100 protein-coding genes, 1 tRNA gene, 1 pseudogene and 1 riboswitch (2 of these 103 running past the window's edge) are annotated in these 112,909 nt (G+C 73.2%); of the genes and pseudogenes, 49 read left to right on the plus strand and 53 right to left on the minus strand.

Features of this window, described 5'->3' with window-relative positions; genetic code table 11:
• Positions 1-287 carry the 3' portion of an ABC-F family ATP-binding cassette domain-containing protein gene (locus ACZ6I1_RS10580; protein ID WP_469285411.1) on the plus strand. It extends 1,351 nt beyond the left edge of the window, so the window shows 287 of its 1,638 coding nt (coding positions 1,352-1,638); its start codon lies off the left edge, out of view; it ends in the stop codon at positions 285-287.
• 335 nt (positions 288-622) lie between these two features.
• Positions 623-919, plus strand: coding sequence for a hypothetical protein (locus tag ACZ6I1_RS10585; protein ID WP_469285413.1), 297 nt, complete (start codon positions 623-625; stop codon positions 917-919).
• A 74-nt stretch (positions 920-993) separates the two neighbouring features.
• Here the strand turns inward: ACZ6I1_RS10585 and ACZ6I1_RS10590 are convergent, their stop codons facing one another.
• The 5 genes from ACZ6I1_RS10590 to ACZ6I1_RS10610 all read right to left on the minus strand — a co-directional run bounded on the left by ACZ6I1_RS10590 (position 994) and on the right by ACZ6I1_RS10610 (position 7,099).
• Positions 994-1,773 carry an SDR family NAD(P)-dependent oxidoreductase gene (locus ACZ6I1_RS10590; protein ID WP_469285414.1) on the minus strand — a complete coding sequence of 260 codons (780 nt, stop codon included), beginning with the start codon at positions 1,771-1,773 and terminating at the stop codon, positions 994-996.
• On the minus strand, positions 1,770-2,942 hold the full coding sequence (locus ACZ6I1_RS10595; RefSeq protein WP_469285415.1) for an MAB_1171c family putative transporter: 1,173 nt from the start codon (positions 2,940-2,942) through the stop codon (positions 1,770-1,772). Before ACZ6I1_RS10595 ends, ACZ6I1_RS10590 begins: the two co-directional genes overlap by 4 nt.
• Complete coding sequence (locus ACZ6I1_RS10600; RefSeq protein WP_469285417.1) at positions 2,932-3,432, minus strand: hypothetical protein; 501 nt, start codon at positions 3,430-3,432, stop codon at positions 2,932-2,934. The genes ACZ6I1_RS10595 and ACZ6I1_RS10600 overlap by 11 nt, the downstream gene beginning before the upstream one ends.
• Positions 3,433-3,693: 261 nt before the next feature.
• Complete coding sequence (locus ACZ6I1_RS10605; protein ID WP_469285418.1) at positions 3,694-6,129, minus strand: Tex family protein; 2,436 nt, start codon at positions 6,127-6,129, stop codon at positions 3,694-3,696.
• A 106-nt stretch (positions 6,130-6,235) separates the two neighbouring features.
• Positions 6,236-7,099, minus strand: coding sequence for an SCO6745 family protein (locus ACZ6I1_RS10610; protein ID WP_469285419.1), 864 nt, complete (start codon positions 7,097-7,099; stop codon positions 6,236-6,238).
• A gap of 226 nt (positions 7,100-7,325) precedes the next feature.
• On the opposite strand from ACZ6I1_RS10610, the gene ACZ6I1_RS10615 reads away from it, so the two are divergent.
• Positions 7,326-8,897, plus strand: coding sequence for a M1 family metallopeptidase (locus tag ACZ6I1_RS10615; RefSeq protein WP_469285420.1), 1,572 nt, complete (start codon positions 7,326-7,328; stop codon positions 8,895-8,897).
• A gap of 118 nt (positions 8,898-9,015) precedes the next feature.
• Here the strand turns inward: ACZ6I1_RS10615 and ACZ6I1_RS10620 are convergent, their stop codons facing one another.
• Complete coding sequence (locus tag ACZ6I1_RS10620) at positions 9,016-9,903, minus strand: oxygenase MpaB family protein (RefSeq protein ID WP_469285421.1); 888 nt, start codon at positions 9,901-9,903, stop codon at positions 9,016-9,018.
• Between the two features lie 94 nt (positions 9,904-9,997).
• Here ACZ6I1_RS10620 and ACZ6I1_RS10625 point away from each other — a divergent pair, with 94 nt between their 5' ends.
• The 3 genes from ACZ6I1_RS10625 (at position 9,998) to ACZ6I1_RS10635 (ending at position 12,000) form a co-directional block, all read left to right on the plus strand.
• The gene (locus tag ACZ6I1_RS10625; RefSeq protein WP_469285422.1) at positions 9,998-10,204 is read left to right on the plus strand and encodes a hypothetical protein; all 207 of its coding nucleotides are present in this window, start codon (positions 9,998-10,000) and stop codon (positions 10,202-10,204) included.
• 140 nt (positions 10,205-10,344) lie between these two features.
• Positions 10,345-11,334 carry a sphingomyelin phosphodiesterase gene (sph, locus tag ACZ6I1_RS10630; RefSeq protein WP_469285423.1) on the plus strand — a complete coding sequence of 330 codons (990 nt, stop codon included), beginning with the start codon at positions 10,345-10,347 and terminating at the stop codon, positions 11,332-11,334.
• A gap of 186 nt (positions 11,335-11,520) precedes the next feature.
• Positions 11,521-12,000: an AbfB domain-containing protein gene (locus ACZ6I1_RS10635; RefSeq protein ID WP_469285424.1), complete on the plus strand. Its 480-nt coding sequence runs from the start codon at positions 11,521-11,523 to the stop codon at positions 11,998-12,000.
• Here ACZ6I1_RS10635 and ACZ6I1_RS10640 read toward each other — a convergent pair.
• On the minus strand, positions 11,997-13,835 hold the full coding sequence (locus ACZ6I1_RS10640) for an AMP-dependent synthetase/ligase (RefSeq protein WP_469285425.1): 1,839 nt from the start codon (positions 13,833-13,835) through the stop codon (positions 11,997-11,999). The genes ACZ6I1_RS10635 and ACZ6I1_RS10640 overlap by 4 nt on opposite strands.
• A gap of 85 nt (positions 13,836-13,920) precedes the next feature.
• On the opposite strand from ACZ6I1_RS10640, the gene ACZ6I1_RS10645 reads away from it, so the two are divergent.
• Positions 13,921-14,694, plus strand: coding sequence for a MerR family transcriptional regulator (locus tag ACZ6I1_RS10645; protein WP_469285427.1), 774 nt, complete (start codon positions 13,921-13,923; stop codon positions 14,692-14,694).
• 36 nt (positions 14,695-14,730) lie between these two features.
• Here the strand turns inward: ACZ6I1_RS10645 and ACZ6I1_RS10650 are convergent, their stop codons facing one another.
• The 7 genes from ACZ6I1_RS10650 to ACZ6I1_RS10680 form a co-directional block, all read right to left on the minus strand.
• Positions 14,731-15,282, minus strand: coding sequence for a hypothetical protein (locus tag ACZ6I1_RS10650; RefSeq protein ID WP_469285429.1), 552 nt, complete (start codon positions 15,280-15,282; stop codon positions 14,731-14,733).
• A 214-nt stretch (positions 15,283-15,496) separates the two neighbouring features.
• A complete protein-coding gene (locus ACZ6I1_RS10655) occupies positions 15,497-17,668 on the minus strand; it encodes a 3-hydroxyacyl-CoA dehydrogenase NAD-binding domain-containing protein (RefSeq protein ID WP_469285431.1) in 2,172 nt (723 codons plus the stop codon).
• Positions 17,669-17,787: 119 nt separating this feature from the next.
• On the minus strand, positions 17,788-19,002 hold the full coding sequence (locus ACZ6I1_RS10660) for an acetyl-CoA C-acetyltransferase (protein WP_469285433.1): 1,215 nt from the start codon (positions 19,000-19,002) through the stop codon (positions 17,788-17,790).
• Positions 19,003-19,030: 28 nt separating this feature from the next.
• Positions 19,031-20,173: an acyl-CoA dehydrogenase family protein gene (locus ACZ6I1_RS10665; protein ID WP_469285435.1), complete on the minus strand. Its 1,143-nt coding sequence runs from the start codon at positions 20,171-20,173 to the stop codon at positions 19,031-19,033.
• 25 nt (positions 20,174-20,198) lie between these two features.
• On the minus strand, positions 20,199-21,224 hold the full coding sequence (locus ACZ6I1_RS10670; RefSeq protein ID WP_469285437.1) for an LLM class F420-dependent oxidoreductase: 1,026 nt from the start codon (positions 21,222-21,224) through the stop codon (positions 20,199-20,201).
• A complete protein-coding gene (locus ACZ6I1_RS10675; RefSeq protein WP_469285439.1) occupies positions 21,224-22,354 on the minus strand; it encodes a CaiB/BaiF CoA transferase family protein in 1,131 nt (376 codons plus the stop codon). Before ACZ6I1_RS10675 ends, ACZ6I1_RS10670 begins: the two co-directional genes overlap by 1 nt.
• A 94-nt stretch (positions 22,355-22,448) precedes the next feature.
• Positions 22,449-22,841, minus strand: a complete 393-nt coding sequence (locus ACZ6I1_RS10680) for an MmcQ/YjbR family DNA-binding protein (protein WP_469285441.1) — start codon at positions 22,839-22,841, stop codon at positions 22,449-22,451.
• A gap of 174 nt (positions 22,842-23,015) precedes the next feature.
• Here ACZ6I1_RS10680 and ACZ6I1_RS10685 point away from each other — a divergent pair, with 174 nt between their 5' ends.
• Together ACZ6I1_RS10685 and ACZ6I1_RS10690 are read left to right on the plus strand one after the other, a co-directional pair.
• A complete protein-coding gene (locus tag ACZ6I1_RS10685; RefSeq protein WP_469285443.1) occupies positions 23,016-24,635 on the plus strand; it encodes a PKD domain-containing protein in 1,620 nt (539 codons plus the stop codon).
• Between the two features lie 116 nt (positions 24,636-24,751).
• The gene (locus tag ACZ6I1_RS10690) at positions 24,752-25,954 is read left to right on the plus strand and encodes a saccharopine dehydrogenase family protein (RefSeq protein WP_469285445.1); all 1,203 of its coding nucleotides are present in this window, start codon (positions 24,752-24,754) and stop codon (positions 25,952-25,954) included.
• A 7-nt stretch (positions 25,955-25,961) separates the two neighbouring features.
• Here ACZ6I1_RS10690 and ACZ6I1_RS10695 read toward each other — a convergent pair whose 3' ends face one another.
• Positions 25,962-26,648 carry an endonuclease V gene (locus ACZ6I1_RS10695; protein ID WP_469285447.1) on the minus strand — a complete coding sequence of 229 codons (687 nt, stop codon included), beginning with the start codon at positions 26,646-26,648 and terminating at the stop codon, positions 25,962-25,964.
• 26 nt (positions 26,649-26,674) lie between these two features.
• Here ACZ6I1_RS10695 and ACZ6I1_RS10700 point away from each other — a divergent pair, with 26 nt between their 5' ends.
• On the plus strand, positions 26,675-26,974 hold the full coding sequence (locus ACZ6I1_RS10700; RefSeq protein WP_469285449.1) for a YciI family protein: 300 nt from the start codon (positions 26,675-26,677) through the stop codon (positions 26,972-26,974).
• Between the two features lie 74 nt (positions 26,975-27,048).
• Here the strand turns inward: ACZ6I1_RS10700 and ACZ6I1_RS10705 are convergent, their stop codons facing one another.
• Entirely contained in the window at positions 27,049-28,131 is a 1,083-nt protein-coding gene (locus tag ACZ6I1_RS10705; protein ID WP_469285451.1) for a WD40/YVTN/BNR-like repeat-containing protein, read from the minus strand.
• Between the two features lie 334 nt (positions 28,132-28,465).
• On the opposite strand from ACZ6I1_RS10705, the gene ssgD reads away from it, so the two are divergent.
• From ssgD to ACZ6I1_RS10725, 4 genes are all read left to right on the plus strand, one after another.
• Positions 28,466-28,882 (plus strand): spore wall synthesis regulator SsgD, encoded by a 417-nt coding sequence (ssgD, locus tag ACZ6I1_RS10710; RefSeq protein WP_469285452.1) that lies wholly within the window; start codon positions 28,466-28,468, stop codon positions 28,880-28,882.
• A gap of 182 nt (positions 28,883-29,064) precedes the next feature.
• Complete coding sequence (locus ACZ6I1_RS10715; protein ID WP_469285453.1) at positions 29,065-30,705, plus strand: ABC-F family ATP-binding cassette domain-containing protein; 1,641 nt, start codon at positions 29,065-29,067, stop codon at positions 30,703-30,705.
• 34 nt (positions 30,706-30,739) lie between these two features.
• Positions 30,740-31,054, plus strand: a complete 315-nt coding sequence (locus ACZ6I1_RS10720) for a hypothetical protein (RefSeq protein ID WP_469285454.1) — start codon at positions 30,740-30,742, stop codon at positions 31,052-31,054.
• 166 nt (positions 31,055-31,220) lie between these two features.
• On the plus strand, positions 31,221-32,192 hold the full coding sequence (locus ACZ6I1_RS10725; protein WP_469285456.1) for an acyl-ACP desaturase: 972 nt from the start codon (positions 31,221-31,223) through the stop codon (positions 32,190-32,192).
• Positions 32,193-32,285: 93 nt separating this feature from the next.
• Here ACZ6I1_RS10725 and ACZ6I1_RS10730 read toward each other — a convergent pair whose 3' ends face one another.
• A complete protein-coding gene (locus ACZ6I1_RS10730) occupies positions 32,286-32,531 on the minus strand; it encodes a WhiB family transcriptional regulator (RefSeq protein ID WP_469285457.1) in 246 nt (81 codons plus the stop codon).
• A gap of 90 nt (positions 32,532-32,621) precedes the next feature.
• The gene (ligD, locus tag ACZ6I1_RS10735) at positions 32,622-33,644 is read right to left on the minus strand and encodes a non-homologous end-joining DNA ligase (RefSeq protein WP_469285459.1); all 1,023 of its coding nucleotides are present in this window, start codon (positions 33,642-33,644) and stop codon (positions 32,622-32,624) included.
• 75 nt (positions 33,645-33,719) lie between these two features.
• Between ligD and ACZ6I1_RS10740 the strand changes: the two genes are divergently transcribed.
• On the plus strand, positions 33,720-34,793 hold the full coding sequence (locus ACZ6I1_RS10740) for an ATP-dependent DNA ligase (RefSeq protein ID WP_469285461.1): 1,074 nt from the start codon (positions 33,720-33,722) through the stop codon (positions 34,791-34,793).
• A 69-nt stretch (positions 34,794-34,862) separates the two neighbouring features.
• On the opposite strand, the gene ACZ6I1_RS10745 is transcribed toward ACZ6I1_RS10740, so the two are convergent.
• On the minus strand, positions 34,863-36,293 hold the full coding sequence (locus ACZ6I1_RS10745) for an NAD(P)/FAD-dependent oxidoreductase (protein WP_469285463.1): 1,431 nt from the start codon (positions 36,291-36,293) through the stop codon (positions 34,863-34,865).
• A 127-nt stretch (positions 36,294-36,420) separates the two neighbouring features.
• Positions 36,421-37,431: an NAD(P)/FAD-dependent oxidoreductase gene (locus ACZ6I1_RS10750; RefSeq protein WP_469285465.1), complete on the minus strand. Its 1,011-nt coding sequence runs from the start codon at positions 37,429-37,431 to the stop codon at positions 36,421-36,423.
• An 89-nt stretch (positions 37,432-37,520) separates the two neighbouring features.
• On the opposite strand from ACZ6I1_RS10750, the gene ACZ6I1_RS10755 reads away from it, so the two are divergent.
• Together ACZ6I1_RS10755 and ACZ6I1_RS10760 are read left to right on the plus strand one after the other, a co-directional pair.
• A complete protein-coding gene (locus ACZ6I1_RS10755) occupies positions 37,521-38,138 on the plus strand; it encodes a helix-turn-helix domain-containing protein (protein ID WP_469285467.1) in 618 nt (205 codons plus the stop codon).
• Positions 38,135-38,671, plus strand: coding sequence for a nucleotide triphosphate diphosphatase NUDT15 (locus ACZ6I1_RS10760; RefSeq protein WP_469285469.1), 537 nt, complete (start codon positions 38,135-38,137; stop codon positions 38,669-38,671). The genes ACZ6I1_RS10755 and ACZ6I1_RS10760 overlap by 4 nt, the downstream gene beginning before the upstream one ends.
• Before the next feature lie 13 nt (positions 38,672-38,684).
• Here ACZ6I1_RS10760 and ACZ6I1_RS10765 read toward each other — a convergent pair whose 3' ends face one another.
• From ACZ6I1_RS10765 to ACZ6I1_RS10780, 4 genes are all read right to left on the minus strand, one after another.
• Positions 38,685-39,344: a GOLPH3/VPS74 family protein gene (locus tag ACZ6I1_RS10765; protein WP_469285471.1), complete on the minus strand. Its 660-nt coding sequence runs from the start codon at positions 39,342-39,344 to the stop codon at positions 38,685-38,687.
• 157 nt (positions 39,345-39,501) lie between these two features.
• Positions 39,502-41,583, minus strand: coding sequence for an MDR family MFS transporter (locus ACZ6I1_RS10770; RefSeq protein ID WP_469285473.1), 2,082 nt, complete (start codon positions 41,581-41,583; stop codon positions 39,502-39,504).
• A gap of 82 nt (positions 41,584-41,665) precedes the next feature.
• Positions 41,666-43,021, minus strand: a complete 1,356-nt coding sequence (locus ACZ6I1_RS10775) for a 6-phospho-beta-glucosidase (RefSeq protein WP_469285862.1) — start codon at positions 43,019-43,021, stop codon at positions 41,666-41,668.
• A gap of 102 nt (positions 43,022-43,123) precedes the next feature.
• Positions 43,124-44,110, minus strand: a complete 987-nt coding sequence (locus tag ACZ6I1_RS10780) for a helix-turn-helix domain-containing protein (protein WP_469285474.1) — start codon at positions 44,108-44,110, stop codon at positions 43,124-43,126.
• 218 nt (positions 44,111-44,328) lie between these two features.
• Between ACZ6I1_RS10780 and ACZ6I1_RS10785 the strand changes: the two genes are divergently transcribed.
• From ACZ6I1_RS10785 to ACZ6I1_RS10795, 3 genes are all read left to right on the plus strand, one after another.
• A complete protein-coding gene (locus ACZ6I1_RS10785) occupies positions 44,329-44,997 on the plus strand; it encodes a helix-turn-helix domain-containing protein (protein ID WP_469285476.1) in 669 nt (222 codons plus the stop codon).
• 65 nt (positions 44,998-45,062) lie between these two features.
• Entirely contained in the window at positions 45,063-45,620 is a 558-nt protein-coding gene (locus ACZ6I1_RS10790) for a toxin-antitoxin system, toxin component (RefSeq protein WP_469285478.1), read from the plus strand.
• Positions 45,617-46,804 (plus strand): MAB_1171c family putative transporter, encoded by a 1,188-nt coding sequence (locus ACZ6I1_RS10795; protein ID WP_469285480.1) that lies wholly within the window; start codon positions 45,617-45,619, stop codon positions 46,802-46,804. The genes ACZ6I1_RS10790 and ACZ6I1_RS10795 overlap by 4 nt, the downstream gene beginning before the upstream one ends.
• 51 nt (positions 46,805-46,855) lie before the next feature.
• Here ACZ6I1_RS10795 and ACZ6I1_RS10800 read toward each other — a convergent pair whose 3' ends face one another.
• Together ACZ6I1_RS10800 and ACZ6I1_RS10805 are read right to left on the minus strand one after the other, a co-directional pair.
• Positions 46,856-47,632, minus strand: coding sequence for a bestrophin-like domain (locus ACZ6I1_RS10800; RefSeq protein WP_469285482.1), 777 nt, complete (start codon positions 47,630-47,632; stop codon positions 46,856-46,858).
• A gap of 81 nt (positions 47,633-47,713) precedes the next feature.
• Positions 47,714-48,316 (minus strand): hypothetical protein, encoded by a 603-nt coding sequence (locus tag ACZ6I1_RS10805; protein WP_469285484.1) that lies wholly within the window; start codon positions 48,314-48,316, stop codon positions 47,714-47,716.
• Positions 48,317-48,579: 263 nt separating this feature from the next.
• Between ACZ6I1_RS10805 and ACZ6I1_RS10810 the strand changes: the two genes are divergently transcribed.
• A complete protein-coding gene (locus tag ACZ6I1_RS10810) occupies positions 48,580-49,506 on the plus strand; it encodes an alpha/beta hydrolase (protein ID WP_469285487.1) in 927 nt (308 codons plus the stop codon).
• A gap of 76 nt (positions 49,507-49,582) precedes the next feature.
• Here ACZ6I1_RS10810 and metG read toward each other — a convergent pair whose 3' ends face one another.
• A complete protein-coding gene (metG, locus tag ACZ6I1_RS10815; protein WP_469285489.1) occupies positions 49,583-51,298 on the minus strand; it encodes a methionine--tRNA ligase in 1,716 nt (571 codons plus the stop codon).
• A gap of 409 nt (positions 51,299-51,707) precedes the next feature.
• On the opposite strand from metG, the gene ACZ6I1_RS10820 reads away from it, so the two are divergent.
• The gene (locus tag ACZ6I1_RS10820) at positions 51,708-52,313 is read left to right on the plus strand and encodes a sigma factor-like helix-turn-helix DNA-binding protein (RefSeq protein WP_469285491.1); all 606 of its coding nucleotides are present in this window, start codon (positions 51,708-51,710) and stop codon (positions 52,311-52,313) included.
• An 845-nt stretch (positions 52,314-53,158) separates the two neighbouring features.
• A pseudogene (locus ACZ6I1_RS10825) lies at positions 53,159-53,878 on the plus strand (IclR family transcriptional regulator domain-containing protein); the annotation flags it as partial.
• 420 nt (positions 53,879-54,298) lie between these two features.
• Here ACZ6I1_RS10825 and ACZ6I1_RS10830 read toward each other — a convergent pair.
• The 3 genes from ACZ6I1_RS10830 to ACZ6I1_RS10840 form a co-directional block, all read right to left on the minus strand.
• A complete protein-coding gene (locus ACZ6I1_RS10830; RefSeq protein WP_469285493.1) occupies positions 54,299-55,855 on the minus strand; it encodes a serine/threonine-protein kinase in 1,557 nt (518 codons plus the stop codon).
• A 288-nt stretch (positions 55,856-56,143) separates the two neighbouring features.
• Positions 56,144-56,231 (minus strand) — tRNA-Leu (locus ACZ6I1_RS10835).
• A 158-nt stretch (positions 56,232-56,389) separates the two neighbouring features.
• A complete protein-coding gene (locus tag ACZ6I1_RS10840) occupies positions 56,390-57,331 on the minus strand; it encodes a beta-ketoacyl-ACP synthase III (protein WP_469285496.1) in 942 nt (313 codons plus the stop codon).
• A gap of 219 nt (positions 57,332-57,550) precedes the next feature.
• Between ACZ6I1_RS10840 and fdhD the strand changes: the two genes are divergently transcribed.
• The gene (gene fdhD, locus ACZ6I1_RS10845; protein ID WP_469285498.1) at positions 57,551-58,378 is read left to right on the plus strand and encodes a formate dehydrogenase accessory sulfurtransferase FdhD; all 828 of its coding nucleotides are present in this window, start codon (positions 57,551-57,553) and stop codon (positions 58,376-58,378) included.
• A gap of 27 nt (positions 58,379-58,405) precedes the next feature.
• On the opposite strand, the gene ACZ6I1_RS10850 is transcribed toward fdhD, so the two are convergent.
• Entirely contained in the window at positions 58,406-58,837 is a 432-nt protein-coding gene (locus tag ACZ6I1_RS10850) for a (2Fe-2S) ferredoxin domain-containing protein (protein WP_469285500.1), read from the minus strand.
• Between the two features lie 9 nt (positions 58,838-58,846).
• On the minus strand, positions 58,847-59,890 hold the full coding sequence (locus tag ACZ6I1_RS10855) for a bile acid:sodium symporter family protein (protein WP_469285864.1): 1,044 nt from the start codon (positions 59,888-59,890) through the stop codon (positions 58,847-58,849).
• Between the two features lie 146 nt (positions 59,891-60,036).
• On the opposite strand from ACZ6I1_RS10855, the gene ACZ6I1_RS10860 reads away from it, so the two are divergent.
• The 7 genes from ACZ6I1_RS10860 to ACZ6I1_RS10890 all read left to right on the plus strand — a co-directional run bounded on the left by ACZ6I1_RS10860 (position 60,037) and on the right by ACZ6I1_RS10890 (position 69,258).
• On the plus strand, positions 60,037-60,888 hold the full coding sequence (locus tag ACZ6I1_RS10860) for a LysR substrate-binding domain-containing protein (protein ID WP_469285502.1): 852 nt from the start codon (positions 60,037-60,039) through the stop codon (positions 60,886-60,888).
• Positions 60,889-61,006: 118 nt separating this feature from the next.
• Positions 61,007-62,830, plus strand: a complete 1,824-nt coding sequence (locus tag ACZ6I1_RS10865) for an AMP-dependent synthetase/ligase (RefSeq protein WP_469285504.1) — start codon at positions 61,007-61,009, stop codon at positions 62,828-62,830.
• A gap of 133 nt (positions 62,831-62,963) precedes the next feature.
• Complete coding sequence (locus tag ACZ6I1_RS10870; protein ID WP_469285506.1) at positions 62,964-64,229, plus strand: ABC transporter substrate-binding protein; 1,266 nt, start codon at positions 62,964-62,966, stop codon at positions 64,227-64,229.
• A gap of 9 nt (positions 64,230-64,238) precedes the next feature.
• Positions 64,239-67,088: an ABC transporter permease subunit gene (locus ACZ6I1_RS10875; RefSeq protein ID WP_469285508.1), complete on the plus strand. Its 2,850-nt coding sequence runs from the start codon at positions 64,239-64,241 to the stop codon at positions 67,086-67,088.
• Positions 67,085-67,855 (plus strand): ABC transporter ATP-binding protein, encoded by a 771-nt coding sequence (locus ACZ6I1_RS10880; protein WP_469285509.1) that lies wholly within the window; start codon positions 67,085-67,087, stop codon positions 67,853-67,855. Before ACZ6I1_RS10875 ends, ACZ6I1_RS10880 begins: the two co-directional genes overlap by 4 nt.
• Positions 67,856-67,972: 117 nt before the next feature.
• A complete protein-coding gene (locus ACZ6I1_RS10885; protein WP_469285511.1) occupies positions 67,973-68,821 on the plus strand; it encodes an aldo/keto reductase in 849 nt (282 codons plus the stop codon).
• Between the two features lie 11 nt (positions 68,822-68,832).
• Entirely contained in the window at positions 68,833-69,258 is a 426-nt protein-coding gene (locus ACZ6I1_RS10890; protein ID WP_469285512.1) for an RICIN domain-containing protein, read from the plus strand.
• A gap of 109 nt (positions 69,259-69,367) precedes the next feature.
• On the opposite strand, the gene ACZ6I1_RS10895 is transcribed toward ACZ6I1_RS10890, so the two are convergent.
• Entirely contained in the window at positions 69,368-69,673 is a 306-nt protein-coding gene (locus ACZ6I1_RS10895; RefSeq protein WP_469285514.1) for a 4a-hydroxytetrahydrobiopterin dehydratase, read from the minus strand.
• A gap of 196 nt (positions 69,674-69,869) precedes the next feature.
• Between ACZ6I1_RS10895 and ACZ6I1_RS10900 the strand changes: the two genes are divergently transcribed.
• Both ACZ6I1_RS10900 and ACZ6I1_RS10905 read left to right on the plus strand, forming a co-directional pair.
• Positions 69,870-71,669 (plus strand): hydroxysqualene dehydroxylase, encoded by a 1,800-nt coding sequence (locus ACZ6I1_RS10900; RefSeq protein ID WP_469285516.1) that lies wholly within the window; start codon positions 69,870-69,872, stop codon positions 71,667-71,669.
• Between the two features lie 33 nt (positions 71,670-71,702).
• Positions 71,703-72,497 (plus strand): helix-turn-helix domain-containing protein, encoded by a 795-nt coding sequence (locus ACZ6I1_RS10905; protein WP_469285518.1) that lies wholly within the window; start codon positions 71,703-71,705, stop codon positions 72,495-72,497.
• On the opposite strand, the gene ACZ6I1_RS10910 is transcribed toward ACZ6I1_RS10905, so the two are convergent.
• Positions 72,483-72,902: a hypothetical protein gene (locus tag ACZ6I1_RS10910; protein WP_469285520.1), complete on the minus strand. Its 420-nt coding sequence runs from the start codon at positions 72,900-72,902 to the stop codon at positions 72,483-72,485. The two genes, ACZ6I1_RS10905 and ACZ6I1_RS10910, sit on opposite strands and share 15 nt — an antisense overlap.
• A gap of 256 nt (positions 72,903-73,158) precedes the next feature.
• On the opposite strand from ACZ6I1_RS10910, the gene ACZ6I1_RS10915 reads away from it, so the two are divergent.
• The 5 genes from ACZ6I1_RS10915 to ACZ6I1_RS10935 all read left to right on the plus strand — a co-directional run bounded on the left by ACZ6I1_RS10915 (position 73,159) and on the right by ACZ6I1_RS10935 (position 77,970).
• Positions 73,159-73,608, plus strand: a complete 450-nt coding sequence (locus ACZ6I1_RS10915) for a hypothetical protein (RefSeq protein WP_469285522.1) — start codon at positions 73,159-73,161, stop codon at positions 73,606-73,608.
• A gap of 212 nt (positions 73,609-73,820) precedes the next feature.
• Positions 73,821-74,879, plus strand: a complete 1,059-nt coding sequence (locus ACZ6I1_RS10920) for a hypothetical protein (RefSeq protein ID WP_469285525.1) — start codon at positions 73,821-73,823, stop codon at positions 74,877-74,879.
• Positions 74,876-75,457 carry a toxin-antitoxin system, toxin component gene (locus ACZ6I1_RS10925; RefSeq protein ID WP_469285527.1) on the plus strand — a complete coding sequence of 194 codons (582 nt, stop codon included), beginning with the start codon at positions 74,876-74,878 and terminating at the stop codon, positions 75,455-75,457. The genes ACZ6I1_RS10920 and ACZ6I1_RS10925 overlap by 4 nt, the downstream gene beginning before the upstream one ends.
• A 74-nt stretch (positions 75,458-75,531) precedes the next feature.
• Positions 75,532-77,049: an NAD(P)/FAD-dependent oxidoreductase gene (locus ACZ6I1_RS10930; protein WP_469285529.1), complete on the plus strand. Its 1,518-nt coding sequence runs from the start codon at positions 75,532-75,534 to the stop codon at positions 77,047-77,049.
• 36 nt (positions 77,050-77,085) lie between these two features.
• Positions 77,086-77,970, plus strand: a complete 885-nt coding sequence (locus tag ACZ6I1_RS10935; protein WP_469285532.1) for a hypothetical protein — start codon at positions 77,086-77,088, stop codon at positions 77,968-77,970.
• Between the two features lie 67 nt (positions 77,971-78,037).
• Here the strand turns inward: ACZ6I1_RS10935 and ACZ6I1_RS10940 are convergent, their stop codons facing one another.
• Positions 78,038-78,883: a bifunctional 5,10-methylenetetrahydrofolate dehydrogenase/5,10-methenyltetrahydrofolate cyclohydrolase gene (locus ACZ6I1_RS10940; protein ID WP_215146742.1), complete on the minus strand. Its 846-nt coding sequence runs from the start codon at positions 78,881-78,883 to the stop codon at positions 78,038-78,040.
• Positions 78,884-78,971: 88 nt separating this feature from the next.
• Positions 78,972-79,065, minus strand: a riboswitch (ZMP/ZTP riboswitch).
• A gap of 56 nt (positions 79,066-79,121) precedes the next feature.
• Here ACZ6I1_RS10940 and ACZ6I1_RS10945 point away from each other — a divergent pair.
• Together ACZ6I1_RS10945 and ACZ6I1_RS10950 are read left to right on the plus strand one after the other, a co-directional pair.
• A complete protein-coding gene (locus tag ACZ6I1_RS10945; RefSeq protein ID WP_469285534.1) occupies positions 79,122-79,883 on the plus strand; it encodes a methyltransferase domain-containing protein in 762 nt (253 codons plus the stop codon).
• Between the two features lie 215 nt (positions 79,884-80,098).
• Positions 80,099-81,682, plus strand: coding sequence for an RNA polymerase sigma factor (locus ACZ6I1_RS10950; protein WP_469285536.1), 1,584 nt, complete (start codon positions 80,099-80,101; stop codon positions 81,680-81,682).
• A gap of 4 nt (positions 81,683-81,686) precedes the next feature.
• Here ACZ6I1_RS10950 and ACZ6I1_RS10955 read toward each other — a convergent pair whose 3' ends face one another.
• From ACZ6I1_RS10955 to ACZ6I1_RS10980, 6 genes are all read right to left on the minus strand, one after another.
• The gene (locus ACZ6I1_RS10955) at positions 81,687-83,480 is read right to left on the minus strand and encodes a vWA domain-containing protein (RefSeq protein ID WP_469285538.1); all 1,794 of its coding nucleotides are present in this window, start codon (positions 83,478-83,480) and stop codon (positions 81,687-81,689) included.
• Positions 83,477-84,538: an ATP-binding protein gene (locus ACZ6I1_RS10960; protein WP_469285540.1), complete on the minus strand. Its 1,062-nt coding sequence runs from the start codon at positions 84,536-84,538 to the stop codon at positions 83,477-83,479. Before ACZ6I1_RS10960 ends, ACZ6I1_RS10955 begins: the two co-directional genes overlap by 4 nt.
• Before the next feature lie 119 nt (positions 84,539-84,657).
• Positions 84,658-85,107, minus strand: coding sequence for an SRPBCC family protein (locus tag ACZ6I1_RS10965; RefSeq protein ID WP_469285542.1), 450 nt, complete (start codon positions 85,105-85,107; stop codon positions 84,658-84,660).
• A 42-nt stretch (positions 85,108-85,149) separates the two neighbouring features.
• Positions 85,150-86,532 carry an amino acid permease gene (locus ACZ6I1_RS10970; protein WP_469285544.1) on the minus strand — a complete coding sequence of 461 codons (1,383 nt, stop codon included), beginning with the start codon at positions 86,530-86,532 and terminating at the stop codon, positions 85,150-85,152.
• A gap of 75 nt (positions 86,533-86,607) precedes the next feature.
• A complete protein-coding gene (locus ACZ6I1_RS10975) occupies positions 86,608-88,764 on the minus strand; it encodes a phage holin family protein (RefSeq protein WP_469285546.1) in 2,157 nt (718 codons plus the stop codon).
• Positions 88,765-88,839: 75 nt separating this feature from the next.
• Positions 88,840-89,244 carry a hypothetical protein gene (locus ACZ6I1_RS10980; protein ID WP_469285549.1) on the minus strand — a complete coding sequence of 135 codons (405 nt, stop codon included), beginning with the start codon at positions 89,242-89,244 and terminating at the stop codon, positions 88,840-88,842.
• A 122-nt stretch (positions 89,245-89,366) separates the two neighbouring features.
• On the opposite strand from ACZ6I1_RS10980, the gene ACZ6I1_RS10985 reads away from it, so the two are divergent.
• Together ACZ6I1_RS10985 and ACZ6I1_RS10990 are read left to right on the plus strand one after the other, a co-directional pair.
• Positions 89,367-90,143 (plus strand): MBL fold metallo-hydrolase, encoded by a 777-nt coding sequence (locus ACZ6I1_RS10985; protein WP_469285551.1) that lies wholly within the window; start codon positions 89,367-89,369, stop codon positions 90,141-90,143.
• A complete protein-coding gene (locus ACZ6I1_RS10990) occupies positions 90,140-90,787 on the plus strand; it encodes a DedA family protein (RefSeq protein ID WP_469285553.1) in 648 nt (215 codons plus the stop codon). Before ACZ6I1_RS10985 ends, ACZ6I1_RS10990 begins: the two co-directional genes overlap by 4 nt.
• 20 nt (positions 90,788-90,807) lie before the next feature.
• Here the strand turns inward: ACZ6I1_RS10990 and ACZ6I1_RS10995 are convergent, their stop codons facing one another.
• From ACZ6I1_RS10995 to ACZ6I1_RS11005, 3 genes are all read right to left on the minus strand, one after another.
• Positions 90,808-91,935, minus strand: a complete 1,128-nt coding sequence (locus ACZ6I1_RS10995) for an MBL fold metallo-hydrolase (RefSeq protein WP_469285555.1) — start codon at positions 91,933-91,935, stop codon at positions 90,808-90,810.
• Between the two features lie 19 nt (positions 91,936-91,954).
• A complete protein-coding gene (locus ACZ6I1_RS11000; RefSeq protein WP_469285557.1) occupies positions 91,955-93,172 on the minus strand; it encodes an aminotransferase class I/II-fold pyridoxal phosphate-dependent enzyme in 1,218 nt (405 codons plus the stop codon).
• Positions 93,173-93,288: 116 nt separating this feature from the next.
• Positions 93,289-93,861: a TIGR03086 family metal-binding protein gene (locus ACZ6I1_RS11005; protein ID WP_469285673.1), complete on the minus strand. Its 573-nt coding sequence runs from the start codon at positions 93,859-93,861 to the stop codon at positions 93,289-93,291.
• Positions 93,862-94,054: 193 nt separating this feature from the next.
• Between ACZ6I1_RS11005 and ACZ6I1_RS11010 the strand changes: the two genes are divergently transcribed.
• A complete protein-coding gene (locus ACZ6I1_RS11010; RefSeq protein WP_469285675.1) occupies positions 94,055-95,830 on the plus strand; it encodes an NlpC/P60 family protein in 1,776 nt (591 codons plus the stop codon).
• A gap of 17 nt (positions 95,831-95,847) precedes the next feature.
• Here ACZ6I1_RS11010 and ACZ6I1_RS11015 read toward each other — a convergent pair whose 3' ends face one another.
• From ACZ6I1_RS11015 to ACZ6I1_RS11025, 3 genes are read right to left on the minus strand one after another with little or no spacing between them, the layout of a single operon-like run.
• Entirely contained in the window at positions 95,848-97,815 is a 1,968-nt protein-coding gene (locus ACZ6I1_RS11015; RefSeq protein ID WP_469285678.1) for a DUF5107 domain-containing protein, read from the minus strand.
• A 59-nt stretch (positions 97,816-97,874) separates the two neighbouring features.
• The gene (locus ACZ6I1_RS11020; RefSeq protein WP_469285679.1) at positions 97,875-98,780 is read right to left on the minus strand and encodes an arginase family protein; all 906 of its coding nucleotides are present in this window, start codon (positions 98,778-98,780) and stop codon (positions 97,875-97,877) included.
• 25 nt (positions 98,781-98,805) lie between these two features.
• Complete coding sequence (locus ACZ6I1_RS11025) at positions 98,806-99,363, minus strand: GNAT family N-acetyltransferase (protein ID WP_469285681.1); 558 nt, start codon at positions 99,361-99,363, stop codon at positions 98,806-98,808.
• Between the two features lie 35 nt (positions 99,364-99,398).
• Between ACZ6I1_RS11025 and ACZ6I1_RS11030 the strand changes: the two genes are divergently transcribed.
• Positions 99,399-100,121: a hypothetical protein gene (locus ACZ6I1_RS11030; RefSeq protein ID WP_469285683.1), complete on the plus strand. Its 723-nt coding sequence runs from the start codon at positions 99,399-99,401 to the stop codon at positions 100,119-100,121.
• A gap of 1 nt (position 100,122) precedes the next feature.
• On the opposite strand, the gene ACZ6I1_RS11035 is transcribed toward ACZ6I1_RS11030, so the two are convergent.
• From ACZ6I1_RS11035 to ACZ6I1_RS11050, 4 genes are all read right to left on the minus strand, one after another.
• Complete coding sequence (locus tag ACZ6I1_RS11035; protein ID WP_469285685.1) at positions 100,123-102,159, minus strand: S9 family peptidase; 2,037 nt, start codon at positions 102,157-102,159, stop codon at positions 100,123-100,125.
• A gap of 13 nt (positions 102,160-102,172) precedes the next feature.
• A complete protein-coding gene (locus ACZ6I1_RS11040) occupies positions 102,173-103,573 on the minus strand; it encodes a M20/M25/M40 family metallo-hydrolase (RefSeq protein WP_469285687.1) in 1,401 nt (466 codons plus the stop codon).
• 1 nt (position 103,574) lies between these two features.
• Positions 103,575-104,411, minus strand: a complete 837-nt coding sequence (locus tag ACZ6I1_RS11045) for a M55 family metallopeptidase (RefSeq protein WP_469285689.1) — start codon at positions 104,409-104,411, stop codon at positions 103,575-103,577.
• Positions 104,412-104,718: 307 nt separating this feature from the next.
• The gene (locus tag ACZ6I1_RS11050; RefSeq protein ID WP_469285690.1) at positions 104,719-105,162 is read right to left on the minus strand and encodes an SRPBCC family protein; all 444 of its coding nucleotides are present in this window, start codon (positions 105,160-105,162) and stop codon (positions 104,719-104,721) included.
• A gap of 161 nt (positions 105,163-105,323) precedes the next feature.
• Here ACZ6I1_RS11050 and ACZ6I1_RS11055 point away from each other — a divergent pair, with 161 nt between their 5' ends.
• Together ACZ6I1_RS11055 and ACZ6I1_RS11060 are read left to right on the plus strand one after the other, a co-directional pair.
• Complete coding sequence (locus ACZ6I1_RS11055) at positions 105,324-106,346, plus strand: Rv2578c family radical SAM protein (RefSeq protein WP_469285692.1); 1,023 nt, start codon at positions 105,324-105,326, stop codon at positions 106,344-106,346.
• A 111-nt stretch (positions 106,347-106,457) separates the two neighbouring features.
• The gene (locus tag ACZ6I1_RS11060; RefSeq protein ID WP_469285694.1) at positions 106,458-108,038 is read left to right on the plus strand and encodes an alpha/beta hydrolase; all 1,581 of its coding nucleotides are present in this window, start codon (positions 106,458-106,460) and stop codon (positions 108,036-108,038) included.
• A 3-nt stretch (positions 108,039-108,041) separates the two neighbouring features.
• Here ACZ6I1_RS11060 and ACZ6I1_RS11065 read toward each other — a convergent pair whose 3' ends face one another.
• Both ACZ6I1_RS11065 and ACZ6I1_RS11070 read right to left on the minus strand, forming a co-directional pair.
• Positions 108,042-108,458, minus strand: coding sequence for a RidA family protein (locus tag ACZ6I1_RS11065; protein ID WP_469285695.1), 417 nt, complete (start codon positions 108,456-108,458; stop codon positions 108,042-108,044).
• Positions 108,459-108,471: 13 nt separating this feature from the next.
• The gene (locus ACZ6I1_RS11070; protein WP_469285697.1) at positions 108,472-109,032 is read right to left on the minus strand and encodes a HEAT repeat domain-containing protein; all 561 of its coding nucleotides are present in this window, start codon (positions 109,030-109,032) and stop codon (positions 108,472-108,474) included.
• Between the two features lie 448 nt (positions 109,033-109,480).
• On the opposite strand from ACZ6I1_RS11070, the gene ACZ6I1_RS11075 reads away from it, so the two are divergent.
• The 3 genes from ACZ6I1_RS11075 to ccrA all read left to right on the plus strand — a co-directional run.
• The gene (locus ACZ6I1_RS11075; protein WP_469285700.1) at positions 109,481-111,277 is read left to right on the plus strand and encodes a 3-hydroxyacyl-CoA dehydrogenase family protein; all 1,797 of its coding nucleotides are present in this window, start codon (positions 109,481-109,483) and stop codon (positions 111,275-111,277) included.
• A gap of 178 nt (positions 111,278-111,455) precedes the next feature.
• Entirely contained in the window at positions 111,456-112,271 is an 816-nt protein-coding gene (locus ACZ6I1_RS11080; protein WP_469285702.1) for a TetR family transcriptional regulator, read from the plus strand.
• A gap of 394 nt (positions 112,272-112,665) precedes the next feature.
• Positions 112,666-112,909, plus strand: the start of a protein-coding gene (gene ccrA, locus ACZ6I1_RS11085; protein WP_469285704.1) for a crotonyl-CoA carboxylase/reductase. 1,094 nt of this gene lie beyond the right edge of the window; 244 of the gene's 1,338 nt are visible here — the first part of the coding sequence; it begins with the start codon at positions 112,666-112,668; its stop codon lies beyond the right edge, outside the window.

The following is a 112,909-nucleotide window of genomic DNA, read 5'->3' on the forward strand; positions in this document are numbered from 1 at the left end:
CCAAGTTCGGCCTCAAAGCGGCCCATGTCCTGCGCCCGGCGGCCACCCTCTCCCCGGGCGAGCGCACCCGCGCCGCCCTCGCCCTGCTCCAGGGCCGCGGGGTCAACCTGCTGGTCCTGGACGAGCCCACGAACCACCTGGACCTCCCGGCGATCGAGCAGTTGGAGTCCGCGCTGGAGGCGTACGAGGGCACGCTGCTCCTGGTCACGCACGACCGCCGCATGCTCGACGCCGTGTCGGTGACCCGCCGCCTCGAGGTCGCGGACGGCAAGGTCACCGAGCTCTAAGGGGTGTCCGGTGCCGCGTCGGGCAACGTGGGCCACGGCGCGGCATCCGGCCTCCCGAGGTGCCGACCCGCTCGGGCGCGACTAGCCTGAGTGGGTGAGAGCCGCACCAGCGGAACGCGCCCCCATGGCCGAAGTTCCGCGTCAGCAGGGGTTGGACCTCTGACGCGCGCCTGCTTCGGGACCCATGCGGCGCCTGAGCCCTTGTGGCCGGAGCGTGCTTCCGCGCCTCCCGCGGCCCTGCATCCGATCCGCGCTGCGCATTCTGCCTGCGGCCGCGGTTCCGCCCCCGTCCCTCCTCGGCGAGGTTCGTGCGGGTGGAAGGAAAGGGAACTCCCATGCATGCACAGAGAGCGAAGCGCCTCTTCGTGGCGTCCGCCGCCGGTCTCCTGATGGCCGGTGGGGCCGCACTCGGCACGGCGGGCACCGCCTCGGCGGCGGCCCCGGCCCAGCCCGTCAGCTACGTCACCGGCGGTGGCTGCGGCGGCAACGGTTACGACAAGGACCACGACAAGGGCCACGGCAACTACGGCCGCCACGGTGGCTGGGACCATGACGATGACGACAAAGGTTACGGAGGCAACGGCCACGGATGGGGTCACGGACACGGTCACGGCCACGGCCACGGCCACTGACTGATCCGTCCTTCCCACAGCACACCGTGCGCGGACCGGTCACCGGGCCGCGCATCGGTCTGCTGTCGACCCCGCTAGCCCGTCCGGTCCGCCGGGGCGCGCCGGGTACGGGCCATCCGGCGGGCCACGAAGCCGCGCGGGAGGTGGCGGGCGGCGAAGGCGTACGCCTGGTAGCGGCGGCCGGTGATGCTGAGCGGGCGGCGCAGGGCGAGGTCCTTCAGCGCCTGGTCCACCACGGCCTGCGGTTCCAGCCAGACCGCGTCGCGCAGGGCGCTGACGTCCATCCCGGCGCGCTCCTGGAACTCGGTCCGGGTGAAGCCGGGTACCACCGCCAGCACGCGGACGCCGTACGGTTCCATGTCCACGCGCAGTGACTCGCTGAACGCGGTGACCCAGGCCTTGGCGGCTCCGTAGGTGCCGGTCGGCAGCAGTCCGGCGACCGAGGACACGTTCACCACCGCGCCCCGGCGGCGCTCGCGCAGGCCCGGCAGTACGGCGTGGGTGAGCCGGAGCGGGACTTTGACCAGCAGGTCGAGCATCCGCTCCTCGTCCTCGACCGGGCTGTACGGGAAGGGTGCGGGCAGCCCGAAGCCGGCGTTGTTGACCAGGATGTCCACGGGCCGGATCCGGTCGGCGAGGCGTGCGGCGACCTTCTCGCGGTCCGCCGCGTCCAGCAGGTCGGCGGGCAGCACCTCGGCCGCCGTGCCGAACTCCCGGCCCAGGTCCCGCGCGACCGCTTCCAGCCGCTCCTCGTCGCGGGCCACGAGGACCAGGTCGGCGCCCTTGGCCGCGAAGCCCCGGGCGAAGGCCGCGCCCAGTCCGGCGCTGGCCCCGGTGATCAGTACGGTGGTCACGACGGCTCCGCTTTCCGGGTGTACTCGTGGGCGACGTCGACGAGGAACCGGGCCTCCTCGGCCAGGTCCCCGCCCTCGGCCGAGGTCTGGATGGCGGCGGGCAGTTCCAGTCCGGCCGCCTCGCCCGGCTGCCCGGGGATCCCGGCGAGCTTGGCCTGCCGCGCCTCCCTCAGTACGGAGGCCAGCGCGGCCGCGGTGCGCCGCTGTTCGGGGACCCCGCGCCCGGCGACCCGGCCGCGGGCGTCCTCCAGGGCGCCCGGGGCGGCGTATTCCCCCAGGATCAGGATCGCGTCGCGCGTTTCGATCACCTTGCGGTACACGAGCAGGTTGCGCGGGACCGGCGGCCACAGCAGCTCCACCATCCGTCCGGCCCGCGGTTTGTTCAGGGCCACGTGCGGGACGGCCTGCACCAGGTCGCGCCACAGCGGCCAGAGCCGCCAGGCGGTGGCGATGTCGGCAGCGGTCCGGCGGAAGGTGAACACGGTCGGCACGAGGATGGCGGCGGCCCGCAGCAGGCCGTGCACGTTCATCAGCAGCGGCAGGGCGGGCATCGCCCAGGTGCTGCCGAACAGCGCCTTGAGCAGGTACGCGAGCCAGAACAGGCCGGCGAGCGCGGTACCGAGGCCGAACAGCCGCAGCCCGGCGGCCAGTCCGCGGCTCTCGGCGCGGCGGCTGTAGCGCCAGCACAGCGCCACGCAGACGGTGTTGGCGGCCACGTGCGCGGAGATCAGCACCAGCCAGTACGCGAGGGAGGGCACGGGGTCGCCGACCGGCGGCATGGTGTGCGTGCCGTGCGCGGGCGCCGCGGCGTCCAGTACGAGGAGTGCGGCGAGCCACCCGGCCGTGGCGGTCCAGGAGACGAGCCGGAGCCGGCGGCCCCCCGCGGCGGCGGCCACGAAGTAGAGGACGGCGCCGGCGGAGAAGACGCCGATGAGGTTGCGGACGAGGCCGATGGTGTGCGCGTAGCCGGCGCCGCGGGTCATCGCGTACGTGACGACGTCGGGAAGGTTCAGGGTCATCGCGGCGGCGGCGGTGGCCACGGCCAGCCACAGGCCGCGCTGCTGCGGGGAGCGCAGGGCGCCCGGGGCCCGCAGCAGGACCGCGATCCACAGGCACACCACGCTGGGGACGGCGAGCCAGTTCCCGAAGGCGGTCAGGTCAGCTGCCATCGTTGCCCCGCTCGTAGCCCATGGCGGATTCGAGCCGGGCCAGGGTGCCCCGGGCACGGGCCGCCGACGCCGGGCCGGCGTTCGCCGTGCGGATGCGGATCATGCTGGCGAGCATCTCCGCCTCCTGCTCCTGGCGGGTGGTGTAGTTGGTGCGCCCGAGCACGATCGGGGCGGCGCCGTCGGCTTCCTCGCCTTCCAGCGAGTGGTGGCCGAAGAGGATGTGGCCGAGCTCGTGGAGCACGATGTGCTCCCGGTGGAGCGGGGTGGTCTGCGCCTCGTAGAAGACGTAGTCGACGCTGGCCGTGCCCACCCACAGTCCGCAGACGCCGGACTCCGCCGCCTCCTTGGGCAGCGGGTGGAGCTTGATGGGGCGGCCGCGCTGCTCGGCTATGCGATGGCACAGCGCGTCGAGCGAGAACGGATGGGTCAGATCCAGATGGCCGATAATGTTCTCGCACCGTTTACGCAGGCTGAGTTGCCGGTGGGGCATGTGATCCCTCTTCGGACCCTTTCTCGGGCAGCGTCGGTAGGCGTGTGCTGGCATGGGCATGGCGTCCTGTGCCTTCGAAGGCGGCCTCGGGGAATGCGGTCCTGAGGGGAAATGCGGAAGCCCGTCCGCCGAGTGACGAACGGGCGTTCCACCATGCCTACAGATCTTGTACGGGAGTTGGCAAGGCAGGTCCCCTGGTGGGGAACCTATTCGGCCATCGCAGGCAGGACGCTCGCCCGCCGGGTGGCCGCATGCTTGCGGTCAGCGCTTGCGGCGCTCCTCCGGTCCGGTGAGGCCGGCGCGGCGCAGGGCGTCGGCCATCGCGCTGTTGGCGGGAGCGGGGGCGGGGGCGCCGCCGCCCTGCCGCTGGCCCTGACCGCCCTGGCGCTGACCCTGGCCCCCCTGGCGCTGGTTCTGGCCGCGCTGGCCCTGGCCCTGGCCGCCGCCCGCACCGCGCTGCTGCGGCGGACGGCCGCCGCCACGCCGCTCCTGGCCCGGGGTGCCCGCGCCGCGCTCCGCCCCGGCCTCGTCCTCCAGCCGCAGGGTCAGCGAGATCCGCTTGCGCGGGATGTCCACGTCCATGACCTTCACGCGGACGATGTCGCCCGGCTTGACCACGTCGCGGGGGTCCTTGACGAAGGTCTTCGACAGCGCCGAGACGTGCGCCAGCCCGTCCTGGTGCACGCCGACGTCGATGAAGGCGCCGAAGGCGGCCACATTGGTGACCACTCCCTCCAGGATCATCCCGGGGGCCAGGTCGCCGATCTTCTCCACGCCCTCCTTGAAGGTCGCGGTCTTGAAGGCCGGGCGCGGGTCGCGGCCCGGCTTCTCCAGTTCGCGCAGGATGTCGGTGACCGTGGGCAGGCCGAAGGCCTCGGTCACGAACTGTTCGGGGCGCAGGGAGCGCAGGACGGCCGTGTTGCCGATCAGCGCGGCGACCTCACCGCCCGCCGTCTTGCCCATCGCCCTGACGACCGGGTAGGCCTCGGGGTGCACGGCCGAGGCGTCCAGCGGGTCGTCCCCGCCGCGGATCCGCAGGAAGCCCGCGCACTGCTCGTACGCCTTCGGGCCGAGCCGGGCCACGTCCTTGAGCCCCTTGCGGCTGCGGAAGGGGCCGTTGGCGTCGCGGTGGGCGACGATGTTCTCGGCGAGTCCGCCGCTGATGCCCGACACGCGCGAGAGCAGCGGCGCCGAGGCGGTGTTGACGTCGACGCCGACGCCGTTCACGCAGTCCTCGACCACCGCGTCGAGCGAGCGCGAGAGCTTCACCTCGGACAGGTCGTGCTGGTACTGGCCGACGCCGATCGACTTCGGGTCGATCTTGACCAGCTCGGCGAGGGGGTCCTGGAGGCGGCGGGCGATGGAGACGGCGCCGCGCAACGACACGTCCATGCCGGGGAGTTCCTGCGAGGCGAAGGCCGAGGCGGAGTACACGGAGGCGCCCGCCTCCGAAACCATCACCTTGGTGAGCCCCAGCTCGGGGTGGCGGGTGATGAGCTCCCCGGCGAGCTTGTCGGTCTCGCGCGAGGCCGTGCCGTTGCCGATGGCGACCAGATCGACCGCGTGCTCCTTCGCGAGGCGGGCGAGCGTGGCCAGGGACGCGTCCCACTTGTTGGCGGGGACGTGCGGGTAGATCACGTCGGTGGCCACGACCTTGCCGGTGGCGTCCACGACGGCGACCTTCACACCGGTGCGGAAGCCCGGGTCCAGGCCGAGCGTCGCCCGGGTGCCCGCCGGGGCGGCGAGCAGCAGGTCGCGCAGGTTCGCGGCGAAGACGCGTACGGCCTCGTCCTCGGCGGCCGCGCGCAGCCGGGTCCGCAGGTCGATGCCGAGGTGCACCTGGATCTTCGTACGCCAGGCCCAGCGGACCGTGTCGGCCAGCCACTTGTCGCCGGGGCGGCCGCGGTCGGCGATGCCGAAGCGGCGGGCGACCATGCCCTCGTACGTGGAGGGGCCGGGGGTCTCGCTCGGCGGCTCGGGCTCCAGGGTGAGGTCGAGGACCTCCTCCTTCTCGCCGCGCAGCATGGCGAGGACGCGGTGCGAGGGGAGGGCGGTGAAGGGCTCCGCGAAGTCGAAGTAGTCGGCGAACTTGGCGCCCGCCTCCTCCTTGCCCTCGCGGACCTTCGCGGCGAGCCGGCCCCGGCCCCACATGCGCTCGCGCAGCTCGCCGATCAGGTCGGCGTCCTCGGCGAACCGCTCGGTGAGGATGGCGCGGGCGCCCTCCAGGGCCGCGGCCGGGTCGGCGACGCCCTTGTCGGGGTCGACGAACGCGGCGGCCGCGGCGGCCGGTTCCACGGAGGGTTCGGCGAGCAGCCCCTCGGCGAGGGGCTCCAGGCCGGCTTCGCGGGCGATCTGCGCCTTGGTGCGCCGCTTGGGCTTGAAGGGCAGGTAGATGTCCTCCAGCCGGGCCTTGGTGTCGGCCGCGTTGATCCGCGCCTCCAGCTCGGCGTCGAGCTTGCCCTGCTCCCGCACGGAGTCCAGGATCGCGGTGCGCCGGTCCTCCAGCTCGCGCAGATAGCGCAGCCGCTCCTCGAGCGTGCGCAGCTGCGCGTCGTCGAGCATTTCGGTCGCTTCCTTGCGGTAGCGCGCGATGAACGGCACGGTGGAGCCGCCGTCGAGCAGCTCGACGGCGGCCTTGACCTGCCGCTCCCGTACGCCGAGCTCCTCGGCGATCCTGCCTTCGATGGACGTCGTCACGATCGGGTTCCGCCTGCCTTCGTTTGCACTGGAAGGCTGCCAATTGTGGCAGGTGGGTGTGACGAGGCGCGGTAAGGCCGCCCCGGCCGCCGCGGCCGGGGGTCCGTCAGGCCTTGCCGCGCAGGTCGGCCGGGAAGGCTCCGGCCGTGATCGCCCGCATCACGAACCCGCCGCCGAGTTCCGCGAGGCGGGCCAGGCCGTCCGCGCCGAGGAGCTCGTAGGGGGCCGCGTCCAGGCGGTCGGTGTCGGCCTCGAGGCTCTCGCGCACGGCCTTGCCCTGCTCGGTGAGCTCGCCGTCCTCGTCGAGGATCCCGCGGGCGCGCAGCCGGTCGGCGGCGGCGTCCAGGTCGGACTGCTCCCAGCCGCGGATGGCCTTGAGCCACTTCGGGGTCATGCCCTTGCCGGTGGCGGTGTGGCTGACCAGGGCCTCGAGCGGGTCCAGGCCGGCGATGAGCAGGGCGGCGAGGTGGCCGTCGCCGCGGTGTTCGCGCAGCAGGGTGGTCGCGTGCCACAGGCGCAGGTGCGGCTCCTCGGGTACGGGGAGGTCGGCGTGGGCCGCGTAGAGGGTGCGGGCGTGCCGGGTGCAGCCCTCGGTGGCGCGTATCGCCAGGTCGGCCGCCTCGGCCAGTTCGGGCGACTCGATGACCTCCTCGCCGAGGAGCCGGCGCAGGGTGGCGTCGGCGGCGCGCAGGCGGGCGGCGAGGACCTGCTCGGGCGTGGCGGTGTCCCAGACGGCGGGGAGGTGCCGGGCGATGAGGTCGTGGCGGTAGTTGTAGAACGTGGCGGTCACCGTGCCCGCTCCGACGGCGCCCATGGCGGCGGAGCGGTGGGCGAGGTTGACGGCGAGGGGATCGGTGATGCCGAGGCCCGCGAACTCCTTGGTGGTGTCCGGTGAGAAGTACACGGTGGAGTGCAGCGGGTTGATCGCGGTGTGCCAACAGTGGCGGGCGGCGAGCGGAGGAAGGGTCATGGCGGCAGGTTACCGACTGCTTGGTATGCCGGGAAGGCCGGTCCCGGCCGACCGGATCCCCGACCGCCTGCCGACCCCTCCCTTTCCGGCCTTTCTCGCCCGTGACGGCCGAATGGCGATCGTGTGACAGCAGCGGCCATGGACATGACGTGGGGCACCAAGGGTGAATACGGTCGAGCGACAAGCGCTTGAACCGATCTGTCTCCTCTACCACTTGGAGCCCTTCGTGCACCGCAAAGTCATCGCCCCGAGCGTGCTCGCCGCTTCCCTGCTGCTGGTGATCCCGGCATCCGCGGCCAGTTCCGGTCCGGGCGCCCCGGGTATCGGCGATCCCTACTACCCGGCGAGCGGCAACGGCGGATACGACGTGTCGCACTACGACCTGCGCCTGAAGTACCAGCCGCAGACGGACCTGCTCGAAGGCACGGCCACCCTCCTCGCCACCGCCACGCAGGACCTGTCCCGCTTCAACCTGGACTTCGGCCTCCGGGTCAGCGAGGTCCGCGTCAACGGGACCAAGGCGAAGTTCGCCACGTCCGGCTCCCACGAGCTGGAGATCACCCCGGCGAAGCCGCTGGCGCGCAACACCCCGCTGACGGTCGTCGTCAAGTACGCCGGCAAGCCCTCCGAGGTGAAGGTGGACGGCTGGACGGCCTGGCAGCGCACGCCCGACGGCGGAGTGGCGGCGCAGGAGCCCGATTCGGCGGTCTGGTGGTTCCCGAGCAACGACCACCCGCTCGACAAGGCCACCTTCGACGTGTCGGTCAGCGTCCCGGACGGCACCCAGGCGATCAGCAACGGCGTGCTCCAGTCGCAGACTTCGCGGCTGGGCTGGACCCGGTACAACTGGCGTTCCAACAAGCCGCAGGCCACCTACCTGGCCACGCTCGCGGTCGGCAAGTTCGACATCACCACCGACAAGACGGCGAGCGGTCTGCCGGTCCTCAACGCCTACAGCAAGGACCTCGGGGACAACGCCGGGGCGGCGCGGGCGAGCGTGGAGCGGACCGCCGAGGTCGCCGAGTGGCTGGAGGGGGTCTTCGGTCCGTACCCCTTCAACGCGCTGGGCGGCTACGTGCCGAACGTGACGGCCGGTTTCGCGCTGGAGACCCAGACGCGCCCGTTCTACGGCCCGCGCCAGTTCCAGAACGGTGCCAACGTCTCGGTGGTCGTGCACGAGCTGGCCCACCAGTGGTACGGCGACAGCGTGTCCGTCGACGGCTGGAAGGACATCTGGATCAACGAGGGCTTCGCCCGGTACAGCCAGTGGCTGTGGTCGGAGAAGGAGGGCGAGGGCACCGCGCAGGAGCTGGCCGACTGGGCTTATTCCGTGCGCCCGGCCGAGGACCCGTTCTGGCAGGTCAAGCCGGGTGACCCGGGTCCGGAGAACCAGTTCCACGGGGCCGTCTACGACCGCGGCGCCATCGCCCTGCAGGCGCTGCGCAACGAGATCGGCGACGAGAAGTTCTTCGCGATCCTGAAGGGCTGGCCGGCCGAGCGGGCGTACGGCAACGCCAAGGTCGGCGACTTCGTCCGGTACGCGGAGAAGGTCTCGGGCAAGCCGCTGGCCCAGCTGTTCGAGACCTGGCTGTACACCGCGGGCAAGCCGGACGCCTCGGCCCTGGGCGCCTCGGCCCCGGGCGCCTCGACCCGGTCCCTCGCGGCCCCGGCGCAGAAGGCGGAGCCGAAGTCCTGGAAGAAGATCGCGGAGACGAACACGATCCACCGGCACGAGGCACACGAGGCACACGAGGCACACGACGCGCACGGCGGCCACGACGGGCACGACGGGCACTGAGGTCCGTCAGCGGGCGGCGGCGTGCCATCGGGCGCGCGCCGCCCGCGCGATGGGCAGGTACCGCAGCCGCTCCGGCAGCACCGGTACGAGGAGCCGTACGGCCGTGCTGAACCGCCCGTCAGCGGGCGGCGGCGTGCCATCGGGCGCGCGCCGCCCGCGCGATGGGCAGGTACCGCAGCCGCTCCGGCAGCACCGGTACGAGGAGCCGCACGGCCGTGCTGAACCGCCGGAGCCTGCGCTCCTGGGCCGGGCTCCACTCCAGCCCGATGGCCGCGCGCGCCTCGGGCGGCATGTACCCGACGGTTACGAAGGCGCGGAAACGCAGGAAGGCCACCCGCAGCACCGGCCAGGTGAGCCGCAGCAGCAGCCGGACCAGGGGCCCGCCGACCTCGGGGCGGGGCAGCGGGAGGTCGGTGGCGACCAGCTCGCGGGCGACCGCGGTGGGCTCGATCTCCTCGGCCAGCATCCGGCGGTAGTACGGCCAGAACTCCTCGACGGTCTGCGGCATGTCCCGGTCGCGCAAGCCGAGGATGCGGCCCACCTGGAGCCATTCCCGGTAGAGCCGGCGCTCGTTGGCGGGGCTCATGCGGCGGAAGAGGTAGCGCCCGGCGTACAGGGCGATGGGATATCCGGTGGCGTGCACCCAGGCGTAGCAGGCCGGGTCCAGGGAGTGGTAGCGGCGCCCCCGGGTGTCGGTGCCCTGGATCTCCCGGTGCAGCCGGCGGACCCTGCGGCCCTCGGCTGCGGCTTCGTCCCCGCCGTACACCCACAGCTGGACGGAGCGCAGCGAGCGCTCGCCGCGTCCCCAGGGATCGGTGCGGAAGACCGAGTACTGGTCGACCCCGGCTCCGACCGCGGGGTGCGCGACCTGGAGGGTGAAGGCGGCGGGCAGCGTCAGCAGGGACCGGATGTCCCCGGCGTTGGTCCACAGCACCCCGCCGGGCGGCGGCGGCTCCGGGTCGGCCCCGCGCGCCGGTCGCGCGGCCGGGTGCTTCGTCGTGGCCATGCAGGTGCCCCCAGGTGTCGAACTCGCCGTACCCCCAGTATGACCTGCGGTTCAGGCCTTCCGCCGGGGCCCTGTGGACGGGCATCCTGCGGCGATGGACCTGTCCCCCTCCGCATGGCTGGAGGCGCTGGCCCCTTCCGCTGCGGCGGTCGTGGCCGTCACCCTCGCCGTCGTCGGCGCCCTCGCCCTCGCGGCCTTCGGGCTGCTCCGTCTGGCCCTGCGGCGGCGGCGCGCGGCGGCGCCGCAGGAGGGGGAAGCGGTCGGTCTGTCGGCGTTCAGGTGGACTTCTCCGGTGGAGTGAAACCGGGTCCGTTCTCCTCCGTGCCCCACGTTGTCGTGGCCTGGACAGAAAGTCGCTGCACGGGTGTTACCCAGAGGTAACCGCGGCTGCTTGGATGGCGAAGCCGATCCGATCTTCCCCCGCAGGACGATGGAGTCCCCATGCCGCAGACCTCTCCCCGCCGCCACCGGGCCGCCGCCGCTGCCGTCGCCGCGATCGCCGCGGGCGCCCTGGCCGCCACCACCGCGCCGGCCGCCACCGCCGCGGAGTCCGCCGCCGCCCCGCGGCTCAGCGTCCTCTCGTACAACGTGTTCCTGTTCAGCAAGAACCTGTACCCGAACTGGGGCCAGGACCACCGGGCGGCGGAGATCCCCAAGGCCTCCTTCTACCAGGGCCACGACGTGGTCGTGCTCCAGGAGGCCTTCGACAACGCCGCCTCGGACGCGCTGAAGGCCAACTCGGCCGCCCAGTACCCGTACCAGACCCCGGTCGTGGGCCGCAGCAAGACCGGCTGGGACGCCACGGGCGGCGCGTACTCCTCTACCACCCCGGAGGACGGCGGCGTCACGATCCTCAGCAAGTGGCCCATCGTCCGCAAGGAGCAGGTGGTCTACAAGGACGCCTGCGGCGCCGACTGGTGGTCCAACAAGGGCTTCGCCTACGCGGTGCTGAACGTGAACGGCGCCAAGGTGCACGTCGTCGGCACCCACGCGCAGTCCACCGACCCGGGCTGCGCCGCGGGTGAGGCGGCGGAGATGCGCGCCCGCCAGTTCCGCGCCATCGACGCGTTCCTGGACGGGAAGAACATCCCGGCGAACGAACAGGTCATCGTGGCGGGCGACATGAACGTCGACTCGCACACGCCGGAGCTCGCCTCCATGCTGGCCAACGCCGACCTGGCCGGCCCGGACACGCGCACGGGCCACCCGTACTCCTTCGACACGGCGATGAACTCGATAGCGAAGTACCGCTACCCGACCGACCCGCGCGAGGACCTCGACTACGTCCTGTACCGCAAGGGCAATGCCCGTCCGGCAGGCTGGGAGAACCACGTGGTCCTGGAGCAGTCGGCGCCGTGGACGGTCTCCAGCTGGGGCACCTCCTACACGTACACCAACCTCTCCGACCACTACCCGGTGATCGGGCGCTAGGTGCATTCATCAGGTGCTGTCACCGCCGCCGGGGTCCTTGTGAAGGGCCCCGGCGGCGGTGAAGACCCTGCTACCGCTGCAGTGGCGGGCCCGCGTCACCGGTCGGACAATGAAGGTGTGTGCTCACCGAATTGGAGAAGAGCACGCCTGAGTCATCCCTGAATCCGTGAGGGGAGGACGGACATCGTGGCCGTTCTCAAGCTTTCACTGTTCTCGAATAACTTCCCCAATTTCTTCATCATCGATCACGACGGCCTTGTCGACATTGCCGAGATCAAGAACGACCAAGACCGCCGTAACGCCACGTTCCAGTGGACCGGCCCCAGCCTCGCGACCTTCGGCGGAAAGGGAATGCTGGTACGGGCAGTTGCTCCGCCCGGGTTCTGTCTGCGCATCGCGACGTTCGACAACTTCCGCATACACAGCAAGTTCTTCACCGGGATCACGGACCCCCAGGTCAAGGCGGAGGTCATCGCGGAGTCGACTTTCATCATGGAAGCGGCGGAAATCGACCCGAACCAGGCCTCGTTCCGGTCGGTGAAGTTCCCGGACCGATTCATCCGGCACAGGAACTTCGAACTCTTCGCCGAGCCGGTGGCGACCCCTGCCGAGCTCCAGTCCGCGTGCTTCAGGATTGCCGCGCCACTCCACCCTGACGAGTTCTAGGAAAGGTACTCCTCCTCGTACAGGCCGTCGATCAGCGGGCCGTACTTCTCGCGGACCACCCGCCTGCGGAGCTTCAGCGAGGGGGTGAGCTCCCCCGACGCCGGGCCCCACTCCTCCGTCAGCACCCGGTACCGCTTGATCTGCTCGGTCCGGTTCAGCCGCGCGTTGGCGCCCTCCACGGCGCGGGCGATCTCCGCGCGGACGGCGGGGTCCTCGGCCAGCGCTTCCAGGGAAGGCGCCTCGATGCCCCGGGCGGCCGCCCAGGCCGGGGCCAGCTCCGGGTCCAGGACCAGCAGGGCGACCAGGTAGGACCGGCCGTCGCCGTGGACCAGTGCCTGGCCGATCAGCGGGTGCTCCTTGACGGTGTTCTCCACCAGCGCCGGCGAGACGTTCTTGCCGTTGGAAGTGATGATCAGCTCCTTCTTGCGGTCGGTCAGCCAGAGGAACCCGTCCTCGTCGAGCCGGCCGATGTCCCCCGTCGGGAACCAGCCCTCGTCGTCCGCCGCGCTCTCCACCGACCCGTCGGGCCGCAGGTAGCCGCCGAAGACGGTCGCGCCGCGCGTCAGGATCTCCCCGTCCGCGGCGAGCCGCAGCTCGAGCCCCTCGATCGGGCGGCCCACCGAGCCCAGCCGGAAGCCGTCCGGGCTGTTGACGGTGCACACGCCGGAGGTCTCGGTGAGGCCCCAGGCGTCCATGATGGTGATCCCCCAGCCCGCCCAGAAGCGGACCACGTCGATCGGCATCGGGGCGGTGGCACTCGCCGTCCAGACGAGGCGGTCCAGGCCGGCCAGGCCCAGCAGCGGGTCCAGCACCCGCTCCTTCGCCGCGGTGTACGAGGCTTCGAGCGCGGGCGGTACGTCCTCCCCGCGCTCCCGGTGGCCCGCGCGGGTGCGGGCGAGGTCGTTCGCGGCCTCGATGGCCGCGCGCTGCTCCTCGGGGAGCGTCCCGAGGACCGCCTTGACCCCGGCGGCGAGCTTCTCCCACACGCGGGGCACGCCGAAGAACTGCACCGGCCGCAGTTCGCGGACCGCCCCGGCCACGGCGGTCGGGTCGGCGCACAGCCGTACGTGCGCGGCGCGCAGCAGCGGCAGGTAGATGCCCAGGACCCGCTCCGCGATGTGCGCGAAGGGCAGGTAGCAGATGTGCTCGGCGTGCTCGGGCAGCTCCACGTGCCGGTCGAGCCGCACCGCCTGCAGCATGAGGTTGCGGTGGGTGAGGCGGACGCCCTTGGGGTCGCCGGTGGTGCCGGAGGTGTAGACGACGGTCAGCGGGTCCTCGGGGCGGGACTCCTGCCAGGCCTTCTCGAAGGCGTCGGCCCGGTGCAGCCTGGCCCCGCTCGCGTACAGGGAGCCGTAGCTGCGGTGCGTACCGGCCTCCGCGGCCTCCGCCACGACCAGCCGTTCCAGGGGCACGCCGGCGTCGGCCAGCAGCGGCTCCCACCGGACGAGTTCGCGGGCGCCCTCGACGACGGCGACCCTGGCCCGGCTGTGCCGGGCGATGTGGGCGATCTGCTCGGGCGCGGAGGTCCCGTACACGGTGACGGGGACGGCGCCGAGGTGGACGAGGGCGAGGTCGCTGAGCCAGTGCTCGGGGCGGTTGCCCATCATCATCAGCACGTGCTCGCCGCGCTCGACTCCGAGGGCGGCGTACCCGGAGGCGAGGACCGCGACCTGGCGGCGCACCTCGCTCCAGGTGAGGGTCGTCCACGGGGCCGCTCCGGGACGGGCGCGCCACGAGAGCGCGGGCAGCTCGCCGTATTCGGCGGCGTTGCGGGCCAGCAGGGCGGGGAGGGTGAGCTCCTCGGGTCGTCCGGGCAGTCGCAGGTTCGTGGTCATGGGCAGCTCCTGGCCGTTTCACATCGTTGGTGCGACAGCAATACTGTTGAACCCAAGCTGTGGAGCAGAGAGCGAGGCGCAGACGATGGCCGACCAGGCACCCGAGCCGATGCTCACCGTGGACGAGCTGGCGGCCAGGGCGGGCGTCACCGTCCGCACCGTACGGTTCTACAGCACGCGCGGGATTTTGCCCCCTCCCGTGATCGGCCCGCGTCGTGTGGGGCACTACGGCCCGGAGCACCTGTCGCGGCTGGCGCTGATCGAGGAGTTGCAGCACCAGGGCATGACCCTGTCCGCCATCGAGCGCTATCTGGACGCGCTGCCCGACGACCTGAGCGCCCACGACCTGGCGATCCACCGGGCCATGGTGGCCAGTTGGGCTCCGGACGCGGCCCAGGAGGTCTCGCGGGCGGAGCTGGAGAAGCGGGCGGGGCGGGGCCTGTCGGACACCGACGTCCGGCGGCTGACGGCGATGAACGTGCTCGCCGCTTCGGGCGACGGCTTCCGGGTGGACGTGGGGCTGCTGCGGCTGGGAGTCGCGCTGCTCGACGTACCGATCGCACACGAGACGATCCTGGCGGCGCGCAAGGTGCTGATCGAGCACACCAGGTCGGCGGCGCACGAGCTGACGGCGCTGTTCCGGGACGAGGTGTGGGGGCCGTTCACGCGGGGCGAGAGCGATCCGGAGCGGGTGGAGTCGATGAAGGCGCTGTCCGCGCACATGCAGCCCATGGTGGTGCAGGCGCTGGTGACGGCCTTCCAGCGGTCCCTGAAGGAGGAACTGCGGGCGGCGTTCACGTCGGAGTCGGAGGAGTCCGAGGAGTCCGAGGAGTCCGAGGAGTCATCGGAGTCCGAGTGAACGCCGCCCGCGCCCGGGGAGGCGACGGCTGCCGGCTCAGACACCGCCCTCGATGATCGTCCAGCCGGAGGAGACCTCGTTCAGCGCGCCGACGTTGGCGTAGGTGCCGCCGCTGAGCTTCGAGATCCATGCGGTCCCGTCGGTCTTGTAGAAGAACAGGCTGTCCGCGGTCCGGCCCACGATGTCCCACACGCCCGAAGTGCCGGACTCGCGGAACTCGCCGACCGTGCCGTTGGTCGCCGTGGCCAGCCGGTAGCGGAGCTCGGACCCCGTCCTCGCCAGCGCCAGTACCGAGTCCTTGGTCGCGACGAGGGAGCCCAGGAACACGTCCCTGTCCCTGTTGCCCACGTTGGTGTAGACGCCGCCGGAGAGGGTGCCGAACCCGACGTTGCTCTCGGGGAATTCGACCGACCCCCGCCTGGCCGTCGTGGCGACCGCCGTGTCGCACGAGGCGGCGATGAACGCCCAGCCCCTGCTGAAGTTGTCGTACTGGCGCCCCTCCTGGTACCTGCCGTTCTTCAGCGTGCCGGTGATTCCGTGGCCGTTGCCGGCGTTGTAGAAGAGCACCGAGTCGCCCGAGGCCTCCACGAGGCATGGTTCTCCCCGTTTCTGCGCACGTGAACGGGCGGACCCCCGGGGCCGTGAACAGGCGCTCCCCGCGCCGCACCCCCTCGGGAGGCGCACAGACCCTGTCCATCGTGCGCCGCATCCGGCCGCGGCGCATCCCGGATCGGCCCACGGCAGGGGCCGCCCCGGGAAAACCCCGGGGCGGCCCCTGTGTTCCGGTTTCCCGGACAGCGCCTCAGTCCGCGTACGTCTCGCCGCGCTCGGCCTTCTCCACGAGGGAGGCCGGCGGGTTGAAGCGGGCGCCGTACGTGGCGGCGAGTTCGCGCGCGCGGGCGACGAAGCCCGGCAGGCCGCCCTCGTAGCCGTTGATGTACTGGAGCACGCCGCCGGTCCACGCCGGGAAGCCGATGCCCATGATGGAGCCGATGTTGGCGTCGGCGATGGAGGTGAGCACGCCCTCGTCGAGGCAGCGGACGGTGTCCAGGGCCTCGGAGAAGAGCATCCGCTCCTTCATGTCCTCGAAGGGGATCTCGTACCCGGGCTTGGTGAAGTGCTCGCGCAGGCCGGGCCAGATGCGGGAACGCTTGCCGCTCTCGTCGTACTCGTAGAAGCCGCCGCCCCCGCTGCGGCCGGGGCGCTCGAACTCGTCGACCATCCGGTCGATGACCCCGTCGGCCGGGTGCTCGGCCCACGCGCGGCCCTCGGCCTCGAAGGCCTTGCGGGTCTCGTTGCGGATCTTGCGCGGGAGGGTGAGGGTGAGTTCGTCCATCAGCGAGAGCACCTTGGCCGGGTAGCCGGCCTGGGCGGCGGCCTGCTCGATCGAGGCGGGCTCGATGCCCTCGCCGACCATGGCCACGCCCTCGTTGATGAACTGGCCGATGACGCGGGACGTGAAGAACCCGCGCGAGTCGTTGACCACGATCGGGGTCTTGTTGATCTGGCGGACCAGGTCGAAGGCGCGGGCGATGGCCTCGTCGCCGGTCCGCTCGCCCTTGATGATCTCGACCAGCGGCATCTTGTCGACGGGCGAGAAGAAGTGCAGCCCGATGAAGTCGGCCGGCCGCGAAACCCCCTCGGCGAGGCCCGTGATGGGCAGCGTGGAGGTGTTGGAGCAGAGCAGCGCGTCCGGCTCGACGACGTCCTGGATCTCCTGGAACACCCGGTGCTTGAGGCCGGTGTCCTCGAAGACGGCCTCGATGACGGCGTCGCAGCCCGCCAGGTCCGCGGCGTCGGCGGTGGGTGTGATCCGGGCGAGCAGCTCGGTGCGCTGGGCCTCGGTGGTACGGCCGCGGGAGAGGGCCTTGTCGAGGAGCTTCTCGGAGTACGCCTTGCCCTTGGCCGCGGCCTCGGCGCTGACGTCCTTGAGCACGACCTCGATGCCCGCGCGGGCGCAGGAGTAGGCGATGCCCGCGCCCATCATGCCCGCGCCGAGCACGGCGACCTTGCGGACCGTGCGGGGCTCGATCCCCTGCGGGCGGCTGCGGCCCGCGTTGACGGCCTGGAGGTCGAAGAAGAAGGCCTGGATCATGTTCTTGGCGGTCTGGCCGGTGACGAGCTCGGTGAAGTAGCGGGCCTCGATGGTCAGCGCGGTCTCGAAGTCCACCTGGGTGCCCTCGACGGCGCAGGCCAGGATGTTGCGGGGGGCCGGGTACGGGGCGCCGTTCAGCTGCTTCTTCAGGTTGGCCGGGAAGGCCGGGAGGTTGGCGGCGAACCGGGGGTTGGACGGGGTGCCGCCGGGGATCTTGTAGCCGGGTACGTCCCAGGGCTGCTTCGACTCGGGGTTCGCGTCGATGAAGGCGCGGGCCTTGGCGAGCATCTCCTCTGGGGTGGCGGCCAGTTCGTGGACGAGGCCGTTCTCCAGGGCGCGCTGCGGGTTGTACTGGGTGCCCTGGAGCAGCACCTTGAGCAGCGCGTCGGCGATGCCCATCAGGCGCACGGTGCGGGTGACGCCGCCGCCGGCCGGGAGGAGGCCGAGGGTGACCTCGGGCAGGCCGATCTTGGAGCCGGGGGCGTCGAGGGCGACGCGGTGGTGGGAGGCGAGGCAGATCTCGTAACCGCCGCCGAGGGCCGCGCCGTTGATCGCGGCGACGACGGGCTTGCCGAGGGTCTCGATGCGGCGCAGGGAGCGCTTGATCTCGGTGCCGGTGTCGAAGGCCAGCTGCGCGTGCTCGGGGCGCAGCCGGATCATGTCCTTGAGGTCGCCGCCCGCGAAGAAGGTCTTCTTGGCGGAGGTGTAGATGATGCCGCGGATGGAGTCCTTCTCGGCCTCGGCGCGGTCGGCGACGGCCGCGATGGAGTCCTTGAAGGCCTGGTTCATCGTGTTGGCGGACTGGTCGGGGTCGTCGAGGACCAGGGTGACGATGCCGGTCTCGTCCTGTTCCCAGCGGATGGTTCGGGTCTCGGTCATGGGGTGGGTCTCTCCGTGGAAGTCTGGTTCGGCAGGGCCGGGCGGGAGGGGCCGGGCCAGGGGCGGCCGGGGGGTCCGGCCCGGGCGCTGCGAGGGGGTCTGCCCTCGCTGCGGCACGGCTACAGGCGTTCGACGATGGTGGCGACGCCCATGCCGCCGCCGACGCAGAGGGTGACGAGCCCGTAGCGCTTGTCCTGGCGCTCCAGTTCGTCGACGACCGTGCCGAGGATCATCGCGCCGGTGGCGCCGAGCGGGTGGCCGAGCGCGATGGCCCCGCCGTTGACGTTGACCTTGTCGAGGGAGACGCCCATGTCCGCGACGAAGCGCAGCACGACGCCGGCGAAGGCCTCGTTGATCTCGATCAGGTCGATGTCGTCGATGGTCAGCCCGGCCTTGGCGAGGGCCTTGCGGCTGGCGGGGGCGGGCCCGGTGAGCATGATGGTGGGCTCGGAGCCGGAGACGGCCGCCGAGACGATCCGGGCGCGGGGCGTCAGACCGCCCCGCTCGCCCGCCTCGCGGGAGCCGATGGCGACGAGGGAGGCGCCGTCGACGATGCCGGAGGAGTTGCCCGCGTGGTGGACGTGGTCGATCTTCTCGACCCAGTGGTACTTCTGCAGGGCGACGGCGTCGAAGCCCCCGAGCTCGCCGATGTCGGCGAAGGAGGGCTTGAGCTTGGCGAGGGTGTCCGCGGTGGTGCCCGGGCGGACGAACTCGTCGTGGTCCAGGACGACCAGGCCGTTGCGGTCGGTGACGGGGACCACGGACTTGGCGAAGCGCCCGTCCTTGATGGCCGCGGCGGCCCGCTCCTGGGAGAGCGCGGCGTACTCGTCCACGTCGCGCCGGGAGAATCCCCCGATGGTGGCGATCAGGTCGGCGCCGATGCCCTGCGGGACGAAGTTGACGTCCCAGTTGGTCATCGGGTCGTTGAACCAGGCGCCGCCGTCGGAGGCCATGGGGACGCGGGACATGGACTCCACGCCGCCCGCCAGGACCAGGTCCTCCCAGCCGGAGCGGACCTTGGCGGCGGCCAGGTTGACGGCCTCCAGGCCGGAGGCGCAGAAGCGGTTCTCCTGTACGCCCGCCACGGTGTCCGGCAGCCCGGCGGCGATGGCCGCGATCCGGGCGATGTCGGAGCCCTGGTCGCCGACCGGGCCGACGACGCCGAGCACGATGTCGTCGATGGTGGCGGGGTCCAGGCCGGGGTTGCGCTCGCGCAGGGCGTGGATGAGGCCGACGACCAGGTCGATCGGCTTGGTGCCGTGCAGGGCGCCGTTGGCCTTGCCTCGGCCGCGCGGGGTGCGGATCGCGTCGTATACGTAAGCTTCGGTGCTCACTGGTCAAGCCTTTCGGGAGGTCTGGGTCTTAGCCGAGGAGGGAGCGGCCGATGATCTCTTTCATGATCTCGGTCGTGCCGCCGTAGATGGTCTGGATGCGGCCGTCGGTGAAGGCCCGCGCGACCCGGTATTCGGTCATGTATCCGTATCCGCCGTGCAGTTGGAGACAGCGGTCGGCGACCCGCTTCTGGAGTTCGGTGGCCCACCACTTGGCCATCGAGGCATGCACGTGGTCCAGTTCGCCGTTCGAGTGGTCGGTGATGCACCGGTCGAGGAAGGTGCGGGTGACCGCGCATTCGGTGGCCATCTCCGCGATCTCGAAACGGATGTGCTGGAGCTTGGACAGCGGCCTGCCGAAGGCCTCCCGCTCCTTGACGTACTCGGTGGTGATCTCCAGCAGGTACTCGGCGGCGGCGATGCCGGCCATGGCGATGCCCATCCGCTCCTGCGCGAGATTGGTCATCAGGTGGACGAAGGCGCCGTTCAGCTCTCCGAGCAGGTTCTCCTTGGGGACGCGGACGTCGTGGAAGAACAGCTCGGCGGTGTCCTGGGCCTTCTGGCCGATCTTGTCGAGGTTGCGGCCGCGCTCGAAGCCCTCCATGCCGCGCTCGACGACCAGCAGCGACAGGCCGTGCGCCCCGCCCTCGGGCGTGGTCTTGGCGACCACGATCACCAGGTCGGCGAGGATGCCGTTGGAGATGAAGGTCTTGGAGCCGTTCAGCACCCAGTGGTCGCCGCGGTCCTCGGCGCTGGTGCGGATCCCCTGGAGGTCGGAGCCCGCGCCGGGCTCGGTCATGGCGATGGCCGTGATCGTCTCCCCCGAGCAGAAGCCGGGCAGCCAGCGGCGCTTCTGCTCCTCGGTGGCCAGCGAGGTCAGGTAGGGCCCGATGATGTCGTTGTGCAGGCCGATGGCGAGGCCGGGGGCGCCCGCCCGGGTGAACTCCTCGGCGATCACGGCGGCGTAGCGGAAATCGGAGTTCCCGCCGCCGCCGTACTCCTCCGGGACGGCGAGGCCCAGCAGCCCCTGCCGGCCCGCGGCCCGCCAGGCCTCGCGGCTGACGATGCCGTCCTTCTCCCACTGCTCGTAGTGCGGCAGCACCTCCTTGGTGAGGAAGGTGCGGACGGTCTCGCGGAACGCCTCGTGGTCGGCGTCGAAGATCTGGCGCTTCATCGGACGGCTCGCATCGGTGGGCTCCCTAAAGCCAGTTCTTGACGGTTTCGATCAGGCGGGCCGGCTCGGGGCCGACGGGGGTGACGTTGAGCATCGTGACACCCGCCTCGCGGAAGGCCTCGACCCGCTCGCGTACGTAGCCCTCGGGCCCGCACAGCGTCATCAGCTCGCAGAACTCGTCCGGGACGGCCGCCGCCGCGTCGCGCTTGCGGCCCGCCAGGTAGAGCTCCTGGATCTTCCGGGCCTCCTCCTCGTAGCCGTAGGCCACGGCGAGGTCGTTGTAGAAGTTCTTGCCGACCGCGCCCATGCCCCCGACGTACAGGGCGATCTGCGGGCGCGCGAGGTCCCGGACCGCGGCCGCGTCCTCACCGATGGCGAGCAGGCCGCCCGCCACGGTCTGGAGCGGTCCGAGGTCCGGCGGCCTCAGGGCCGCGCCCTCCGCGAGCGGGGTCCCCCACACCGCGTGGGCCTTCTCCGGGATGAAGAGGGTCGGCAGCCAGCCGTCGGCGATCTCGGCCGTCAGCCGTACGTTGGCCGGGCCGAGCGAGGCGACGTACACGGGGACGGCGCTGCGGACCGGCCGGGTGAGGATCTTCAGCGGCTTGCCGTGCCGGCCGCCCTTCTCGGGCGGCAGCGGCATGTCGGTGATGCCGTGGTGGTCGATCGTCTCGCGGCGCCAGATGCGGCGGCACAGCTCGACGGTCTCGCGGGTCCGGCCGAGCGGTCTGTCGTACGGCTTCCCGTGCCAGCCCTCGACGACCTGCGGGCCGGAGGCGCCGAGTCCGAGCAGCGCCCGCCCGCCGGAGACGGCGTCCAGGCCGGCGGCCGTCTGGGCGATCAGGCCGGGGGTGCGGGAGTAGACGTTGAGGATCGCCGAGCCGATCTTCATCCGCTCCGTGCGGGCGGCCAGGTAGCCCATGATCGTCGGGGAGTCGAAGCCCCAGGCCTCCGCGACCCATACGGCGTCCAGCCCGGCCGGCTCCAGGGCCGCCGCCTCGTCCGCGGCGCGGCGCGGATCGCCGGCGTAGTCGAGCATCATCGACAGTTCCATCAGGCGCCCTTCCCCGTCAGGCCCGGTACGTCCCAGTCGCGGGCCACGGATTCGGTGTCCGCGCCCGGCTGCGCGGGGCCGCTCGTGACCGCGGTGGGGGTCGCCGAGAAGCGCGGCGCCGGGGCGGGCTGGGTGATCCCGCCGAAGTCGGTGAAGGTCCCGCGGGCCGCGAGGTGCGGGTGGTGCGGGGCCTCGCGCAGCGAGAGCACCGGCGCGACGCAGGCGTCCGTGCCCTCGAAGACCGCCGTCCACTCGTCGCGCGTACGGGACTTGAAGCGTGCGGCGACGGCCTCGCGCAGCTCGCCCCAGCGGGCGAGGTCCTTGCGGGGCGGAGCCTGCCCGCCGATGCCAAGCAGCTCCACGAAGGTGTCGTAGAACTGATGCTCCAGGGCGCCGACGGCCATGTACCCGCCGTCGGAGGTCTCGTAGGTCCCGTAGAAGGGGCAGCCGCCGTCGAGCAGGTTGGCGCCGCGCCGGTCCTGCCAGCCGCCCGCCGCCACCATGCCGTGGATCATCGCGGTGAGGTGGGCGGTTCCGTCGACGATGGCCGCGTCGACGACCTGGCCGGAGCCGCCGGGCGTACGGGCGTGCCCGAGCGCGGCGAGGACGCCGATGACGAGGTAGAGCGAGCCTCCCGCGTAGTCCCCGACCAGGTTGGCCGGGACGGCCGGCGGCTCGTCCGGATTGCCGATCATGCCCAGGGCGCCGGTGACGGCGATGTACGCGATGTCGTGCCCGGCGGTGTGGGCGAGCGGGCCGTCCTGGCCCCATCCGGTCATCCGGCCGTAGACCAGTTTCGGGTTGCGGGCGTGGCAGTCGGCCGGTCCGACGCCGAGCCGCTCGGCGACCCCGGGGCGGAAGCCCTCGATGAGCACGTCGGCGCGTTCGACGAGGTCCAGGACGCGGGCGGGGCCCTCGGCGGACTTGAGGTCGACCAGGACGGAGCGCTTGTTGCGGTTGGTCACGTCGTAGACCGGGTTGACCGCGAGCCCGCCGCCGCCCGGCCGGTCCACGCGCACGACGTCCGCGCCCAGGTCGGCGAGGAGCATGGCGGCGAACGGGCCCGGGCCGATGCCCGCCAGTTCGACGACGCGCACCCCGGCGAGCGGGCCGGTCCCTGTCACTGCCATCGAGCCCCCAGCATTCGTCAGCACACGGTGTGACACAACTGATGTAACACCAGCGATGCTAGGAACGCGTTCCACTCAGCACAAGAGCAAGCGCTTAGCCATTTGCCTCGATCCGGGCGTCCAGTTCCTTGACGTGCCGTTTGAGGGCCACGGTGCGGTAGCTCTCCTCGACCCACTCGCACAGGACCTGCACGGAGGGCGCCCCCTTCTCCCCCAGGGGGACGGAGACCCAGCCGGACCGGCCCAGGCCGTAGCCGGTGGGCTCGGCGCCGGGTGCGGCCATCGCGTGCCCGTGCAGCGCCTCGTCCTTGAGCTTGACGGACAGGCCGGGCGGCTGCGGCCCGTCGGCGTTCCCGAGGAAGACGAAGATCTTCTTGTTGACCTTCACCACGCAGTCCTCGGGTCCCCACGGATACTCCTCCACGGCCTCGGGCAGCCCGCGGGCGAACTCCCGCACCGCCTCCCACTTGCGCACCGCAGCCTTCATCAACGCCTCCCGCAAAGAGTCGACCCCCACGCTAGCCCCCACCCGCTGATCAAAGTCCTCGCGGCACGGCATGCGGCTATGTACTCTGAGCACGCTTCAAACCTGAGCAAGTTCAAAAAACGAAAAATGGGGGGGCCGGTGCGCAATCGCCGACTCGTAATGTCCGCTGCCGTCGTGGCCGCGAGTGTGGGTCTCCTACCGGGGATCGCCCAGGCGGATCCGGTCGCGCCGGGCAAGAAGGGCATATCCGTCCCCGACGTGGACCTGGACAAGGCCGCGGCGGAGAACTTCAAGACCTTCCAGAGCTCCGCCGAGCGCTCGGTCCGCGCGTCCGCCGGCGACAAGGCCACCGCGCAGTCCGCGACCGCCAACCCGAGCCTGGCCGTCGGCCTGTCGGCCCTGAACCAGTCCGCCCACTCGCTGAAGCTGACCACCACCGTCACCAGCGATCCGGGCCGGTACGTCGACGTCGTCATCAACTGGGGCGACGGCACCACGAGCAACGAGACCGCCTACGGCAGCGCGACGCTGACCACTTCGCACAACTACGCGGAGCTGGGCACCTACAACATCACGGTCACCGCGACGGACCGCGCCGACGCCACCTCCGTCACCAACTCGGTCGAGATCCTCACCGCGGGCTCGGACTTCACCCCGTACGGCCCGACCCGTCTGCTGGACACCCGCAGCGGCATCGGCGCCGCCAAGGCCAAGATCGCCCCGTACACCACGGCCCGCGTGCAGATCGCCGGCAACGGCGCCATCCCGGCGGGCGTGACGGCCGTGGTCCTGAACCTCACGGTCACCAACACCACCAGCGGCGGCCACGTCACGGCGTTCCCCTCGGGCACGGAGCGCCCGATCACCTCGAACGTCAACTTCGCCCCCGGCCAGACCGTGCCGAACCTGTCGGTCGTGCCGGTCGGCGCCGACGGTTACGTGGAGCTGTACAACGGCGGCTGGAACTCGATCGACCTGATCGCCGATGTCACCGGCTACTACGCCCGGGCCGCCTCCAGCGGTTACACCCCGATCGGCCCGGTCCGCTTCGCCGACACCCGCGAGGGCCTCGGCACCGCCCGGGGCCAGCTCGCCGGGCAGTCGTCCTTCGCCCTCCAGGTCGGCGGCAGCCGCGGCGTGCCCGCCGGCATCACCGCCGTGGCGCTGAACGTGACCGTCACCAACCCGCGCGAGGCCGGTCACCTGACCGCCTACCCGAGCGGCCAGGCCGCGCCGAGCGCCTCCAACGTGAACTTCACCGCCGGACAGACCATCGCCAACTCGGTGGTCGTCCCGGTCGGCGCGGACGGCAAGATCAACATCCGCAACGGCGCCTGGGCCGGGACCGATGTGATCGTCGACGTCGTCGGCTACTACAGCCAGGCGAGCGAGGGCGCGTACCTGCGCTTCAAGCCGAGCCGCGTGTTCGACACCCGCGACCCGCAGGACTCCCTCTACGGACCCATGTGGGGCCGCAGCTACATCTGGGTGGACTTCGCCTCGAAGTGGCCCGACGACATCGCCTACGTGCTGAACACCACCGCCACCAACACGGCCGGACCCGGCTTCGTCGCGGTCGCACCGGACCCGAACCACCGCTGGCAGTACGACAACGGCTCGGACTCCTGGCCGGCCGCGCCCAGCTCCTCCACCCTCAACTTCACCGCGGGCAAGACCGTCCCGAACCTGGTGCAGGCGAGCACGGGCAACACGGGCATCGTCGACTTCTGGAACCAGTCGGACGACGACATCGACCTGATCGTCGACGCGTTCGGCTACTACGACAAGAACTGATCCACCGGCAGCCGGCGGATCCAGCGCCCCGGGAACGGCTCCAGGCCGTCCCCGGGGCGCTGCCCGTTCCGCCCGCACGCTAGCCTCGCCCCCGACACCAGCCGGGAGGAGCCGTCATGAACGCACAGGTTCGGCAGGACCATCCGCAGGAGCGGGCCCACGACCTCGTACTCTTCGGCGCCACCGGGTTCGTGGGCGCCCTGACCGCCGAATACCTCGCCGCGCACGCGCCCGCCGGCTGCCGCTGGGCCCTCGCCGGCCGGGACCTCGCCAAGCTGGAGCGGCTGCGCGAGCGGCTTGCGGCCGTCGACCCGGCCTGCGCCGGTCTGCCGCTGCTGCGGGCGGACGCCTCGGACCCCGGGGCCGTGCGCGAACTGGCCGCGTCCACCCGGGTACTGGCCACGACCGTGGGCCCGTACGTCTGGTACGGCGCGGAGCTGGTCGCCGCCTGCGCGGAGGCGGGCACCGACTACGTGGACCTCACCGGGGAGCCGGAGTTCGTGGACCGGATGTACGTCGAGCACGACGCGCGGGCCCGGGAGACCGGGGCGCGGATCGTGCACGCCTGCGGCTTCGACTCGATCCCGGCCGACCTCGGGGCGTACTTCACGGTGGCACGGCTGCCCGAAGGGGTGCCGCTGCGGGTCGACGGGTTCATGCGGTCCAACGCCCTGTTCTCCGGCGGCACCCTGGCCTCGGCGCTGACCGCGCTGGGCCGCGGCCCGCAGACCCTGGCCGCCGCGCACACCCGCCGGCTGCACGAGCCCCGGCTGCTGGGGCGGCGGGCGCGGGGACCGGTCGGCCCGCCGCGCTTCAGCCGCGAGACCGGCACCTGGGCGCTGCCGCTGCCCACCCTGGACCCGCGGATCGTGGCCCGGTCGGCGGCCGCGCTGGAGCGGTACGGCCCCGACTTCCGCTACCGGCACTACGCCTCGGTCGAGCACCTGCCGGTCGCGGTGGGCGGTGTCGCGGCGGTGGGCGCGACGGCGGTGCTGGCCCAGGTCCCGGCGGCCCGGCGATGGCTGATGAACCGCTGGGAACCGGGCCGCGGACCCGACGCGGAGCGGCGGGCGCGCAGCTGGTTCACGGTGCGGTTCGTGGGCGAGGGGGGCGGCCGGCGCGTGCTCACCGAGGTGTCGGGCGGTGACCCGGGGTACGGGGAGACGGCGAAGATGCTGGCGGAGTCCGCGCTCTGCCTGGCCCACGACGCCCTGCCGCAGGCCGCCGGACAGCTGACGACGGCCGTCGCCATGGGAGACGCGCTGATCGCCCGCCTCCAGAAGGCCGGGATCACCTTCCGGGTCGCGGACGCCCGCTGACCGTGCGTCAGGCCGCTCCCGCGGCCTCGCTCAGGGCGCGGCGGCACAGGGAGTCGGCGTGCCGGGTGGTCTCCGGGATCCGGAACCGGGGGCTGAGGGCGAGGACGTGGGCGCAGGCGTTGTCCAGCGAGACGCGGTGCCCGACGGAGACGAACACCGGCTTGATCCCGTCCTGGGTCCGCAGCGCCCGCCCGACCTCCGCCCCGTCGGCGGCGACCAGCGGGGCGAAGTCGCCGCGTCCGGCGCCCGGTTCCTCGTACGTGAAGGTGAACGGGTTCTTCGCGACCCCGATGGCCGGGAGCCCGGTGACCACGCCCAGGTGGCAGGCGAGGCCGAAGCCGCGGGGGTGGGCGAGCCCGTAGCCGTCGCAGACCACGAGGCCGGGCACGGCGGTCAGCGAGTCGAGGGCGGCCAGTACGGTCGGCAGTTCGCGGAAGGCGAGCAGTCCGGGCACGTAGGGGAAGCTGACGCGGCCGACGGCGGTGGCCTCCTCGACGACCTCGAGGGTGGCGGCGTCGAGCACCACGGCCGCCGCGGCGACCAGGTCCCGCTCGTCGTCGTAGGCGACGTCCACTCCCGCGACCAGTCCGCGGCCGGGCGGCGGACCGGGCTCGGTGAGCACGACCTGGTGGCGTAGTTCGTCCTGTATCGCCCGGGCCTCGGCCTCGTCGGCGGGGGTCTTCGTACTCGTCATGATGGAGCGAGAGTAGCCTGGCGATCATGTTCGTCATGGAGCTCACCTACACCGCGCCCATCGAAGCCGTCGAAGACCACATGGACGACCACATCGCGTGGCTGGACGGCTACTACGCCGCCGGCGTCTTCCTCGCGTCGGGCCGCAAGGTGCCGCGCGACGGGGGCGTGATCCTGGCCGGCGGGGTGTCCCGTGCGGAGATCGAGAAGATCGCGGCCGAGGACCCCTTCGCGGTGGCGGGCGTCTGCGCCTACCGCATCACGGAGTTCCTCGCCACGAAGACCTCGGCCGACCTCTCGACGGTCCGCGAGAACCCGATCTCCTAGCGGTCCGCGCGGCGGGGCCGCCCCGGCGGTACGGTGACCGGCGAGGCGGCCCGCGGATCTCCGCGGTGCCCTGGTCAGCGGCGTTCCAGCCGGGCCACCCGGCCCTTCTCCCCCGAGGCCCAGCAGCCCGTGTCCGGGGCGCAGTCGACCGTGTCGAAGGAACCGGAGTCCAGCGTTCGCCAGGTGCGGCCGCCGTCGACCGTCACGTCCGTGCCCGTCGGACCCACCGCCAGCGCCGTGCCGCGGCTGTACGGGTACCAGGCCGCGCCGGAGCGGTAGGCCGGCGGCGGGGCGGCCGCCTGGTGCCAGCTGCGCCCGCCGTCGGTCGAGACGGCCGCGGCCTGCGGAGAGGCCTGGCCGGTGCGGTAGTCGCCGCCGACCGCGAGGCCGCTCGTACGGTCCCGGAAGGCGAGGGCGAAGACGCCGCGCGCCGGGTCGCCGGCCGGGAGGGTGGATTCGGCGGCCCGCCAGGTCAGGCCGCGGTCCGCGGAGTGCAGCACCCGCGCGGCCGGTCCGCCGCCGGTGGCCAGCCAGACATCGCGCGGGCCGGCGCTGACCAGGCACTGGCCGCTCGCGGCGAAGCCCGCCTCGCCGGGCAGCGCCTGCGGCATCCCGGTGTCGGGCAGCACGCGCCAGCTCCGTCCGCCGTCGTCCGTGGACAGGATGCGGAACCTGCCGTCCACCGGGTCGCTCATCGCCAGCCCGTGCCGCGGGTCGAAGAAGGTGAGGCAGTCGTAGAAGGCCCGCGGGTCGGGGTTGCGGAAGGTCTCGGTCCAGGTGGCGCCGCCGTCCTCGGTGCGCAGCACCCGGGAGGCCTCGCCCTCGCCGATCGACAGGGCCACCGCGCGCCGCGCGTCGAAGGCCTCGACATCGCGCAGTTCCAGGCCCTCCGCGACCGCGGCCGGCGGCGAGACGTCCTGCCAGCTGCGGCCGCCGTCCAGGGTGCGCAGGACGGTGCCCTTGGAACCGGCGACCCAGGCCGTGGTCCGGCTGACGGCCGCCAGCCCCCGGAAGCGGACCTCCTTGCCGGTGTCCTTCAGTGCCCAGCCCGCGCCGCGCAGTTCCGCCGGTTCTCCGGCCGCGGACGCGTGGGCGGGCGCGGCCAGTAAGCCCGCCGCCAAAACTGCCGCGCACATGCCAATTCCCAGAAGTCTCATGGCGCCGGAAGCTAACGCACGCCCGATTCCCCGTCCAGGGCGCGTCACCCGCCGCGCGTTACCCGGCCGGGGCGTCTTGTGCCGTGCTTTGCGCCTGTGGAGTGATCGGTTACCAGCCCTTCTGCGATCTCTCCGGAGCGGGCGGCTGGCACTGCCCCTCCTGCCGTCGCACCTGCGCGACGGTTACTCTGTGCGATCACACAGTCAGGTTCCGGCCAATCGGTGACACAGCTCACGTCACCTTCCCTGCACGGATTTGCCGATTCCGGCGTCTATCGGGTTGCCGGGTTCCACCCCACAGCCCGGCAGCAGATCCGCCGCAAGGGAGTGAGCCGTGATCACTGTCATCGAGCAGGCCGTACAGGCCCGTCTGGTCGCCACCGCGCCGAAGGTCGAGACCGTTCCCGTCACCCTCTGCTACGACCGGGCGGATCCGTTCGCCGTGCGCATGGCCTTCCCCGCCCCCGCCACGCTGGAGGGGATCGAGGTCTCCTGGACCTTCTCCCGCGAGCTGCTGGAGTCGGGGCTGGACCGCCCGTCCGGCTGCGGCGACGTGCGAGTGCGCCCGTACGACGGCGACCGCACCACCATCGAGTTCCACGCGCCGGAAGGCGTGGCGATCGTCCTGGTGCTGACCGCCGAGCTGCACCGGTTCCTGGAGCGGGCCTCCACGGTGGTCCCGCCCGGCCTGGAGCACCTGTACCTCGACATGGACCACAGCCTGGCCGAGCTGATGCGCGACACCCGCTGAGGCACCGGACCGTTAATTCGTTTGCGGGCGGCTCCGGCCGCCCGTAGCTTCGTGATCGACCCATTGCCGTCGAAACGGAGCAGGACATTGCTCGTCTGAGGTTCGAGACACCGGCCACCGCCACCTGACAGCCGGCCGTCTCCCCGCGTTGCACGCACCATCCACGCAACCTGGAGGCCTCCATGAGCCATACCCCTGCCTATCTCACCTGCTCCGCCCTGTCCTTCGACTGGCCCGACGGCACCCCCGTGTTCGACGGGTTCCAACTCACCGTCGGCCCCGGCCGCACCGGCCTGATCGGGCTCAACGGCTGCGGAAAGTCCACTCTGCTGAAGCTCATCGCAGGTGAACTGACGCCCTCCGGCGGCCAGTTGTCGGTCGCCGGCAGCGTCGGGTACCTCCCTCAGAACCTCACCCTCGACACCGCACTGCGGGTGGACGAGGCGCTCGGCATCCGGAGCGCCCGGGCCGCCCTGCACGCCATCGAGGCGGGCGAGGCCACCGAGGCGAACTTCGCGGCCGTGGGCGACGACTGGGACGTGGAGGAGCGGGCCCTGGCCACGCTCGACCAGCTCGGACTCGCCCGGATCGGCCTGGACCGGACCGTCGGCGAACTGTCGGGCGGCGAGTGCGTACTGCTGCGGCTGGCCGCCCTGCTGCTCGAGCGTCCCGACGTCCTGCTGCTGGACGAGCCCACCAACAACCTGGACCTCCGGGCCCGCGGCCGGCTGTACGCGGCAGTGGAGTCCTGGACGGGGGTGATGGTCCTGGTCAGCCACGACCGGGAGCTGTTGGAGCGGGTCGACCAGATCGCCGATCTGCGCGACGGTGAAGTCCGCTGGTACGGCGGGAACTTCACGGAGTACGAGGACATGCTCGCCGCCGAGCAGGATGCGGCCGAACGCATGGTCCGCGTCGCGGAGGCCGACGTGCAGCGGCAGAAGCGCGAACTGGCCGACGCCCAGGTCAAGCTGGCCCGGCGCAAGCGGTACGGCCAGAAGATGTACGACACCAAGCGCGAGCCGAAGATCGTGATGGGCGCCCGCAAGCGGGCCGCGCAGGAGTCGGCCGGCAAGCACCGCATCATGCACACCGAGAAGCTGGCCCAGGCCAAGGAACGGCTGGACCACGCGGTGGAGGCGGTCCGCGACGACGACACGATCCGGATCGAACTGCCCGCCACCCTCGTCCCGCCGGGCCGGCGCGTCCTGACCCTGAGCGATCTGCGGCTGGCCCACGGGGCATCCGTACGGGGCGAATGGGAGATCCACGGCCCGGAGCGGATCGCCGTGGTGGGCCGCAACGGCTCGGGCAAGACCACCCTGTTGCGCACGGTCGCGGGGCTGCTCGCGCCGGAGTCCGGGGCGGCGGTGAGCCATGTGACCACGCGGTACCTGCCCCAGCGGCTGGACGTGCTCGACGAGACCCGGTCGGTCGTGGAGAACGTGGCACGGTTCGCCCCGCAGGCCACGAACAACCTGACCCGGGCGCGGCTGGCGCACTTCCTGTTCCGGGGCGCCCGGGCGGACCGGCCCGCGGGCACGCTGTCCGGCGGCGAGCGCTTCCGCGCGGCGCTGGCGGCGCTGTTGCTCGCCGAGCCGGCTCCGCAGCTGCTGATGCTGGACGAGCCGACGAACAACCTGGACCTGGCCAGCGTGGGGCAGTTGACGGACGCGCTGGATTCGTACGAGGGGGCGCTCGTGGTGGCCAGCCATGACGTGCCGTTCCTGGAGTCGATCGGCATCACCCGGTGGCTGCTGCTGGACGGCGAGCTGCGGGCCACCACGGCCGAGGAGGTCCGGGAGACGCTGTGGCACGACTGATCCGCCGGGTGCGGTGGGAGCCACTCTCCTGGGGGTGAACCGCACCCGCATCCCGAACATCGAATCCGGCCGGATCGGCATCGGCGCCGAGCGCGTCCGCACCCTCGCCTTCCCCTACGACTGCCCCGGCACCGGCCTGGTGGACCTGCTCGCGGCGATGGTGCAGGAGCGGGAGAAGGGACGCGCAGGCGGTCTTCGACACCGCCGACCCGCCGCGGCCGCAGCCCGACCCGCAGGCGCGCGCGCCTGGCCCTCCGCCGCCCCGGCGTACGTGACCGACTCGGTCGACGCCCTCCGGGCGCTGATCCCGGCCGTCAAGGCGGGAGCGGGGGACCACCTGGTGGCGTGACTTTGGCGCCGGAATTCCCTCTCAGGGCTCCTCCAAACTGCACAGATAACTGGATGTAACCGGTCATAGCCCTGCCTGGGGCTTGGCTGGTCCTGATGTCGCGCTTAACCTACGACTCCGTAGGCTACGGAACCGTAAGTAATTCGCTTTGCACCCAGGAGTACCCGTGACGATCACCTCTCCCCACCTCGGCAGCTCGGAGGCGTGGACCGACGCCAAGCTGCTGTACGCGCTGGAAGAGGTGGTCGAGAAGGAGCTCAACCGCCATCTGAAGGTCACCAAGGACTGGATGCCCCACGAGTACGTCCCGTGGAGCGACGGCCGGAACTTCCCGGGCTTCTTCGAGGACGGCGAGGCCTGGGACCCCCAGCAGTCCAAGGTCACCGACATCGGCAAGATCGCGCTGGTCGTGAACCTGCTGACGGAGGACAACCTCCCCAGCTACCACCACGAGATCGCCACGCTCTTCGGCCGCAACGGCGCCTGGGGCACGTGGGTGCACCGCTGGACGGCCGAGGAGGGCCGCCACGGCATCGTGATGCGCGACTACCTGCTGGCCTCGCGCGCCGTGGACCCGGACAAGCTGGAAGCGTTCCGCATGCAGCACATGTCGGAGGGCTTCGAGTCCGACAACCGCCACTCCATGCTGCACTCGGTGGCGTACGTCGCCTTCCAGGAGCTCGCCACCCGCATCTCGCACCGCAACACCGGCCACCAGTCCGGTGACCCCGTGTGCGACCGGATGCTGGCGCGCATCGCGCAGGACGAGAACCTGCACATGGTCTTCTACCGCAACCTGCTGGGCGCGGCCTTCGAGCTCGCCCCGGACCTGACGATGCAGGCCGTACGGGACGTCGTGGTGAACTTCCGGATGCCCGGACACGGTATGCCCGGCTTCGAGCGGATGGCCGCGCAGATGGCGATCGGCGGGGTCTACAACCTGCGGATCCACCACGACGACGTGCTGAGCCCCGTGATCCGCTTCCTGAAGATCATGGACATCGACGGCCTCGGGCCGGACGGCCAGAAGGCCCAGGAGGAGCTCGGCCTGTTCATGAACGGCCTGGACTCCGAGGCCCGGAAGTTCGACGAGCGCCTGGCCGCCCGCGCGGCCCGCCTCGCCGCCCGCAAGGGCTGACGGTCACGGTCCTGCGTCTTTCCGCCCTGGCAGAGCAGCGCTCTGCCAGGGCGGCTGCGCGTCATGGACCCGGCGCCGACGGGACTGACCGGATCAGCTGGGGCGGGGCCGCAGGGCCATGCGCTCGGACTCCGAGAGGCCGCCCCAGACGCCGAAGCGCTCGTCATTGGCCAGGGCGTACTCCAGACACGCCGCACGCCCCTCGCACGCCCCGCACAGCCGCTTCGCGTCGCGCAGCGACGAGCCGGGCTCCGGGAAGAAGAAGCCCGGGCCGGTCTGGGCGCACAGGGCGAGGTCGTACCAGGCGGTGGGGGTGGCGGCAGTGGTGTTCATCGACATGCCGGTGATCCTGTCCGCCCTCGATGGACGTCCGATCAACGCTCGATCAACACCGGGCCACGCGGCCCCCCTCACCCCGGGTGAGCATGGTCAGTCCTCGTGCTTCTTCTCGCGGCTCGGCTGGACGCGTTTCGGTTCGCCCGGCATCTTCGGGTAGTCCGGGGGGTAGGGCATGTCGCCCAGGCCGTGTTCGTGTTCGTCGCGGGCGGCGAGTTCGAGTACGGCGTCGAGGGTGAAGGCGTGGTCGTCCATGTCCGCGTGCAAGTCGCCCAGTTCGGCGAAGCGGGCCGGCATCGTCACGATGTCGAAGTCGCGCGGCTCCGCGTCGTCCACCTCGTCCCAGCGCAGCGGCGCCGACACCGGGGCGTGCGGGCGGGGGCGGACGGAGTAGGCGGAGGCGATCGTGCGGTCGCGTGCCGTCTGGTTGTAGTCGACGAAGATCCGCTCGCCGCGCTCCTCCTTCCACCAGGCCGTCGTGACCTTGCCCGGCATGCGGCGTTCCAGTTCGCGGCCGAGGGCGATGGCGCACCTGCGGACCTCGGTGAAGGTCCAGCGCGGCTCGATCGGCACGAAGACGTGCAGGCCGCGGCCGCCCGAGGTCTTGGGCCAGCCCCGCAGCCCCAGCTCATCGAGCAGGCCCCGCAGTTCGTGCGCGGCCGCCACCGCGTGGTGGTAGTCGGTGCCCGGCTGGGGGTCCAGGTCGATCCGCAGCTCGTCGGGCCGGTCGGTGTCCTCGCGCCGCACCGGCCACGGATGGAAGGTGAGGCAGCCCAGATTGGCGGCCCACAGGACGGCGGCCGGCTCGGTCGGGCAGATCTCGTCGGCGCTGCGTCCGCTCGGGAAGGCGATGTGGGCGGTCGGGATCCAGTCGGGAAGGTTCTTCGGCGCCCGCTTCTGGAAGAAGGACTCCCCCTCCACCCCCTCCGGATAGCGTTCCAGGGTGGTCGGCCGGTTGCGCAGGGCGCGGGTGATGCCGTCCGCGACCGCCAGGTAGTACTCGGCCACATCCCGCTTGGTGAGACCGCGCTCGGGGAAGTACACCTTGTCCGGGCTGGACAGCCGCACCGTCCGCCCTCCCGCGTCCAGCTCGATGGCATTGCCGGCAGAACCCATGTGCGCCACGGTAGGCGCGTCGGGCCGGGTGCGCACACCGGGCGGGCGCGGACGGACCGCCGCAGAATCGGAGACATGGACCTGCCGGTGATGCCACCCGTGAAACCGATGCTCGCCAAGTCCGTGACGAAGATCCCGCCCGGGATGCAGTACGAGGCCAAGTGGGACGGCTTCCGGGCCGTCGTGCACCGCGACGGCGACGAGATCGAGATCGGCAGCCGGACCGGCAAGAGCCTGACCCGGTACTTTCCCGAGCTGGTGACGGCCCTCAAGGAGAACCTGCCCGACCGCTGCGTCATCGACGGCGAGGTCGTGATCGTCAACGGCGGGCGTCTCGACTTCGACCAGCTGACCGAGCGCATCCACCCCGCCGCCTCGCGCGTGAACCTGCTCGCCGAGACGACCCCCGCCAGCTTCGTCGCCTTCGACCTGCTCGCGCTCGGCGACGAGTCGCTCCTCGACACCCCGCTCGCCCAGCGCCGCAGCGCCCTCGCCCGGTCCCTCTCCACCGCTCGGCCCCCCGTCCACCTCGCGCCCGCCACCACCGACCCCGCGCTCGCGCAGGAGTGGTTCGAGCAGTTCGAGGGCGCCGGGCTCGACGGGGTGATCGCCAAACCCCTCGATCTCCCCTACCGGCCCGATGCCCGCCTCATGTACAAGATCAAGCACGAGCGTACGGCGGACGTCGTCCTCGCGGGTTTCCGTTTCCACAAGAGCGGTCCGATTGTCGGATCGCTGCTGCTCGGGCTGTACGACGGGCACGGCGCCCTCCAGCACGTCGGCGTGTGCGCCGCGTTCTCCATGAAGCGCCGCGCCGAGCTGGTCGAGGAGCTCGAACCGCTGCGCATGCCGGACGCCGAGGGCCATCCGTGGGCGGCCTGGGCCGAGGAGTCCGCCCACGAGAGCGCCCGGCTGCCCGGCGCGCAGAGCCGCTGGACCGGCAAGAAGGACCTGTCCTGGGTGCCGCTGCGCCCCGAGCGGGTCCTCGAGGTGGCCTACGACCACATGGAGGGCGACCGCTTCCGGCACACCGCGCAGTTCCGCCGCTGGCGGCCCGACCGGGTGCCGGAGAGCTGCACGTACGACCAGCTGGAGGAGGTCGTCCGCTACGACCTCGCCGAAGTGCTCGGCGCTCCCCCGGCCGGCTGACCAGCGCCCAAGGGCGTCGACCGGCACCCGGCCACCCGCCGTGTCAGCCCGCTGTGTCAGCCCGCCGTGTCAGCCCGCCGTGAGCTTCTCCCACTCCGCACGGTCCGGTCCCGTCGCGTTCGGCTCGTAGTCCGGCCGCGCCGCGAGCCAGCGCGCCACCCGGGCCCGGACCTCCGGATCCGCGTAGGCCCGCTCCGGCATGTCGGCCAGGTGCCGGACCCTGGCCCGGGCCCGCATCACCTCCGGATCCTCCAGCGCGCAGTCGAACAGCGCCGCCACCTCGCGGGCCGTCCCCGTACGTCCGACCCGGGTCGCGAACCGCTCCCCGATGGCCGCGTCCGCGACGACCTGGAAGTCGAACCACGGCTTCAGGGTGCGCACCGCCCACGCGTGGTGCTCGGCGGCGAACCGCTCCGACCCCGGGTCCCGGTGTGCCGTACGGGCCACCCTGCGGGCCGCCCACAGCGCGAGCGAGGTGCCCTGCCCGAGGGTCGGGTTGGTGTGCGTGATCGCGTCGCCGACCGGCACCAGCCCGGTCACCACCGGCCCCCGCTCGTCGACCAGCGCGCTCCACCGGTTGTCCAGACTCGCCGTGGCGAGCACCTCCGACAGCGGTGCGCCGCCGAGTGCCAGCCAGGCCGCGCCCGGCGGGAAGGAACGGGCCGCGGCCTCGAACACGGCGGGGTCGCGCAGCGCCGAGCGCGTGGTGTCCGTGGTGTGCACGAACAGGGTCACGGCGAAGACCCGGTTGTCGGCGGGGAAGACCGCGCACCCGGCGAAGGCGCCGCCCGTCACCGCCCAGGGACGGCGCGGACCCTCGTCCATGCCGTCGGGCAGCCGGTACCAGCGGCAGAAGTACGCGAGCCCCGTACGGTGCCGTTCCACGACCGGGGGACGGCATCCCGCCGCGGTGAGCCAGCGCTCGACGCCGCCGCGCCGCCCGCCCGCGTCCACCACGAGGTCCCCCTGATAGCTCCCGGCCTCCGTGGTCACTCCCGTCACGCGGACCCCCGGCCCCTCCCCGCGCCCGAGCCCGTCACCGCCCCCGCCACCGCACCCGGATGCCGTGAGCAGCCCCGTGACCGGTTCCCCGTACCGCGAGACGACTCCCTGTTCGGCGCGCAGGGCGGTGGCCAGCGCGCTCTCCAGGAGGATCCGCCGGGCCTGGAGCATGACGAGGTCCTCGTCGCCGGGGCGCGCGGGGGGCCGTTCGTCGAACCAGTCCAGCTCGTGCCGCTCGCGCGCCCCCAGCCTCAGCATCTCCGCGTGGACGTCGGGCAGGTCCTCGCGCAGGACGTTGCGCGCGGCTCCCAACAGCGCGTGCGGCTGGCTCGCCTGCGGCACGGTCGGCCGCCGCCAGCCGAAGAAGTCGCGGTCGAGCGCGGTCCCCGGCGCGCGCGTGTCCCGCTCGAACAGCTCCGCCGTGTGACCCTGCCGTGCCGCGAGCAGAGCGGTGGCCAGCCCTCCGACACCTCCGCCGATGACCAGTACATGTGCCATTGCGCCCCCCTGAGCCGATGAACCGTACGACGATCACATCGCAGGGAGCCTGCACGATCGAAGGCCGACCGAAACCCGCACGATTGTCCGAGGGGCCGGATGTGCGGAGGCACCGCTCGGCGCCTGCTCAGACCGAGACGGCCGGCGTCCGCCCGCCTCCCGCGCGGTACGCCTCCACGGCACGCCGCGTCTCCTCCTCGATCAGGTCGGCGTTGATCGCGACGGCCGCGCGCACCCCCTGGGCGGCCGCCCCGGCGACCTGCTCCATCGGGGAGGTCACGTTGCCCGCCGCCCAGACACCCGGGTGCGCGGTGGCCCCGGTCGCCGGGTCGGACTCGACGCAGGTCCCGACGACGTGGCCGTCACGCTCCAGAGCGGCCGTCGGCAGGCCCAGGCCCCTCAGGACTCCTGAGCGCGCGGTGAACCGGGGTGCCACCACGAGCGCCCCGCACCGGGCCGCTCCCCCGCCGGCCAGGGTCACCCCGGTCAGCCGGTCCTCGTCGACGAGGAGCCCGGTCACCTCGCCCTCGACGACCTCGACGCCCCGGGCCGCCAGCAGCTCCCGGTCCTCGTCGGTGAGCCGCCAGGTGTGCGAGAGCAGCGTGGTCCGGGCGCTCCACTGCCGCCACAGCCCGGCCTGGAACACGGCGAGGGGGCCGTCGGCCAGTACCGCGACCTGCTCGTCCCGCACCTCCCAGCCGTGGCAGTACGGGCAGTGCAGCACGTCGCGCCCCCAGCGCTCCCGCAGTCCCGGCACGGCGGGCAGTTCGTCCACCAGGCCGGTGGCGACCAGCAGCCGCCCCGCCCGGACGGTCGAGCCGTCGCCGCAGCGGACCAGGAAGCCCCCGCCGGGCAGCCGGTCCGCGGCGACGACCGTGCCCGGCCGGATCCGGCCGCCGTAGCCGGCGACCTCGGCCCTTCCGCGGGCCAGCAGGTCGGCCGGGCTCTGCCCGTCCTGGCCGAGGTACGCGTGCAGGTGCGCCGCGGGTGCGTTGCGCGGGCTGCCCGAGTCGAGCACCAGCACCGAGCGGCGGGCCCGGACCAGGGTCAGCGCCCCGGCGAGCCCGGCGGCTCCGCCGCCGACGACCACCACATCGAACCGTTCCGTCATCGCCTCTTCATCCTTCCCGCTGTCCATGTCCCTGTCCCTGTCCCTGTCCATACCGGTGAGGATCTGCCCGTCTGCCCCACTTGACAAATGCTGTTGCCGAAGCGGCAAATGGAAGCATGGGCACCGAGAAGGAGGACGACGATCTCGCCGGCGTACTGACCGCCGTGGGGCCCCGGCTGCGCGCCCTGCGCCAAGAGCGCGGCACCACCCTCGCCCAGCTCAGCGAGGCCACCGGAATCTCCCTCTCCACCCTGTCCCGGCTCGAATCCGGACAGCGCAGGCCGACGCTGGAACTGCTGCTCCCGCTGGCCAAGGCGCACCGGGTGGCGCTGGACGAGCTGGTCGGCGCGCCCGAGACCGGCGATCCGCGGATCCGCCCGCGCCCCCTCGTCCGCCACGGCACCACCATCGTGCCGCTGACCCGCCACTTCGGCGGGGTACACGCCTTCAAACAGGTCTACCCGGCCGTCGAAGGCACCCCGCCCGTGCCGGAACTGCGCGTCCACGAGGGCTACGAATGGCTGTACGTGCTCTCCGGGCGCATCCGGCTGCTGCTGGGCGAGCACGACCTCATCCTGGGACCGGGCGAGGTCGCCGAGTTCGACACGCGCACCCCGCACGCGTTCTTCAACGCGGGCCCGCACGGGGCGGAGTGCCTCAGCCTCTTCGGGCCGCAGGGCGAGCGCATCCACGTCCGTGCCAGGCCGACCACCTCACCGGAAGGACGCACATGAGCACCACCGACGAGCACCCCGAACGCCCCGGACGCCCCGAACGGGCGACCGCGCAGCCCCATGCCGTCGTCGGAGTCGGCCTGGTCGTGGTCGGCCCGGACGGCCGGGTCCTGCTCGGCCAGGCGCACGACGGCCGCTGGGAGCTGCCGGGCGGCAAGGTCGACGCCGGGGAGGGCTTCGAGCAGGCCGCCGCCCGGGAACTGGCCGAGGAAACGGCTCTGCGTGTGGATCCCGAGGCGATCCGGATCCTCTCCGTGCAGATCGACGCGGAGGCGGGCCTGACCCGGCTCACGGCCGCCGCCGTGACCGCGACGGCCGACGGCGTCCCCGCGGTCACCGAGCCGGACAAGATCGCCCGCTGGCAGTGGTTCGACCCGGCCGACATCCCCACGGCCCTCTACGAGCCGTCCGTGGGGGTGCTGCGCGTCTGGCGCCCGGACCTCACGGCGCTGCCGCCCCTGCCCACGTACGACTACCCGACCGCGGCCGCGGCCGGGACGAACCCCCCGGCTCCGCCCACCCCCACGCCGTAGGCCCGCGGAACCTTCAGGTCACCGCGGCGACCGTCACCACCGTGACCGCCGCCATCGCCGCCTGCATGTCGCGGACGGCGGCGCGCACGCTCTCGGCCGCCCACTGGCCGGCGGCTGTCTCGGCCATCCGCGACGTGACCTGCTTGCGCGGCACGTCGGGGAAGGCGAGCGCATGCAGTTTTGCCGCGTGGAGCAGCGCGACGAGACCTGCCGTGCGCTCGTCCGGTTCGGCGCCCCGGAGCACGACGGCGGCGAGCCGCTCCCGCAGCGCCCGCTCGACCGTGCCGTCGGTCTCGGGATAACGGCGCCGCGGGAACACCCCGAGCACCTTGCTCTCCTCCAGCGCGACCACGTCGCGTGCGCGCAGCCGTTCCACGGCGGCGCCGACCGCCTTGGCCTGGTCTTTCGCCAGCCAGTCCGTCACCCGGCGCTTGCTGCGTCCGCGCAGCCAAGTCCCGATCAACCGGAGCCGGCCGTCGAGCAGTTCCTCCCCGGTGGGCGTATCGTCCGCCAGCTCCAGGTACTTGCCCTTCACCGACACCCGCTCCGCCAGGGCGAGTTCGAGCAGGATCCCGCCCGCCACGGCCCAGCCCACCGCCTGCCGCTGCCGCGCCGCCCCGGACTCGTCGTCCAGGGAGAGCAGCATGATCTCCTCCGCCAGCGTGACGGCCATGAGTGGTACCCCCGTTGCTCGCGTTCCCCGCGTTCGTCGCCTTGGTCGTGGCGCCTTGGTCGTGGCGCCTTGGTCGTGGCGGCCTTGGTCGTGCTCCCGCAGGGAAGGACGACCGGCTGCCCCCGAAGGTTCCCCGCGCCGTCCCCGGCGCGCCTCCCTACGCCACCGGCCGCGGCGCGAAGTTGCCCTCGCCCAGGTCCTCCGCCAGCAGTCGCTTCGCGATCGCGTCCGCCGCCACCCTCAGCTCCGCGCTCCGCGGCCGGCCGCGGTCCTTCTCCAGCTGGTCGCCCAGCCAGTCGGCCCACGCCTCCGAAATGACGCCGGCCTCCCGCTGACCGGCCGGGGTCAGCGCGAAGAAGGTGCCCTCGCGGGTGAGGTAGCCCTCCTCCACCATCCGGTCGAAGACCGGGAGCAGCACCTCCGACGGCACGGAGCGGCGGCCGGCGATCAGCCCGAGGCTGGCGTAGCCCACCGTCCGGGTCATGAGTTCCACCTGCATCACCGCCCACGCACCCGCCATGTCCAGCCGGGTGTCGGAGGCGTGGACGATCGAGCGCGCCGTCTCCGCCCCCATGCTCCGGACGAGTTTGCCGACCGCGAGCTCCAGCAGCTTGGCCGAATCCCCGCTGGCCGTGGCCGGCGAGGCGAAGCCGTCCCCCATGTCCGTCGACCCTGCGCGGGCGCTGTCCCGCAGCTTGACCTGTTTGAGGAACAACCCGACGACCAGCCCGAAGACCGCCACCGGCACGGTCCAGAGGAACACCGTGTGCAGGGCCTGCGCGTAGGCGTCGATCACCGGTCCCGCAGCCGTCGGATCGAGGCCGTGCACCCCTTGCGGGCTCGACGCGGCCTCGGCCAGGCGCGCCGGGTCCTCCCCGGTGAGCCGCGCCGCCTCCGCTACCCCCGCCCTCAGCTCGGGCCCCAGGCTGTTCGCGTAGATCGTCCCGAACACCGCCGTTCCGAAGGAGCTGCCGAGCGTACGGAAGAACGTGACCCCGGAGGTCGCCGTGCCGAGGTCGGCGTAGTCCACCGTGTTCTGCACGGCGATCGTCAGCACCTGCATGGACAGGCCGATGCCGGCACCGAGCACGAACATGTACAGCGACTCCAGCAGGGTGCTCGTCCCGGGCTCCATCCGCGACAGCAGGTACAGGCCGACGCCCATGACCGCGCAGCCCGCGATCGGGAAGATCCGGTACTGGCCGGTCTTGCTGGTGACGTTGCCGCTGAAGACCGAGGCGAGCAGCAGCCCGAAGACCATCGGCAGGGTCCGGACGCCCGAGATGGTGGCCGAGTCCCCGTCGACGTACTGGAGGTAGGTCGGCAGGAAGGTCATCGCGCCGAGCATCGCGAACCCGACGACGAAGCTGAGGACGGAGCAGACGGAGAAGACCGGATTGCGGAAGAGCCGCATGGGGAGCATCGGCTGCGCGGCCAGCGTCTCGGCCAGGCAGAACAGCGCCAGCGCGAGGGCGCCGCCCGCGAACAGGCCGATGATGGGCGCCGAGCTCCAGGCGTACTCGTTGCCACCCCAGCTGGTGGCCAGGATCAGGGCGCTCGAGCCGATCGCCACCAGGGCGATGCCGAGGTAGTCGATGACCGGCTTACCCGCGGCCCGTACCGACGGGATCGTCCGGGCGGCCGCGATGACGACGAGGATCGCGATCGGCACGTTGACGTAGAAGCACCACCGCCAGCTCAGCTGGTCGGTGAACAGTCCGCCGAGGAGCGGCCCGATGACGGTGGAGACGCCGAAGACGGCGCCGATCAAACCCTGGTACTTGCCCCGCTCGCGCAGGGGCACCACATCGGCGATCAGCGCCATCGCGGTGACCATCAGACCGCCGGCGCCGATGCCCTGGACCCCCCGCCACAGGATCAGGAAGGTCATGTTGCCGGCCAGGCCGCACAGGAAGGAGCCGCTGATGAAGATGACCGCCGACACCTGGAAGATCAACTTCCGGCCGAACAGGTCGCCGAACTTGCCCACCAGCACCGTCGCGACGGTCTCCGCGAGCAGGTAGGAGGTCACCACCCACGCCATGTGGTCCCCGCCGCCGAGATCCGCCACGATCGTGGGCAGGGCGGTGCCCACGATCGTCTGGTCGAGGGCCGCCAGCAGTACGCCGAGCATGATCGTGCCGAAGATGACGTTGCGCCGCCGCCGGTCGAGCACGGGGGGCGCCGTCGCCGGTGCGGGAGGGCTGTCGGCGGGAGTGCCGGCGGGGGCAGTCGTCACCCTCGCACTCTCACAGCCTCCCCGCCCGGCCGCATGCGGCACTGGGCCGCACGGGCGACCGTACGGAGGCCCCGCGCGGGCATCAGCGCAGGTAGGCCAGGCCCGGGTGCTCGGACGCGTACCCCTCCAGCAGCCGCCGGGCCACGCCCACGGAGTCCACCAGCGGGTGCAGTGCGAAAGCCTTCACCGCGGCCGCCCGCGAGCCGCTCGCCGCGGCCGCCAGCACCTCCCGCTCGACCGCCTTGACCGCCGTCACCAGGCCGACCGCGTGCAGCGGCAGCGGGGCGACCGCCACCGGGTGGGCGCCGTTCGCGTCGACCAGGCAGGGCACCTCGATCACGGCTTCCGCGTCGAGGACCGACAGGGTCGAACCGTTGCGGACGTTGAGGATCAGCGTGGCCCGCTCGTCCCGGGCGATGGCCCGCATCAGCGCGAGCGCCACCTTCTCGTAGCCGCCGGACTCCAGGTCGCTCTCGTCGCGCTCGCCGACCCCCGCCGCCTCGCGGTTCTCGGCCATGTACGTGGCCTCGCGCTCGGCCCGGGTCCGGTCCCAGGCGGCCAGCGCCGCCCCGGCCGGCACCCCGTCCCGGCCCGCCTCGGCGTAGAACCCGCGCTGCTGGTCGCGCAGGAAGGCCCCGCGCGTCTGCGCGGCCTCCCGGTACGCCCGTACGGTGTCGCGGTTGAAGTAGTAGTAGTGCAGGTACTCGTTCGGGATCGCGCCGAGCGAGCGCAGCCAGTCGGCCCCGAAGAGCCGGCCCTCCTCGAAGGACTCCAGCGCCTCGGTGTCGGCCAGCAGCCGGGGCAGTTCGTCGCGGCCGGCGACGCGCAGCCCGCGCACCCAGCCCAGGTGGTTGAGGCCGACGTAGTCGATCCAGGCCTCCTGCGGCCTGGCACCCAGCAGCCGGGCGATGCGCCGGCCCAGCCCCACGGGCGAGTCGCAGATGCCGATCACGCGCTCGCCGAGCTCCTCGGCCATCGCCTCGGTCACCAGGCCGGCCGGGTTGGTGAAGTTGATGACCCAGGCGTCCGGTGCGGTACGGGCGATCCTGCGCGCGATCTCCCGGGCCACCGGAACGGTCCGCAGACCGTACGCGATCCCGCCCGCGCCCACCGTTTCCTGGCCCAGGACCCCCTCGGCCAGTGCGATCCGCTCGTCGGCGGCCCGCCCTTCGAGCCCGCCGACCCGGATGGCCGAGAACACGAAGTCGGCCCCGCGCAGGGCCTCGTCGAGGTCCCCGGTCGCCGTGACGGCCGGGGCGTCGGACACTCCGGCGGCGGCCGCCTGGTCCGCGAGCACCCGGACCATGGCGCCGAGCCGCGCCGGATCCGCGTCGTACAGGGTCACCTCGGTCACCCGGCCCTCGGCACGGTCGCCGAGGAGCGCTCCGTAGACGAGGGGTACCCGGAACCCGCCCCCGCCGAGGATCGTCAGCCGCACGCCCTTACCGCCCTTCACCGACACCAGTGCCACGATCGGTGACACGGGACCGGCACGGCGTCCGTGGCACGCGACCTACGGGGACCAGTCTCCCCCGGCCGCTCACTCCCCCAGCGACGGCACGGCGCGCAGTCTGGCGCCCTGCTGCTGGACCGTCCCGCCGCCTCCGACCGGACCCATCGGCGCACCCTGCGGCGCCGAGAGGATCAGCGTGATCCGGGTCAGCCCCATCCCGTCCAGCATCCGGCTGGTCTCGGCCACCATCCGGCAGCGCACCAGCCCCCGCCGCGGGTCGGGGTGGCGCACGGTCCGTACCGCCCCGTCCTGTTCGGCCGCCTCGGCTCCGCGCATGCTCAGCCAGTGCGGCACGCCGTAGCGGTAGGCCGCCTCCATGAAGGGATCGCGGGCCACCTCCTGGCGGATGCTGCGCAGCCCCTCGTCCTCCGGGGCGGCGTCGAGCGCGGTCGCGAACTGGGCCAGCAGCGGTACGCACCAGCCGGGTTCGTGGTCCTCCAGCACGGCCGCGGCGTCCGGGTGGAACAGCACGAAGCGCAGGAAGTTGTCGTCCGGCAGGGCCGTGGGATGCGGCCGGACCGACTGGAAGAGCTGGTCGAAGGCCGAGTTGGTGAGCGCGACGTCCCAGCGGTGGTCCACGAGGAAGCTCGGGTAGGGGACGGATTCCATCAGGGCCGCGTAGTCGCACAGGTAGTCGCGCTGCGCGGGGTCCTCGGGCAGCCGGTTCTCCTCGGACGCCCGCCAGGTGGGCGGGGGATCACGGTCGACCATGACGCGGAAGAGCCAGAAGCACTGCCGCTCGCTCATCTCCAACGCCTCTGCCAGGGCCAGCAGTTTGCGGTCCGTCCACTCCTTGACCAGGCCGCGTTCCCAATTGCCGTACGCGCGCACGCTGATGCGCAGCCGAGCGGCGAGGTCCTCCTGGCTCAGCCCCAGTTCCTCGCGGCGCTGGCGCAAAATCTCCTTGCGTCGCTCCGACCGCACGGCGCCGCGTGCGGACTCCTCGCCCGCCAGGCGCTCCTCACCGGCTCGGGCGAGGCCGTCGGCCGGGCCCACCGCTGCGAGATGTGGCACCGAGAGCTCCCCCTCCTCACGGTCTGGATCTTCATTTCCGTGTGGCGATCCTGCTACCGACTTCATTCGAGTGTCAACTATTGTGGCAATTCCAGCCTCTTGACAGCTCATTCCCGCCACAGCTGTGGCACGTTCTAGCCCTTCGGGGCGATAACGGCTAGATTCCAGAAGCCGACCATGTGCCCGTACCGACTTCGTGCGAACTAGGAGAACCCCTGGTGACAGACGGCTTCCCGGCTCCCGTCGCGGTGGCCCACGCACCCCTGGCAGCCACCGTCACGCGCGTCGCCGATCTCGCGGGCAAGCTGGGCCGCGACCTGAACCAGGTCTTCGACCTGCGGCGCCTCTCGGAGGCGTCCGGCGTGCCCACGGACGTGGTCAGGATCCTGCTCGACGGCAGGCCGGCCGGCGAACCCGATCTCCAGACCCGATTCCTCCAGCGCCTCGACCTGCTGCGGCGCACCCGGGTCAAACCCAACGGCCGCCGCTACACGCAGCAGGAGATCGCGGACGGCGCCGGGATGTCCCGGCAGCAGGCCGGCGCCCTGATCAACGGCGACCGCCGCCCCACCATGGAACACTGCGACGCGATCCAGCGCTTCTTCGGGGTGCACGCCGGCTTCCTCACCGCCCACGACGCGGACGCCCTCACCGACGCCCTCCAGCGGACCGAGCAGCAGCTCCTCCAGGACTTCGCGGGCCGCGCGCGGGAAACCGTACCGGCCGCGGCCGCTTCGGCGGGGGATCCGCTGGCAAGACTCCTCCAGAACCACGGTGTGCGGGGCATCGCCTGGAGAGCCGCTCAACTGCCCAGCGACAAGCACCGGGACAAGGTGACCGAATGGCTGGACATGCTCCTCGAAAGCGTCAAACCGAACGAATCCTGACCCAGTCGAAACATCTGGGTCTGATCCTTGAGTCCTGATCCGGATCCGCGCCGACGGGGAGAACGGTGAGCATAGGCAGAGAGCAGCGGCGGTTGTGCGGGGAGCTGGTGGCCGGGATCCGGCTGACCGCCCCCGTGGAACCCGTGGACCTCTACGCCGCCCTCTGCGAGGGCATGAGCAGACACCGCGGCCGCCGGGTGGAGTTCCGGATGGCCTCGTTCCCGCCGGGGACGGCCAGCGGCCTGTGGCTCGACATGGCGGACCGCGATCTCGTGGTCATCGAGGAGCGCACGGCACCCGACCACCAGTTGGTGATCCTGGGCCACGAGTTGTGGCACATGAAGGCCGGCCACTGCAGCCACCACGTCGACGGCGCCGCCGTCGCCGCCCGGCTGCTGTCCGACGAGGCCGACATCGGCGAGACGGTCCGCCGCGTCGCCGCGCGCACGCGTGCCGACGTACGCGAGGAGACCGAGGCCGAGACCTTCGGCTTACTGCTGGGCAGCCGGTGCCGGACCTGGCTCGCCGGGTCGGCGAGCCACCGGGCTCCGGCACAACGCGACCATCTGGCGGGCCGGATCGAGGCAGCGCTGGGCTATCGGGGGCACAGGAACGATCGTTGAACGGCCAGGACTACTACATACCGGCAGCCGCGATGGCGGTCTCCCTCGCCTTCAAGCTGCCGGCCCTGCGCCACAACTGGCGTGACCCGCTGCTCCGGTCGGTCTGCGCACTGCTGACGCTGGCCGGAGCCGTGTTCGCCTTCGCCGCCCCGCCCACCATCGCGGCGGTCAACCGCTGGACCGGCGTGCCGAACATCTCCGCCCCGCTGGTGTACTGCCTGATCACCGCGTTCAGCGCGTCCTGCCTGGTGCTGGTCGTCAACTGGCGGGGCGGACCGCCCGAGGAGACCCGCCGGACCTCGCGGCGCTGGATCCTCGGCTACAGCGTCGTGATCGTGGCCCTGGTCGTGCTGTTCGCCCTCGGCGACGCTCCGGAGGAGCGGCTCCGCGACCTGGACACCCACTACGCGAACACCCCGTACATCCGCGAGATGATCGCGCTCTACCTGGCGGCGCACAACGTGGCCGCGGTGGTGATGGTCGCCATGTGCTGGCGCTGGTCCCTCCAGGTGCGCGGCTGGCTGCGGGTCGGCCTGATGATCATCGTCGTCGGCTACCTGTTCAACCTCAGCTACGACGCGACCAAGATGTCCGCGGTCATCGCCCGCTGGGCCGGCCGCGACCTCGACTTCCTCAGCACGCTCGTCGCCCCGCCGCTGGCCTCCGTCGGCGCGCTGATCAGCGCGATCGGCTTCGTGCTCCCGCTGGTCTGCCAGCGGGTGTCGGACAGCTGGGAGACCTGGACGACGTACCGCAGGCTCGGTTCGCTGTGGCAGGAGGTGCAGATCTCGGCGCCCGGCGGCACCCCGTCCGTCCAGATGGCCTGGTGGTCCGCCGCCGAGCTGCGCGTGATCCAGCGGGAGTCGGACATCCACGACGGATTCCTGCACCTCGGCCCGTACTTCGACCGGCGTCTGCGCGACGAGGCCCACGAGCGGGCCCTCGCGGAGGGCGCCGACGGGGCGACCGCCCGCGCGGTCGGCGACGCCGCCATGGTCGCGGCCGCCGTACAGGCCCGCGCGGCGGACCCCGAGGGCAAGGTCATCGGCGCCGGCGAGGAGACCGTGCTCGACACCGCGGACGGGCCGCGCGACCTGCTGCGGATCTCCCACGCCCTGCGGCATTCGCCGGTGGTGCGGGCGGTCCGGCAGCAGGCCGCGCTGTCCGGGAGCGGCCGCGCCTGAGCGGCGGACCCGAGGGGACCGGGCCGGCCTGGCGGTGCCGCTCCCGCGCACTCAGCGCGCGGCGGCCGCCGCCGTCGCCGGGAACAGGTCCTGGAAGGGGCCGGCGGAGTCGATACCGTCGCGGCCGTAGGGCGCGTCGAAGCTCCACACCATGAACAGCAGGAACACGATCAGCGCGCTGAACAGCCCCGCCAGCAGCAGTTCCCGCCCCGAGCGGCTGATCTGCAGGGTGAAGATCAGCCCTACCGTGACCACCCCGCCGACGAGCAGCCCGAACCACACCACGCTCGGCAGCGTGGACTCCGAGCTCTGGGTGCGCGAGTGGCGGGCGTCATCCGCCGCGGCGATGTGGTCCAGCAGCGGCTGGTAGGCCTGCGCCTGGAGCTCGGTGGCCGGGCTCTGGTGGGTGACGTCGCTGCGCAGCTTGCCGAGGAGCCGGGCCCCCTCCGCCGACGCGCCCTCCCCGGAGGTCAGCAGCGGCCAGTCCACGGCGACCGTGTGGGAGACGTACGCGTCCACCTCTCCGCGGATCCGGTCGCGGACGGCGGCCGGATAGACGTCGGCGCGCTGGGTGACCTCGTACAGCGCCTGTGCCTCGCGGCGGACGCTGTCCTCGGCGGCCCCGCGCGCCTCCCAGACGCCCGCGATGGCCAGGCCCAGCACGATCGCGTAGACCACGCCCACCATCATGGTCATGTACTCGATGACATCGGGGGTTTCGCTGGTGTCCTCGTCGCCGGCGACCCGGCGGTGCCGGATCAGGGTGATGGCGAGGACGAGGGCGCAGACGAGCACCATGGCGATGGCCAGGACCAGCCATTCGGACACGTGGATTCTCCCGTGACGGTTCGGTGGGCGGTTGGGGTGGGTGGTTGGGGTGGGCGGTTCGCGTACGTGGTGCGGGGTCGGTCAGCCGCGGCCCTTGGACCGGGGGCGCAGGGCGGCGGCCGCCAGTACGGCCGGGGTGGTGACCACGACCATGAGCATCACGGTGGACATCCCGCCGGGGCCGCGCCGCTCCAGCGCCACGGAGCGGTACGGACGCACGCGGAAGGCGCTCACGGCCGCGGCCCTGGGCCGGGGCGGGGCGGGTGCGTCCGCCCGGTCCGGCCCTGGCGCGGACCCGGGATCCGGCGCGGGCACCGGTGGCTCCGGCCCCCCGGCCCCGGCCTCCGCGGCGGGCACCGCGGGCCGCGCCGGACCCGCGGGCTCCGCGGGGCCGGCGGGGCCCGGCGGCTCCGGCGCGGCGGGCGGCCGCGCCGCCCCGGGCCGGTCCGGGGCGGCCCGTTCAGGGGACCGCCCCGGGTGGTGCGCGGTGGGCCGCTCGGGCCGGGGCTCGCCCGTGACGACCGAGGGCGGCCGGAACACGGGCCGCCCCGGCTCGCCGGCCGGCACGCACAGGTCGACGCGGGCGCCGCGGCCGTGCCCGTCGGCCGCGACCGCCACGTGCCCGTGCAACGGGCACAGGGCTGCCACCAGGCCCGCCCCGGCGAGGTACTGCCAAGCGGTCACCGCGCGTCCTCCCGTTTCCGCAGCGCACATAAGGCCCATGAGGTTCATGGGGTTACGGCTGAAGAAACGATCACGGCCCTGGTTCGACACGCGGTAGACCGGACAAGATCGTTGGCCGAGCAGATCGGACCGGGTTCGGCGCGTCACGTCATGAATAGGACAATCCGAGCGCAGGATGCTCCCGTGGACACGGACGTCATCATCCTCGGCGCCGAGCCGACCGCGGGCCCGATCCGGAAGACGGGCCCCGGGGCGGTGGCGGCATGACCGCCGCACCGGCCGGCCTGTCTCCGGGGGTGCGCCGGATCGAGCTCGACGCCGGCGGCACGGCCCTGTCCGCCCTGCTCTGCGAACCGTCCGGGGGCCCGCCGCGGGCGACGGTGGTCGCGGTGCACGGGGCGGGCATGAGCGCCGGATACTTCGACAGCCAGGCCCTGCCCGACTTCTCCCTGCTCACCCTGGGTGCCCTGCTCGGGTACACGGTCGTGGCCGTCGACCGGCCGGGCTACGGCCGCTCCGCGGAGGCCCTCCCCGAGGGGCAGCCGGTCGCCGAACAGGCCGCCACCCTCGCCGCCGCCGTACGGGACTTCGGCGCCCGGTATCCCACGGGGGCCGGCACGTTCCTCCTGGCCCACTCCTTCGGCGGCAAGGTCGCACTGCTCACCGCCGCCGACCACGCCCCGCCCGACCTGCTCGGCGTGGAGATCTCCGGCTGCGGCCACCGCTACGCACCGGACGCCTTCACCGGAACGGGCGCGTCCCGAGGAGGCCGGCGCAGCTGGGGCCCCTTGCGCCTGTACCCGCCGAGCACCTTCTCCACCTGCGGCTCGATCGTCGCCCCCGTGCCGCCCCGGGAGCAGGCGGACATCGCCCGCTGGCCCGGGGTCTTCCAAAGCGCCGCCGGACGCGTCCGGGTGCCCGTACGGTTCACCTTCGCCGAGCACGAGCCGTGGTGGCGGTACGACCGGGACGCGCTCGCCGAGCTGCGGTCGCGGCTCACCGCCGCCCCCCGGGTGCACATCAACCGGCAGCCGGAGGCCGGCCACAACATCAGCCTGGGATACGCGGCCCGCGCCTACCACCTGCGCTGCCTCGGCTTCTTCGAGGACTGCCTGGTGCGGGGGGCCGTCGCGTACCCGCCGCTGGACTCCGACGGCGACGACCAGGAACTGAAGGCCGTCCCCGCCTGACGCGGTCCGCCCGGCGCTGCGGGTACGCCGAAGGGGCGCGGCCACGGCTGGTCGCGCCCCTTCGGTCGGACGGGTGTCAGCCCGCTTCGGTACCGCCGAACCGCTCGCGGTAGGACTCCAGGTCCTCCTCGGTGATCCTCGCGAAGAGCACCGGCGGCACGGTGAACGGCGTACCGGCCGGGACCATGTCCAGCGACTTCGCCTGCTCCGGCGTGATCCACGCCGCCGTGTCGCCGGCGAGGGAGAACGCGGAGCGCATGGCGCGCGCCGACGCCGGGATGAACGGCTCGGAGACCACCGAGTAGAGGTGGATGAGGTTCATCGCGGTGCGCAGGGTGAGCGCCGCGCCCTCCAGGTCGGTCTTGACCTCCAGCCAGGGGGCCTTCTCGTCGAGGTAGGCGTTTCCGGCAGACCACAGGGCACGCAGCGCCGCCGCGGCCTTGCGGTACTGCAGGGCCTCCATGTGGCCCTCGTACTCGGCGAGGAGCTCGGCGATCTGCTCGCCCAGCTTGGCCTCGGCCTCGCCGGCGGGGCTGCCCGCCGGGACCTCGTCGCCGAACTTCTTGCGGGAGAAGGTCAGCACGCGGTTCACGAAGTTGCCGAGGGTGCCGCCGAGGTCCTTGTTGACCGTGGCGGCGAAGTGCTCCCACGTGAAGGACGAGTCGTCGGACTCGGGCGCGTTGGCGATGAGGAAGTAGCGCCAGAAGTCGGCCGGGAGGATCTCCAGCGCCTGGTCGGTGAAGACGCCGCGCTTCTGCGAGGTGGAGAACTTGCCTCCGTAGTACGTCAGCCAGTTGAAGGCCTTGACGTAGTCGACCTTCTTCCACGGCTCGCGGGTGCCCAGCTCGGTGGCGGGGAACATCACCGTGTGGAACGGGACGTTGTCCTTGGCCATGAACTGCGTGTACCGGACGTCCTCGGCCTCGTACCACCACGACTTGTAGTCGCCGTCGGAGGCCTGGAGGTCCGCCCACTCCTTCGTCGCGCCGATGTACTCGATCGGGGCGTCGAACCAGACGTAGAAGACCTTGCCCTCGGCCGCGAGCTCGGGCCAGGTGTCGGCCGGGACGGGGACGCCCCAGTCGAGGTCGCGGGTGATGGCGCGGTCGTGCAGGCCCTCGGTGAGCCACTTGCGGGCGATGGAGGACGCCAGCTGCGGCCACTCCTCCTCGTGCCGCGCGACCCAGCCCTCGACCTCGTGCTGCAGCTTGGACTGGAGCAGGAAGAGGTGCTTGGTCTCGCGGACCTCCAGCTCGGTGGAGCCGGAGATCGCCGAGCGGGGCTCGATCAGGTCGGTGGGGTCCAGGACGCGGGTGCAGTTCTCGCACTGGTCGCCGCGGGCCTTGTCGTAGCCGCAGTGCGGACAGGTGCCCTCGACGTAGCGGTCCGGCAGGAAGCGGCCGTCGACCGGCGAGTAGACCTGCCGGATCGCGCGCTCCTCGATGAAGCCGTTCTCCTGGAGCCGGCGCGCGAAGTGCTGGGTGATCTCGCGGTTCTGCTCCGAGGAGCTGCGGCCGAAGTAGTCGAAGGACAGCTCGAAGCCGTCGTAGACCGCCTTCTGGGCGTCGTGTGCCTGCGCGCAGAACTCGGCGACCGACAGACCGGCCTCCTTGGCGGCGAGCTCGGCGGGGGTGCCGTGCTCGTCGGTGGCGCAGATGTAGAGGACGTCGTGGCCGCGCTGGCGGAGGTACCGGGAGTACACATCCGCCGGAAGCATCGACCCGACCATGTTGCCCAGGTGCTTGATCCCGTTGATGTAGGGAAGCGCGCTGGTGATCAGGTGTCGAGCCATCCTCGGATGCTCCATTTCGTATGTGCGGTACCGCGTGACGTGACGGATCGTGAGTGCGGTTCATCGTATCGAACCGCCGAAAGGCCCCGCGCCGCATTTGTTTCAGGGTGGACGTAACGCAAAAGCGAGGGTGGTGACCTCTGCGTCACGGCCCTCGCGGTGGCGCCCATGCTACAGGCCCCGACATCGTCACGCGCCGTGCACTGCCATCTGCGACCGGCATATGCATACGCGCTGGTTGAACGCCTGCGTGATCACGCTCGATCACGACCCGGTCATCACCGAACGTAATATTTCCAGGTTTCTCCTCTGTGCCTTCCGAGTGCGCCCGCGCTGATTTCCTGTTCCGCGGCACAGGGGATGAGGTGGAACGGTGAGCGATGGCGGACCGGAGGAGTCCGGTGGGGCCGTGGGACTGCCGAGCCGGCGCCGGCGGCCGACACCCATGAGCCAGTGGGATCCGACGGCGCGTCTGTCGTACTGGGCCTTCCATGCCAATCGGCGGCCCGCGTACATGCGCTTCGCGTATCTGCAGCTGGGCTCCGACGAGGCGGCCGAGGAAGCGGTGGACGCCGCCTTCGACTCGATCATGGGCGAGTGGCTGCGCATGCTCCACATGGACCGGCTGGACGCCTACGCGTGGACCGTGCTCAAGCAGTGCCTGGTCGAGCGCCAGCACCGGCGCTACCCCTGGCAGCCGCACCGGCCCGAGCCGATGGACATCAGCGCCTTCGAGGCCGCCCTCAAGGAGGCCCACGCCGACCAGTACGAGGTGCTGACCGACACCATCCGCTTCTACTCCGCCGTCTCCCGGCTCGCCGAGCGGCAGCGCGATGCCGTACTGCTGCGGTACGGGCTCCAGTGCTCCCCCGGTGAGGCCGCCGCCGTGATGGGCGTCGACGAGGCCACGGTCCGCTCGTACCTGGGGCAGGCCCACCGGCGCCTGGCCCGCCTGCTCGACACGTCCGTGGAGGCCGCCGACGCCGCCGAATCAGCCGAATCAGCCGAATCATGAGGCCCCTCGAACGCCGGCAACCGCAGGACGGCGAACCGACCCCCCGCTCCCTGGCCGAGTTCCTGGCCCGGGCGAGCGTCCGCGACCGCTATCCCCACTACGACCTGGGCGCGGCCGAGGCCCGGCTGCTGCGCGCGACCGCGCACGCCCCCGTCCCCGGCCACCGCGCCCGCCGCCGGTCGGTGTTCGGCTGGAGCGACCCGGCGCGGGACTGCCCGCTCGACTCGGAACGGGCCCGGCGCGACCTCAAGGCCGCCTGCCTGGCCTCCGTGTGCGCGCCGAAGGCCGAGGCACAGCTCGACTCCTTCGTCTCCGGCGGGCACACCGACCTGGCCGGCGCGGTCGTCTTCGGCTGTCTGCTGCACCTGGCCGGGCTGCGCGAAGGCGCCCGGTTCTGGTGGCAGTTCGCCGCCGGGTCGGGCAGCGCGCGGACCGCCGCGGCCGCGTACTGCCTGTTCCTCGACCACTCCCGGCGCGGAGAGCACCACGACGCCCGGCTGTGGGCGCGCGAGCTGGGCCGCCGCGGCTACCGGCCGGGCGGCCGCAGAGACCTGCGCGAGGTACGGCTGTGCGCGCAGGCCGCGGTCCTGCGGTACCTCGACCAGCTCGACGATCCCGATCTGGGACCGGTGCCGCTGCCCAGGCCGGGGCTGTCCGGGGTGCTGGCCGCGTTCCGGACGCCGCCGGCCTTGGTCACCCCCGCCCCGGCCGCCTCCGCCCGGCGGGCCGCCGCCCCCGCCCCGGCGGCCGCGCCCGTACCGCTCCTGGCGGCCGGCCCGCTGCGCCACCCGGCGCTGACGGCGGCGGCGCGCGGGACCGTCGTCCAGGCCGGGACCGGCGAAGCCCTGGCGGAAGCCCGGCGTGCGCTGGCCGTCGTACGGGTCCTGGAGCAGCACCCCCTGGGTGTGCGGGCCGCCCAGCTCGCGCGGGCGTCGGGCCTCACCGGCGAGGAGCTCGGCCCGCTGCTGTCGATGCTGTGCGAGGAGGAGTACGCGTACCGCCCGGCCGCCGGGGTGTACGCGCGCGGGCCGGCCCTGGACCGGCTCGCCGCGCCGGGCGGCCACGGTCTCGCGGGCCAGCTCCAGCGCACCCTGGCCCTGGCCCGGGACAGCGTCGGCGCCGCCGTCTACCTGAGCCGGTACGCGGACGGCGAGGTCCGGATCACCCAGATGGCGGACGGGCCGGGAGCCCCGCCGGTGCGGGAGTGGGTGGACTTCCGCGCCGCCGCCCACGCCAGCGCCGTGGGCAAGTGCCTGCTGACGCAGCTCGACCACGACCTGCGCGCCGACCACGTGGCTCGGCACCGCCCGGCCCGGCTCACGCCGCGGACGATCACCGACAGCCGGGCCCTGTTCACCGCCCTGGACGCGGTGGCACCGGGCGCGCCCGTCTTCGACCTGCTCGAGTACTCCCCCGGGGTGGTCTGCTCGGCGGTCCCGATCGCCACCGGCGACGCCGCCGGAAGCCTCGCCCTCTCGCTCCCCGCGGCCCATGCGCACCGGCTCGCCTCGGCGACCGCGGCCCTGCGCCGCAAGGCCGTCCCCGTGCTGCTGGCGCTGCTGCTGTCGGGCGCGATCCCTCCGGACGCCCCGGCGGCCCCGTCCACCGCGGAGGCATCGTCCGCCCCGGGCACCGGCGGGGTCCCGGGTGCCGCGGCGGCCTCGGGCGCCTCGGGCGCTTCGCGCAATTCGGACGCTTCGGGCGCGGAGCACCAGGCCGTACCGCCCCGGTCCGAGCCGAGGCGGGCGCCGCTGACTCCGGAGACCCTGCGCCACCTCCGGCGGCTCTTCCGCACCCCGCTCACCGGGACGACCGGCTCCCCCTCGGGCCCCCACCTGGTCAGCGACACCGGCTCCGCGGAGGCGTACCTCTTCGACGCCCTCCCGGACACCGGCCAGCCGTGCCTGTCCCTGCCGCACACCTTCACTCAGGTCGAGCCGGGCACGCTGGCGACGCCGACGGGTCTGGTGGTCCTGGGCACGTGATCAGGGGCGCGCGGAGCCCGTCCCGGCCGGGACGAAGGAGTCCAGCGCCGCGTCGAAGCGGCTGCGGGCCTCGGCGAGGCGGCTGACGGGGGCGGACACCCACACGTCGTACATGCGGCCGTTCTCGTCCCAGCAGAGGTCGAAGGTGTGCCGTGCTCCTTCGGCCCGTGTGAAGCCGTCCCAGGTGAACTCCCAGAGGGCGGCGGGCAGTCCGTTGTGCGTCGTCGCGAGGACCGACCGGTCGCGGTACCCGGGATTGGTGTCCGGGCCGGCGGCGTCGGCGCGCCGCATCGCGCCGAGCGGGCCCTCGGGCTCGGAGGGCTTGACCTTGATGCCGATCCGGATCGCCCCGTCCGGGGAGCTGTAGAAGACGCGCTGGTCGTCGGTGGTGCGCTGGTAGCCGTCGGGGACGGCGAGAGCGAAGCCCTGCGGATCGGTGCGGATCCGGTACCCGGGCGGCGCGGGCTTGGCCGGCGCCCCGGCCGGCGCCCCGGCCGGGGCCGTCGTGACGGTCACACCGGCGCCGGGCGGGGCGGGTGCGGCGGGTGCGGCGGTCGTGGACGCCGTCGCGGGGGACGGGGTGGCGGGGGACGCCGTCGCGGGGGCGCTCGGCCCGGTGCCGTGCGCCCGGCCGTCCGTGCGGTCGCCGGCCAGGGATAGCGCGGTCACACCGCCGGCGGCGGCGACGGCCACCGCGACGAGCGAGGCCGCGATCAGCCGGCCGCGGCGGCGGGCCGGCCGGGGCCGCCGCGGCGGGTTCGGTCCGGGCACCCGGTCGGAGCGGTCCGGGAGGTCCGAGGCCTCGGAGGAGAGGGGCAGCGTGCCGGTGGTCACGTACGCCGACAGCAGTCGTTCGGCCTCGGCCGCCCCCAGCCGCCGCTCCGGGTCGCGTTCCAACAGCCCCAGGATCACCGGGCGCAGCGGTCCCGCCTGCTCCGGCGGCCGGATCTCGTCGTACACGACGGCGTGCAGGACGCCGCCGAGCGAATCCCGGTGGAAGGGCGAGGCTCCGGTCAGCGCGGTGCACAGCAGCACGCCGAGGGACCACAGGTCGGACGCGGGTCCCGCGGCGGCGCCCTGCATGCGCTCGGGCGAGGTGTATTCGGGAGAGCCGACGAAGGCGCCCGTCTCGCTGATGGTGGTGGATCCGGCGAGGCGGGCGATGCCGAAGTCGGTGAGCACGACCCGGCCTGTTCCCGACTCCAGGAGCACGTTGGCCGGTTTGATGTCGCGGTGCAGCACGCCACGGGCGTGTGCCGCGTCCAGCGCGCCGAGGAGGGCGAGTCCCGTACGGGCGGTCTCGGCGGGATCCAGCGGCCCGTCGGCGGCGAGCCGGTCGGCGAGCGAACGGCCTTCGACGAGCTCCATGACGATGAAGGGCTGCCCGTCGTGCTCGACGACGTCGTGGACCACGACCACGTGCGGGTGTTTGATCTGGGCCGCGGTGCGCGCCTCGCGTACGGCGCCCCGGGACTGCGTGCCGTCCCCGACGTGGAGTTCCTTGACGGCCACCGAGCGTCCGAGGAGTTCGTCGGAGGCCTCCCAGACGGTGCCCATCCCGCCCCTGCCCAGCCGCTTCCCCAAGCGGTAACGCCCGACAATCACAGTGCTGTTGCGCGGCTCGTCCTGCGACACGTTGCTCCCCTTACCCCACTCGCGCCCATGATGCCGCACGAGCGCGCCCGCCCCCGGGGCGCCGTCCGGCGGCGCGACCGCTTCCCGGACAGGGACCGGGCTCGTGACGGCGGCCCGGGTCTGGCCTGGCGATGCGCCGGGCGTTGGTCACGTGGTGGGACAAGCCACAGCCGGAAACGCAAAAGACCCCAGATTGACTGGGGTCTTAGCTGGTGTCCGAGGGGGGACTTGAACCCCCACGCCCGATAAAGGGCACTAGCACCTCAAGCTAGCGCGTCTGCCATTCCGCCACCCGGACCAGGTGGTCGGCCCCGGTTTCCCGCGGCGACATGGACAACAATAGCAAAGGATTGGCGGGCCTCCGACCACTTATCCGAGCCGCCGCCGCCCCGCCACGCCGTGCTGACCTGCACGCATGCAGCGACGAGCGTGGCGAGACGGTGCGTCTTGCCCGGTTTACGGGCAGTGGATGACCTGGCCCGCGTAGGAGAGGTTGCCGCCGAAACCGAAGAGCAGGACGGGGGCGCCCGTGGGGATCTCGCCGCGCTGCACCAGCTTGGACAGGGCCATCGGGATGCTGCCGGCCGAGGTGTTGCCCGAGTCGACGACATCGCGGGCGACGACGGCGTTGACGGCGCCGATCTTGGCGGCGAGCGGCTCGATGATCCGCAGGTTCGCCTGGTGCAGGACCACGGCGGCCAGCTCCTCGGGGAGGACGCCGGCCTTCTCGCACACCTTGCGGGCGAGCGGCGGGAGCTGGCTGGTGGTCCAGCGGTAGACGGACTGGCCCTCCTGGGCGAAGACCGGCGGGGAACCCTCGATGCGGACGGCGTTGCCCATCTCGGGGACCGAACCCCACAGCACCGGGCCGATGCCCGGCTCCTCGCTGGCCTCCACGACGGCCGCGCCGGCGCCGTCGCCGGTGAGCACACAGGTGGAGCGGTCGCTCCAGTCGGTGATCTCGGTCATCTTGTCGGCGCCGATCACCAGCGCGCGGGAGGCGGAGCCGGCCCGGATGGCGTGGTCGGCGGTGGCCAGGGCGTGCGTGAAGCCCGAGCAGACGACGTTGATGTCCATCACCGCGGGGCCGCCGCCCATGCCCAGCTTGGCGGCGACGCGCGCGGCCATGTTGGGCGAGCGGTCGATGGCGGTGGAGGTGGCCACCAGCACGAGGTCGATGTCGTCCGGGGTCAGGCCGGCGCCGGCCAGGGCCTTGCCCGCCGCCTGGAAGGCCAGCTCGTCCACCGGCTCGTCCGGGCCCGCGACGTGGCGCGTCTTGATGCCGACCCGGGACCGGATCCACTCGTCCGTGGTGTCGACCATGGCCGCGAGGTCCTCGTTGGTGAGCACTTTCGCGGGCTGGTAGTGCCCTAGCGCCACCACGCGTGAACCGGTCATGGGCGGGGTCCCCCTTTGTACGGAAGTGCAGGATCACCCAGCTTCGCCTGCTACTGACGGGTACGTGTGCGTGTGACCCGACAGGATTCCGGGGCCGGAATTTGGAGATTCCCGAGGATCCGGCAGCCGGGGGCGGTGCGGGAAGCGGAACCGCGACAATGAGGTTGTCGCAGACAGGCAAGGGCCGCAGACGAGAACCGAAGGGGTGGGCTGAACGCCATGGGACGGGTCACCGAGCGCCGTCGTGTCGTCCGGATCCGGAACGGCACGGTGGGGGTCCGTCCGGACACGCTGGTCGCCGAGGAGCCGCTGGAGATACGGCTGAACGGCAAGCCGCTGGCCATCACGATGCGCACCCCGGGGGACGATTTCGCGCTGGCGGTGGGCTTCCTGGTCAGCGAGGGGGTGCTCGCCGCGGCCTCGGACGTGCGGGCCGTCACCTATTGCGAGGGGGCGGCCGAGGACGGCTCCAACACCTACAACGTGGTCAACGTGCAGCTGGCGGCCGGCGTCCCGGTGCCGGACATCACGCTGGAGCGGAACGTCTACACGACCTCCTCCTGCGGCCTGTGCGGCAAGGCGAGCCTGGACGCGGTCCGCACGGCGACGCGCTTCCCGGGTACGGCCGCCGACCCCGTACGGATCTCCGCGGACCTCCTCGGCATGCTGCCGGACCGGCTGCGGGCGGCCCAGAAGGTCTTCGACCGCACGGGCGGGCTGCACGCGGCCGGCCTGTTCACGGCGGAGGGGGAGCTGCTGGACCTGCGCGAGGACGTGGGCCGCCACAACGCGGTGGACAAGATCGTCGGCCGGGCCCTCCAGTCCGGCGGCCTGCCGCTGACGGGCGCGGTCCTGCTGGTGTCGGGCCGGGCCTCCTTCGAGCTCGCCCAGAAGGCCGTGATGGCGGGCATCCCGATCCTGGCCGCGGTCTCGGCCCCGTCCTCCCTGGCGGTGGACCTGGCCCTGGAATCGGGCCTGACCCTGGTCGGCTTCCTGCGCGGCCCGAACATGAACATCTACGCGGGCGAGGAGCGCATCAGCACCTGACCGCCGGGCCGGCGCGGCTCCGCGGCCTCAACGCCCGCGGCGGCTGCGGCGGGTGGTGCGGGCGGGCGGGGCCGGGGCCGGCGGGTCGATGCGGTGGAGGTCCAGGGCCGGCGGGACCGGGGTGGTGCCGGGACCGCCCGCTGCGGCCCAGGCGATGATCTCGTCGGTGGCGGTGTCGTCCAGCGCCCAGCCGAACCAGGCCGCGCGTGCTCCGCGGCGCCGGGCCTCGGTGGTGGGCTGCACCACGATGACGTTGGCCTGGGCGCAGGGTCCCAGGCAGTCGCTCGTACGGACGGCGAGGCGGCCCTCCGAGGCGGCCGCGGCCTCGCGCAGCCGGGCGAGCTGGCCGGCGTGGTCGGAGCCGGGGTTCTTGCGGGGGTCGCCGCAGCAGCAGCCGCGGCAGACCACCAGGGTGCAGGGGCGTTCGGCGTGGGCACCGTTCGGGCGTATCCAGGTCACCACCGAACGTTATCGGGCCTGACCGGTGGCCTGTTGGGACGGAGGGGAGACCTCTGCCACACGGTCGGCGGCGGGTTCGGGATCCTCCGGGTCCTGTGCGCGGCGGCGGGCGAGGACCGCGCAGACCATCAGCTGCATCTGGTGGAACAGCATCAGCGGGAGCACGGCGAGGCTCGCCTGCGCCCCGAACAGCACGCTGGCCATGGGCAGTCCGGCGGCGAGGCTCTTCTTCGACCCGGCGAACTGGATGGCGATGCGGTCCGCGCGGCCGAACCCGAGGCGCTTCGCGCCGTACCAGCTGACGAGGAGCATGACGGCGAGGAGTACGGCCTCCACCAGCAGCAGGGCGGCCAGGCGCGGGAGGCTGACCTGGTGCCAGATCCCGGCGACCATGCCCGCGCTGAAGGCGGTGTAGACGACGAGCAGGATCGAGCCGCGGTCGACGCGGCCGAGGACCGGCCGGTGGCGTACGAGGAAGCCGCCGATCCAGCGGCGCAGGAACTGCCCGAGGAGGAAGGGCAGGAGGAGCTGGAGGACGATCTTGAGCAGGGAGTCCGCGGAGAAGCCGCCCGCGTCGCCGCCGAGCAGGGCGGCGGCGAGGAGGGGGGTGAGGAGGATGCCGGCGAGGCTGGAGAAGGAGCCGGCGCAGATCGCGGCGGGGACGTTGCCGCGGGCGATCGAGGTGAAGGCGATGGAGGACTGGATGGTCGAGGGGACCAGGCAGAGGAAGAGCAGGCCGCTGTAGAGGGGCTGGGTGAGCACCCCGGGGACCAGGACCCGGGCGGCGAGGCCGAGGAGGGGGAAGAGGAGGAAGGTGCAGGCGAGCACGGTGAGGTGCAGCCGCCAGTGGCGCAGCCCTTCGAGAGCTTCGCGGGTGGAGAGCCGGGCGCCGTAGAGGAAGAAGAGCAGGGCCACGGCCGCGGTGGAGGCGCCGCCGGCGACGGTGGCGGCCGCGCCGCGCGCCGGGAGCAGCGCGGCGAGGCCGACGGTGCCGAGCAGCGCCAGGACATACGGGTCCAGGGGCAGCCAGGAGGGGAGGTGCGGGCGGCGCATCTGCGGGGTGCTCACTTGCTGTCGGGAGTCGGGAGAGGGTCTCGGGTGGTCTCCTCTCATGGTGGAGCGGCGAACGGTGATCGGGAAACCCGTACACGGTACTCACTGTCATCACGAAGCATGATGAGCGCGGATAGCATGGGGGGATGTACGACCCCGTTCAGCTGCGGACGTTCCTCACGGTGGCCCAGACGCTCAGCTTCACCCAGGCCGCCGGGCGGCTGGGCGTACGGCAGTCCACGGTCAGCCAGCACGTGCGGCGGCTGGAGGAGGCGACGGGCCGGCCGCTGTTCGTACGGGACACGCACAGCGTCGAGCTGACCGAGGACGGGGAGGCGCTGCTGGGCTTCGCGCGCACGATCCTCGAGGCGCACGAACGGGCGGCGGCCTTCTTCACCGGGACCCGGCTGCGGGGGCGGCTGCGGTTCGGGGCTTCGGAGGACTTCGTGCTGACGCGGCTGCCGGAGATCCTGGAGGGGTTCCGGCACGAGCACCCCGAGGTGGACCTGGAGCTGTCGGTGGAACTGTCGGGGACCCTGCACGAGCGGCTGGACGCGGGCCGCCTCGACCTGGTGCTGGCGAAGCGGCGCGGGCCGGGCGACGAGCGGGGGCGCCTGGTGTGGCGGGACCGGATGGTGTGGATCGGGGCGGAGGGGCTGCGGGTGGACCCGGAGCGCCCGGTGCCGCTCATCGTGTTCCCGCCGCCGGGGATCACCCGGGCCCGGGCCCTGGAGGTGCTGGAGCGGGAGGGGCGGCCGTGGCGGATCGCCTGCACGAGCGGCAGCCTGAGCGGGCTGATCGCGGCGGCCCGCGCCGGGCTCGGCGTGATGGCCCACACCCGGGGTCTGATCCCGCCGGGGCTGGTCCGGATCGGCGGCCTGCCCGACCTCGGCTCGGTGGAGTTCGCACTGCTGCGCGGCCCGCGGGTCTCGGCCGCCGCCGAGGCCTTGGCCTCGGCCGTCCTCTCGGGAGCGGACCGCCTCAGCCGCACGGCGTGACCCCTCGGCCCGCCCCCGCCCGTACCGCTGAGGAGGTCTTGTGGAGGTATCCGCGGGCTGATCAACTGCCGTGCGGCGTGGGATAGCGTCGCCGCGCCGCACGGAGAGGAGCGGGGCCTTGCGCGAGATCACCGTCCCACCGGTCGTCACGGGCGCGCCCGTCGGCGGGCTGGCCGACACCGTCTTCCGGCATGCGCGCGAGGAACCGGGCCGGGTGGTCCTGGGGCGCAAGACCGGCGGCGTCTGGCAGGACGTGACCTCCGGGCAGCTGGCCGCCGAGGTGCTGGCGCTCGCCAAGGGGCTGCTGGCCCAGGGAGTGCGGTTCGGGGACCGGGTCGCCGTCATGTCCCGTACCCGGTACGAGTGGACCCTCTTCGACTTCGCCCTGTGGGCGATCGGCGCGCAGCCCGTCCCCGTGTATCCGACCTCCTCGGCCGAGCAGGTGCAGTGGATCCTGCACGACTCCGAGTGCACGGCCTGCGTCGTCGAGAACGAGGACCAGGCCATGACGGTGGGCTCGGTCATCGACCGGCTCCCCCGGCTGCGGCTGCTGTGGCAGCTCGACGCGGGGGCCGTGGACGCCCTCGTCGCCGACGGGCGCGGGGTCAGCGAGGACGTCGTGCACCGGCATCGCGGGGCGGTGACCCCGGACGCGGTCGCGACCGTCATCTACACCTCGGGGACCACCGGGCGCCCCAAGGGGTGCGTGCTCACGCACGCCAATTTCATGTTCGAGGCCGACACGATGGTCAACCGCTGGGAGTCCGTCTTCCAGGCCGGCCCGGGCGAGCAGCCGTCCACCCTGCTCTTCCTGCCGCTGGCGCACGTCTTCGGGCGGATGGTGGAGGTGGCCGCGATCCGGTCGCGGGTCAAACTCGGACACCAGCCCGTGCTGACGGCCGCCGAGCTGCTCCCGGACCTCGCCGCGTTCCGGCCGACGTTCGTGCTGGGCGTCCCGTACGTCTTCGAGAAGGTCTTCGCGGCGGCCCGCCGCACGGCGGAGGCGCAGGGGCGTACGGGCGCCTTCGACCGGGCGGTGGAAACGGCCGTGCGGTACGCGGAGGCGCGCGAGCAGAAGGCCTTCGGCACCGGGCCGGGACCCTCGGCCGGGCTGCGGATGGAGCACCAGCTCTTCGAGAAGCTCGTGTACGGGAAGGTCCGCGAGGCGATGGGCGGCCGGGTGCGGCACGCGATGTCGGGCGGGTCCGCGATGTCGCGCCGCCTCGGGCTGTTCTTCGACGGGGCCGGGATCACGATCTTCGAGGGGTACGGGCTGACCGAGTCCTGCGCGGCGGCGACGGCGAACCCGCCCGGCGCGACCAAGTACGGCACGGTGGGCCCGCCGATCCCGGGCGGCACGGTGCACATCGCGGACGACGGGGAGGTCTGGCTGCACGGCGGGCACATCTTCTCCGGGTACCTGGGAGACCCCCGCGGCACGCAGGAGGTGCTGCGCGGCGGCTGGCTGGCGACCGGGGACCTGGGGCGGCTGGACGAGGACGGCTACCTCACCATCACCGGCCGCAAGAAGGAGATCCTGGTGACCTCCAACGGCAAGAGCGTCCAGCCGGCCGCACTGGAGGAGCGGGTGCGGTCGCATCCGCTGGTGGCCCAGTGCGTCCTGGTGGGCAACGACCGGCCGTACATCGCGGCACTGATCACCCTGGACCCGGAGGGCATAGCGCACTGGCTGTCGATGCGCGGCCTGCCGCAGCGGCCCCCGGCGGAGCTGGTGCACGACGCGGACCTGTCGGCGGAGGTGCGTCGGGCGGTGGTAGCCGCCAATACCCTGGTCTCGCAGGCGGAGGCGATCCGCACCTTCCGGGTCCTGCCCGAGCAGTTCAGCGAGGAGCGGGGGCTGCTGACCCCCTCGCTGAAACTCAAGCGCCGGGCGATCGAGAAGGCGTACGCGATGGAGGTCGCGGCCCTGTACCAGTCGTGAGCAGGCCGGTTCCCCGGTAGGGCGGCCCCCGCCGCCCATGCTGACGGTTCGTCATATTCCTCCGCCACCGATATTGACGATCCGTCAGGCCACGCACAGAATGCGGGGATTCCGACCGGAGGGGGATCCCCAGATGCTGAGACCGATCCGCACCCTGGCCGCCGCGGCAGCGGCCCTCGCACTCGTCTCCGCCTGCAACTCCGCCTCCACCCAAGGCAACGACCGCGGCGGGGCGGACGCGCCCGGGAACCGCCGCGGCGTGACCGACGGGTCGATCAAGGTCGGCGGCATCGTGTCGATGACCAGCGCGAGCGGCTACAGCAAGAAGGACACCGACCTCGGCGCCAAGGCGCGGTACATGAGGGCCAACGCCGAAGGAGGCGTCAACGGCCGCACGATCGACTACCTCGGCGCGGAGGACGACGGCCAGGACCCGGCGAAGAACATGGCGGCCGCCCGCAAACTCGTCCAGCAGGACAAGGTCTTCGCCGTTTCCCCCATGAGCTCGGTGACGTTCTCGGGCGCCGACTTCCTGGAGCAGGAGAAGGTGCCCACCTTCGGCTGGGGCACCCTGCCGTCCTTCTGCGGGCCCAAGTACATCTACGGCTTCAACGGCTGCCTGGTCCCCACCCCCGGCGGCACCCTCAACCAGACCTGGCCCGAGGGCATCGGCCAACTCCTCGGCGGGGCGCGGGGCAAGTCCGTCGCGATCATCGCCAACGACAGCGACGCCGGCAAGTTCGGCATCCGCACCTTCCAGCAGGGCTTCGCCAGCGCCGGGTTCACGGTCTCCTACGCCAAGGCCTCCGTGCCCGCCTCCGCCGTGCCGAGCGACTGGTCGGCGTACGTGAAGGAGATCCTGGGGAGCAACGGGGGCAAGGCACCGGACGCGGTGGTCTCCGTCATGCAGACCCCCAACAACATCGGGCTGTTCACCGCGCTCAAGCGCGGCGGCTACCAGGGGCTGCTCTCCGACCCCACCGACTACGACCCGGGCCTGCTCGCCAAGGACGCCACCCGGCAGGCGCTCGACGGGGTGCACGTACTGCTCCAGTTCATGCCCTTCGAGTCGGACGACCCGCAGATGGCCCGGTTCAAGGCCGACATCAAGGCCGCGGCGGGCGGGCAGGACGTGCCGCTCAGCATGCACATGTTGACCGGCTACATGTCAGCCGATCTCTTCGTGTCCATCGCGACGACCGCGGGCAGGGACCTGACCGTCGAGTCCTTCCAGGCCGCCGCGCAGCGCTTCTCCGACACCGGCACGCTCGTGGGCGACCGGGCGGAGCCCAAGGGGCAGAAGGACAGCTTCGGCTGCGGGGCGCTCGTACAGCTGAAGAACGGCAGGTACGAGGTCTCCGTCCCGTTCACGTGCCACGAGCCCATCCCCTTCACGTAGGGCCGCGGCATGGGAGATCTGCTCGTCTTCGTCCTGAGCGGCCTGGTCTCCGGGGCCCTGTACGCACTGCTCGCCACCGGGCTGGTGCTGTCGTACTCGGCGTCCGGGCTGTTCAACTTCGCGCACGGGGCCACCGCCTACCTGTGCGCGCTCACCTTCTACGAGCTGCACTCGGGCCTGGGCTGGCCGGCCGTCCCGGCGGCGCTGCTGGTGGTGTGCGTGCTGGCCCCCGGCCTCGGCTGGGGGCTGGACCGGCTGATGTTCCGGCGGCTCGCGCGGGTCGGCGAGACCGCGCAGATCGTGGCGACCATCGGACTGCTGGTGGCGCTGCCGGCGGCCGGGCTGTGGGTGGTGGAGCTGCTGGCGGACGCGGGCGCGCCCGTGAAGCCCGCCGAGAACCAGTTCGGGCTGCCGGGGGTCGGACCGAGCCCGGCGAGGTCATGGCAGCTCGCGGACGGCGTCGGCATCGACTCCGACCAGCTGATCACCTGGGCGGTGACGGCGGTGGTGGCGGTGGCCCTGTGGGTGCTGATGCGGCACACCCGGCTCGGGCTGCTGCTGCGGGCCGCCGTCGACAACCGCTCACTGACCGAGCTGCGCGGGATCAGCGCCGACCGGCTGTCGTCGGCGGCCTGGATGATCGCGTCGGCGCTGGCCGGGCTGGCGGGCGTGCTGGCGACGCCGCTGCTGGGGCTGTCCGCGCACGACTTCACGCTGTTCCTGTTCGTCTCGGCGACGGCGGCGGTCATCGGACGGTTCGCGTCCGTGCCGCTCGCCTTCGCGGGCGGGCTGGGCCTCGGGGTCCTGCAGAACCTGGTGGCCGGGTACGCGTCCTTCGCGGAGGGCATCACCGGCTTCCGTACGGCGGTGCCGTTCCTGATCCTGTTCGCGGGCCTGCTGGTGCTGACGCGCCGGGCGCGGACGGCGGGTATCGCGGCCGTGGACGCCCCGCCGCCGGACCATCTGGCCGGGGCGTCGTGGGGGCGCCGCTGGGGGGTGTGGGCGGCGGGCGGCGGGCTCTTGTGCGTGGCCTTCTACACCGTGACCACACCGTTCTGGAGCGGACTGCTGGCGCAGGGGCTGGCCATCGGGCTGGTGTTCATGTCCTTCACCGTGGTGACCGGGCTGGGGGCGATGGTCTCGCTGGCCCAGGGCACCTTCGTGACCGGCGCGGCGCTGGTGGCCGGACTGCTGATGAGCCGCGGCTGGCCGTTCGCGGCCGCGCTGGCGGTCGGGACGTGCGCGGCCGCCGTACTGGGGGCCCTGGCCGCCCTGCCGGCGCTGCGGCTGGGCGGGCGGTCGCTGGCACTGGCGACCCTCGCGCTGGCCTTCCTGGCCGACCAGGTGCTCTTCCAGCTGCGGTGGCTGCGGAACGGGGATGCGGGATGGCCCGTACCGCGGCCGGTGTTCGGGCCGGTGGACCTGTCCGACGACCGGGCGCTGGGGGTGGCCCTGGTGGTCGTGGTCGCCCTGGTGGCCGCCGGGCTGAGCGCGCTGCGGGGGTCCCCGTCGGGGCGGGCGATGCTGGCCGTACGGTCGGCGCCCGCGGCGGCGATGGCCTCGGGGGTGTCCGTGCTGCGGACGAAGCTGCTGCTGTTCACCCTGTCGGCGGGGCTGGCCGGGTTCGGCGGCGTGATGTACGCGTCGTTCAACACCCGGATCACGGCGACGGACTTCACGGCGATGACGGGGCTGGTGTGGCTGGCGGTGGTGGTGGCGGCCGGGGTGCGGAGACCGGTCTACGCGGTGGTGGCGGGGCTGGTGTTCGCCGTTGCGCCGCGGCTGCTGTCGGACTACGTGACGGCGTCGGCGCATCTGCCGGTGATCCTGTTCGGCCTGGCGGGGCTGGCCTTGGCCAATGACCCTGACGGGTACTGCGCGGCCGTGCCGGTGCGGCTGGCCCGGCGACGGGCGGCCCGGGTCCCTGCGGGGCCCTCCCCCACCCCGCCCCTTCCCGAAACCGGGGGCTCCGCCCCGGACCCGTCGGGGGCTCCGCCCCCGGACCCCCGCGCCTCAATCGCCGGCGAGGCTGGATTCGCCCTGCGGGCACACCAGCCGCACCTGGCGGGCGGCATCAGCCAGTATCCAGCCCCTCCGGCGTTTGAGGAGCGGGGTCTGGGGCGGAGGCCCAGTTCGGGAAGGGGCGGGGTGGGGAACGGCCCCGCAGGGCCCGCCCTGGAGCTGCGCGGCATCACCGCCGGGTATGACGGCGGGCTCGTGCTGCACGGGGTCGAGCTCGCCGTGCGGGAAGGGGAGATCCTCGCCGTGCTCGGGCCCAACGGGGCCGGGAAGAGCACCGCGTGCCGGGTCGCCGCCGGGCTGCTGCCCGTCACCGGCGGCGAGGTGCGCGTACACGGGCGGGACGCCACCCGCGACGGCGCCGTGCGCCGGGCGCGGGCCGGAGTCGTGCTCGCCCCCGAAGGCCGGGGCATCTTCCCGGCCCTCACCATCGAGGAGAACTTGGCCCTGTACCTGCGGGACCCTGCCGCCCGCGCCGCCGTCTACGACCGCTTCCCGCGCCTCGCGGAACGCCGCGGGGTCGCCGCCGGGGCCCTGTCCGGCGGGGAGCAGCAGATGCTGGCCCTGGCGCCGCTGCTGCAGCGCCCGCCCGAGGTGCTGATCGCCGACGAGCCCTCGCTCGGGCTCGCCCCGCGCGTGGTGGAGGAGGTGTACGCGCTGCTCACCGAACTCCGCGACGCCGGCAGCGCACTGCTCCTGGTGGAGGAGAAGGCGGCGGAGATCCTCGGAATCGCCGACACCGTGGCGTACCTGTCCCAGGGCCGGGTTTCCTGGTGCGGCCCGCGCGCCGAGGTGCAGGCCGACCGGCTCACCGAGGCGTACCTGGGGATGGCGACATGAGCGGCTGCGTACTGGAGGCCCGCGGCGTCGGCGTGCGCTTCGGCGGGGTGCGGGCGCTGACCGGGGTGGACTTCCGGCTCCGCGCGGGCGAGGTGTGCGGGCTGATCGGGCCGAACGGGGCCGGGAAGACCACGCTGTTCGACGTCCTGTCCGGGATCCGGCGGCCCGACCAGGGGCGGATCCTGCTGGACGGGGTGGACATCACCCGCCGTTCCCCCGTGTGGCGGGCCCGGCACGGAATGCGCCGGACCTTTCAGCGCCAGCAGCTGTTCGGGCAGCTCAGCGTGGCCGACAACCTCCTCGTCGCGCAGGAGTGGCGGGGCGGCGGGGGCGGACTCGCCGCCGACCTGGTCGCCTTCCCGGCCCGGCGGTCCCGGGAACGGACGCGCCGGGAGCGGGGCGAGCGGGTGCTGGCCGGCTGCGGGATCGGCGCGCTGGGGACCACGTACGCCGGCGGGCTGCCCGTCGGGCAGGCCCGGATGGTGGAACTGGCCCGCGCGGTGGCCGATCCGCCGCGGGTGCTGCTGCTGGACGAACCGGCCTCGGGGATGTCGGCCCCCGAGCGCGAGCAGCTCGCGGCGGTCGTCCGGCGCCTGGCACGGGAGGAGGGCTGCGCGGTGCTGCTGGTCGAGCACAACGTGGCCTTCGTGATGGACCTGTGCGCACGGGTGGTCGTACTGGACCTCGGGGCGGTGCTCGCGGAGGGTCCGCCGGCCGGGGTACGGGCGGATCCGCTCGTACGGGAGGCGTACCTCGGGACGGCGTGAACCGTCCGGGGGTGGCGGGAATACGTCGTACGGGGGGCCGGTTGTGGCCCCTCGTACGACGGCCCGGTCGCGGCCGCCCGTACGACGCCGCCCATCGACCCGAGGGAACGACCAGACGTGAACCAGGCCCCCACCGTCAAGCTCAACAACGGCACGCTCATGCCCCAGCTCGGCTTCGGTGTCTGGCAGGTGCCGGACGCGGAGGCGGAGCGGGCCGTCGCGACCGCGCTGGAGGCGGGCTACCGCAGCATCGACACGGCGGCCGTGTACGGCAACGAGGCCGGCACCGGCCGGGGCCTCGCCGCGTCCGGGGTGGCGCGCGAGGAGCTGTTCGTCACCACGAAGCTGTGGAACGGGCCGAAGCGGACCTGGAACCGGGACGCGGTGCTGCGCGCCTTCGACGATTCGCTCGGCAAGCTGGGCCTCGACCACGTCGACCTGTACCTGATCCACTGGCCGCGCCCGATGCGCGACGACTTCCTCTCCATCTGGCAGACCTTCGAGGAGATCGCGGCGAGCGGCCGGGCCAGGGCGGTCGGCGTGTCGAACTTCCGCCCGGCGGACCTGGACCGGCTGGCGTCGACGAGTGCGCTGGTGCCGGCCGTGAACCAGATCGAGCTGCACCCGCTGTTCCCGCAGGCCGCACTGCGCGCCGTGCACGCCGAGCGCGGTATCGCCACCGAAGCCTGGTCCCCGCTGGGGCAGGGCAAGGAGCTGCTGACGCTCCCGGCGGTGACGGAGATCGCCGCCAAGCACGGCCGCAGCGCCGCGCAGGTGGTGCTGCGCTGGCACGTCCAGCACGGCAACGTCGCGATCCCGAAGTCCGTGACCCCGGACCGCATCCGGGAGAACCTGGACGTCTTCGGCTTCGAGCTGGACGCCGCCGACGTCGCCGCGCTGGACGCCCTGGGCACGGGCCCGGCGGCCCGGCGGATCGGTCCGGACCCGGCCGTCTTCGACGCGTGAGCGGGGGCCGCGTGAACCTTTCCGAGGGGGTCTACCGGATCCGCAACGTGGACAGTGGGCTGGTGCTCCAGCTGGAGGGCGCCTCCCGGGTGCGGGTCGGCCCGGACGGCCCGCCCGCGCCGGAGGCCGCCCGCCGGTGGCGGATCTCGCCGGTGCACAGCGGCGGCGGCGTCTTCCACGTGGTGAGCGAGGACAACGAGCGCCGCCTCGACGTGGCGAACGCCTCGACGGACAGCGGTGCCCGGGTGCAGGTGTGGCGGGCCAACGCCTTCGGCGCGCAGGAGTGGATCGTCGAGGAACACCTGGACGCACCGGGCGTGGTCTCGCTGATCGCGTGCATCAGCGGCCTCTCGCTGGAGACGGACCCGGAGGGTCGCGCCCGGCAGGGCGAGGACACCGACTCCCCGACCCAGTGGTGGCGCCTGGAGCCGCTCTGAGCGGCCCGGTGGCTCATCGCCCAGCGGCCGACGAGGCGAAAGCTCCGCGGGTGCGGGGCTTTCGCGCGTCAGCGCTCTTCCTCCCCCGGCCGGGGCCGCGCTGCCGGCGTCAGCTCGCGCCGTGCGCGGGGGCGAGGGATTCGACGCGCTCGGCGAGTTCGAAGTCGTCGGCCGTCACCACGCCGCCCGCGTCGTGGCTGTTCACGGACAGCCGGACCGTGTTGTAGCCGAGCGTCAGGTCGGAGTGGTGGTTCAACTCCTCCTGGACCGAGGCGATGTGGGCCACCAAGGCGCTCGCCGCGAAGTGCGTGCCCAGCCGGTAGGTACGGAAGATCCGGTCGTTCTCGAAGGCCCAGCCGGGGAGTTCCCGCAACCGGTCCTCGATCTCCTTCTGCGACAGCGGTTCACTCGGCATCCACCGGCTCCTTTTCCCCGTCCTTGCCCGTGACGTGTAGTCAAGGTTCCCACAGTGCACGCCGGAGCAACCCTTTCGCGCCATAGTGCGCCCGGGTACTTTCCAAGCCTTCCACGCCCCACCCGGCCCCCTTATGCTCCTGCGCCGGACGTGACCGTTACCAGCGGTAACAAGGGGACGAAGGGGCGGCACCACCATGGTGAGCACAGGCAGTTCCAGACGTACGTTCATCGCCGGCACCGCGGCGGCCGCGGCCGCCGGGGGCGCCTTGCCGGCGGGCCTGGCAGCAGCACCGGCGGCAGCCGCCACCGGAAGCGGAGCCGGAGGCGCGGCGGACGGCCGGCGCGTCGCCGTCCTCGGCGGCGGGGTGGCCGGGCTGACCGCGGCGCACGAACTCGCCGAGCGCGGCTACGCCGTCACCGTGTACGAACGCCGCGCCCTGGGCGGCAAGGCCCGGAGCATGGACGTGCCCGGCAGCGCACGGGGCGGGCGCCGGCCACTGCCCGCCGAGCACGGCTTCCGCTTCATCCCGGGCATCTACCACAACCTGCCCGACACGATGCGGCGCATCCCGTTCCCGGGGAACGCGAACGGCGTGTGGGACAACCTCGTCGCCCCGCGCGAGATGATGTTCGCCCGGGCGGCCGGCCGTGAGGACCTGCGCGCGCCCATCCCCTGGCCGGAGCACTCCCCCGCCGAGCTGACCCCCGAAGAGCTGCGGCGCGCCCTCACCGGCATCCTCCAGTCGCTGGTCCGGCTTCCGCCGCACGAGACGGCGTACTTCGTGAACCGCGCGCTCGTCTTCCTCACCAGCTGCGACGAGCGGCGCAACGAGGTGTGGGAGCACACCCCTTGGTGGAACTTCGTCCGCGCGGCGCAGATGTCGAGCGAGTACCAGCGGATCCTCGCCGTCGGCGTCACCCGCAACATCGTCGCCACCAAGGCGGAGGAGGCCTCCACCCGTACGGTGGGCACCCTCGGCGAGGCCTTCGTCTTCAACCTGCTGGGCCGGGGCGCCGACGGCCCGCCGGACCGGATCCTCAACCTGCCCACCAACGAGGCGTGGATCGACCCGTGGGAGGCGCATCTGCGCACGCTGGGGGTGGAGTTCAGGATCGGCTGGACCGTACGGGAGGTGCAGTACGGGAACGGCCGGGTGAGCGGGGTCGCCGTCCTGGACCCGGCCGGCGCACGGCAGACCGTCACCGCCGACCACTACGTCTCGGCCCTGCCCGTCGAGCACGCGCGGCGGACCTGGAGCGCCGCTCTGCGCGCCGCCGATCCGATGCTGGGGCGCTGCGACAAACTGAAGACCGACTGGATGACCGGGATCCAGTTCTACCTGACCGAACGGGCCCCGCTGGTCCACGGCCACCTCAACTGCATCGACTCTCCCTGGTCGTTGACGGCGATCCAGCAGGCGGAGCACTGGCCCGCCCGGAACTTTCCCGCCGACTACGGCGACGGCACCGCCGTGGACTGCCTGTCCGTGGACATCTCGGAGTGGGACAAGCCGGGGATCCTGTACGGGAAGACGGCCAAGCAGTGCACCCGCGAGGAAGTGGCGCGCGAGGTGTGGGCCCAGCTGAAGGCCTCCCTCAACGACACCGGGAAGACGCTGCTGAGCGACTCCGTACTGCACTCGTGGTTCCTGGACCCGGGCGTGGACGGGCTGGGCACCCCCCACCCGACCAACGAGGACGAGCTGCTGATCCACCCGACCGGCACCTTCCACAACCGGCCGAGCGCGGGCACCCGTATCCCGAACTTCTTCCTCAGCGGGGACTACGTGGCCGTCGACATCGACCTGGCGACGATGGAGGGCGCGAACGCCTCCGCCCGGGCCGCGGTCAACTCCCTGCTGGACCGGGACGGTTCACAGGCGGCCCGGTGCACGGTCCGACCGCTGTACCGGGCGCCGGAGGTCGAGTCCGCCAAACGGCACGACCTGTGGCGCTACCGTCTCGGCCTGCGGAACGTCTTCGATCTGGGCTGACCCTGCCGGGCACGCTCGGCTACCGTCGGGCGCATGACCACCACGACGCCCGCGGTCGGCGCCCTGCTCCGCACGTGGCGGGAGCGGCGCGGTATCAGCCAGCTGGAACTGGCGGGCCGCGCCGACTCCTCGTCCCGCCACATCAGCTTCATCGAGACCGGGCGGTCCCGGCCGAGCGAGGAGATGGTGCTGAGGCTCGCCGACCGCCTGGACGTGCCGGTGCGGGAGCGCAACGCCCTCCTGCTGGCGGCGGGTTACGCCCCGCACTACGCGCAGACGGCTCTGGACGACCCGTCGATGGGGACGCTGCGCGAGGGCATCGAACGGCTGCTGGCCGGATACGAGCCCTACCCGGCGCTGGTCGTGGACGCCACCTACCACGTGGTCGCGGCCAACCGGGGCATCCTGATGCTGATGGACGGCCTGCCGGAGCACCTGCTGACCCCGCCGCTGAACGCGATGCGGATCACCCTGCACCCCGAAGGCCTGGCCCCGAGGATCCGCAACCTCAGGGAATGGCGCGGCCACCTGCTGGCGCAGATGGAACGCCAGATCGCACTGGCCCGGTCCGAGCCGCTGCGCGCGCTGTACGAGGAGGTGTCGGCCTATCCGGTCGCCGAGCGCCCGGACGGCGGCGAGGCGGACGAGCCCGTCCCCTACATCGCGCTCCCGCTCGTCATCGAGCACGACGGCCACGTGCTGTCCTTCGTCTCCTCGATCGCGACCTTCAACACGCCGATGGACGTGACCGTCGCCGAGCTGGCCATCGAGACGATGCTCCCGGCCGACCCGGCAACGGTGAAGTACCTGCGCTCACTTGGCGAGTGAGCGGCGCAGGGCGAGCTGCTGGAGCACGGCGAAACCGGCAACGGTGAGGCCCTGCGCCGGGATCCACGCGGCGCCCGCGGCGGTCGGCGAGAACCAGACGAAGAGGGAGACCAGACTCAGGGCCGCCCAGGCGCAGTTGGTCTCGATCACGAGCTTCACCGCCAGGGCCGGCGGCTGCCTGCGCGAGGCCAGCCAGCCGACGGCGGCGCCGTACGCGACGAGCAGGATCCCGAGCTCCAGCAGAAGCTCCTGCCCGACCCCGAGCAGCCGGCCCAGCGGGGCCGAGAAGGCGACGTACGCCAGTCCGTTGCCGGTGGTGACCACGGAGTCGAGGGCGAGGAAGCGGCGCAGCATGCTCTGCGGTTCGGCCGTGCGGGCGATGCTGTCGAGCAGGGTTGCGGACATGGGAAATCAGCCTCCGTCGAGGTCGAACGTGTGGATGGGGTCCGGGTCCCGGAGCCGAGTGCGCGGCCCCGGAACCCGATGCCTCCACCTTGCCGCGCGGCCCGGACGGGGTCGATTACCTCCGAGGTAACCACCGCAAGGAGGCCGTCGAGGCCACGCGTGCAGGACGCGTACGAAAGAGGAAGGGAACCCTTTGACTGCGGCACATTCCCCGCGTCGCGCGCTGTTTCTGAGTCTGGCCGTCACCATCGGCTGCGTGACCGGGCTGGCCTTGCTGGCCGGGTCGATGTACCTGCTCTTCTACGGCTCGGAAGGTTCGTGCGAGGAGAACAAGGCGGTGGAGCGGATGGCTCAGGTCGCGGTGGCGGCACCCGCCGCCGCAGCCGGTAGCACGCCGGTGGCGGAGTCGGCCTCGGTGGAGTGCATGGACGACAGCGGAGATCCCTGGGTCACCGCGGACAGCGCCTACACCCATGACGGGGACGCACGGCCGCTGATGGCCCACTACTGGGACACCGCGGCGAAGGACGGCTGGAAAGCGGTCGGTACCCGGGCGCAGGCCCCGGACAGGTTCCGCGACAGCGGTGTCTGTTTCCGCAAGGAGGTGGCGGGCGAACCCGCGCTGCTCCGGGTCTCGTCCACCGGACCCGCGAGGTTCGTGGTGAGCGTGGAGTCCGCACTGGACGGATCCACGATGCCCTGCTGATCCGCTGACCCTCCACAGAGGCGCTCAGCGGGCCGTTCCGGCCTGGTGGGCGCCTCTTCCGTTGCCGCGTGCCAACTCCGGGGCATGCCAACCTTTTTTGAGCCGTACGGCAGGAAATGTTGCGTTACCGCTGGTTCGGCGGGAGGGGGGCGGCTAGGCTTCACGCAGCCCAGCCCCCTCGAACGTCTTGTCGACTTACGGAGAAGCAGCCGGTGCGAGCCGCCGCCCGACCCGATCTCGCCGCGCTCTGGCGGCGCGTGGAGGAGCTGTCGGAGCGGCACGGACAGGATCCGGCCCCCTTACTGGCCCTCCCCCGCCTGAGTCACCTCTCCGGGGTCGAACCCGGCCGGATACCCGCGGTCATCGCGGGCAGGGCCGCCGAACTGCCCCTGGAACAACGGGTGCACCTGCGCTTCCTGCGGCTGCGCGCCACCCGCCGCGACAAGCACGGCCGGGAGTGGCCGCTCGCCGCCATCGCCGAGGACTTCGACGCACCCGGGGCCTCACTGGGCCCCCTCAACGCCGGGACCGGACTGCCCCGGCTGGGTCACGCGGCCGGCGTGCAGCGCTTCTTCGGGGTCTACGCCGGCTTCCTGCTGGCCGACTGCAAGAGCGCGGTGGAACGAGCCCTCGCCCTCACCCCGGAGGGCCGCGACGACCTGGAGCACCTCTCCCACCTCACCGGCATCACCCCGCAGGCCATCCGGCTCACCCTCGACGGCAGGCCGCCCAGGCTCCCGTTGAAGGAGCAGGTGCGCGAGCGGTTCGAGCACCTGCGGCGCACCCGCGTGCGGGAGGACGGGCAGCCGCACTCGCTGGCGGCCATCGCCCACTCCTTCGACGCCTCCGGCCAGTCGCTGACCCGCCTCGTCCAGGGCGAGGGCCTGCCGAACCTCGCCGCGGCCGCCGGGATCCAGCGGTTCTTCGGCGTGGAGGGCGGCTTCCTGCTGGCCGAGGACACCGAGGCGCTCGGGACCGCCCTCACCTCCATCGCACGGGAACTGGAGTGCGCCCACCGGCAGCAGGAGAACCCGATGCTCGCCGTGCTGCGCGCACACGACGTACGGAGCATCGTCACCCGGGCCGGCCGGCTCTCCCCGCAGGGCTGGAAGTCCCTCGCCGACCACCTGGACGATCTGCTCGCCCGGGAGGGCCAGCTCGGCCGGGAGGGCCAGCTCGGCCGACCGGCCGGCGGCGGCACCGGCGAGGACCCGGCGGCGACCGAGGGCCCGGCGACCGGGGGGCCGGCCCCCGAAGGGGGAACCCGATGAGGACCACACGGGCGATGCGCGCGCTCGCCGGGGGCCTCCTGGCGGACGTCCGCCCGACGCCGCCGGCCGGTGCCGGCGAGATCATCGGCCGCGTGTGCGCCGCGTACGCCCGCCGCCGCGGCGACGGCCGGAAGGTCGATTTCCGCTTCGCTTCCTTCCCGCCCGGCACCGCCAGCGGGCTGTGGCTGGAGATGGCCGAGCGCGACCTGCTCGTCATCGAGGAGCGCACCCGCCCCGAGCACCAGCTCGTCATCGCCTCGCACGAGTTGTGGCACGTCGACGAAGGAACCTGCGACAGCCACGGGCCGGGCATGGCGGTGGCCACGCGCCTGACGGGCCGCCACGGCGACCTCGCCGGACTGCTGCACTCCGACGCCGGGCCGACCGAGGTCATCCGGCAGGCCGCCGCCCGGGCCGACCACGGCGACCCGGCGGAGGTCCGGGCCGAGATCTTCGGCCTGCACCTCGGCAAACTCCTCAGGCCGTACCTGCCTCCACCCCGGGAAGAGCAGTTCCCCGAGGCGATCGAGCGCATCAAGACCTCGCTCGGCTGGGGGAGCCCCGGGTCACGACGGTGACCGGTGCCCGCCCAGCCACCGCACCCCTCGCGCCGATGCCCTCGCAGCACGGCCCCGACAGAGAGCACGACACGATGACCCAGTCTCCTCCGCCCCGCCACGCCGTCGTCATCGGCGGCAGCCTGGCCGGCCTGCTCGCGGCCGCCGTCCTCGCCGAGCACGCGACGGTCACCGTCGTCGACGCGGACCCGCTGCCCGAGGGCCCGGCGCCGCGGCGCGGACTCCCGCAGGCCCGGCACACCCACCTCCTGTGGTCCGGCGGCGCCCGCGCCATCGAGAAGATACTGCCCGGTATCACCGACGACTGGACGGGCGCGGGCGCCATCCGCCGCAGCCTGCCCACCGACCTGGTGACCAAGACCGCACAGGGCTGGATCCCGCGCGTCGGGGAGAAGCAGTTCAACATCTCCTGCAGCCGCGACCTCCTCGACTCGGTGGTCCGCGCCCGGGTGACCGGTCTGAAGGGCGTCTCCACGCTCCAGCGGAGCCGGGTCCGGGCGCTGGAGGGCACCGCCACCCGGGTCACCGGCGTCCGCGTCGACACCCCCGAGGAGCAGGGCGTACTGCTCGCCGCCGACCTCGTGGTCGACGCGAGCGGGCGCGGCTCACGCGCCCGGACCTGGCTCCAGGCACTGGGAGTGACCGGGATCCGGCAGGCCGAGGTCGACTCCGGCCTCGTCTACGCGACGCGGATCTTCGAAGCCCCGCCCGGAGCCCACGAGATGGGCTTCCCCATCGTCAACGTACAGTCGGACCCCCGGGTGCCCGTCCCCGGGCAGACGGCCACCATCGTGCCCATCGAGAACGGCCAGTGGCAGGCCACCCTCTCCGGCACCCGCGGCGGCCAGCCGACCGGCGACGCCGACGCGTTCATCCCCTTCGCGAAGGGCATCCGCGACCCGATCGTCGGCGAACTCCTCGAGGGGAGGAAGCCCCTGACGGACGTCGCCGTCACCCAGGGCACCGCCAACCGCCGGATCTACTTCGAGAAGGCCGAACTGCCGGACGGGTTCTTCGCGGTGGGCGATTCGGTGGCCACCTTCAACCCGCTGTACGGGCAGGGCATGACGGTCGCCGCCCAAGGGCTCCTGGCCGTCCGCTCCCTGCTCCGGCAGAAGGGCCTCGCCCACCCCGGATTCGGCCGCGAGGCGCAGCGTGCGATCGCCCCCCAGGTGAGCACCGCCTGGGAGCTCGCCACCTCGCAGGACATCCTGTACCCGGGGGCCACCGGGATGAAGCCGCGCGCCGGAACCGGCCTGCTCAACGGCTACGTCAACCGGCTGATGACGGGCGCCACCACCCACGAGGCGCTCACCGCCGCCCTGTTCAAGGTGCTCACCATGAGCAGCGCGCCCACCCACTGGCTCCACCCGTCGGTGGTCTGGCACGTCCTGCGCGCCTCGGACCGGGGCGCGCTCAAGGCCCCGCCGCTCACCGCCGCCGAGCGGGCCGTCGCCGGGCTCGGCCCGGTGCCGGGGCCGGCGGGACCGGCGGCGCCCCCCGGCCCGGCAGCGCCCGCCCCGGCGGACCCGGCGGGCCAGGTCGGCTCCGGCCCCGCCGGCCCCGCCGACCCCGTCGGCCAGGCCCGGTGAGCGACGGGATCCTGCGCTTCCTGCCGGGATCCGTCATTGCTCCTGGCCCTGCTGATCAAGGCGCCGACGCTGCGCCGGGAGGGGAACCAGCCCCTGAACCGGGCGGCCTGCGCGCTGCTCGTCGTGGGCGCTCCCCTCACGTTCCTGGCGTCGCCGTCGACGGTCTCCGCGGTCAACCGCCTCACCGGCGTGGTGAACTTCTCCGCACCGCTGGTGTTCGGCCTGTGGGGCGGCGGCCCGCCCGCGGCCGTGCGGCGGGCCACCCGGCTGACGGTGGCCGTGTTCGGCGCGGTGACCGTGGCGATCGTCGTGCTGTTCGTGGTCGGCGACACCCCGGTGGAACGGGTCCGGGATCTGGACACGTACTACGCCACCACGCCGTGGATCCGCGAGATGATCGTCTGCTTCCTGCTGGCGCACACCGTGGGGACCTCGGCGCTGACCGTGCCGTGCGGCAAGTGGCTACGGCGCGCGGACCGGTCGCTGCGCCCGCTGCGGACGGGCCTGGCGCTGATCGTGTGCGGCGGTCTGCTGGACCTGGCCTGCCTCGCCGCGAAATGGGCCTCGGTGGCGGCGTGCTGGGCCGGCCGGGACTGGGGGGTCCCGGCGGACACGGCCCTGTCGCTGGCCTCCGCGGCGGCCCTGTTGATCGGTGCGGGGTTCGTCGTGCCGCTGGTCGGCGGGCGCAGCTCCCGGGCGAGGGCGTCCAGCGGGCCGGTGACCAGCCGGTACGGGTCCGGGTGCCCGCCCTCCGCGCCCGCCGCCCGGCGCCGGCAGGCCACGGCGAGCACGGCGGCGTCCGCGACGACGGCGGCCCGGGACTCGTCCAGTCCCGGCTCCCCCGTCGTGGCCGCGGCCCGGGAGGCGGCCGCCAGCGGCGGCCGGGCCCCGGTGGAGACCTCCACGCGCCGGGCGGAGTAGACCCCCCGCGCCGAGGTCGTACGACGCCCCGGACCGCACAGCCCGGGGCGTTCGGTCCGGCTGGGGCTCAGAGGTCCGCGAGGGCCAGCCCGGCCTGCGCGGCGGCGGCCTGGACGGTCTGCTCGAGCAGGACGGCGATGGTCATCGGGCCGACCCCGCCCGGTACCGGCGTGATCAGCGAGGCGCGGGCGGCGGCGGACTCGAAGTGCACGTCGCCGACGTTGCCCTCGTTGTAGCCGGCGTCCAGGACCACCGCGCCCGGCTTGATGTCCTCGCCGCGGATGAACTCGGCCTTACCCACGGCGGCGACCAGCACGTCCGCCTGGCGCACGATCGAGGGAAGGTCCCGGGTGCGGGAGTGGCAGTAGGTGACGGTGGCGTTCTGCTCCAGCAGCAGCATCCCGGCCGGCTTGCCCAGGATCGCGCTGCGGCCGACGACCACGGCGTGCTTGCCGGTGAGGTCCACGTCATAGGCGGCGAGCAGGCGCATGATGCCGCCCGGGGTGCAGGAGACGAAGCCCGGCAGTCCGAAGCCCATGGCGGCGAAGGAGTGCATGGTGACGCCGTCGACGTCCTTGCCGGGGGCGATGGCCTCGAAGGCGGCGCGCTCGTCGATGTGGTGCGGGACGGGGTGCTGGAGCAGGATGCCGCTGATCTCCGGGTCCTCGGAGAGCGCGGTGAGGGTGGCGACCAGTTCCTCGGTGGTGGTCTCGGCCGGCAGCTCCACGTGGCGGGAGGTGATCCCGGCCTTGGCGCAGCGGTTCTGCTTCATGCGCACGTAGGTCACGGAGGCGGGGTCCTCGCCGACCAGCACGGTCGCGAGGCAGGGCGCGGTGCCGGTGCGCTCGGTGATCTTCGCCGCGTAGGCGGCGGTCTGCTCCGAGATGCGGCGGGCGAGGGCGGTGCCGTCCATCAGCCGGGCGGGGGCGGTGGCGGGCTGGGCAGTCTGGGCAGTCGTCACGGGATCTCCTGAACGTCGCTGCGGTACGCGGTCGCGGTTCGCGGTTCGCCCAGGCGCGCGGCAGTCGACGTACGGGAGTACGCCGGGCCGCTCCCCGGTGGTGATCCACCCGAACGCCAGTCACGGCCCGTGTCCACTGTAGTCGACATATCCGGTGGTTCACCGGCGCCCGACCTGGGACGATCGCTGCATGACGCGCACTTTCGACCATCTTGTGGCGGAGGCGGAGTCGGTCTCCGTGGACGGCTGGGACTTCTCCTGGCTCGACGGCCGGGCCACCGAGCAGCGCCCGTCCTGGGGCTACCAGCGGCTGCTCGCGGAGCGCCTGGCGCGCGTCCGGTCCGCCCTGGACATCCAGACGGGCGGCGGCGAGGTGCTGGCCGGAGCGGGTCCGCTGCCCCCGCTGACGGCGGCCACGGAGTCCTGGCCGCCGAACATCGAGCGGGCGACCCGGCTGCTGCACCCGCTGGGCGCGGTGGTGGTCGCCGACTCCGACGAGCCGCCGCTGCCCTTCGGCGACGAGGCCTTCGAGCTGGTCACCAGCCGGCACCCGGTGACCGTCTGGTGGGACGAGATCGCCCGGGTCCTGCGGCCCGGCGGCACCTACCTGTCCCAGCAGGTCGGTCCGGCGAGCGTCTTCGAGCTGGTCGAGTTCTTCCTCGGCCCCCAGCCGGAGGAGGTCCGGCGCGCCCGGCACCCCGACGACGCGGTGGCCGGCGCCGCGAAGGCCGGCCTCGAGGTCGTGGATCTGCGCTCGGAACGCCTGCGTACGGAGTTCCACGACATCGGAGCCGTGATCTACTTTCTCCGGAAGGTGATCTGGATGGTGCCCGGCTTCACGGTCGGGCAGTACCGGGACCGGTTGCGCGAGCTGCACGAACGGATCGCACGCGAAGGCCCGTTCGTCGCGCACACCGCCCGCTTCCTCGTCGAAGCCCGCAAAACGGGCTGACGGCCGGGGGCGGACGGACTGGCTCGGATTTGGTTGCGCGGCCACAGCGTGGCGCAGGTCACTCAATTCAGCGCGTAACGAATCGACTCGGGCATGCGATGAACCGACAGGTGTCATCGCGCGGCCCCGGAATACAGACCCCCCTCGGGTCTGTTTCCCGAGTTCGCGCGATGATGTCCCGCCCGCCCTTATCTGTTCGCAACGAGAGGCTCCTTGTGTCGCTCAGCCCGTCCCGTACGTTCCCTCCGGAGATCGCCGAATCGGAGGCCCTCGTCGCGCTCGTCGAGCGCGGCCGCGAGCAGGGTCACATCAACGGTGACGATGTGCGCCAGGCCTTCGAGGCCGGCCGCATCCCGGTGGACCAGTGGAAGCGGGTCCTGCGCAGCCTGAACCAGGTCCTGGACGAGGAGGGTGTCGCCCTCCACGTCAGCGCCGCCCCCGCCACCAAGGCTGCTGCCAAGAAGCCCCGCAAGGCAGCCGCCGCCCCCGCCCGCACCGTGGCCAAGAAGGCTGCCGCGGCGCCGCGCCCCATCGGCGCGCGCAAGACCGCGGCCGCCGCGCCCCCGGCCACCGCTGCGGCGATATCCGCTCCCCCGGCCACCGGGGACGAGGCGACGGCCGAGGCCGCCGCCGAGCCGAAGAAGCGGGCGGTCAAGAAGACCGCGACCGCCGCGAAGAAGACCACCGCCAAGAAGACGGCGGCCAAGAAGACCAGCGCCAAGGACGCCGACGAGGGCGAGACCCCCGTGGTGGAGGGCGAGGACTGGGCAGCCGAGGACCTCGCCGACGAGGCCGAGGAGGAGACCCCCAAGGCCGGGGGCGCCCAGGGCTTCGTGCTGTCCGACGACGACGAGGACGACGCCCCGGCGCAGACGGTCATGGTGGCCGGCGCCACCGCCGACCCCGTCAAGGACTACCTCAAGCTCATCGGCAAGGTGCCGCTCCTCAACGCCGAGCAGGAGGTCGAGCTCGCCAAGCGCATCGAGGCGGGCCTGTTCTCCGAGTACAAGCTCGAAGAGGAGGAGGACCACAAGCCCGCGTTCAAGCGCGAGCTGGAGATCCTCGTCGAGGACGGCCGCCGCGCGAAGAACCACCTGCTGGAGGCCAACCTCCGCCTCGTGGTCTCCCTCGCCAAGCGCTACACCGGCCGCGGCATGCTCTTCCTGGACCTGATCCAGGAGGGCAACGTCGGCCTGATCCGCGCCGTGGAGAAGTTCGACTACACCAAGGGCTTCAAGTTCTCCACGTATGCGACCTGGTGGATCCGGCAGGCGATCACGCGTGCCATGGCCGACCAGTCGCGCACCATCCGCATCCCCGTGCACATGGTCGAGATCATCAACAAGCTCGCCCGCGTGCAGCGCCAGATGCTCCAGGACCTGGGCCGCGAGCCCACCCCGGAGGAGCTGGGCAAGGAACTCGACATGACCCCGGAGAAGGTCATCGAGGTCCAGAAGTACGGCCGCGAGCCGATCTCCCTGCACACCCCGCTGGGTGAGGAGGGCGACAGCGAGTTCGGTGACCTCATCGAGGACTCCGAGGCCGTCGTACCGGCCGACGCGGTGTCCTTCACCTTCCTGCAGGAGCAGCTCCAGTCCATCCTGGGCACGCTCTCCGAGCGCGAGGCGGGCGTGGTCTCCATGCGCTACGGCCTCAACGACGGCCAGCCGAAGACCCTGGACGAGATCGGCCGCGTGTACGGGGTCACCCGTGAGCGCATCCGCCAGATCGAGTCCAAGACCATGTCGAAGCTGCGCCACCCGTCGCGTTCGCAGGTGCTGCGCGACTACCTCGACTGAGCCCTCAGGCCAGTCGGAAGACCGGCCCTCGTGGCGTGAACGGCAGGGAGGCACCCTGCGGAACCAGGAAGGCGTGTTCGCGCCTGATCCGCAGGGTGTCGCACCAGCCGTCCGTGATCACGAGGACCGGGGCCCCGGGCGGGAAGTCCTCCGCCCGGTGCAGCAGGTCGATGCCCGGCTGCAGCTCGGTGCCGCCGCGGCCGCGGACCTGCACCCGGCCCGCGATCTCGGTGGGCGGCAGATAGCCCGCGTCGTACGGCGCCGCGTCGCAGAAGACGACGCGTGCCGCCGGTACGTCGCGGGCTTCCGCGTACGAGGCGATGGCGCCCAGCGCCTTGCCAAGGGTGGTGTCCATCGAGCCCGAGGTGTCCAGCACCACGCCGAAGGTGCAGCGGGCCACCTCCTCGGGCGGGAAGCAGCGGCCCGCGCGCGGGATGTCGGGGGTGGACGCCTGGCGGCGGGCCGGGCGCGCGTAGCTCCGCACGGGCACGGGCCGGGGCACGTACGCGTCGAACCAGCGGGCGAGCCGCGCGTCCCAGGGCACCGGCGGATGGGCCAGCGCCCGGATCTCCTGGACCAGCCCGGCGGGCAGCAGGCCCCGCTCCCCGTGGACGTGCAGGTCGAAGCCCTGGACCAGGCCGCGCCGGTAGAACTCGTCGAGGTCCGCGTACGGGCGCCCTGCGCCATGCGGGAGCGGCTCCCCCAGGATGTCCCCGGCGCCCTTGCCGCGCAGGGTCGCGAGCCGCCGCATCCGGCGCAGGTCGACGGTGATCCGGTCGTAGACCTCCTCGACCGAGAGCCCCTTCAGCAGCGGGTCGTACAGCAGGCCCTCCGGCATGCTCCCGACCCGCATCTCGACCAGCCAGCCGTTGACCACGTAGTCCGCGGCGACGTTGTGCAGGTACGGGTCGCGGGCGCCGCGGCGCTCGCCGTGGCGCAGGGCGGCGTGCAGCATCTCGTGGGCCAGGATGAACCGCCACTCCTCGTCGTCGAAGGTGCGCAGCGGGTTGATGTAGATCTCTCCGGCGGTGGCGCTGACGGCGGCGATGGCGATGTCCTGGGCGCGGGCCAGCTCGGCGTCGGCGACGACGGTCAGCCCGGCCGCCAGGCCGCCCAGCAGGGGGTACGAGGAGACGAACCAGTTCAGCGCGCGGTCCCAGGGGCGCTCGGTGCGGCCCTCGTGGCCGCCGGCGGCGACCATGGTGGCGGAGACGGCCCGGGTGAGGGCGTGTGCGAAGGCGGTCTCCCAGTCGGGGACCGCGTGCCCGAAGCCGCGCCAGCCCACCAGGACCTGGTCGGGGTGGGCCCCGGCGGTGCCGCAGTTCTCGTAGGCGGGCGGGATGCCGTCGCGGCGCCAGCGGGCGGCGAGCTGTTCCTCGTCGCCGCCGGGGTACTCGGCGGGGAGGTGGTCCGGGGCCCGGCCGACCGGGAAGGTCAGCAGGAAGCGGTTGACGACGGTGCAGCGGGCGGCGAGGGCGAAGCGGTCGGGCTGGGGGCGGTCCTCCCCCTCGGCGGCCGGTACGTGCCCGAAGCCGAGGTGGAGCAGGGCGTGGGCGAGCGCCCAGGCCCATTCCCGGGGCTCGGCCCGCTTCGTGGGGTGGACGTGCAGGGTGCCGTTGGAGGTGACGGCGACCAGCCCCCCGGCGGGGGTGTTCGCGCATCGGGTCTCGCGGCAGATCGTGCCCTGGACCGCGCCGAGGGCCGGGTTCCGCTTGACCAGGGCCAGGCCCTCGGCGAAGGCCTCGGCCGCCGGATCCGGCTTGCCCGCAGCGGCCTTGTTCCGCGAGGTCCGGCTCACCGGCGGGCCTCGACCAGGCGGGGCATGTCGCGTGCGGCCTCGATCAGGAACCAGCCGGGCAGCACCGGCAGACCGTCGGCGTCGCCCGCGATGACGGTCTGGGCGACCTCGACGGATATCTCGGCGAGCTGCACGAGCAGCGACTTGGCCCGGTAGGCGGTCTCGCGCACGGCGGGCGAGACGTGGGTCTTGTCGGCGGGGAGTTCCTTGACCAGGCGTCCCCGGAAGGCCTCCGCCAGGTAGTACAGCAGGTCCCGGTCCTCCGGGCGGCGCGGCCAGCCCGCGTCGCCCTTGATGATCGCCTCGATGCCGAAGGTGTGGCGGACGATCTTGGCGTAGCCGCAGAAGGAGACGGCGTGCGCGGGGGTGAGGGTGCCGTGCGCGACGACCTTCAGGGTCTGCTCGTCCAGGCCGGTCCCGAAGGAGTGCAGGGCGTCGGAGAGCATGTGCCAGGAGCGCGGCGTGGAGAACGCCTCTTCCGTCTTGGGCGGCTGCGACCACAGGTGGTCGGGGCGGTCCGTGAGGTAGTCGGTGACCCAGGGGTGGATGCCGTTCTCCCCGGCCCAGACCAGCCAGTCCCGCGCGGACGCCTGGAGGTGGACGTGGGTGAGGCGGTTGACGAGGGCGGAGGCGATCGGGCGGGCCAGCGCGTTGTCGGTGGCGCGGTTTCCTGCGCCGATGACGATGGAGCCGGCGGGCAGCTCGTACGAGCCGATCCGGCGGTCCAGGATCAGCGAGTAGAAGGCCTTCTGCACGTCGGGGCTCGCGGCGTTGAGCTCGTCGAGGAAGAGGCAGTACGGCTCGTCGCGGGCGATGGCCTCGGGCGGGCAGAAGACGGACCGGCCGTCACGGATCTGCGGTACGCCGATCAGGTCCTCGGGGGCGAGCTGGGTGCCGAGCAGGCTGACGCATTCCAGGCCGAGCGAGTCGGCGAACTTCCATACCAGCGAGGACTTTCCGATGCCGGGAGCGCCCCACAGGAACACGGGCCGCACGGTGGCGAGGCCGAGGAGCAGTTCGGGGATCTGGGCGGGGGTGACGGTGACGGCAGCCTGCACGGGCGTGGATGTCCTTGGGAGTTCGGGTGCGTGGTGCGCCCAGTGTGGGCGCACCACACCGCCCGCGGCACCCGGTTTTCCCGGCGCCCCGGCGTCAGCTCGTGCAGGCGGCTCGGGGGTCAGCTCGCGGAGTGCTCCAGCAGGTGCTTGAGCTTCTCCTCGCTCCGGGGCATCTCCTTGCGCATCTTGGGCTTGACCGCGAGGGGGACCAGCGCCCTGCCCAGGCCGTGGCCCTCGAAGTCGACGGACAGGGTGAGGCGGGATCGGGCCCCGCCGTCGAGGGGTTCGATGCGGCCCCGTACGTCGGGGCGGACCGGTCCGTCGACGCCGTGGATGTGCCAGCTCCTCGGCGGGTCGAGTTCCGTGAACTCCATGGTCGAGGGCATCCGGCGCTTGCCGAACTGCCGGGTGACGACGACCCGCGAACCGACGTGGACGGGGAGGTCGCCCATCGGAACGGCGGACACGGCGCTGTCCTGCCACTCGGGCAGGTGCAAGGGGTCCGTGATGTAGGAGTAGACGTCCTCGGGCCTGCGGTCGATGTCGATGCTGTTGCTGATCGCTGACATGGCGACCCCTTAGAGCCCCCCTGGGTGGCCTCTCCTTCCAAACTACCGCGCGGGCGTGGCGGCCGCGCGCCTCCTGCGGCCGGCCATCACGGCGTGGACCGCGACCCCGGCGAAGAGGAAGAGCACGCCCTGGTAGACGGCGGCGTAGCCGGAGCCGGCCACCAGCCACATGGAGAAGGCGAAGGCCAGGGCGGCGAGGGCGCCGTCGCGGATCAGGCGCCCGGGGCGGACGCGATCGGACTGTCCCGAGAGCAGGAAGTAGAGCTGCGCGGCGGTCGAGAGCAGGTACGGGACGGTGGCGGTGAAGGTGGTCACCAGCACCAGGATCTCGAAGACCCCCTCCGAGCCGGCTGTGTAGTTGTAGACGGTCAGGGCGGAGGCGAGGACGACGGTGACGACGACGCCGGCCACCGGGACGCCGCGTCGCTTCGTCGCGAAGACCTTCGGGAAGAGCCCGTCCCTGGCCGCGGCGTACGGGGTCTGCGCGCTGAGCAGGGTCCAGCCGTTGAGGGCGCCGACCATCGAGATCACGGCGGCGCAGGCGACCACCGTGCCGCCCCACGTACCTCCGAAGATGGAGTTGACGGCGTCCGTGAAGGGCGCCTGGGAGGAGACGAGGGTGTCGTGGGCGACCAGGCCGAAGACGGAGAGGGTGCCCAGCAGGTAGACGGCGGCCGCGCCCACGGTGCCGAGGATGGTGGCCCGGCCGACGTTGCGCGCGGGGTCGCGCACCTCGCCGGCGCTGACGGCGGCGGACTCGACGCCCAGGTAGCTGAAGAGCAGGATCGCGGCGGAGGCGGAGACGGCTCCGACGGCGGTGTGGTCGGTGGCCCTGAAGGGGCCGAGGTTGGCCGGGTCGAAGAAGAACAGGCCGCCCACGGCGACGAACAGCAGCGGGGCGAACTTCAGGACGGTGGAGACGAGCTGGACGGCGCCGACGTACCGGGTGCCCGCCAGGTTGGCGAGCGCGGGGAGCCACTGCACGGCGAGGGCGGCCAGGCACAGGGACCACGTGTGCGTGCCGATCGCGGGGAAGAGGACCGCGAGGTAGCCGACGGCCGCCACCGCCAGGGCCGCGTTGGAGACCCAGGTGGTGATCCAGTAGCTCCAGGCGGCGAGGAACCCGGCGAAGTCGCCGAAGGCGGCGCGCGCGTAGACGTACGGGCCGCCGGTCTGCGGGTGCCGCTGGGCGAGGCGTCCGAAGACGAGGGCGAGGGCGACCGCGCCGAGCGTGAGCACGGCGAAGGCGACGAGGCTGATGGTGCCGAAGGGTGCCACCGAGGCCGGCAGGAGGAAGATTCCGCCGCCGATGATGTTGCCCATGACCAGGCAGGTGGCGACGGGCAGACCGAAGCGCCGCTCGCCTTGCGGGTGGGGCTCCGCAGTCCTGGACGTCTCGGTGGGCGGGGCTGCGGTGCTGGTCATGGGTGGTGCGCCTCTGGGTGTCTCACATGGTGGGCAGGTCACCACATGGTTGACCACGGTCAATGCCGCACCAAATCACCGGGTTTCGTCCGGCACGGGGTCCCCTGCGGAAGGAAGTATTCCGTCGACGGCGGCCTCCGGCCGGGGATCCTCCACCGGCTCCTCGGCGGGGAGGCCCGCCGACCGGACCAGCGGGACCTGGGGCCCGTCCGCCTCGCGCAGCCAGCGCCGCAGTACGCCGTGCACCGCCTCGGCGCCCACCAGCTCGCCGCCCGGGTCGGACAGGTCCGCCGGCCACATCAGGAACGGGTGCCCCTGCTCCCCGCCCAGGCCCCCGTGCGAGCCGATCTGCTCCTCGAAGGCGTGCACCTCGCCCGTCTGCGGGTCGTAGGCCGAGTTCACCATCACGTCGGCGACGTGCGGGAAGGTGTCGGTCCGGCGTACGGCCCCGGCCGCGCCCGGCCCGTACCGGGCCAGCAGCTCCTCCGCCTCCCCGGGCGCGTCGAGGCGCGCCGCCGCCCCGCCCGGACCCAGCACCACGCCGTCCACCAGCACGAAGCCCACACCGGGGTGGTTCGCCAGGGTCGGCAGCAGGGCCGGGTGCGCGCGTTCGACGTACGCGCGCGTGGCCCGGCCGGGGACGTCCGGGAAGGAGATCAGCCCGAGGTTGCCGGAGGCGAGGACCACCGGGTCGGACCCCCGCCGCGGATGGGCCTCCTCGCCCTCCTCCACCGGCCGGTGGAGGGCCGCCAGGACGGCCGCCCGGGCCTCGGCTCCGCTGCGGGTGCGGCCGGCCCGGCGGGAGACGGGCAGTCCGCAGCCCGCCCGGACCAGGTCCTTCAGGGTCAGCCCGTACCGTCCGAGGAAGGTCTCCCCCGGGCTCTGGCCGTGGTCGGAGAGCAGCACGAACCGGTACGCGCGCGGCGCGTGCTCGGCGACCCGGGCGATCAGCGCGAGGCTCCGGTCGAGGCGCGCCAGGACCTGGTCGGCGTCCCGGCCGTGCGGGCCGGAGTGGTGCGCGACCTCGTCGTAGGCGACCAGGTCGGCGTAGACCGCGGCGCGCCCGGCCAGCATGTCGCCGATCACGGCCGCCACGACCACGTCCCGTTCGACCACGGTCGCGAAGGCCCGGATCAGCGGGTACAGCCCGCCGCGCGCCACCCGCGGCCGGTCCCCGCGGATCCGCGCCCGGAGCGACTGGCCCATCTCGCGGGCCACCTCGGCGACGAAGGACAGGGCGGTGCGGACGGCGTTGGCCGGATCGGAGAAGTACGCGAAGTAGCCGGCGCGGGACCGGTTCGCCCGGCCCCGGCGGGCGGACACCGAGAGGACCAGCGCCAGCTGGTCCGCGCCCCCGCTGAACAGGTTGCCGCGGCTGGCCCCGTCGAGGGTGAGCAGCCCGCCGTCCGCGGTCCGCCGGACGGCGCGCCGCTGGAGCTCGGCGGCGCTGGTGGGCCGGTTGCAGACCATCACCTCGCCGGTCTCCTTCTCGTACCAGCGGAACGCGGGCACGTCGAAGGTGGAGCCGTGCAGGATGCCGAGCTGGCTGGCACCGGTCTGGCTCGACCAGTCGGTGCGCCAGGACGCGATGCGGTGGCCGGCGTCCAGCCAGCCGGCGACGGTCGGCATCAGGCCGTCGCGCACGGCCCGGCGCAGCGTTTCGTACCCGACCCCGTCGAGCTGGAGGAAGACCAGCCCGGGCGCGGAACCGCCGCATCCCGGCGCGCCCGCCCTCCCCCGGCCACGGCCCGCGGGTGCCACGGGCTGCCGCCGCCGGCGCCGGTCGGCGAGGCGGTAGAGGCGCCGCCGGTAGGCCTCGTCGTCGCGCACCGCGAGCGCGGTCGAGGTCGCGGAGGCCACGGCGGACATCACGGCGGCCACCACCACCGCGGTCTCCGGGGCGACCTCGCCGCGCCCCGCCGGGACGAGGCTGAGGGCTATCAGCAGCAGGGAGCCGTTGAGGAAGAAGACGAGCAGTCCGAGGACCAGGGCGGGCACCAGCAGCAGGGCCCGTACGAGCACCGGCCAGACCAGTGCGCTCAGCAGGCCGAAGGCCCCGGCGCCCCAGGCCGCCGTCAGCCCGATCTCCGTGAGGGTGTCGCCGTCCGCGGACTGGAGCCGGAAGTCCGGCAGGATCCCGGCCAGGGCGAGCATGGTCACGGTGGACACCGCCCAGACGAGGACCACCCGTAGCAGGGCGCCGCCCGCGGTCCGCCACCGTCCTCGCCACACCGCCGCAACCTCCCGCGAGCCCGTCCCGCCATCCAGGCTCGCACAGCGCGGCTCACCCGGCCGGGCGACGAGCCCTCAGGTACCGTCGTACCCCGCGGTCGGCATGGACAGGCGGCGGTGCACCTCCGCCTTCATCGCCGAGGTGTACGGAGGCTCCTGGTGCCCGGCGGTCTCCAGGCGCACCCCGCGCCGCTCGCATTCGGCGGTGAACTCCTCGACGGAGCCCAGCGCCCGGGCCAGCACCCGCTGGTTGGCGGCGACGAAGAGGTCGACCTGCCCGGCGTCGATGTCCGACCAGAGTCCGCAGTGGTCGGCACGCAGCCCGTAGACGAGCAGTTGCCGTGTGACGACGTACCCGCGGTCGGCGGCCCAGCGCGCACACACGGCGTGCTGGCTGCGGGTGTCCACGGCGAAGGGGTCGGCGTCGAGTTCCTCGAGCGGGGCCAGGCTGGCGATCGCGGCCACGCGCAGCTCTTCCATGCCGCCCGACCCTACTCCGATCCACCGCCGGGGAGGAGGGGCGGCGGCGTTCCGGTTCCGGGCGGATGGGCGGGGCAGCCTTTAGGGTCGTGGGAGCGGTGCGGCGAGGGAGGGAGGGCCGGATGGCGGTGGAGATCACCTGGTGGGGTCATGCCACGTGCACGGTCGAGGACTCCGGGGTGCGGCTGCTGACGGACCCGCTGTTCGCGCGGCGCCTGGCCCATCTGCGCCGGCGCCGCGGTGCGCTGCCCCCGCCCGAGGCGGCGCGGGCCGACGTGGTGCTGGTCTCGCACCTGCACGCCGACCACCTGCACCTTCCCTCGCTGGGGCAGGTGGCGCCCGGGACCCGGCTGCTGGTTCCGCGGGGTGCGCGGCGGGCCGTGCCGGGGCTGGCCCGGCTCGCGGGGCTGCGCGGGCTGACGGTGACGGAGGTGGAGCCGGGCGAGGAGGTGCCCGTACGGGGCGGCGTGCGGGTCCGGGTGGTCAGCGCCCTGCACGACGGCCGGCGGCTGCCGTTCGGGCCGCAGCGCGCACCCGCCCTGGGGTACGTGGTCCAGGGCGCGGCCCGGACCTACTTCGCCGGCGACACCGGGCTGTTCGACGCGATGGCCGAGGAGGTCGGACCGGTGGACGTGGCCCTGCTGCCCGTGGGCGGCTGGGGTCCGTACCTGGGTCCGGGCCATCTGGACGCGGGGCGGGCGGCGCGGGCGGTGGCCGAGCTGGCGCCGGCGGCGGCCGTCCCGGTGCACTACGGAACGTACTGGCCGATCGGGATGGACGCGGTGCGCCCGCACGAGTTCCACGCACCGGGCGAGGAGTTCGGGCAGCGGGCGGCCCGGCTCGCGCCGAAGGTGACGGTCCGGGTGCCGGCCCACGGCGAACGGGTGCGGCTGCCGTGAGCTGGCGCGAGGTCGTGGCGGCGGCGGCCGGGCAGGTGCCGCCGGAGACCACCCAGCAGGCCGTGGGCTACCCGGCGTTGTTCGTGCTGGTGGCGCTGGGCGCGCTGGTGCCGGTGATCCCGACGGGGGCGCTGGTGAGTTCGGCGGCGGTGGTGGCATTCCATCAGCACTCGCTGCCGTTCGGGGTGTTGCTGGTCTTCGCGGTGTCGGCGCTGGCGGCGTTCACCGGTGACATCGCGCTGTACTGGCTCGGGCAGCGCGGGGTGCGCTCGCGCAACGGCTCCCGCTGGCTCGGGGCGCTGCGCGGACGGGCCACGCCGGAGCGACTGGAGCAGGCGCAGGCGAGGCTGGACGAGCACGGGGTACTGGTCCTGGTGCTTTCCCGGCTGCTCCCGGCGGGCCGCATCCCGGTGATGCTGGCCTGCCTGCTGGCGGAGCTGCCGCTGCGCCGCTTCGCGCGCGGCGACGGCCCGGCCTGTCTCGCCTGGGCGGCGGCGTACGGCCTGATCGGCATCCTGGGCGGCTCCCTCTTTTCGGAACCGTGGAAGGGAGTCGCCCTGGCGGTGGCCCTGACCCTGCTGATCAGCGCCGGCCCGGCACTCTGGCGCCGGATCCGCCCGGGCGGGGCCGCCAGGGGGAGCTGACCGCCGGAACCGACAGGGCCTCAGGGGGTGCTGTCCAGGGCGGTGTTCAGGTCGCGGGAGGCTCCGATCGGGAGGTCCCAGAGGTCCTCGCGGGGCAGGGACGCACGGGCCCAGGCGGCGCGGACGCGGTGCAGGGGTTCCATGACCGGCTCGGCGGAGAGGACGAAGGCGGCCCAGTGCATGGGGGCCATCCGCCGGGCGCCGAGGTCCAGGAAGGCCTGGACGGCTTCCTCGGGGTCGGTGTGGACGTCGCCGAGCCACCAGCGCGGGGCGTAGGCGCCGATGGGGAGCAGCGCGAGGTCGATGCCGGGGTGGCGGCGGCCGATCTCCCCGAACCAGTGGCCGTAGCCGGTGTCGCCCGCGAAGTAGACGGTGCGCGGTGCGGGGCTGCGGGTGTCGGTGAGGATCCAGCCGCCCCACAGGGACCGGCAGGTGTCGATCAGCGAGCGCTTCGACCAGTGGTGGGCGGGTACGAACTCGAAGCGGACGCCGTCCAGTTCGGCGGACTCCCACCAGTCGAGCTCGGTGACCCGGGTGAAGCCGCGGCGGCGGAACCAGCGGGCCAGGCCGGCCGGGACGAAGAGGGCGGTGTGCCGCGGCAGCCGCTTGAGGGTGGGCGCGTCGAGGTGGTCGTAGTGGTTGTGGCTGATGACCACCGCGTCCACCGGCGGCAGGTCCTCCCAGAGCACCCCGACGGGCGTCATCCGGGAGGGGGTGCCGAGGATCCGCCGGGACCAGACGGGGTCGGTCAGTACGGTCAGCCCACCGGTCCGCAGGACCCAGCTGGCGTGCCCTGCCCAGGTGACGCAGACCGAGCCGGGGCCCGCCGGCGGAAGCGGGGCCGGCTCGTAGGGCAGGTCGGGGATGCCGCGCAGCCCTTCCGGGCCGGGCCGGAAGGCGCCCTCGCGGGCGAGCCGGGCGAAGCCGCGGACCCCCGGGAGCGGGGTGGTGAGCCGGTCCGCGAAGGAGCGCGGCCAGTGCCGGTGCTCACCGAGCGGGCGCACGGAGCCGCGCGGCGCCGGGGCCACCGGGGGCGCCGGGACCGCCGGGACCGACGGGGGCTGCCGGACGCCGGGACCGGCCCGTACCGGTGCGGGCGCGGCGGCGGGAGGCGCGGCGGCGGCGGGGGCTTCCGTCCGGTCCGTCATCCGACTGTCTCCGTTCGCATCAGGCCAGTCCGGCCAGGACTGATCCGAGGAGGTCCAGGGAGCGCCGTACGTGCGGCAGTGCGAGCGGGTCGCCGGCGGTGAGCGCGGCCAGCCGTTCCTCGGGGGTGGAGCCCAGCAGCGGTCCGGTCGACAGCCTCACGCGCAGGGCCACCGGTTCGTCCGCGAACCGCTGCCCGCCGGGGGTGGGCGCGCCGAGCCGTCCGCCGAGCCAGTCCTCCAGCTCCATGGCGTCGCCGACTCCGCGCCGCGCGAGCCCCTCCCGCAGCGGGGTCAGGTCGGCGTAGAGGTGCCGGCCGGCCTGCGGGGGCCGGGCCAGTGCTCCGGCGGCGAGGAGTTCGCGGTGCACCGCGGCGGCGACCGCGCCGTGCAGGGCGGCGGCCGCGCAGGTCCGTCCGGCGACGGCGCCGGGTTCGTCGAGGGCGTGTGCGGCGGCCCCCGCGACCGGGCCCGCGACCAGCGCGCCGGTGGCGGTGAGGACGTCGAGGGTGCGGGCGCGCAGCCAGGTCCCGCGCGGGGTGTCGGGGAAGCGGACCACGGCGGCCGGCCACCCGGCGGGCAGCAGCGCACCCGACAGGTCGACGAGGACGGCCACCCGGTCGGGGAGCATCTCGGCGGGGCTCAGGACCAGGGTGTCGTGCGGCCGGTGGACGGTGTCGCGCCAGCTCTCGTCGCTGACGACGAACAGCCCGGCGGATTCGGCGGCCTCACAGGCCTCGCGCAGTATCTCGGGCGGCGGCACGGTCGCGGTCGGGTCGTCGGCGACGGACAGGAGCAGCACGCGCGGGTCGCCGCCCTCGGCGCGCACCCGCCGTACGGTCTCCAGCAGGGCGTAGGGGTCCGGGATGCCGCCGCACTCGGCCGGGGTCGGCACGTGGTAGGCCCGCCGCCCCAGCAGCCGGACCTGCGGGGTCCACCAGGCGGGACAGGGGCGGGGCAGCAGCACGTCGCCGCCGTACGCGCCGAGCAGCGCGAGCAGCAGCGCGGGGGCCCCGGGGCCGGCGGCCACGTTCTCCGGGGCGGTGGTCAGCCCGCGGCGTCCCCAGTGGCGGCAGGCGGCCTCGCGGACGGACTGCCCGCCGCCCGGGGGGTCGGGGGCGGAGCGCCCGGCGGCCGCGGCGAGGACGGTGACGAGTTCGGGGAGCACGGGCAGCCCGGGGTCCGGCGGGGGCGGGCCGTACCGGACCGGGCCCCGGCCCTCCGCCGTCGTACGCTGCATCCCCTCCACCGTGGCCCGCCTTCCGCGCTCGTCCCGCTCAGCTCCTCCAGCCTGACCTTTATACGATTAATTGCGCGAGTGTGCCCGCTATGCGTCCGGCTTCCCTCCGCCAGAGCTCAGCCCCGCCTCCCGAGCAGGGCCAGCAGCCTCGTCTGCGCGTTCGCCCCGGCCGGGACCTCGAGCGGAGCGGCGTACATGCCGCTCGCCGCGAGCCCGTCCGCGTACGGCATGACCTCCTTGATGGAGAACTCGACGAGGCCGTCCGGCAGCCGGTCGTCCGCGCCGATCGCGCGCGAGAGGTCCCAGGTGTGCACGACGCAGTCGGCGGTCAGCTCGGAGCAGTACGCCCGTCCCAGCGCGGGCCCGTAGGAGAGCGTGACGGTCCGGTCGAGCGCCCCGGGCGCGGCGAACGCGGCGTGCGCGGCCGCGGAGGCCCGCTCCCACGCGGCGACCGGATCCTCGCCCAGCACGTCGCCGGAGAACGCGTCGCCCATCTCCTCGACCGTGCGGCCCTCGGAGACCAGCGGCGGAATCCAGAGCTGTTCCCCGGTGACGTGGTTGACCAGATCCCGCACGCTCCACTCCGTGCACGGGGTCGGTGCGTCCCACTGGTCGTCCGCGACGGCGCGCAGACGCTCGCCGAAGAGCCCCAGCGCCTCGGCGTGCTGTTCCAGCAGCGGTTCCGGCATGGCTCTCACCCATCCTGGCGCGACCGTTCCGTTCCCCCTGGGCCCGCCCTCCGGGCCCCTAGGCCCACTCTCCTCGCCCCCGGACGGCCCTGCCAGCCGGACCGGGGCCGGGCATATGCCGCGCGCGCAGCGATAGGGGACACCGACCGGGGGCGGACTCTGTCGACTTGTCGCTTCATCGGATCATGACCGCATGTCACTTGCCTCCCGCCGTCACGTGCTGGCCGTCCTCGCTTCCGCGGCCGCCACCGTCCCACTCGGCTCCTCGACCGCCGCGGCCTCGGCCGGATCCTCCGCGCCGGCCGCCGCTCCCGCCGCCGCTCCGGCCCTGGTCACGGGCGCGCCCGTGCCGCCGTCCCTCACCTCGCCGCGGTCCTCGGTGAGCATGCCGCCGCTGGACCCGTCCTACTTCGCCCGCGTCTCCCTCGGCCCGCTGTCCGCGAACGTGCTGCCGGGAACGCCCGAGCGCACGGAGATCACGTCCGGGGGCGCCCGGGTGGCCGTGCTGACCAAGGGGGCGCGCACCGTCGTCGTGACCGGCCCCGAGCGGACCTTCACGGAGAACAAGCAGTCCTTCGCCGACGACTTCCAGCGCACCCTGCCCGACCAGACGCTGCCGGTCGCGGACCGGAAGTACTGGGGCACCTCCCCCGGCGGCGGCAGCTGGTCCACGCTCGGGCCGGCCGACACCGACTACTCGGTGGTGCCCGGCAGCGCGGTCATCGCGCTCACCACCGACTACGCCAGCCGCCACGCCACCCTCCGGGACGACGAGATCACCGATGTCGACGTCCGCGCGGTGGCGCGGTTCGACAAGGTGCCCACCGGCCAGGCCTGCTCGTACGCCCTGTCCTTCGGCTACCAGGACACCCACAACAACTACCGGGCCAGGCTGTCCTTCCTGACCTCCGGCGCGGTCGAACTGCGCGTGGAGAAGGAAGTCGCCGACGCCGTCACCCAGCTGACCACGGCCACCACCCTCGCCACCGGCGTTCCGGCGGGCACCAACTGGACGGTCCGCGTACGCCGCGAGGGCGCCCGCATCCAGGTCAAGGCCTGGCGCACCGACTCCGCCGAGCCGGCCGCCTGGGCCGCGGACGTCACCGATTCCACCTTCGCCAAGGGACGCGTGGGCCTGCGCGCGCTCGCCAACCAGGGCTGCACGAACCTGCCGGTCAAGCTGCTGGTCAGCCGCTTCCAGGTGGACGCCGCGACCTGGCAGCAGCCGCCGGCCGTCACCCACACCACCTGGGTACGCGTCCTGCCCGCGCCCTTCGACGGGACCTGGACGCCGGAGCTGGAGCAGACCGTGCGCGGCTGGGCCGCCTCCACCAGCCCGGACGTCCTCGCGTACGCGGCCATGTTCCTCGCCGGGGCGCCGGCCGTCACCGCCGGGACGGGCCCGGCCGCGGGCAAGCAGGCCCTGGGCAAGGCCGGATACGGCTACCTGGACCCGCAGGGCTACCGCTACGAGGGCGCCGACTTCCACGAGTACATGAACCTCGGCTGGACCTTCCCCGACGGCACGTACACCGGGCCCTCCGCCAAGCAGGCCGGCAACCTCGACTGCTCGGGCTACACGCGCATGGTCTACGGCCACCACATGGGCGTCCCGATGGCCGCCGGCGAGGACACCTCCAAGACCCGCATCCCCCGCAAATCGCGCCACATGGTGGACTTCGCGCCCGGTGCGCGGATCGACCAGACGGACGGGACGAACCCGCCCGCCGCGCAGCAGCTCCAGCCCGGCGACCTGCTCCTCTTCAACGCCGACTCCGGCGACGACACGGTGACCGCCACCGTGGACCACGTGGGCATCTACCTCGGCCCGGACGCCGCCGGAAAGCGCCGCTTCCTCTCCAGCCGCAAGACCGGAAACGGGCCCACCATGGCCGACCTGGGCGGCGCCTCCCTGCTCGACGGCACCGGCACGTACGCGCAGAAGCTGCACACCGTGCACCGCATCTGACGTCCGTACGGGGCACCTCAGCCCGGCGGGCGCATCCGGAAGTCGTAGCGGGGCGGGAGCGGGCGGCCGGTGAGCTCCGACCAGACCTCGCCGAGGGTTTCCTCGCCCTCCCGCAGGTCGGGCAGTTCGAAGCCGTCCTCGAAGACCCGCCGGGCGGCCGCCACATGGCCCTCCGCCGCCAGGAGGCGGGAGGCGAGGAGCCGGAAGCGGCCCTGCTCGCGCAGGGCGGGCCGCAGCCGGTCCCAGACCCGGCGGGCCGCGGGCGGGCGGCCGGCGGCCAGCAGGGCCGCCATCGCCTCCTGGCCGAGCGCGGACTCCGCGGCCGTCCACGGCTCTCCGCCGCGGCTCTCCGCGGCCAGGTCGTCGAAGGCCGCCGCGTACCCGTCGGCCGCCCGCGCCAGATCGCCGGCCAGGGCGTCCGCCACCGCCAGGCAGCGCAGCAGCGGCCAGCGCGAGGGCGCCAGCGCCAGCCCGCGCTCCCAGCTCCGTACCGCCTGGGCCACGTCTCCGGCGTGCCATTGGGCCACGCCCAGGTGGTACTCGGTCAGCGGGTCCGCCGGGGCCGTCTCCAGCATGTCCCGCCAGTGCGGGGCGACCAGGCTCGGTCCGGGCGGCGCCACCCGGCGGGGGGCCGGGAAGACCCCCGTGCGCCACAGCTCCAGCCACGGCTCCTGCTCCTCGCCCAGCATGGACTCCCCGAAGGGGGTGCCCGGCAGCTCGAAGCCGCCGCACAGCACCTCCAGCGCCCCCCAGCCGGAACCGGCCGCCAGCCGCTCCCCCGGCTCCGTGTCGGCGCAGCCCCGCCACGCCTCGTACGCCGCGTCCACCCGCTCGCGGGGCAGTACCGCGTCCAGCGCGTCCCGCGCCGCGCCGCGGGCCGCCGCCCAGTCGGGGCCGTGCACCGCCGAGGCCTCCGCGGCCAGCGGCCCGTAGGCCTCCAGCCAGCTGAACTCGGCCCCGCCCTCGAGCCGTACGTGCTCCAGCTGGGTGCGGGCCAGTCCCGCCTGGATCTCCGCGTAGCCGCCCGTACCCGGCTCGGTCAGCCACTCCTGCCAGCGGCGGCCGCCGCCGCCCGCGCCCCACACGAACAGCTTGCGCCCCCGCAGGCGCGCGGTGGAGGTCTGCACCAGCCCGTACCCGCCGGCGTCGAGCGAGGTGATCCAGGGCCGCTCCCCGTCCCGGACCTCGTAGAAGAAGTCGGCCGGGTACGCGCTGCGGAGCGGGTACGTGCGGTCCTCGCCCTCCCACTCCGGTACCGGAATGCGGCGCAGCGAGCGCTCGTAGTCGAAATGCCAGGCTTCGTCGGTGGGGGCCAGGACGCGGGTGTCCACGGCCTCGGGTACGGCGATGTTGGACCACCAGTAGACGGGCGCGGGCCGCTCGTGCGGGTTGCGCACGCGGACGCCGGCGTACAGGAACTCCGAGTCCCCGGGCAGCCACAGGTCCACCTGGAAGGGCAGGTCGCGCAGCCGCTCCCACTCCCACAGCCGGACCATCACCCCGCCGTCCGGCGCCGGGACGAGTGCGGCGTGCAGCGGCGCGCAGGAAAGGGTGGTGTGGCCGGTGGCGCCGGTGTTCCACTCGATGCCGCCGGAGAACCAGGCACCGTTGAGGGCGAAGTTCGCGGGCTGGAACACCGGGTTGCGGTAGAGCAGTTCGCGCCCGGTGGGCAGGTGCACGAGGGAGTGCACGCGCCCGCCGAGCCCCGGGAGCACGGTGACCCGCAGGTGCTCGTTCTCGATGACGATCGACTCGAACTCGCGCGCCGACCGCTCCCGTCCGTACCCGTCCCGGATCCGGACCGGCAGCAGTGAGCGCAGCGGCTCGTAGCCGATCTGCCGCGCCATGTCGCGCGGCAGCCCCTCGCGGGCGCGCTGGTCCAGTGCGTGCACGCCGTCGGGCGCGCGCAGGGCGGGCAGCGGGTTCTCGGGCCCCAACGGGGCTGCGGGGAGGGTCAGTACGGCGCGTCGGACGGTGGTGGCCATGAGGGAAATGGAACACCCAGCGGCAGCCGCTGCACAGGGGTTCCGCAGATCAGCACCGGTCAGGATGAGGCAAAGGCGCCCGCGACCAGGTCGGCGAGCAGGGCGCCCGCACGGCCGTCCGGGTCGAGGTCCGGGTCGTAGATCGTGACGTTGATCCCGACGCAGCGCGGCGAGCCCACCAACACGCCCAGGAGTTCGGCGAGTTCGTCCGGCAGCAGGCCTCCGGGATCGGGGCTGTCGACGGCCGGCATGACGCTCGGGTCCAGCACGTCGGCGTCCAGGTGGACCCAGAAGCCGGCGGCGGCCGGCGGGTGCAGCCCGTCCAGCGCCGCCCGGGCCACCGGGCCGGGGCCGTTCTCGCGGAGCTCCCCGACGGTGGCGACGCGGATCCCGGCCGCGCGCAGCTCCGCGAGGTCGGCGTCGCCGTCCCGGATCCCGAAGAGCCGTACGTCCTCGTCGCGCAGGTACGGGGAGCGGCCCTCCAGGTCGCTGAGTGCGGCCTGCCCGCGCCCCGTCGCGAGGGCGAGCTCCTCCCCTGCGGCGGCGCCGACCGGCCCGTTCACCGCCTCGTTGCCGGGGTGGCGGAAGTCGGCGGAGCCGTCGATGGCGGCCAGCCCGTACCGGCCGAGCCTGCGCATGGCCAGCGAGGCGCCGAGCTGGATCGAGCAGTCCCCTCCGAGGACCACCGGGAACTCGCCGGCCCGCAGGTGCCGTTCGATCCGGTCGGCGAGGGTGACGGCGTACGCGGCGAGGGCGTCGGCGTGGAACACGCCGTCACCCTCCTGCCAGTCCCCGCGGTCGTAGCGCGGCGGGACCACCACCCCGCCCTCGCGTGCGCCGAGCCGGGCCAGCAGGCCCTGTTCCCGCAGGGCTCCGGCGAGCTTGTAGACGCCGGGCACGGTGCCGGGCGCGGGCGGGCGCAGGCCGAGGTTGGACGGAGCGTCGAGCAGCACGAGGGATCGCATGGGCCCATCCTCGCCGACGGGCCCCTTACGGGACGGGCATTTCGGCGGTGACGGCCCAGCGCTCGTGGTCGCGCCAGGCCCCGTCGACGTGGAGGAAGTCCGGGGACAGCCCCTCCAGGCGGAAGCCCGCGCCGCGGACCAGGGCGATCGAGGCGGTGTTGCCGGGCTGGATGTTGGCCTCCAGGCGGTGCAGGCCGAGGCCGCCCGCACCGGGCGGGGCGAAGGCGTGCGCGAGGACCAGGCGCAGGGCCTCGTGGAAGAGCCCCCGGCCGGCGGCGTGCGCGAAGGCCCCGTAGCCGAGGGCCCCGCACTGGAAGGCGCCCCGCACGATGTTGTTGATGTTGACGAAGCCGGCCAGGGCGCCGGTTGTCCGCTCGCACACGAGGAACCCCGCCCGGCCGTCGCCCCCGGTCAGCCGGGTCGCGTACGGCTCGTACTCCTCGAGGGTGGCGGGCGGGAACAGCCAGGGGTGGTGCAGTGCGCGGCTCTCGCGCACGCGTGTGGTGAACTCGGGCCCGTCGGCGAGCCGGTAGGGCCGCAGGCCCACCCTCCCACCTTCCCGCAGGTACGACGAAAAAGTCATCCGCCCAGGTTAGGGGGTGTGGCAGGATCCCCGGTGTGATCATCGACCCCGACACCCGCGCACTCCTGCTCGCCGCGGCGCGCGACAACGCCGAGTGGTGCGACGCGGTCGCCCGCGGTCACGGACCGGCCGGCGTGTTCGCCCCGGACGCCTGGACCAGCCCGCACCGGACCCCGCCGCTCTACCCCGACGCCGTGACCCTCGCTCCGGGCGCCTCGGCCGCGGCGCTGGTGGCCGGGATCGACACGGACGGCCCCGGCTGCTCGGTCAAGGACAGCTTCGCCGATCTGGACCTGACCGGGGACGGCTTCGAGGTGTTGTTCGAGGCCCTGTGGATCCACCGCCCGGCCGCAGCGCCCGCCGCGGACACCGGCTCCCGCCTGGAGTGGTCGGCGGTCACCGGGCCCGCCGGTTTGGAGGAGTGGGAGGCCGCCTGGGACGGCGAGCGGAGCACCGGGCTGTTCCACCCGGCCCTGCCGGGCCGGGACCTCGTCTTCCTGGCGGGCCGCGCCGGGGACCGGATCGTCGCCGGCGCCGTAGCGCACCAGGGCAGCGGCCCGGTGGTCGGCCTGTCCAACCTGTTCGCGCACGACGCCGCCGACACCGACGCCGCCTGGGCGGGCGCGCTCGACGAGGTCGCCGCCCGCTGGCCGGAACTGCCGGTCGTCGGCTACGAGTCGGGGGACGACCTCGACGCCGCCGTCCGCGCCGGGTTCGTCCCGGTCGGCCCGCTCCGCGTCTGGCTGCACGCCTCCTGACTCAGGCCTTCAGCTCCAGCCGCGGCACGTCGGTGCGTTCGAAACCGAACACCTGGGCGTACAGGGACAGTTCGGCTTCCAGCGCCCGGACCATGGTGTCCGCGCGGCGGAAGCCGTGCCCCTCGCCCTCGAAGGCCAGGTACGCGTGCGGCACCGCCCGCCCCCGCATGGCGGCGAGGAACCGCTCCGCCTGTGCGGGCGGGCAGACCGCGTCCTCCAGCCCCTGGAGCAGGACGAACGGGGCGGTGATCCGGTCGGCGCGGGCCACCGGGGAGCGCTCGCGGCAGCGGACGGCGAGGGTCTGCGGCGGTCCGGCCAGGCCGTCGAGGTAGCGGGACTCCAGGTCGTGGGTCTCCTCGGCGAAGCCGAGCAGGTCCAGGACCGGGTAGATCACCGCCGCGCAGGCGTACAGGTCGGTGGCGGCCAGTGAGGCCGCCGCGGTCCAGCCGCCCGCGCTGCCCCCGCGGATGGCCAGCCGGTCCGGGTCGGCGGTGCCCTCGGCGGCCAGCGCCCGGGCCACCGCCGCGCAGTCCTCCACGTCGACGACGCCCCACTGCTCGCGCAGCCGCTCGCGGTAGGCGCGGCCGTAGCCGGTGGAGCCTCCGTAGTTCACCTCGACGACGCCGATGCCGCGGGAGGTGAAGTACGCGATGTGCAGGTCGAGTACGGGCGGCACGTGGTCGGTGGGCCCGCCGTGCGCCCACACCACGTACGGGGGCAGTTCGTCGGCGGCGGCCCGGCAGGCCGGGTGGTGCGGCGGGTAGACGTGCGCGTGGATCTCGCGGTGGTCGGGGCCGAGGAAGGTCCGGCTCTGCGGCTCCGGGTAGTAGGCCGGATCGACCGGGTCCACGCGGTGCGCGCCGACCACCCGGGCATGCCCGGTGGCCGTGTCCAGTTCCACCACCTCGTACGCGCTGCGCGGGCTGGCGGCGACCCCGTACACGCGGGTGCCGCTCACCGCGAGGGTCGGCTGCCAGGCCGTCCACGGTCCGGCGGCGTCCACCAGGTCCCCGCTCTCCGCGTCGAGGATGCCCAGGACGGAGGAGCCCTGTCCGTGCAGGACGGCGACGAGCCCTGCCCCGGGGCCTCCGGCGTGGGGGGCGGCCCCGGGCAGCGGGGCGAGCCAGCGCAGCCCCGGCTTCCACAGCGGTCCCCCGAACTCCTCTTCCCTGGGGCAGAGGTTGACCCCTTCGCCCGTCGCCGGGTCCACCCGGTACGGGTTCCACCAGCCGCTGCGGTCGCTCACCGCGAGGAGGGTTCCGCCGGCCGTCCAGTCGGCCTGGGCGACGGCCTCGGCGGGGCCGCCCAGTACGGTGCGGGCCCCCTCGAGCCGGCCGTCCGGCGTGACCTCGGCCAGGCGCAGTTCGGTGCCGTCCCAGGGCATCCGGGGGTGGTCCCACACCAGCCAGGCCGCGTGCCGGCCGTCCGGCGAGAGCCGGGGTCCGGTGCTGAACCGGTACCGGTCGCCGGTCAGTTCCCGCACCGCGGCCCGGTCCTCGGCCGCCGACCCGTCCAGCGGTACGGCGGCCAGTACCCGGCGGACGTCGGTCGGCGCGGAACCGGTGAACTCCTCGAGGACGCACCACACTTCGGAGCCGCGCAGCACCGGGTCGGCCCAGCGCAGTCCGCCGCCGACGGCGGAGAGGGGGGTCAGCGGCCGCGGGCCCGCGGCCTCGCCGGGGGCGTCCGGGGCGTAGGCGTAGAGCCGCTGGTCGGCGAAGTGCACGAAGACCAGCAGCGGCCCGCCCTCGGCCCGTTCGGCTCCGGCCCAGGGCCGGCCGCCGTACTCGGTCAGCCGGCTGCGGACGTCCCAGGGCGCGGGCAGGGCGGTGAGGCCCCCGCCCCCGACCCCGCCGGGTCCTCCGCCGGCCGGGCGGCGCACCAGGGCCCGGCGGCCGCCCTCCCGCGGCCGGGGCTCGGTCCACCACACCTCGGCGCCGACCGTGCCCACGTACTCGGGGCGCCCGTCGAGGGAGGCGGCGCATTCGGCGGTGATGGGTGAGGGCCAGCTCCCGTAGGGCCGGGTCGCCCCCGCCATCACAGGGTCCCGCTCACAGGGTCCGCAGCGCGTGGTCGAGGACGCGGACGCCGAAGTGGAGGGCGTCGACGGGGACCCGCTCGTCCACGCCGTGGAACAGGGACCAGTAGTCGAAGCCGGGCGGCAGCTTCAGCGGGGAGAAGCCGTATCCGGTGATGCCCAGGCGCGAGAACTGCTTGGCGTCGGTGCCGCCGGCCATGCAGAACGGCACCACGTGCCCGCCCGGGTCGAAGCGCTCGACGGACTCGCGCAGGATCCCGTAGGTCCGCCCGTTCACGGGGGCTTCGAGCGCGACCTCGCGGTGGTGGAACTCCCAGTGCACGTCGGGGCCGGTGAGCGCGTCCAGGGTGGCGATGAACTCGGCCTCGCCGCCGGGCAGCATCCGGCCGTCCACATAGGCGGTGGCCTGTCCGGGGATCACGTTGAGCTTGTAACCGGCGCTGAGCATCGTCGGGTTGGCGCTGTTGCGTACGGTCGCGTCGACGAGGGCGGCGGCCGGGCCGAGCCTGCCGAGGACCCCGTCGAGGTCGAAGCCCGGGGCCCTCGGGTCCACCGACAGGCCCTGGAGAGCGGCGAGTTCGGTGATGCAGGCCACGACGGTGTCGGTGAGGCGGACCGGCCATTCGTACGCGCCGATCCTGGCGACGGCGGCGGCGAGCCGGGTGACGGCATTGGCCCGGTTGGGCTTGGAGCCGTGTCCGGCGGTGCCGTGCGCCGTCAACTTCAGCCACGCGGTGCCGCGTTCACCGGCGGCGATCGGGTAGAGGGCCCGCCCGTCACCGGGGTGCACGGTGAAGGCGCCGGACTCGCTGATGCCCTCCGTGCAGCCTTCGAAGAGGTGCGGGTGGTGTTCGGCGAGGAACCCGGAGCCGTCGACCGCGCTGTCCTCCTCGTCGGCGGTGAAGGCGATCACGATGTCCCGGCGCGGCCGGCAGTCCTGCCCTCTTGCGGCGGCCCGCGCCCAGGCCCGTACGACGGCCAGCACCATCGCGTCCATGTTCTTCATGTCGACGGCCCCGCGGCCCCAGACCACCCCGTCGCGGACCTCCCCCGAGAAGGGGTCCACGCTCCAGTCGGCGGCCTCGGCCGGGACCACGTCGAGGTGGCCGTGGACGAGGAGCGCCTCCGCGGAAGGGTCCCAGCCCGCGATCCGGGCCACCACGTTGGTGCGGCCCGGGGTGCGCTCCAGCAGCACCGGCTCCAGTCCGGCGGCGGCGAGCCGTTCGGCGGCGTACTCGGCGGCGGGGCGCTCGCGGCAGTCACCGCCGCCCCGGTTGGTGGTGTCGATCCTGATGAGGCCCGAGGTGAACTCGACCGCCTCCGCGAGGGCGACCTCGTCGACCGGGTCGACCGCGGCGCGGTCGTGGACCTGCGCCGGGACCTCGGCGGCGACCTCGGCGGTGACTACGGGCATGTCAGCCATACTGCTCCTCCACGGCCGCGGAGACGACCGTCGTGACCGCCTTGAAGGTGCGGATCCCCTCGTACATGGTCTCGCTGCTGTACGCGATCCTGCGTTCGCCGCACCGCTCGGCGCCCGGGACCACCGTGGCCGCCATGGCCAGGTGTTCGGCGTCGAACTCGACCTCCACGGTGTAGGGGCCGGCTCCGGGCACGGGGTCGCGCCGGACCGCCAGGGCCGTGGCTTCCTTGGCCGCCGCGCGGATGTCGGCGGCGGTGCGGGCCGGGGTCCGGCAGACGGCGGCGTAGCGCGAGACGTGGTCCTTCACGGCCACGGTCACCGCGTCCGGGGCGTATCCGGCGGCGTCGGCGCAGGTCAGGTCGTCGCCGGTGACCAGGATGACCGGCACCCCGTACTCGGCGACGACGTGCGCGTTGAGCAGCCCCTCGCTGGCCCGGGTCCCGTTGAGCCAGACGCCGGTGATGGAGTTGGCGAGGTAGGTGTGGGCGAGGACCCCTTCGGAGCCGGCTCCCGTGTGGTAGCCGACGAAGGCGATCCCGTCGACGTCCCCGTGCTGGACGCCCTCGACCATGGAGAGCGTCTTGTGGCGGCCGGTGAGCATCTCGGCGCGGGCGTCGAGCTTTTCCAGGAGCAGGTTGCGCATCGTCCAGTGGGCCTCGTTGATGAGGACCCGGTCGGCGCCACCGTCGTAGAAGCCGAGCACGGCCGCGTTCACGTCGGAGGTGAACATGCCCCGGCAGCGCTCCCACTGGGACGCCCCGGGCAGCACGTCCTCGGGCCAGGTGACGCCGGTGGCGCCCTCCATGTCGGCGGAGATGAGGATCTTCATCGGGCCCCCGGGCGGTCGGTTGCGGAGACCCAGCCTAAGCGGCCTCGGGGAAGTGGGGCGGGTTTCCGCGTCGTCCGGTGCGGCGCACGGCAAGGCGGAGCAGTGGCCTTGTACCGGGCGTACTCGGGTGCTGCGGCCGCGCGGCGAGGTGCCGTGCCGGGCGGCGCGGGGACGTGCCCCGCTTCCCCGAGGCCGCTTGGCTCTCGCACCTCGGCCGGACCCGGGGGCCACGCCCGCGTTCCGGCGGCTCACCGGGCCGGGAAATCCACCCGATCCGGTGAGCCGCCGGCGCGCCGGACGCCCGGGCTCAGGACTCGACTTCGGCGGCCAGGTTGGCGAGCACGGTGTCGTAGATGCGGCCGAGGCCTTTGGGGGCGAAGGTGCGCTCGAAGAAGCCGCCGATGCCGCCGGCGCCGTTCCACACGGTGGTGACCACGGCCTTGGACTTGCCCTCGCCGGCCGGGGTGACCAGCCAGGTGGTGACCATGGAGGAGTTCCGGTCCTTCTCCACCAGCTGTCCGTCGGTGGGCTCGCTGACCTCCAGCAGGCAGTCACGCACCCGCTTGCTGGTGGCCTGGAGCTTCCAGTGCACCAGGGTGCCCTCGCCGTCGCCGCCCTCGCGCACCTCGTACTCGCTGAAGTGCTCGGGCAGCAGCTTCCCGCGGGTCCCGGTGTAGTCCGCCAGCGCGTCGAACACGGTCTCCGCGTCGGCCGCGATGATCCGCTCCGTGGTGGCCTCGACCTGCGCCATAGCTGTTCCTCCAGCAGTTGTGATCGCTCGTCACGCCGAAGCCAACCACCTCCGGGGCAGTCGCCCAAATCCGCCGCCGGGAAGGGCCCCGGCAGGGGACCTCCGCACGATCATGGGAACGTTTGTTCTATTCTCGGCCACAGCTACCGAGGGAGGCGCCGATGCGCTGGGACAACCTGACCGAGGGCTCCACGGGCCCGACCGCGCTCTTCGGGGCCGACGCCGTCGTGACGCGCACGGTCGACACCCCCGAGTTCCGGGGGATCACCTTCCACGAGGTCCGCGCCCGGTCGATCGTCAACCGGGTGCCCGGGGCCTCGCGCATGCCGTTCGAATGGACGGTCAACCCCTACCGCGGATGCAGCCACGCCTGCGTGTACTGCTTCGCCCGCAAGACCCACGGCTATCTGGACCTCGACACCGGTATCGGCTTCGACTCGCAGATCGTCGTCAAGACGAACGCCCCCGAGCTGCTGCGCCGCGAGCTCGGCTCGCGGCGCTGGACCGGCGCGCACATCGCCATGGGCACCAACGTGGACTGCTACCAGCGCGCGGAGGGCCGCTACCGGCTGATGCCCGGGATCATCGAGGCGCTGCGCGACCGCGCCAACCCCTTCTCGATCCTCACCAAGGGCACGCTGATCCTGCGCGACCTCCCCCTCTTGCAGGAGGCCGCCGCGGTCACCGAGGTCGGGATCTCGGTCTCCGTCGGCTTCACGGACACCGGCCTGTGGCGGACCGTGGAGCCCGGCACGCCCTCCCCCGCCGCCCGGCTGACCGCCGTACGGACGCTGACCGACGCCGGGATCGAGTGCGGGGTGCTGATGGCCCCCGTCATCCCCTTCCTCGGCGACGCGCCGGAGCAGCTGCGGGAGACGGTCCGCGCCATCGCCGAGTCCGGCGCCACTTCCGTGACACCCCTCGTACTCCATCTGCGGCCCGGGGCGCGCGAGTGGTTCACGGCCTGGCTGGGCGAGCACCACCCGCACCTCCTGGAACGGTACGAACGGATGTACGCGGGCGGCTCGTACGCGCCCACCTGGTACCAGCGGCAGATCACCCGCCAAGTCCACGAGCTGGCGGCGGAATTCGGCATCGGCCCCGGCGGGCGCGGGCGGGCCCGCCGGGTCGTCCTGCCCGAGCGGCCGGCGGCCGCCGGGCCGGCCCAGCTCACCCTCCTCTGACGTCCGTCACCCCCGAGGGGTCATCACATCGGGCCAATAGGCAGCCCAATCCCGCTTTCCGGGCGTGGTTTCCGGGACGATTCCGCCCAGAACCCTCGGCTGGGAGGCCCCATGCTCCATCCCTTGAAGAAGCGCGCCGCTGTCCTGCTGTCCCTCTCCACGGTGGCCGCCGTCGCCTCCGTCCTCGCGAGCCCGGTCTCGGCCGCCCCGGCCGCCCCGGCCGCCGCCGCGCCGAAGCAGGCCGCGCTGCGCTGGAGCGACTGCGCGACCGCCCGCTATCCGACGCTCCAGTGCGCCTCCCTCAAGGTCCCCCTCGACCACGCCCGGCCCGCCGGACGCCAGATCTCCCTCGCCCTGACCCGGGTCCCGCACACGGCCGCCACCTCCGCCGGCCCGCTGCTGGTCAACCCCGGCGGGCCGGGCGGCAGCGGGCGCACCCTGGCGGGCTTCGTGGCGTCGGCCCTGCCCAAGGACGTGGCCGCCCAGTACGACGTGATCGGCTTCGACCCGCGGGGCGTCGGCAAGAGCGAGCCGGCCCTCGACTGCGGGGCGGGCCACTTCGCCCCGGTCCGGCCGGACTCCGTACCGCTGGACGCGGCGACCGAAGAGGCCAACCTGGACCGGGTGCGCTCCTTCGCCCAGTCCTGCGGGACCAAGCACGCGGACGTGCTGCCCCACATCGGCACCGTCTCGGCCGCCCGCGACATCGAGCTGCTGCGCAAGGCCCTCGGCGCGGAGCGGATCAGCTACTTCGGCTACTCCTACGGGACCTACCTGGGCGCGGTGTACGCCAAGCTCCACCCGCAGCGGGTGCACCGGCTGGTCCTGGACTCGGTGGTCGACCCGGGCGGGGTCTGGTACGAGGACAACCTGGCGCAGGACCGGGCATTCGACTCCCGCCACAAGGCCTTCCTGGCCTGGGTGGCGCAGTACGACGCCACCTACGGGCTCGGCGCCGACGCGGCGGAGGTCGAGCAGCGCTGGTACGCGATGCGGGACGCGCTGCGCGAGGTGCCCGCGGGCGGCAAGGTGGGCCCGGCCGAGCTGGAGGACACCTTCATGCCGGGCGCCTACTTCAACGGCTACTGGCCCGGCCTCGCCGAGGCGTTCGCGGCGTACGCGGTGAAGCAGGACCCGAAGCCGCTGGTGGCGGCGTACGAGCGGTTCGGCGCGGTGGATCCCGCCGCGGGCAACGGCTACAGCGTCTACACGGCGGTGCAGTGCCGGGACTCGGCGTGGCCGAAGGACTGGAACCAGTGGCGCGCGGACATGTGGCGCACGCACGCCGAGGCCCCGTTCATGACCTGGAACAACGCCTGGTACAACGCCCCGTGCGCGTTCTGGCCGACGGAGCCGCTCGAGGCCCCGGACGTGACCAACGCCGACCTGCCGCCCGCCCTGCTCCTCCAGGCGACGGAGGACGCGGCGACTCCGTTCCAGGGGGCGCTCAGCATGCGGGAGAAGCTGAAGGGCGCGGCCCTGGTCGTTGAGGAGGGCGGCGGCAACCACGGCGTCTCGCTCAGCGGCAACAAGTGCCTGGACGAGAAGGTCTCGGCCTATCTGAGGACGGGCCGGGCCGCGGATGCCAGCTGCCCCGCCCAGGCGGCGCCGAAGCCGACCTCGGCGACCCGCGCGGTCCCGCCTTCGGCGGGCGGCGCGGCCCTGCACGGCCTGCTCGGCTTCCGGGGCTGAGGATCAGCCGGCCGGCAGCACCGCGAAGGCCTCCACCTCCAGCAGCAGTTCCGGCCGGAACAGGGCGGCGACCTGGACGGCCGAGGACGCGGGCAGCCGGTCGGCGGGGATGACGGCGTCGCGCGCCTCCCGTACCGCCGGGAGGTGCGCGACGTCCGTCACGAAGTACGTCAGCTTCACGACGTCGTCGAAGGTCGCCCCGGCCGCCGCCAGGCAGCGCCGCAGGTTCTCGAAGACCTGGCGGGCCTGGGCGGCGGGGTCGCCCTCGCCGACGACCGCGCCCTTCTCGTCGAGGGCGCACTGCCCGGAGACGGCGACGAACCGCCCGGTGCCCAGGACGACGTGGGCGTAGCCGGCGGCGGGGGCGACCCCCTCGGGTGCGGGGATGCGCGTGAGGTGGCCGGTCTGGTGATCAGTCATGGGGGCGATCTTGTCAGCCGAGTGCGCGCAGTGCCGCGGTGGCCGCCACCGCGAGGCGGGGGTGGGCCTGGGCGCGGGTCAGCAGCTCGCGGGCGCGGGGGTCGCCGAGGGCGCCGAGGCCCTCCACGCAGGCCAGGGCGACCCGCCAGTACGGGTCGTGCGGGGAGAGCAGCCGGGACAGGGTCGTCATCAGGGCGGGGACGGACTCCGGGGCGCGCAGGGCGGTGAGCAGCCGGACGGGCTGGAGGGCGTAGGCCGTGCGCAGGCCGTTGGTGGCGAGGGCGGCGGCCGCGCGGGCGGTGCGGGGGTCGCCGAGTACGGTCAGTGCCTCGGCGGCCGCCGCGCAGCGGGGCGGGTCGCGGTGGTTGAGCAGCAGCACGAGGGATTCGAAGGCGCGGCGGTCACCTGCCAGCCCGAGGCGGTAGGCGGCCAGTTCGCGGGCCCACAGGGGCAGCCCGGCCGAGGTCAGCGCGGCCGCCAGGCCGTCCGGGCCGGCGGTGGTCAGCGCCTCGTACTCCGGGTACTCCGGCGAACCGGTGGCTTCCGCCCGCAGGCGCTCGAGCACGTCGTTCACGCGGCCACCCTAGGGGGCCGGGGCCGCCGGCAGGGGCCGTTCGCGGCGATTGATGATCGATGATCGATGATCGGTACATTTGGGCGGTACAGGTCACATCTCCGCGCTCTGGCGCAGCAGTTACCGGCGGGTTATGTTCGCTGCAACACGTACGAAGGCGGCCTGGTGACGCAGCCGCCTCGTGCCGGTCGGTTCAGCACGACTCCACGGCGTGACCCCGGGACAGGGTCTGCGCCGCTTCCGCTCGGCGGGCATCTCCCACTGGGCTCCTGCCTCCGGGCATCCGCCTCTGGGCATCCGCCTCCGGGCTCCTGCCCCCGGGCAGCTCGCTCCGGGCATCTCCGCCTTTCCCCGCACGCGGTTTCCGCATGGATTTCCCGTACGGCACTGCGCGCGCTGTGCGCCGCGCGCCCCCTCAGTCGTCACCCTCATCCACTGGAGTCCCTCGATGGACCGTCAGTCCAGTCACCCCTCCCTCCAGACCATCGCCGTCGTCGGCCTCGGCACCATGGGCACCGGCATCGCCGAGGTCCTCGCCCGTGCCGGCCGCGAGGTCATCGGCATCGACATCAGCGAGACCGCCGCCCGCCGGGCCGCGGACGCGCTCGCGGCGGCCACCGAGCGCTCCGTCACCCGCGAGCGCCTCACCGAGCAGGAGAGGGCCGACGTGCTCGCCCGCTTCCGCACCTTCACCGAGCTGGGCGCCGCCGCCGAGGCCGACCTCGTCATCGAGGTCGTCCCGGAGTCGTACGAGCTCAAGCAGCAGGTGTTCCGCGAGCTCGACGCGATCGTCCGGCCCGACGCGATCCTCGCCACCGGCACCAACGCCCTGTCGGTGACCCGGCTCGCCGCCGAGTCCCGGCACCCCGAGCGCGTGCTGGGCCTGCACTTCTTCAACCCGGCCCCGGCGATGAAGCTGGTCGAGGTCGTCTCCAGCGTGCTGACCGCCCCGACGGCCGTCGAGGCCGTCACCGGGCTGGCCCGCGAGCTCGGCAAGGAGCCCGTCGCGGTCGGCGACCGCCCCGGCTTCGTCGCCGACGGCCTGCTCTTCGGCTACCTCAACCAGGCCGCCGCCATGTACGAGGCGAAGTACGCCTCCCGCGAGGACATCGACGCGGCGATGCGGCTCGGCTGCGGCCTGCCCATGGGCCCGCTCGCGCTGCTCGACCTGATCGGCGTGGACACCGCGCGCACCGTCCTGGAGGCCATGTACGCCTCCTCCGGCGACCGGCTGCACGCCCCGGCCCCGATCCTGGGCCAGCTCGCGGAGGCCGGCCTGACCGGCCGGAAGGCCGGGCGCGGCTTCTACACGTACGAGGCCGCGGGCAGCTCCGCGGTGGTCCGCGACCAGCAGACCCCGCCGGAGGAGTCCCGGCTCGGCGCGGGCCGTCCGGTCGGCTCGGTCGGCGTGGCCGGCTCGGGCACCATGGCGAGCGGGATCGCGCAGGTCTTCGCGCAGTCCGGGTTCGACGTGGTGCTGGCCGCCCGCAGCCAGGAGAAGGCGGAGGCGGCGAAGGCCGCGATCGGCAAGTCCTTGGGCCGTGCGGTGTCCAAGGGCCGGCTGACCGAGGAGGCCGCCGCGCAGACCCTGGGCCGGATCACCCCGGCCGGTTCGCTGGACGCCTTCGCCGAGGTGGACCTGGCGGTGGAGGCCGTGGCCGAGGACCTCGCGGTCAAGCAGGAGCTGTTCGCGGCCCTGGACAAGGTGTGCAAGCCGGGTGCGGTGCTGGCCACCACCACCTCCTCGCTGCCGGTGATCGCGATCGCCCGCGTGACCTCGCGCCCGCAGGACGTGATCGGCATGCACTTCTTCAACCCGGCCCCGGCGATGAAGCTGGTCGAGGTGGTCCGCACGGTCCTGACGGCCGACGACGTGCACGCCACGGTCCGCGAGATCTGCGTCAAGGTGCGCAAGCACCCGGTGGACTGCGGGGACCGGGCCGGCTTCATCGTGAACGCGCTGCTGTTCCCGTACCTCAACAACGCGATCAAGATGGTCGAGCAGCACTACGCGAGCCTCGACCAGATCGACGCGGCGATGAAGCTGGGCGGCGGGTACCCGATGGGGCCCTTCGAGCTCCTGGACGTGGTCGGCCTCGACGTCTCGCTGGCCATCGAGAAGGTCCTCCACAAGGAGTTCCGCGACCCGGGTCTGGCCCCGTCCCCGCTGCTCGAGCACCTGGTGGCGGCGGGCTGCCTGGGCCGGAAGACCGGCCGCGGATTCCGTGAGTACGCCCGCCGGTAACCCCCGGCCGGGCCACGAGCCGGATGCGTGGGGAGGGCTCCTCGGGCCCGCCGTACCCTCACGGTGGGCGAACCCTCCCGACGAGCACTGTGTGCCCAGTGCCGGTCCTCCCCCGCATCCACCCCCGTCCCACCCCCCTCGGGCGCGCTCCGCCGCGCAGATGAAGTACGTTCGCTCTATGTCCCAGCCCGCCAAGACCTCGTCCCGCGCCGCCGCGGCCTCCGACGCCCCGGAGAGCACGGCCGGCACCAAGGCGGCCGCACAGCGGCTCAAGATGCGCCGCGAGCTCGCCGCGGCCGCGATGGAGCTGTTCGCGACCAAGGGGTACGAGGCGACGACGGTCGACGAGATCGCCGCGACCGCCGGGGTGGCGCGCCGCACCTTCTTCCGGCACTTCCGGTCCAAGGAAGAGGCGATCTTCCCGGACCACGACGACACCCTGACCCGCGCCGAGGCCGTCCTCGACGTGGCGCCGGCGCACGAGCACCCGCTCGACACGGTGTGCCGGGGGATCAAGGAAGTCATGAAGATGTACGCCGCCTCGCCGGCGGTGTCGGTGGAGCGCTACCGGCTGACCCGCGAGGTGCCGGCGCTGCGCGAGCGGGAGATCGCCTCGGTGGCCCGCTACGAGCGGCTGTTCACCCGCTATCTGCTCGCCCACTTCGACGAGCAGGACCACCACGACGGCAACGACGACCCGCTGCTGGCCGAGGTGGCCGCCTCCGCGGTGGTGACCGCCCACAACCACGTGCTGCGGCGATGGCTGCGGGCGGGCGGCCAGGGGGACGTGGAGGCCCAGCTGGACCACGCCTTCGCGATCGTGCGCAAGACCTTCGGCACGGGGATCGGCGCGGGCCGCACCCTGAGCCCCGCGGCGCCCGCCGCGCCGGCCGCGGTCCGTACGCAGGGCGAGGTGCTGGTGGCGGTGGCCCGCACGGACGCCCCGCTGGACGAGGTCATGCGGACGATCGAAGAGGCGCTGCGCACCGCGTAGCCGCAAGCAGCGCGCGCGATCCTCGTCACACAGGGCCGCCCCCTCCCGGGGGCGGCCCTTTACGTATGCCCGACTTGCCCCTACTCGCGGGTAACTCTGATCGATCATCGCTCATCCGCGCAGGTCAATCGCCAAATGAGAGAAAGTTTTGGCACGCGGTGCCTTGCCGGGTGACACGGGGTGCCATACGTTGAATCTCGTCCGGATGTCCCCGCGACCCACGCCCACTCGGCACGGAACGCGCCCCGGATGCCTGCGTCACCAGGCCCCGCGCGCCCCACCACAGGCGCCGCCAGCACCACCGCACCAGCCGGACCGACGGCACACCCGCTCCCGCTCCACGCACCCCGTTCACCTCAGCGCACCCTCATCAGCGCTAGCCGGAGGCTCTACCGTGAAGGACATCCTGGACGCGATCCAGTCGCAGGCCGCTACGGCCGCCGACTTCGCGGCCCTGCCGCTCCCCGACTCGTACCGCGCGATCACCGTGCACAAGGACGAGACGGAGATGTTCGCGGGGCTCACCACCCGTGAGAAGGACCCGCGCAAGTCCCTGCACCTGGACCAGGTCCCGGTGCCGGAACTCGGCCCGGGCGAGGCCCTGGTGGCCGTCATGGCCTCGTCGGTCAACTACAACT

It is taken from the genome of Streptomyces sp. NPDC046303, assembly GCF_055588085.1.

Bases quoted from the DNA above. Each gene is read 5' to 3' on its own strand.
- ACZ6I1_RS10585 (WP_469285413.1), top strand. From the start codon at position 623: ATGCATGCACAGAGAGCGAAGCGCCTCTTCGTGGCGTCCGCCGCCGGT.
- ACZ6I1_RS10595 (WP_469285415.1), bottom strand. From the start codon at position 2,942: ATGGCAGCTGACCTGACCGCCTTCGGGAACTGGCTCGCCGTCCCCAGC.
- ACZ6I1_RS10600 (WP_469285417.1), bottom strand. From the start codon at position 3,432: ATGCCCCACCGGCAACTCAGCCTGCGTAAACGGTGCGAGAACATTATC.
- ACZ6I1_RS10610 (WP_469285419.1), bottom strand. From the start codon at position 7,099: ATGACCCTTCCTCCGCTCGCCGCCCGCCACTGTTGGCACACCGCGATC.
- ACZ6I1_RS10620 (WP_469285421.1), bottom strand. From the start codon at position 9,903: ATGGCCACGACGAAGCACCCGGCCGCGCGACCGGCGCGCGGGGCCGAC.
- ACZ6I1_RS10625 (WP_469285422.1), top strand. From the start codon at position 9,998: ATGGACCTGTCCCCCTCCGCATGGCTGGAGGCGCTGGCCCCTTCCGCT.
- sph (WP_469285423.1), top strand. From the start codon at position 10,345: ATGCCGCAGACCTCTCCCCGCCGCCACCGGGCCGCCGCCGCTGCCGTC.
- ACZ6I1_RS10640 (WP_469285425.1), bottom strand. From the start codon at position 13,835: ATGACCACGAACCTGCGACTGCCCGGACGACCCGAGGAGCTCACCCTC.
- ACZ6I1_RS10645 (WP_469285427.1), top strand. From the start codon at position 13,921: ATGGCCGACCAGGCACCCGAGCCGATGCTCACCGTGGACGAGCTGGCG.
- ACZ6I1_RS10655 (WP_469285431.1), bottom strand. From the start codon at position 17,668: ATGACCGAGACCCGAACCATCCGCTGGGAACAGGACGAGACCGGCATC.
- ACZ6I1_RS10665 (WP_469285435.1), bottom strand. From the start codon at position 20,173: ATGAAGCGCCAGATCTTCGACGCCGACCACGAGGCGTTCCGCGAGACC.
- ACZ6I1_RS10670 (WP_469285437.1), bottom strand. From the start codon at position 21,224: ATGGAACTGTCGATGATGCTCGACTACGCCGGCGATCCGCGCCGCGCC.
- ACZ6I1_RS10675 (WP_469285439.1), bottom strand. From the start codon at position 22,354: ATGGCAGTGACAGGGACCGGCCCGCTCGCCGGGGTGCGCGTCGTCGAA.
- ACZ6I1_RS10680 (WP_469285441.1), bottom strand. From the start codon at position 22,841: ATGAAGGCTGCGGTGCGCAAGTGGGAGGCGGTGCGGGAGTTCGCCCGC.
- ACZ6I1_RS10690 (WP_469285445.1), top strand. From the start codon at position 24,752: ATGAACGCACAGGTTCGGCAGGACCATCCGCAGGAGCGGGCCCACGAC.
- ACZ6I1_RS10695 (WP_469285447.1), bottom strand. From the start codon at position 26,648: ATGACGAGTACGAAGACCCCCGCCGACGAGGCCGAGGCCCGGGCGATA.
- ACZ6I1_RS10700 (WP_469285449.1), top strand. From the start codon at position 26,675: ATGTTCGTCATGGAGCTCACCTACACCGCGCCCATCGAAGCCGTCGAA.
- ACZ6I1_RS10705 (WP_469285451.1), bottom strand. From the start codon at position 28,131: ATGAGACTTCTGGGAATTGGCATGTGCGCGGCAGTTTTGGCGGCGGGC.
- ACZ6I1_RS10715 (WP_469285453.1), top strand. From the start codon at position 29,065: ATGAGCCATACCCCTGCCTATCTCACCTGCTCCGCCCTGTCCTTCGAC.
- ACZ6I1_RS10730 (WP_469285457.1), bottom strand. From the start codon at position 32,531: ATGTCGATGAACACCACTGCCGCCACCCCCACCGCCTGGTACGACCTC.
- ligD (WP_469285459.1), bottom strand. From the start codon at position 33,644: ATGGGTTCTGCCGGCAATGCCATCGAGCTGGACGCGGGAGGGCGGACG.
- ACZ6I1_RS10740 (WP_469285461.1), top strand. From the start codon at position 33,720: ATGGACCTGCCGGTGATGCCACCCGTGAAACCGATGCTCGCCAAGTCC.
- ACZ6I1_RS10745 (WP_469285463.1), bottom strand. From the start codon at position 36,293: ATGGCACATGTACTGGTCATCGGCGGAGGTGTCGGAGGGCTGGCCACC.
- ACZ6I1_RS10750 (WP_469285465.1), bottom strand. From the start codon at position 37,431: ATGGACAGCGGGAAGGATGAAGAGGCGATGACGGAACGGTTCGATGTG.
- ACZ6I1_RS10755 (WP_469285467.1), top strand. From the start codon at position 37,521: ATGGGCACCGAGAAGGAGGACGACGATCTCGCCGGCGTACTGACCGCC.
- ACZ6I1_RS10760 (WP_469285469.1), top strand. From the start codon at position 38,135: ATGAGCACCACCGACGAGCACCCCGAACGCCCCGGACGCCCCGAACGG.
- ACZ6I1_RS10765 (WP_469285471.1), bottom strand. From the start codon at position 39,344: ATGGCCGTCACGCTGGCGGAGGAGATCATGCTGCTCTCCCTGGACGAC.
- ACZ6I1_RS10810 (WP_469285487.1), top strand. From the start codon at position 48,580: ATGACCGCCGCACCGGCCGGCCTGTCTCCGGGGGTGCGCCGGATCGAG.
- metG (WP_469285489.1), bottom strand. From the start codon at position 51,298: ATGGCTCGACACCTGATCACCAGCGCGCTTCCCTACATCAACGGGATC.
- ACZ6I1_RS10830 (WP_469285493.1), bottom strand. From the start codon at position 55,855: ATGGGCACCGTCTGGGAGGCCTCCGACGAACTCCTCGGACGCTCGGTG.
- ACZ6I1_RS10840 (WP_469285496.1), bottom strand. From the start codon at position 57,331: ATGACCGGTTCACGCGTGGTGGCGCTAGGGCACTACCAGCCCGCGAAA.
- fdhD (WP_469285498.1), top strand. From the start codon at position 57,551: ATGGGACGGGTCACCGAGCGCCGTCGTGTCGTCCGGATCCGGAACGGC.
- ACZ6I1_RS10855 (WP_469285864.1), bottom strand. From the start codon at position 59,890: ATGCGCCGCCCGCACCTCCCCTCCTGGCTGCCCCTGGACCCGTATGTC.
- ACZ6I1_RS10860 (WP_469285502.1), top strand. From the start codon at position 60,037: ATGTACGACCCCGTTCAGCTGCGGACGTTCCTCACGGTGGCCCAGACG.
- ACZ6I1_RS10870 (WP_469285506.1), top strand. From the start codon at position 62,964: ATGCTGAGACCGATCCGCACCCTGGCCGCCGCGGCAGCGGCCCTCGCA.
- ACZ6I1_RS10875 (WP_469285508.1), top strand. From the start codon at position 64,239: ATGGGAGATCTGCTCGTCTTCGTCCTGAGCGGCCTGGTCTCCGGGGCC.
- ACZ6I1_RS10880 (WP_469285509.1), top strand. From the start codon at position 67,085: ATGAGCGGCTGCGTACTGGAGGCCCGCGGCGTCGGCGTGCGCTTCGGC.
- ACZ6I1_RS10895 (WP_469285514.1), bottom strand. From the start codon at position 69,673: ATGCCGAGTGAACCGCTGTCGCAGAAGGAGATCGAGGACCGGTTGCGG.
- ACZ6I1_RS10900 (WP_469285516.1), top strand. From the start codon at position 69,870: ATGGTGAGCACAGGCAGTTCCAGACGTACGTTCATCGCCGGCACCGCG.
- ACZ6I1_RS10905 (WP_469285518.1), top strand. From the start codon at position 71,703: ATGACCACCACGACGCCCGCGGTCGGCGCCCTGCTCCGCACGTGGCGG.
- ACZ6I1_RS10910 (WP_469285520.1), bottom strand. From the start codon at position 72,902: ATGTCCGCAACCCTGCTCGACAGCATCGCCCGCACGGCCGAACCGCAG.
- ACZ6I1_RS10925 (WP_469285527.1), top strand. From the start codon at position 74,876: ATGAGGACCACACGGGCGATGCGCGCGCTCGCCGGGGGCCTCCTGGCG.
- ACZ6I1_RS10930 (WP_469285529.1), top strand. From the start codon at position 75,532: ATGACCCAGTCTCCTCCGCCCCGCCACGCCGTCGTCATCGGCGGCAGC.
- ACZ6I1_RS10940 (WP_215146742.1), bottom strand. From the start codon at position 78,883: ATGGACGGCACCGCCCTCGCCCGCCGCATCTCGGAGCAGACCGCCGCC.
- ACZ6I1_RS10945 (WP_469285534.1), top strand. From the start codon at position 79,122: ATGACGCGCACTTTCGACCATCTTGTGGCGGAGGCGGAGTCGGTCTCC.
- ACZ6I1_RS10965 (WP_469285542.1), bottom strand. From the start codon at position 85,107: ATGTCAGCGATCAGCAACAGCATCGACATCGACCGCAGGCCCGAGGAC.
- ACZ6I1_RS10970 (WP_469285544.1), bottom strand. From the start codon at position 86,532: ATGACCAGCACCGCAGCCCCGCCCACCGAGACGTCCAGGACTGCGGAG.
- ACZ6I1_RS10980 (WP_469285549.1), bottom strand. From the start codon at position 89,244: ATGGAAGAGCTGCGCGTGGCCGCGATCGCCAGCCTGGCCCCGCTCGAG.
- ACZ6I1_RS10985 (WP_469285551.1), top strand. From the start codon at position 89,367: ATGGCGGTGGAGATCACCTGGTGGGGTCATGCCACGTGCACGGTCGAG.
- ACZ6I1_RS10995 (WP_469285555.1), bottom strand. From the start codon at position 91,935: ATGACGGACCGGACGGAAGCCCCCGCCGCCGCCGCGCCTCCCGCCGCC.
- ACZ6I1_RS11000 (WP_469285557.1), bottom strand. From the start codon at position 93,172: ATGCAGCGTACGACGGCGGAGGGCCGGGGCCCGGTCCGGTACGGCCCG.
- ACZ6I1_RS11005 (WP_469285673.1), bottom strand. From the start codon at position 93,861: ATGCCGGAACCGCTGCTGGAACAGCACGCCGAGGCGCTGGGGCTCTTC.
- ACZ6I1_RS11010 (WP_469285675.1), top strand. From the start codon at position 94,055: ATGTCACTTGCCTCCCGCCGTCACGTGCTGGCCGTCCTCGCTTCCGCG.
- ACZ6I1_RS11015 (WP_469285678.1), bottom strand. From the start codon at position 97,815: ATGGCCACCACCGTCCGACGCGCCGTACTGACCCTCCCCGCAGCCCCG.
- ACZ6I1_RS11020 (WP_469285679.1), bottom strand. From the start codon at position 98,780: ATGCGATCCCTCGTGCTGCTCGACGCTCCGTCCAACCTCGGCCTGCGC.
- ACZ6I1_RS11025 (WP_469285681.1), bottom strand. From the start codon at position 99,363: ATGACTTTTTCGTCGTACCTGCGGGAAGGTGGGAGGGTGGGCCTGCGG.
- ACZ6I1_RS11035 (WP_469285685.1), bottom strand. From the start codon at position 102,159: ATGGCGGGGGCGACCCGGCCCTACGGGAGCTGGCCCTCACCCATCACC.
- ACZ6I1_RS11040 (WP_469285687.1), bottom strand. From the start codon at position 103,573: ATGCCCGTAGTCACCGCCGAGGTCGCCGCCGAGGTCCCGGCGCAGGTC.
- ACZ6I1_RS11045 (WP_469285689.1), bottom strand. From the start codon at position 104,411: ATGAAGATCCTCATCTCCGCCGACATGGAGGGCGCCACCGGCGTCACC.
- ACZ6I1_RS11050 (WP_469285690.1), bottom strand. From the start codon at position 105,162: ATGGCGCAGGTCGAGGCCACCACGGAGCGGATCATCGCGGCCGACGCG.
- ACZ6I1_RS11055 (WP_469285692.1), top strand. From the start codon at position 105,324: ATGCGCTGGGACAACCTGACCGAGGGCTCCACGGGCCCGACCGCGCTC.
- ACZ6I1_RS11060 (WP_469285694.1), top strand. From the start codon at position 106,458: ATGCTCCATCCCTTGAAGAAGCGCGCCGCTGTCCTGCTGTCCCTCTCC.
- ACZ6I1_RS11065 (WP_469285695.1), bottom strand. From the start codon at position 108,458: ATGACTGATCACCAGACCGGCCACCTCACGCGCATCCCCGCACCCGAG.
- ACZ6I1_RS11075 (WP_469285700.1), top strand. From the start codon at position 109,481: ATGGACCGTCAGTCCAGTCACCCCTCCCTCCAGACCATCGCCGTCGTC.
- ACZ6I1_RS11080 (WP_469285702.1), top strand. From the start codon at position 111,456: ATGTCCCAGCCCGCCAAGACCTCGTCCCGCGCCGCCGCGGCCTCCGAC.